The sequence below is a fragment of the Rhizobium sp. Root274 genome (assembly GCF_001429245.1).
Classification (GTDB): Bacteria; Pseudomonadota; Alphaproteobacteria; order Rhizobiales; family Rhizobiaceae; genus Allorhizobium.
This window is the reverse complement of the sequence record NZ_LMJE01000011.1, coordinates 1-113692: the sequence shown is the minus strand read 5'-3', so window position 1 is coordinate 113692 and position 113692 is coordinate 1. Positions and strand designations below refer to the sequence as shown.

General features: G+C 59.4%; 104 protein-coding genes and 9 pseudogenes (1 of these 113 cut by a window edge). 46 read left to right on the top strand and 67 right to left on the bottom strand.

Going from position 1 to position 113692, the window contains the following annotated elements:
• Positions 1-1675: the 3' portion of an EAL domain-containing protein gene (locus ASE36_RS20965; protein WP_062284779.1), read on the top strand. Its footprint begins 986 nt before the window's first position; 1675 of the gene's 2661 nt are visible here — the last part of the coding sequence; the start codon falls outside the window, past its left edge; its stop codon occupies positions 1673-1675.
• Positions 1676-2319: 644 nt separating this feature from the next.
• Here ASE36_RS20965 and ASE36_RS20960 read toward each other — a convergent pair.
• Complete coding sequence (locus tag ASE36_RS20960) at positions 2320-3558, bottom strand: glycosyltransferase (RefSeq protein ID WP_062284776.1); 1239 nt, start codon at positions 3556-3558, stop codon at positions 2320-2322.
• 356 nt (positions 3559-3914) lie between these two features.
• On the opposite strand from ASE36_RS20960, the gene ASE36_RS22795 reads away from it, so the two are divergent.
• On the top strand, positions 3915-4271 hold the full coding sequence (locus tag ASE36_RS22795) for a hypothetical protein (protein ID WP_062611387.1): 357 nt from the start codon (positions 3915-3917) through the stop codon (positions 4269-4271).
• On the opposite strand, the gene ASE36_RS23310 is transcribed toward ASE36_RS22795, so the two are convergent.
• The 4 genes from ASE36_RS23310 to ASE36_RS23205 form a co-directional block, all read right to left on the bottom strand.
• The gene (locus ASE36_RS23310; protein ID WP_082511282.1) at positions 4170-4712 is read right to left on the bottom strand and encodes a GGDEF domain-containing protein; all 543 of its coding nucleotides are present in this window, start codon (positions 4710-4712) and stop codon (positions 4170-4172) included. The two genes, ASE36_RS22795 and ASE36_RS23310, sit on opposite strands and share 102 nt — an antisense overlap.
• 462 nt (positions 4713-5174) lie before the next feature.
• The gene (locus tag ASE36_RS20950; RefSeq protein ID WP_062284771.1) at positions 5175-7355 is read right to left on the bottom strand and encodes a putative bifunctional diguanylate cyclase/phosphodiesterase; all 2181 of its coding nucleotides are present in this window, start codon (positions 7353-7355) and stop codon (positions 5175-5177) included.
• Between the two features lie 354 nt (positions 7356-7709).
• Complete coding sequence (locus ASE36_RS23210) at positions 7710-7919, bottom strand: hypothetical protein (protein ID WP_274533390.1); 210 nt, start codon at positions 7917-7919, stop codon at positions 7710-7712.
• Positions 7920-7960: 41 nt separating this feature from the next.
• Positions 7961-8401 carry a hypothetical protein gene (locus ASE36_RS23205; protein ID WP_062284769.1) on the bottom strand — a complete coding sequence of 147 codons (441 nt, stop codon included), beginning with the start codon at positions 8399-8401 and terminating at the stop codon, positions 7961-7963.
• A gap of 295 nt (positions 8402-8696) precedes the next feature.
• Between ASE36_RS23205 and ASE36_RS20940 the strand changes: the two genes are divergently transcribed.
• From ASE36_RS20940 to ASE36_RS20920, 5 genes are all read left to right on the top strand, one after another.
• Positions 8697-9254, top strand: coding sequence for a nutrient deprivation-induced protein (locus ASE36_RS20940; protein WP_156378738.1), 558 nt, complete (start codon positions 8697-8699; stop codon positions 9252-9254).
• Entirely contained in the window at positions 9247-9663 is a 417-nt protein-coding gene (locus ASE36_RS20935; RefSeq protein WP_062284767.1) for a phage holin family protein, read from the top strand. Before ASE36_RS20940 ends, ASE36_RS20935 begins: the two co-directional genes overlap by 8 nt.
• Positions 9663-10688 carry a DUF3618 domain-containing protein gene (locus ASE36_RS20930; RefSeq protein WP_062284765.1) on the top strand — a complete coding sequence of 342 codons (1026 nt, stop codon included), beginning with the start codon at positions 9663-9665 and terminating at the stop codon, positions 10686-10688. The genes ASE36_RS20935 and ASE36_RS20930 overlap by 1 nt, the downstream gene beginning before the upstream one ends.
• A 145-nt stretch (positions 10689-10833) precedes the next feature.
• Positions 10834-11046 carry a cold-shock protein gene (locus ASE36_RS20925; protein WP_062284762.1) on the top strand — a complete coding sequence of 71 codons (213 nt, stop codon included), beginning with the start codon at positions 10834-10836 and terminating at the stop codon, positions 11044-11046.
• Between the two features lie 273 nt (positions 11047-11319).
• A complete protein-coding gene (locus ASE36_RS20920; RefSeq protein ID WP_062611385.1) occupies positions 11320-12402 on the top strand; it encodes a sensor domain-containing diguanylate cyclase in 1083 nt (360 codons plus the stop codon).
• Positions 12403-12418: 16 nt separating this feature from the next.
• On the opposite strand, the gene ASE36_RS20915 is transcribed toward ASE36_RS20920, so the two are convergent.
• The 4 genes from ASE36_RS20915 to ASE36_RS23200 form a co-directional block, all read right to left on the bottom strand.
• The gene (locus tag ASE36_RS20915) at positions 12419-12637 is read right to left on the bottom strand and encodes a hypothetical protein (protein WP_062284758.1); all 219 of its coding nucleotides are present in this window, start codon (positions 12635-12637) and stop codon (positions 12419-12421) included.
• 651 nt (positions 12638-13288) lie between these two features.
• Entirely contained in the window at positions 13289-14329 is a 1041-nt protein-coding gene (locus ASE36_RS20905; protein WP_062284753.1) for a flagellar motor switch protein FliG, read from the bottom strand.
• Positions 14330-14758: 429 nt separating this feature from the next.
• A complete protein-coding gene (locus tag ASE36_RS20900; RefSeq protein WP_062284751.1) occupies positions 14759-15037 on the bottom strand; it encodes an HU family DNA-binding protein in 279 nt (92 codons plus the stop codon).
• A 180-nt stretch (positions 15038-15217) separates the two neighbouring features.
• Positions 15218-17323: a methyl-accepting chemotaxis protein gene (locus ASE36_RS23200; RefSeq protein ID WP_062284749.1), complete on the bottom strand. Its 2106-nt coding sequence runs from the start codon at positions 17321-17323 to the stop codon at positions 15218-15220.
• A gap of 497 nt (positions 17324-17820) precedes the next feature.
• On the opposite strand from ASE36_RS23200, the gene ASE36_RS20890 reads away from it, so the two are divergent.
• Entirely contained in the window at positions 17821-19353 is a 1533-nt protein-coding gene (locus ASE36_RS20890) for a sensor histidine kinase (protein ID WP_062284747.1), read from the top strand.
• A 160-nt stretch (positions 19354-19513) separates the two neighbouring features.
• On the opposite strand, the gene ASE36_RS20885 is transcribed toward ASE36_RS20890, so the two are convergent.
• The 4 genes and pseudogenes from ASE36_RS20885 to ASE36_RS22790 form a co-directional block, all read right to left on the bottom strand.
• A complete protein-coding gene (locus ASE36_RS20885) occupies positions 19514-19819 on the bottom strand; it encodes an ArsR/SmtB family transcription factor (protein WP_062284745.1) in 306 nt (101 codons plus the stop codon).
• Positions 19820-19833: 14 nt separating this feature from the next.
• Complete coding sequence (locus ASE36_RS20880; protein ID WP_062284743.1) at positions 19834-20157, bottom strand: ArsR/SmtB family transcription factor; 324 nt, start codon at positions 20155-20157, stop codon at positions 19834-19836.
• A 1168-nt stretch (positions 20158-21325) separates the two neighbouring features.
• A pseudogene (locus ASE36_RS20875) lies at positions 21326-22144 on the bottom strand (IS3 family transposase); the annotation flags it as partial.
• On the bottom strand, positions 22099-22479 hold the full coding sequence (locus ASE36_RS22790) for a hypothetical protein (RefSeq protein WP_162244234.1): 381 nt from the start codon (positions 22477-22479) through the stop codon (positions 22099-22101). The gene ASE36_RS22790 and the pseudogene ASE36_RS20875, both read right to left, overlap by 46 nt.
• Before the next feature lie 721 nt (positions 22480-23200).
• Here ASE36_RS22790 and ASE36_RS22700 point away from each other — a divergent pair.
• Positions 23201-23524 (top strand): hypothetical protein, encoded by a 324-nt coding sequence (locus ASE36_RS22700; protein ID WP_156378737.1) that lies wholly within the window; start codon positions 23201-23203, stop codon positions 23522-23524.
• A gap of 139 nt (positions 23525-23663) precedes the next feature.
• Here ASE36_RS22700 and ASE36_RS20860 read toward each other — a convergent pair whose 3' ends face one another.
• Entirely contained in the window at positions 23664-25574 is a 1911-nt protein-coding gene (locus ASE36_RS20860; RefSeq protein WP_062284734.1) for a methyl-accepting chemotaxis protein, read from the bottom strand.
• Between the two features lie 367 nt (positions 25575-25941).
• Here ASE36_RS20860 and ASE36_RS20855 point away from each other — a divergent pair, with 367 nt between their 5' ends.
• Positions 25942-26496, top strand: a complete 555-nt coding sequence (locus ASE36_RS20855) for a recombinase family protein (protein ID WP_062284732.1) — start codon at positions 25942-25944, stop codon at positions 26494-26496.
• Between the two features lie 41 nt (positions 26497-26537).
• On the opposite strand, the pseudogene ASE36_RS22355 reads toward ASE36_RS20855, so the two are convergent.
• A pseudogene (locus tag ASE36_RS22355) lies at positions 26538-27019 on the bottom strand (LysR substrate-binding domain-containing protein); the annotation flags it as partial.
• Between ASE36_RS22355 and ASE36_RS20845 the strand changes: the two are divergent.
• Positions 27019-28089: pseudogene (locus tag ASE36_RS20845) on the top strand (tyrosine-type recombinase/integrase); the annotation flags it as partial. The pseudogenes ASE36_RS22355 and ASE36_RS20845 overlap by 1 nt on opposite strands.
• A gap of 133 nt (positions 28090-28222) precedes the next feature.
• Here ASE36_RS20845 and ASE36_RS23075 read toward each other — a convergent pair.
• Positions 28223-28384, bottom strand: coding sequence for a hypothetical protein (locus tag ASE36_RS23075; protein WP_244474818.1), 162 nt, complete (start codon positions 28382-28384; stop codon positions 28223-28225).
• A gap of 314 nt (positions 28385-28698) precedes the next feature.
• Between ASE36_RS23075 and ASE36_RS23070 the strand changes: the two genes are divergently transcribed.
• Together ASE36_RS23070 and ASE36_RS20835 are read left to right on the top strand one after the other, a co-directional pair.
• Positions 28699-29385, top strand: a complete 687-nt coding sequence (locus ASE36_RS23070; protein ID WP_320410159.1) for an AAA family ATPase — start codon at positions 28699-28701, stop codon at positions 29383-29385.
• Positions 29378-30037 (top strand): HNH endonuclease, encoded by a 660-nt coding sequence (locus tag ASE36_RS20835; RefSeq protein WP_062284729.1) that lies wholly within the window; start codon positions 29378-29380, stop codon positions 30035-30037. Before ASE36_RS23070 ends, ASE36_RS20835 begins: the two co-directional genes overlap by 8 nt.
• A gap of 509 nt (positions 30038-30546) precedes the next feature.
• Here ASE36_RS20835 and repC read toward each other — a convergent pair.
• From repC to repA, 3 genes are all read right to left on the bottom strand, one after another.
• Positions 30547-31761, bottom strand: coding sequence for a plasmid replication protein RepC (repC, locus tag ASE36_RS20830; protein ID WP_062284728.1), 1215 nt, complete (start codon positions 31759-31761; stop codon positions 30547-30549).
• A 155-nt stretch (positions 31762-31916) separates the two neighbouring features.
• Positions 31917-32939: a plasmid partitioning protein RepB gene (gene repB, locus ASE36_RS20825; protein ID WP_062284724.1), complete on the bottom strand. Its 1023-nt coding sequence runs from the start codon at positions 32937-32939 to the stop codon at positions 31917-31919.
• Entirely contained in the window at positions 32936-34150 is a 1215-nt protein-coding gene (gene repA, locus ASE36_RS20820) for a plasmid partitioning protein RepA (protein ID WP_062284916.1), read from the bottom strand. Before repA ends, repB begins: the two co-directional genes overlap by 4 nt.
• 388 nt (positions 34151-34538) lie before the next feature.
• Here repA and ASE36_RS20815 point away from each other — a divergent pair, with 388 nt between their 5' ends.
• The 14 genes from ASE36_RS20815 to ASE36_RS20750 all read left to right on the top strand — a co-directional run bounded on the left by ASE36_RS20815 (position 34539) and on the right by ASE36_RS20750 (position 46117).
• Positions 34539-35162 carry an acyl-homoserine-lactone synthase gene (locus tag ASE36_RS20815; RefSeq protein ID WP_062284722.1) on the top strand — a complete coding sequence of 208 codons (624 nt, stop codon included), beginning with the start codon at positions 34539-34541 and terminating at the stop codon, positions 35160-35162.
• A gap of 12 nt (positions 35163-35174) precedes the next feature.
• On the top strand, positions 35175-36152 hold the full coding sequence (gene trbB, locus ASE36_RS20810) for a P-type conjugative transfer ATPase TrbB (RefSeq protein WP_062284720.1): 978 nt from the start codon (positions 35175-35177) through the stop codon (positions 36150-36152).
• Positions 36142-36525 (top strand): TrbC/VirB2 family protein, encoded by a 384-nt coding sequence (locus ASE36_RS20805; protein ID WP_062284718.1) that lies wholly within the window; start codon positions 36142-36144, stop codon positions 36523-36525. Before trbB ends, ASE36_RS20805 begins: the two co-directional genes overlap by 11 nt.
• Positions 36518-36817 carry a conjugal transfer protein TrbD gene (locus tag ASE36_RS20800; RefSeq protein WP_062284716.1) on the top strand — a complete coding sequence of 100 codons (300 nt, stop codon included), beginning with the start codon at positions 36518-36520 and terminating at the stop codon, positions 36815-36817. Before ASE36_RS20805 ends, ASE36_RS20800 begins: the two co-directional genes overlap by 8 nt.
• Before the next feature lie 9 nt (positions 36818-36826).
• The gene (locus ASE36_RS20795) at positions 36827-39283 is read left to right on the top strand and encodes a conjugal transfer protein TrbE (RefSeq protein WP_062284713.1); all 2457 of its coding nucleotides are present in this window, start codon (positions 36827-36829) and stop codon (positions 39281-39283) included.
• The gene (gene trbJ, locus ASE36_RS20790) at positions 39255-40058 is read left to right on the top strand and encodes a P-type conjugative transfer protein TrbJ (RefSeq protein WP_062284711.1); all 804 of its coding nucleotides are present in this window, start codon (positions 39255-39257) and stop codon (positions 40056-40058) included. Before ASE36_RS20795 ends, trbJ begins: the two co-directional genes overlap by 29 nt.
• Positions 40055-40255, top strand: coding sequence for an entry exclusion protein TrbK (trbK, locus tag ASE36_RS20785; RefSeq protein ID WP_062284707.1), 201 nt, complete (start codon positions 40055-40057; stop codon positions 40253-40255). The genes trbJ and trbK overlap by 4 nt, the downstream gene beginning before the upstream one ends.
• Positions 40249-41424, top strand: coding sequence for a P-type conjugative transfer protein TrbL (trbL, locus tag ASE36_RS20780; RefSeq protein ID WP_062284705.1), 1176 nt, complete (start codon positions 40249-40251; stop codon positions 41422-41424). The genes trbK and trbL overlap by 7 nt, the downstream gene beginning before the upstream one ends.
• A 24-nt stretch (positions 41425-41448) precedes the next feature.
• Positions 41449-42111, top strand: coding sequence for a conjugal transfer protein TrbF (locus ASE36_RS20775; protein ID WP_062284703.1), 663 nt, complete (start codon positions 41449-41451; stop codon positions 42109-42111).
• Between the two features lie 17 nt (positions 42112-42128).
• Positions 42129-42941, top strand: coding sequence for a P-type conjugative transfer protein TrbG (gene trbG / locus ASE36_RS20770; protein WP_062284700.1), 813 nt, complete (start codon positions 42129-42131; stop codon positions 42939-42941).
• A gap of 3 nt (positions 42942-42944) precedes the next feature.
• Positions 42945-43382, top strand: coding sequence for a conjugal transfer protein TrbH (gene trbH / locus ASE36_RS20765; protein WP_062284697.1), 438 nt, complete (start codon positions 42945-42947; stop codon positions 43380-43382).
• A 12-nt stretch (positions 43383-43394) separates the two neighbouring features.
• Positions 43395-44696 (top strand): IncP-type conjugal transfer protein TrbI, encoded by a 1302-nt coding sequence (gene trbI / locus ASE36_RS20760; protein WP_062284695.1) that lies wholly within the window; start codon positions 43395-43397, stop codon positions 44694-44696.
• A gap of 98 nt (positions 44697-44794) precedes the next feature.
• Positions 44795-45016 (top strand): hypothetical protein, encoded by a 222-nt coding sequence (locus tag ASE36_RS20755; RefSeq protein ID WP_062284692.1) that lies wholly within the window; start codon positions 44795-44797, stop codon positions 45014-45016.
• Between the two features lie 387 nt (positions 45017-45403).
• Positions 45404-46117, top strand: coding sequence for an autoinducer binding domain-containing protein (locus ASE36_RS20750; protein ID WP_062284689.1), 714 nt, complete (start codon positions 45404-45406; stop codon positions 46115-46117).
• Here ASE36_RS20750 and ASE36_RS20745 read toward each other — a convergent pair.
• Positions 46110-46427, bottom strand: coding sequence for a transcriptional repressor TraM (locus ASE36_RS20745; RefSeq protein WP_062284687.1), 318 nt, complete (start codon positions 46425-46427; stop codon positions 46110-46112). The two genes, ASE36_RS20750 and ASE36_RS20745, sit on opposite strands and share 8 nt — an antisense overlap.
• 198 nt (positions 46428-46625) lie before the next feature.
• Between ASE36_RS20745 and ASE36_RS20740 the strand changes: the two genes are divergently transcribed.
• Positions 46626-46838: a helix-turn-helix domain-containing protein gene (locus ASE36_RS20740; RefSeq protein WP_062284683.1), complete on the top strand. Its 213-nt coding sequence runs from the start codon at positions 46626-46628 to the stop codon at positions 46836-46838.
• Between the two features lie 157 nt (positions 46839-46995).
• Positions 46996-47628 carry a DUF433 domain-containing protein gene (locus ASE36_RS20735; RefSeq protein ID WP_062284681.1) on the top strand — a complete coding sequence of 211 codons (633 nt, stop codon included), beginning with the start codon at positions 46996-46998 and terminating at the stop codon, positions 47626-47628.
• Positions 47629-48026: 398 nt separating this feature from the next.
• On the opposite strand, the gene ASE36_RS20725 is transcribed toward ASE36_RS20735, so the two are convergent.
• The 4 genes from ASE36_RS20725 to traA are packed head-to-tail and all read right to left on the bottom strand — an operon-like array spanning position 48027 to position 53686.
• Positions 48027-48641, bottom strand: coding sequence for a TraH family protein (locus tag ASE36_RS20725; RefSeq protein ID WP_062284678.1), 615 nt, complete (start codon positions 48639-48641; stop codon positions 48027-48029).
• Between the two features lie 17 nt (positions 48642-48658).
• A complete protein-coding gene (locus tag ASE36_RS20720; protein WP_062284675.1) occupies positions 48659-49822 on the bottom strand; it encodes a conjugal transfer protein TraB in 1164 nt (387 codons plus the stop codon).
• The gene (gene traF / locus ASE36_RS20715) at positions 49812-50321 is read right to left on the bottom strand and encodes a conjugative transfer signal peptidase TraF (RefSeq protein WP_244474824.1); all 510 of its coding nucleotides are present in this window, start codon (positions 50319-50321) and stop codon (positions 49812-49814) included. Before traF ends, ASE36_RS20720 begins: the two co-directional genes overlap by 11 nt.
• 53 nt (positions 50322-50374) lie before the next feature.
• Entirely contained in the window at positions 50375-53686 is a 3312-nt protein-coding gene (traA, locus tag ASE36_RS20710) for a Ti-type conjugative transfer relaxase TraA (protein WP_062284670.1), read from the bottom strand.
• Positions 53687-53942: 256 nt separating this feature from the next.
• Between traA and traC the strand changes: the two genes are divergently transcribed.
• The 5 genes from traC to ASE36_RS20680 all read left to right on the top strand — a co-directional run bounded on the left by traC (position 53943) and on the right by ASE36_RS20680 (position 57691).
• Positions 53943-54239 (top strand): conjugal transfer protein TraC, encoded by a 297-nt coding sequence (gene traC, locus ASE36_RS20705; RefSeq protein WP_062284669.1) that lies wholly within the window; start codon positions 53943-53945, stop codon positions 54237-54239.
• 4 nt (positions 54240-54243) lie between these two features.
• Positions 54244-54459 (top strand): type IV conjugative transfer system coupling protein TraD, encoded by a 216-nt coding sequence (traD, locus tag ASE36_RS20700; protein WP_062284667.1) that lies wholly within the window; start codon positions 54244-54246, stop codon positions 54457-54459.
• Positions 54452-56428, top strand: a complete 1977-nt coding sequence (gene traG / locus ASE36_RS20695; RefSeq protein WP_062284665.1) for a Ti-type conjugative transfer system protein TraG — start codon at positions 54452-54454, stop codon at positions 56426-56428. The genes traD and traG overlap by 8 nt, the downstream gene beginning before the upstream one ends.
• Positions 56429-56659: 231 nt before the next feature.
• Entirely contained in the window at positions 56660-57241 is a 582-nt protein-coding gene (locus tag ASE36_RS20685; protein ID WP_062284661.1) for a thermonuclease family protein, read from the top strand.
• A gap of 195 nt (positions 57242-57436) precedes the next feature.
• Positions 57437-57691 (top strand): WGR domain-containing protein, encoded by a 255-nt coding sequence (locus tag ASE36_RS20680; RefSeq protein WP_062284913.1) that lies wholly within the window; start codon positions 57437-57439, stop codon positions 57689-57691.
• Between the two features lie 36 nt (positions 57692-57727).
• Here the strand turns inward: ASE36_RS20680 and ASE36_RS22920 are convergent, their stop codons facing one another.
• From ASE36_RS22920 to ASE36_RS20670, 4 genes are all read right to left on the bottom strand, one after another.
• Positions 57728-57901: a hypothetical protein gene (locus ASE36_RS22920; protein WP_200945201.1), complete on the bottom strand. Its 174-nt coding sequence runs from the start codon at positions 57899-57901 to the stop codon at positions 57728-57730.
• Positions 57902-58171: 270 nt separating this feature from the next.
• The gene (locus ASE36_RS20675) at positions 58172-58663 is read right to left on the bottom strand and encodes a hypothetical protein (protein ID WP_062284659.1); all 492 of its coding nucleotides are present in this window, start codon (positions 58661-58663) and stop codon (positions 58172-58174) included.
• 321 nt (positions 58664-58984) lie between these two features.
• Positions 58985-59149, bottom strand: a complete 165-nt coding sequence (locus ASE36_RS22915; RefSeq protein WP_200945200.1) for a hypothetical protein — start codon at positions 59147-59149, stop codon at positions 58985-58987.
• Positions 59150-59470: 321 nt separating this feature from the next.
• Positions 59471-59779: a DUF736 domain-containing protein gene (locus tag ASE36_RS20670; RefSeq protein WP_011427435.1), complete on the bottom strand. Its 309-nt coding sequence runs from the start codon at positions 59777-59779 to the stop codon at positions 59471-59473.
• A gap of 453 nt (positions 59780-60232) precedes the next feature.
• Here ASE36_RS20670 and ASE36_RS22910 point away from each other — a divergent pair, with 453 nt between their 5' ends.
• Positions 60233-60409: a hypothetical protein gene (locus ASE36_RS22910; RefSeq protein ID WP_200945199.1), complete on the top strand. Its 177-nt coding sequence runs from the start codon at positions 60233-60235 to the stop codon at positions 60407-60409.
• A 3-nt stretch (positions 60410-60412) separates the two neighbouring features.
• Here the strand turns inward: ASE36_RS22910 and ASE36_RS20660 are convergent, their stop codons facing one another.
• The 6 genes and pseudogenes from ASE36_RS20660 to ASE36_RS20630 form a co-directional block, all read right to left on the bottom strand.
• A complete protein-coding gene (locus tag ASE36_RS20660; protein WP_062284656.1) occupies positions 60413-61339 on the bottom strand; it encodes an ArdC family protein in 927 nt (308 codons plus the stop codon).
• A 296-nt stretch (positions 61340-61635) separates the two neighbouring features.
• Entirely contained in the window at positions 61636-62223 is a 588-nt protein-coding gene (locus ASE36_RS20655; protein WP_062284654.1) for a hypothetical protein, read from the bottom strand.
• 978 nt (positions 62224-63201) lie between these two features.
• Positions 63202-63465, bottom strand: a pseudogene (locus ASE36_RS20645) (hypothetical protein); the annotation flags it as partial.
• A 38-nt stretch (positions 63466-63503) separates the two neighbouring features.
• Positions 63504-64387: pseudogene (locus tag ASE36_RS20640) on the bottom strand (DUF7007 domain-containing protein).
• Positions 64384-64860 carry a hypothetical protein gene (locus tag ASE36_RS20635; RefSeq protein ID WP_062284652.1) on the bottom strand — a complete coding sequence of 159 codons (477 nt, stop codon included), beginning with the start codon at positions 64858-64860 and terminating at the stop codon, positions 64384-64386. The pseudogene ASE36_RS20640 and the gene ASE36_RS20635 overlap by 4 nt, the downstream one beginning before the upstream one ends.
• Before the next feature lie 97 nt (positions 64861-64957).
• Complete coding sequence (locus tag ASE36_RS20630) at positions 64958-66715, bottom strand: ParB/RepB/Spo0J family partition protein (protein ID WP_062284650.1); 1758 nt, start codon at positions 66713-66715, stop codon at positions 64958-64960.
• Positions 66716-67082: 367 nt separating this feature from the next.
• Between ASE36_RS20630 and ASE36_RS20625 the strand changes: the two genes are divergently transcribed.
• Both ASE36_RS20625 and ASE36_RS20620 read left to right on the top strand, forming a co-directional pair.
• Positions 67083-67349 (top strand): type II toxin-antitoxin system ParD family antitoxin, encoded by a 267-nt coding sequence (locus tag ASE36_RS20625; protein ID WP_062284648.1) that lies wholly within the window; start codon positions 67083-67085, stop codon positions 67347-67349.
• Positions 67346-67642 (top strand): type II toxin-antitoxin system RelE/ParE family toxin, encoded by a 297-nt coding sequence (locus ASE36_RS20620; RefSeq protein WP_062284646.1) that lies wholly within the window; start codon positions 67346-67348, stop codon positions 67640-67642. Before ASE36_RS20625 ends, ASE36_RS20620 begins: the two co-directional genes overlap by 4 nt.
• Positions 67643-67687: 45 nt before the next feature.
• Here the strand turns inward: ASE36_RS20620 and ASE36_RS20615 are convergent, their stop codons facing one another.
• From ASE36_RS20615 to ASE36_RS20565, 11 genes and pseudogenes are all read right to left on the bottom strand, one after another.
• On the bottom strand, positions 67688-72781 hold the full coding sequence (locus ASE36_RS20615) for a helicase-related protein (protein ID WP_062284644.1): 5094 nt from the start codon (positions 72779-72781) through the stop codon (positions 67688-67690).
• A 98-nt stretch (positions 72782-72879) separates the two neighbouring features.
• Positions 72880-73288 (bottom strand): annotated as a pseudogene (locus ASE36_RS22340) (DUF3085 domain-containing protein).
• 11 nt (positions 73289-73299) lie between these two features.
• Complete coding sequence (locus ASE36_RS20605) at positions 73300-73905, bottom strand: DUF1419 domain-containing protein (protein ID WP_062284639.1); 606 nt, start codon at positions 73903-73905, stop codon at positions 73300-73302.
• A 64-nt stretch (positions 73906-73969) separates the two neighbouring features.
• Positions 73970-75001 (bottom strand): DUF3991 and toprim domain-containing protein, encoded by a 1032-nt coding sequence (locus tag ASE36_RS20600; protein WP_062284909.1) that lies wholly within the window; start codon positions 74999-75001, stop codon positions 73970-73972.
• 191 nt (positions 75002-75192) lie between these two features.
• Positions 75193-75363, bottom strand: a complete 171-nt coding sequence (locus ASE36_RS22900; protein ID WP_062284637.1) for a hypothetical protein — start codon at positions 75361-75363, stop codon at positions 75193-75195.
• Positions 75364-75671: 308 nt separating this feature from the next.
• Entirely contained in the window at positions 75672-75887 is a 216-nt protein-coding gene (locus ASE36_RS20590; protein ID WP_062284635.1) for a helix-turn-helix transcriptional regulator, read from the bottom strand.
• Between the two features lie 54 nt (positions 75888-75941).
• Positions 75942-76952, bottom strand: a complete 1011-nt coding sequence (locus ASE36_RS20585; RefSeq protein ID WP_062284632.1) for an IS30 family transposase — start codon at positions 76950-76952, stop codon at positions 75942-75944.
• Positions 76953-77204: 252 nt separating this feature from the next.
• Positions 77205-77633, bottom strand: coding sequence for a GlcG/HbpS family heme-binding protein (locus ASE36_RS20580; protein WP_062284630.1), 429 nt, complete (start codon positions 77631-77633; stop codon positions 77205-77207).
• 76 nt (positions 77634-77709) lie between these two features.
• Entirely contained in the window at positions 77710-78798 is a 1089-nt protein-coding gene (locus tag ASE36_RS20575) for a substrate-binding domain-containing protein (protein WP_062284627.1), read from the bottom strand.
• A 28-nt stretch (positions 78799-78826) separates the two neighbouring features.
• Complete coding sequence (locus ASE36_RS20570; RefSeq protein ID WP_062284625.1) at positions 78827-79849, bottom strand: ABC transporter permease; 1023 nt, start codon at positions 79847-79849, stop codon at positions 78827-78829.
• Between the two features lie 8 nt (positions 79850-79857).
• Positions 79858-81351, bottom strand: a complete 1494-nt coding sequence (locus tag ASE36_RS20565) for a sugar ABC transporter ATP-binding protein (protein ID WP_062284623.1) — start codon at positions 81349-81351, stop codon at positions 79858-79860.
• Positions 81352-81502: 151 nt separating this feature from the next.
• On the opposite strand from ASE36_RS20565, the gene ASE36_RS20560 reads away from it, so the two are divergent.
• Positions 81503-82498 (top strand): LacI family DNA-binding transcriptional regulator, encoded by a 996-nt coding sequence (locus ASE36_RS20560; RefSeq protein ID WP_062284620.1) that lies wholly within the window; start codon positions 81503-81505, stop codon positions 82496-82498.
• Positions 82499-82513: 15 nt separating this feature from the next.
• On the opposite strand, the gene ASE36_RS20555 is transcribed toward ASE36_RS20560, so the two are convergent.
• From ASE36_RS20555 to ASE36_RS20545, 3 genes are read right to left on the bottom strand one after another with little or no spacing between them, the layout of a single operon-like run.
• Positions 82514-83404: an SMP-30/gluconolactonase/LRE family protein gene (locus tag ASE36_RS20555; protein WP_062284617.1), complete on the bottom strand. Its 891-nt coding sequence runs from the start codon at positions 83402-83404 to the stop codon at positions 82514-82516.
• A gap of 32 nt (positions 83405-83436) precedes the next feature.
• Complete coding sequence (locus ASE36_RS20550; RefSeq protein WP_062284614.1) at positions 83437-84471, bottom strand: L-idonate 5-dehydrogenase; 1035 nt, start codon at positions 84469-84471, stop codon at positions 83437-83439.
• Positions 84471-85418: a 2-hydroxyacid dehydrogenase gene (locus ASE36_RS20545; RefSeq protein ID WP_062284611.1), complete on the bottom strand. Its 948-nt coding sequence runs from the start codon at positions 85416-85418 to the stop codon at positions 84471-84473. Before ASE36_RS20545 ends, ASE36_RS20550 begins: the two co-directional genes overlap by 1 nt.
• Positions 85419-85515: 97 nt before the next feature.
• Here ASE36_RS20545 and ASE36_RS20540 point away from each other — a divergent pair, with 97 nt between their 5' ends.
• The 5 genes from ASE36_RS20540 (at position 85516) to ASE36_RS20520 (ending at position 89050) form a co-directional block, all read left to right on the top strand.
• Positions 85516-86271, top strand: coding sequence for an SDR family oxidoreductase (locus ASE36_RS20540; protein WP_062284609.1), 756 nt, complete (start codon positions 85516-85518; stop codon positions 86269-86271).
• A complete protein-coding gene (locus ASE36_RS20535; RefSeq protein ID WP_062284607.1) occupies positions 86268-86762 on the top strand; it encodes a gluconokinase in 495 nt (164 codons plus the stop codon). Before ASE36_RS20540 ends, ASE36_RS20535 begins: the two co-directional genes overlap by 4 nt.
• The gene (locus ASE36_RS20530; RefSeq protein ID WP_062284605.1) at positions 86762-87649 is read left to right on the top strand and encodes an NAD(P)-dependent oxidoreductase; all 888 of its coding nucleotides are present in this window, start codon (positions 86762-86764) and stop codon (positions 87647-87649) included. The genes ASE36_RS20535 and ASE36_RS20530 overlap by 1 nt, the downstream gene beginning before the upstream one ends.
• The gene (locus tag ASE36_RS20525) at positions 87646-87981 is read left to right on the top strand and encodes a hypothetical protein (RefSeq protein ID WP_062284603.1); all 336 of its coding nucleotides are present in this window, start codon (positions 87646-87648) and stop codon (positions 87979-87981) included. The genes ASE36_RS20530 and ASE36_RS20525 overlap by 4 nt, the downstream gene beginning before the upstream one ends.
• A 79-nt stretch (positions 87982-88060) precedes the next feature.
• The gene (locus tag ASE36_RS20520) at positions 88061-89050 is read left to right on the top strand and encodes a LacI family DNA-binding transcriptional regulator (RefSeq protein WP_244474817.1); all 990 of its coding nucleotides are present in this window, start codon (positions 88061-88063) and stop codon (positions 89048-89050) included.
• Positions 89051-89105: 55 nt separating this feature from the next.
• On the opposite strand, the gene ASE36_RS20515 is transcribed toward ASE36_RS20520, so the two are convergent.
• Genes ASE36_RS20515 through ASE36_RS20505 form a run of 3 tightly spaced genes read right to left on the bottom strand, consistent with a single transcriptional unit; the run spans position 89106 to position 91875 of the window.
• The gene (locus ASE36_RS20515) at positions 89106-90080 is read right to left on the bottom strand and encodes a DctP family TRAP transporter solute-binding subunit (protein WP_062284598.1); all 975 of its coding nucleotides are present in this window, start codon (positions 90078-90080) and stop codon (positions 89106-89108) included.
• 26 nt (positions 90081-90106) lie between these two features.
• Positions 90107-91387 (bottom strand): TRAP transporter large permease subunit, encoded by a 1281-nt coding sequence (locus ASE36_RS20510; protein ID WP_062284594.1) that lies wholly within the window; start codon positions 91385-91387, stop codon positions 90107-90109.
• Complete coding sequence (locus ASE36_RS20505; protein ID WP_062284592.1) at positions 91384-91875, bottom strand: TRAP transporter small permease; 492 nt, start codon at positions 91873-91875, stop codon at positions 91384-91386. The genes ASE36_RS20510 and ASE36_RS20505 overlap by 4 nt, the downstream gene beginning before the upstream one ends.
• Positions 91876-92002: 127 nt before the next feature.
• Here ASE36_RS20505 and ASE36_RS20500 point away from each other — a divergent pair, with 127 nt between their 5' ends.
• On the top strand, positions 92003-92989 hold the full coding sequence (locus ASE36_RS20500) for a LacI family DNA-binding transcriptional regulator (protein WP_162255306.1): 987 nt from the start codon (positions 92003-92005) through the stop codon (positions 92987-92989).
• Between the two features lie 80 nt (positions 92990-93069).
• Here ASE36_RS20500 and ASE36_RS20495 read toward each other — a convergent pair whose 3' ends face one another.
• The 3 genes and pseudogenes from ASE36_RS20495 to ASE36_RS20485 all read right to left on the bottom strand — a co-directional run.
• Positions 93070-93288 (bottom strand): hypothetical protein, encoded by a 219-nt coding sequence (locus ASE36_RS20495; RefSeq protein WP_062284587.1) that lies wholly within the window; start codon positions 93286-93288, stop codon positions 93070-93072.
• A gap of 180 nt (positions 93289-93468) precedes the next feature.
• Positions 93469-95760 (bottom strand): putative bifunctional diguanylate cyclase/phosphodiesterase, encoded by a 2292-nt coding sequence (locus ASE36_RS20490; RefSeq protein WP_062284584.1) that lies wholly within the window; start codon positions 95758-95760, stop codon positions 93469-93471.
• 88 nt (positions 95761-95848) lie between these two features.
• Positions 95849-97507 (bottom strand): annotated as a pseudogene (locus tag ASE36_RS20485) (methyl-accepting chemotaxis protein); the annotation flags it as partial.
• A 269-nt stretch (positions 97508-97776) separates the two neighbouring features.
• Between ASE36_RS20485 and ASE36_RS20480 the strand changes: the two are divergent.
• Entirely contained in the window at positions 97777-99354 is a 1578-nt protein-coding gene (locus ASE36_RS20480; RefSeq protein ID WP_162244235.1) for a M20/M25/M40 family metallo-hydrolase, read from the top strand.
• Positions 99355-99470: 116 nt separating this feature from the next.
• Here the strand turns inward: ASE36_RS20480 and ASE36_RS20475 are convergent, their stop codons facing one another.
• The 10 genes and pseudogenes from ASE36_RS20475 to ASE36_RS20430 all read right to left on the bottom strand — a co-directional run bounded on the left by ASE36_RS20475 (position 99471) and on the right by ASE36_RS20430 (position 108959).
• Positions 99471-100586 (bottom strand): TRAP transporter substrate-binding protein, encoded by a 1116-nt coding sequence (locus ASE36_RS20475; RefSeq protein WP_062284576.1) that lies wholly within the window; start codon positions 100584-100586, stop codon positions 99471-99473.
• Positions 100587-100657: 71 nt separating this feature from the next.
• Complete coding sequence (locus ASE36_RS20470) at positions 100658-102229, bottom strand: TRAP transporter large permease (RefSeq protein WP_062284573.1); 1572 nt, start codon at positions 102227-102229, stop codon at positions 100658-100660.
• A 15-nt stretch (positions 102230-102244) separates the two neighbouring features.
• Entirely contained in the window at positions 102245-102793 is a 549-nt protein-coding gene (locus ASE36_RS20465) for a TRAP transporter small permease subunit (protein WP_062284571.1), read from the bottom strand.
• Positions 102794-102922: 129 nt separating this feature from the next.
• On the bottom strand, positions 102923-103567 hold the full coding sequence (locus ASE36_RS20460) for a response regulator (protein ID WP_062284568.1): 645 nt from the start codon (positions 103565-103567) through the stop codon (positions 102923-102925).
• The gene (locus ASE36_RS20455) at positions 103564-104955 is read right to left on the bottom strand and encodes a cache domain-containing protein (protein ID WP_062284565.1); all 1392 of its coding nucleotides are present in this window, start codon (positions 104953-104955) and stop codon (positions 103564-103566) included. Before ASE36_RS20455 ends, ASE36_RS20460 begins: the two co-directional genes overlap by 4 nt.
• A 352-nt stretch (positions 104956-105307) precedes the next feature.
• Positions 105308-105526 (bottom strand): hypothetical protein, encoded by a 219-nt coding sequence (locus tag ASE36_RS20450; protein ID WP_062284563.1) that lies wholly within the window; start codon positions 105524-105526, stop codon positions 105308-105310.
• Between the two features lie 253 nt (positions 105527-105779).
• Positions 105780-106257 (bottom strand): annotated as a pseudogene (locus ASE36_RS20445) (ATP-binding cassette domain-containing protein); the annotation flags it as partial.
• Between the two features lie 60 nt (positions 106258-106317).
• A pseudogene (locus tag ASE36_RS20440) lies at positions 106318-106752 on the bottom strand (ATP-binding cassette domain-containing protein); the annotation flags it as partial.
• Positions 106753-106795: 43 nt separating this feature from the next.
• Positions 106796-107908 (bottom strand): ABC transporter permease, encoded by a 1113-nt coding sequence (locus ASE36_RS20435; RefSeq protein ID WP_062284561.1) that lies wholly within the window; start codon positions 107906-107908, stop codon positions 106796-106798.
• 100 nt (positions 107909-108008) lie between these two features.
• Positions 108009-108959 carry a sugar ABC transporter substrate-binding protein gene (locus ASE36_RS20430; protein ID WP_062284559.1) on the bottom strand — a complete coding sequence of 317 codons (951 nt, stop codon included), beginning with the start codon at positions 108957-108959 and terminating at the stop codon, positions 108009-108011.
• Positions 108960-109132: 173 nt separating this feature from the next.
• On the opposite strand from ASE36_RS20430, the gene ASE36_RS20425 reads away from it, so the two are divergent.
• Complete coding sequence (locus ASE36_RS20425) at positions 109133-110131, top strand: LacI family DNA-binding transcriptional regulator (RefSeq protein ID WP_062284557.1); 999 nt, start codon at positions 109133-109135, stop codon at positions 110129-110131.
• Between the two features lie 71 nt (positions 110132-110202).
• Here the strand turns inward: ASE36_RS20425 and ASE36_RS20420 are convergent, their stop codons facing one another.
• The 3 genes from ASE36_RS20420 to ASE36_RS20410 are packed head-to-tail and all read right to left on the bottom strand — an operon-like array spanning position 110203 to position 113392.
• A complete protein-coding gene (locus ASE36_RS20420) occupies positions 110203-111360 on the bottom strand; it encodes a Gfo/Idh/MocA family protein (RefSeq protein WP_062284555.1) in 1158 nt (385 codons plus the stop codon).
• An 11-nt stretch (positions 111361-111371) separates the two neighbouring features.
• Complete coding sequence (locus ASE36_RS20415) at positions 111372-112265, bottom strand: TIM barrel protein (RefSeq protein ID WP_062284552.1); 894 nt, start codon at positions 112263-112265, stop codon at positions 111372-111374.
• Between the two features lie 23 nt (positions 112266-112288).
• A complete protein-coding gene (locus ASE36_RS20410; protein WP_062284549.1) occupies positions 112289-113392 on the bottom strand; it encodes a Gfo/Idh/MocA family protein in 1104 nt (367 codons plus the stop codon).
• Positions 113393-113692: the final 300 nt, after the last annotated feature.

The following is a 113692-nucleotide window of genomic DNA, read 5'->3' as shown; positions in this document are numbered from 1 at the left end:
GGCGCTATCCTGGGACTTGCGCATGCGAAAACTCTATAACGTCGCACCGGAGCAGGTCATTTGCCGATATGAGGATTGGCGCGATGCCCTTCATCCGGAAGATCTGGAAGGTGCTGAGCGAGTTTTTACCCAGGCCATCCAAGCGGAGGAACCGTACATAACTGATTTCCGTGTCGTCGGGCAGGACGGTCTTATCCGTCACATCCGCGCGCACGGGATGACCTATAGCACGTCCTCCGGTGGAAAACGTATCGTCGGGGCGAACTGGGATGTTACGGAAGACGTGCAGCTTCAGGACGAACTGCTCCGATCCAAACTTACTGCGGAGGCTCAGAACAAGGCACTTGAAGATGCCCGGTTGGTCGTAGAACACAACTCTTTGCACGACGCACTGACCGGTCTTCCGAACCGGCGCTACCTTGATCAGCAGCTTTCGCTGTCCGGCGCAAATGACGACTACCGGCCTTTAAGCCTGCTCCATATCGACCTCGACCGCTTCAAGGATATCAACGACACACTCGGACATGCAGCAGGGGACGAAGTGCTCAAGCATGTCGCTTCGGTGCTGCGAACTGAGGTGCCCGCCGAGGACTTCATCGCTCGGATTGGTGGCGACGAATTCGTCCTGCTGTCACGTCGCGATCCGGCGATGGCCAACTTCTCTCGCCTGTCCACACAACTCATAGAGGCGATCTCCCGGCCAATAGCCATTGAGGACCATGACTGCCGCATCGGCGCCAGCGTCGGCTTCGCAATACGTCGTCATGGCGACGAGACGCCTGAGCAGTTGCTCGTAAATGCTGATATCGCGCTCTATGAAGCAAAGCGCCGCGGCCGCAACCGCGTCGAGGCGTTCAACGGCGAACTGCGCCTGCGCACGGTGGAAGTTAAACGGCTCAGTGACGAAATCCTGCGCGGGCTTGAACGGGGCGAATTCAGACCCTTTTTTCAGCCGCAGTTTGATGCCTCCACGCTGGAGATCGCCGGCGTGGAAGCTCTTGCCAGATGGGAGCATCCAACCCGCGGTTTCATAGCACCGGATGTTTTCTTGCCGGTCGCAGAGAGCCTCAATGTCGTAGCTCGTATCGATGAGGCAATCCTCCAACAGGCTCTGTTCCAGGCTACCCGCTGGGAAGGCCAAGGATTGGACATACCGTGTGTATCGGTGAACGTCTCTTGTCAGCGCTTGCGAGACGAAAATCTCATCGCCAAGTTGAGGGCGATGAGCATCCGGCCGGGCGCATTGACTTTCGAACTGCTGGAATCAATTTCGTTCGATACGGCGGACGATGCGCTGAAGCAGGCGATCGAGGATATCAAGGCGCTCGGCATCGATATCGAGATTGACGACTTCGGCACTGGCCATGCCTCCATCATAAGCCTCCTTGAACTCTCGCCCAGGCGGCTGAAGATTGACCGGCGTCTGGTACAGCCGATTCTGGAATCCTCGGCACAGCAGAGCTTGGTGCGCTCTATAATCGATATCGGAAAAGTCCAAGGTATCGAAACGGTCGCCGAGGGTGTCGAAACATTGGCCCATGCGGAATTGCTGCGACGCTTAGGCTGCCATGTGCTGCAAGGATACGCTTTCGCCAAGCCGATGGCTGCAGAGGACTTTCTCGCTTTCGCCAAAGAACGCTCATGGATGACAGAGCGACATCGTCTCAGTCGATAGGTACATTCAAGCGCCCTTTGCGCCACGCAATCTTTTCTTTTGACAAGCGCCGCCCGTATGGTCTGCTCAAGCCCACTTGAGCCACATCGGATTAGCAGGGCGATCTGCCCGCCGGGCTACAGGCTGTGCTGCTTATGGCAGCTTTGCAGCGAAGACGGGAATAGCCAAAGCTGCAATCGAAATAATTGCGGACACCGCCAATTTGATGTGGCGGATTCTGCGCGTGCGTGTCCCAGTCCAGTCATAGCCCATAATCGACACCCTCTCTCCGGGCATCATACCCGGCGCTATAGGCAATGTCAGACAATTAGCTTGCGTGAAAATTTCCCGTCGCCGTAAGTCAAGCAACACCCGACAGCGAAGCGAGGGCTTAAGCTTCTGTGCCAGCCGATCGGAAGCCGCTGGAAACTGATCGGCAATATTTGAGTATTGCGCGCGATCCGTTTTGGGCGTTGATACGAGTGCGGGCGGGGTTTTACCTCCGACCTCGAAACGGACCACTGACGCCCCCAACCGAACCGTGGCCGCCCGCAACTTCTCTACATAACATCGAAAATCTATGGCAAACGGTCTCGGAACGGTCCATCCTGGGCGAGCGGACGGGTTTGGGATCATGCTCTTCAAATGGAGAATCGCGAGCGCATTCATCGCGCGCAAGCCAGCCGTCGCTCGAGGAAATCGACCGCTGCCTCCACTCCCGGGTCACACTTGATCGCACCTGACAAGCTTTGCGCCCTTCTCCGCATGACGGGATCATCCAATGCAGTCAGTGCCTTTACCAGCGTTTCAGCGCTCAGGCTGGCGCGCACCAATGGAGGTGATCCTGCACCGAGCTCAGCCACGCGTCTTCCCCAGAAGGGCTGATCACCGAAGAACGGAATGATCTGGGTCGCAAGACCTGCGCGAAGCCCCGCTGCGGTGGTTCCCGCACCACCGTGATGAACGACGGCGTCCATATATGGAAACAATTGATCGTGCGGCGCGCTGTCGAGGAAGAACACTCGGCCCTCGGCTCGGCCGGTGCTAATGGCCCCACCGCCGCTTGCAAGGACTCCTCGCTTCCCCGTCATTTGGAGCGCCTGAAGTATCATCCCGGTGACAGCCTCCGCGTTCAGCCCTGGCATGCTTCCGAAGCCGAAATAGACGGGCGGTGGTCCGTTATCAAGAAACTGCGCAAGTGCCGGATCTGGGGTCCACAGGGGCTCATCCAGGAACCAGTACCCACTAACCAGAACGTCAAGACCCCAGTCTTTCGGCTTGGGAAGGATCGCCGGGCTATAGGCATAGATCGTCCCTGCCTGAGGCGCTGGCCTTTCAACCGCCCATCCAAGGGAGCGCTCCCGCCATGTCTTAAGGTCACGGCCAAAAAGCAGATCAACCGCCTTCAGCACGAGTTTGTGGCTCAGCTGGTTGAAGGGACCCAGTGACGAAAACGGAAGGAGCGGACTGGGAAAGGCTTTTGTCGGGGTCAAACCAGGGACAGGGGACGCAAGAACATGTGGGATCCCGAGCGCTGTGGCCATATAGGGAGAAACAAGCGACTTGGGGTGGTAGACGATGATCTCTGGCGCGAAGCTCTGGACCGCTTGCCATTCGCAATCGAACAGCTGCATCATCAATGGGCGAATATGCTTGAGGAGCTTCAGCCCGCTGCTGAACCCTCTGCCACTTGCAATGGCGGCCCTTCCCTCCGGCGCATCAAGCAGTGTAAGAAATTCACCAGGCAGAGCGACGTAAGAGATACGGTGACCTTCCACGAAATCTTGAAACTGCGCCGGGGCAGCAAGCTGTACGTCATGCCCGCGTGCCAAGAGAGCCAGGGCAAGTGCGACGTAAGGCTGGACATCACCCCGGGTTCCGAGGGATTCTATTGCAACACGCATGTTTCCTCCATGCAGGTGCGGCTGCATCCGGGCCAGGCACGCGTCTGGTAGGCGGGTCCGTTCGCCCATGGATGGCCACTACGAGTTCGACACGCGGGCCGAAACCCAGTTCTCCGCGACGGTGACACTGGCCTGAAGATCCAAGTCTGCTGCGGCCGAACGCACATCTATCCAGTCGAGTGGTGGTTGTTCAAGCCGGCTTCTTCGTACGCTCTGCTGCCAGCCTCTGGAACCCTACCCGGGCTCGCCCGGCATCCTTGGCCTGATAGAGTGCAAGGTCTGCACGAGCAACGAGTTCCGCCGAGTTGTTTATCCTGGATTCGCCAACCCCTTATCTTTCTCGCGAAGAGGCCAACATGCCCGGAAACAATCTCCACGTTATCGCTGGAGGAGACGTTCGCAGCCTCTCCGACATGCATCGGTGGCTGATAAACGTGCGAGAAGACTATGCGATGAGTAAGGATCTCAGGGAGATCTGCGCCACGCTCGCCCGCGAACTCGAACTAGTGTTTGAAGGCACGATCATACCGGCGGACATCTGCAGAAGGCTCTGGTATCTGTTCAGGAGACTCGTCTGTGCTGCGGCCCCGTCCGAACGGTCGGGACATGGATCATGCGGACACGGGGAGCTCCTGGACGAGTTCAGCAGTTTTCACGGTATCGCGTCCCGCGCACTTGGCGGCGTAGAGCGCCTGATCTCCGATTTCCAATAGGCCTGAGAGGTCGCCGATCGCCCCTCGTTCCAGTGTCGAAACCCCGATCGAGACTGTTAGCCGTCCTTTGTCAGAAGAAACGTGCGGGATATCCAGCTCGCGAACAGATTGTACGATCCTTTCTGCGGTCTTGCGCGCCACAGTTTCCGTGGCTCCTGGTATGATGACTGCGAACTCTTCCCCGCCGTAGCGCGCAACCAAGTCGACACCAACTCGACAAGACGCGTGAAGGGCTTTGGCTAAAGCTTTCAGGAGACACTCCAGCCGCGATAGCCGAACTGATGGTCGAGATCGCAGCGGTAGGCCAAGCTTCCGACCTGGACATGGTACAAGCCGCCTATAACTGGATAGACGACTCCCGAAAGTCCAACGGCCCGCTGCGGAAGTAATCGCTCTACAACCAGATGCTATAGGCTTGCTAAATGCAGGCGTCTGCTGCATCTTCGACCCGCGCTCATTGTCGCCGCAATAGCGCGCCCCGCTGAAGCCCGTCAGTTATCTGACGGGCTTCTTCCCTTCGGATGGAAAAGCTTGACGAGCTACAACGACCGGCTGAACCCAATAGGCCACTGAAATGTCCATACGTGGTCTATTCGTATCAGGAGCTGTAACTTCTTCTTTCAATCAATCGAATAGGGTCCTTCCTGTGCCTGACTTTTTTAGACTCGGGCCTTGTTTTCTGATTCTGCCGCCTCAGCTCAGAGGAGCTTTGGACTGTCGCCGAAGTAGACTTGTCTCGACAGCAAGTGGTGATGGTCCGGGGTAACTTTGGTTCACCAGCCGAGGTGATCGAAAGTGGCGGACCCTCCGTTCCGTCTGAAAGAGTTGCGCACATTCTTGAGCGATCCACTGGATCGCTCTTTTTTTCCAAGACCGTCAGGGCCGACGGTATCTGATCGTGCTTCAGTCGGAGACGCTTAGTGAGCGGTCTGACAACAATTGAATCACTTGTTGCTTGGATCGAGGTTTCCCGAGCTGGAACCCCTGAAGGTGGTCACAACCGAGCTGCTTCAGAGTTTCACACTGTTCAGGTGTCTCGATGCCTTCAGCCGTTGTTCTCAATCCCTTATGTTGAGCCATCTGCACGATCGCCTGGACAAGGGGCAGCCCTCCGCCGTCGTTCATCCCATCTACAAACATCTTATCGATCTTGATCCGGTCGACATCAAGATTGAGCAGGTGGCCGAAGGAAGAACTGCCCTTGCCAAAGTCATCGATTGCGAACCTGACACCGGCTTTCCGCAACAGGGAGATCGCAGTCGCCGCACGTCCTTCCGCATCCGCCGCAACACGTTCCGTTATCTCGATCTCCAACCGATCTGGGGCGATGCCGTATGCCGCTAGCCTTGTGAGGACCCGCAACGGATAACCAGGGGCCATCAACTCTATGGCCGACGCGTTGACCGCCATTGTCAGGTCAGGAGAAGGCAGAGTAGCCAGTAGGGAACAGGCGTCTTCCAGAACGAACATTCCCAGTTTTTCGATCAGCCCTGCCTCCTCCGCAATTGGGATAAAAACCTCAGGTGATATCGCTCCCATGGCTGGATGTTGCCACCGGCAGAGGGCTTCAAATGAGACAACACGATTATCCGTAGCAGCATAGACCGGCTGATAGTGAACCGCGAGCTGAGTATGCGACTCCAAAGCTGTGGCAAGATCTGCAGTCAAGGCGCGTCTTCGATGCAGCAGCTCTTCCATATGAGCGCCGAACACTGCGAATGTGTTACGGCCTGCTGCCTTCGCATGGTACAGCGCAATATCGGCGCGCCGCGTCAAGTCCACCGCTTCGGCTCCGGGCGTCGAGATGCTTACCCCGACACTGGCTCCTATCGAGATGTAATTGCCGTTTAGGTGATATGGCTGCCGTAAATTTGCGACGATTTCCTCCGCTATTCGTGCAGGATCGTTGAGCTCACCGACGTCCAGCAGCAATGTGAATTCGTCTCCTCCAAGGCGGCTGATCAATGCGGCCGGAGCTACCTTAAGAAGACGATGCGCAACTTCCTGTATCAGAGCGTCACCGGTCGGATGGCCGTATGTATCGTTCACCGCTTTGAAGTGATCGAGATCAACGAAAAGAACCGCCACATTGTGGTTCGATATCGCGGACGCTTCCAACCGTTGTTCAAGTGAGTGGTTGAAGGTCGCCCGATTTGCCAGACCGGTTAACGGATCGTGCATTGCTAGATGCTTCAGACGGTTTTGACTGGCCACCAAGCTACAAGAGCGTCGCCAGTACGCGTGACCAACGCAGGCCATAAGGCTGAACGCAGACAAGCCAATTACGACGATGATCGGGAGAACTGCCTGGATGACACTTGATCCAGGGCTAAATGGTTCCCACTCGAAGAAGCCAATAGCAGCGCCAGATTTGGATCTCAAGGGAACCGTTGCAGTCTTCGTTCCCAGCGTGGCAGAGCGCACGAAGACCAAATTGCGAAACAGGTAATCCTGGGAGAGACGTTGCAGCAGTGTACCGTCTAAGTAGCGGATTGAGATGTGAAGGTTCTCGCTACCAGGTACCTGCGCAATATCGCCAGTATCCGAAATGATCGGCTTGACGCTCACTACTGCAGCGCGGCCTGCTATGTTCAAAAGATCGCTTTGGCCAATCGACAAGATAGTTGAGCTATCGGATGTTTCGCCCGCTTCCAGACGCGGTTTGAGACGCCGGATCAGCGGTGCAGCGGCTGCGACTATTGCCGGCGCGTCCGCGGACGCTTCGGGATGAGCTACAAAACTGTAGATGATCTGTTCGTCGCTAGCGAGTACCAGAGCTGCATCATGCTCAAAGTAAGTGTGCATCCACTCGCCAAGGTTTGACGCCATCCATTCCATGTCGCGTCGTTTGGTATATTCGACAGCGTCGTCCCAAACGGTCGCGCTCTCCTGATCGTGGGCGACTGAAATCGCCAGATTAGAAACCACAAGCTTCAGCAGTCTTTCCTGCCGTTTTGCCGCTGCTTCGTCAGCTTTTGTAGCCGCCAGGAACAGGGCACCCAGCAGCAATATGACGGTCACCACAGTGAGCATCAGGGGCAGTCCGAAGACAAAAAACCCTTTGTTCTGAACATAACGGAACATGGTGAGAACTCCCAGTTGCTGCAACGTAAGAGGAAACACATTATGGAAGAGTGAATCTGCTCGTGGTTCTCACCTCCGTCCGAAGGAGTTGCTGCAGCGTTCTGTTAATTTGCGATTGAACCAAAAGGCGAGTGTTCCCTCGGCCACCGGAGAGGACGCTCAATCCAAGCCTCTGCGGAAGCTCCCTCTTCACAAACCTGCCAATCACCAACCCGAGTGACTTTTTTTGGTCACCAACCTTTGGTGTTTTGCCAGTCAATCATCAAGGAATTTTCAGAGAGGCTGCTTCATGACCGTGCCCCTAACGTGTTATAGACGACAACTCACGAGCAGGATCGCCAGCTTCTCCGTCCTCTATGACCTTGAAGGGCTAGATCGAGAGACCTTGATGGCGGACGCGTCTGGCCAAGTGGCAAGCACCGCTTCGACGGTGTTGAGAAGATCGGCACTTTCTGGATTGAGGCACCAAAAATGTTGATAGTCGAAGATCAGCCTCACGCCGGTATGGCTATGGATCCACAAGACATCTGCCGCTGAAAACCGCAGATCATCATGTTCAAGCACCAAGCGCCGTCGGACGGGCTCTGGTGGGCTCGGCCAGGCTTCTACTCATCTCTTTCGGGCTGCCGCAGTATCACCATAGGTGCCGCCAACATGCACCACCATAACGGCTTCATGCCAAGCTCCATGAGGTCAAGCATTTCAGGCCGGCTGGTTGAATCCCAGACACTTTTTCGCAAGAGTTCAGGATCTGGGGTGTCCAGCACGACATTTTGCGATGGATGAAACGAGAGGCGGATGTCGAGTGCGCGAGCTTTCGCGCCCAGCGCGCCCAGTTCGTATCGACTATCCTCCACCATTGAATGGAAGTGCGGCATGTCAGGGTGCGTTGCATACGGAGCTAAGTCGGATGACATTCGGTACATGTTGATCCGCGATTGGACCAGGTAGTCGAGGATAGAGTCGACGTATTCGAGGGATACCTTGAGGTGCGGCTGGTTCAAAGCCCGTCGGCTGTCATTGCTCTTCAAGTCCGGACGCCCCATTCTCGCTCTTCGATTGTCCGTGCCTGATGTCCATAGCCTACGGCTCGAAAGCTTTTCTCGTCTCTGGGAGACCGCTCGCCTTGGCAAAAATAGCGATGCTCTCATCTCCTGTACGACCTGGTCTGCCACTTACGGGGAGTGAGGGCGTAAGTGAGGCCAAAGTTCCGTTCGCGCATTCCCCCGGTTCGGTGCTCCCAAGAGCATGTACGAGATTATTGACGAACGTCTCTAGAGGAACAATGCCATGGCAGCTTGGTTGGCTGATCCAGATGTTTCTAATTCCGAGGAGGTCCACATGCCAGACGATCATTTCCGCTCCAATGAAAGGCCTGCATCAATGATGCCAATGTCGGGCAACCGGCCTGCCGCTTCATCTGCTACGCAGGAACCGTCCCCCGCCTTGAGCGACAAAGTCAAAGAAGACGTGGGCGCGGCGCAAGAGACGCTGAAAATTGCCACCAGCAACGCTGCCGAGCAAACGAAGGGCGCCGCCTCCGGGCAGGTCAACTTCGCCGTCCGTCAGGTGCAAGGGATCGCGCGCGCCTTCGAAAAAGCAGGCGCCGAGCTCGAGGGATCAGATCAGGCCGAAGTGGGGCGCTACACCAAGCAGATCGGCCAATCCGTTGACCGGTTCGCAAAGAAGATGGAAGGCAAAGATATCGGCGAAATTGCCACCATCGCAGAGGGTTTCGGCCGCCAGCAGCCACTTGCCTTTCTCGGCATGGCTGCCATCGCAGGTCTGGCCGCGAGCCGATTTTTGACCGCCTCGGCGAACAGGACGACCGCTGGCTCGATCACTCCTTCTGAGACGTCACGTGAGCACGCAACAACCGGGGGAGCGAAGAATGTCTAAGCCATCGGAAAATGCACCCCTGTCTGAGCTGGTCAGCGGCCTCGTTGCGGATGTCACCGGTCTAGTGAGAAAGGAGATCGATCTCGCCAAAACCGAAGCGTCCGAAAAGTTGAGCTCCGCATTGAGCGGAGTCGAGACCATGCTCATTGGACTGGTTCTGGTGATTGGAGCAATCGGTCTGCTCCTAAGTGCGGCAGTCAGCGCACTTGCCGCCTTCCTGGTATCGCAGGATTTCTCCGAAACAAGCGCCAGCGCTCTGGCGTCGTTGATCATCGGAGTGATTGTCGCGCTTCTAGCCTGGGCACTCGTCTCACGCGGACTGTCGGCCCTGCGCGCGCGCAACATGAAACTGCCCCGGACAACAACTTCGCTTCGCCATGATGTTGGTGTTGTAAAGGAGAAAATCTAATGGATCACGTGCACGAAAAGACGTCGGAGGATATCCAGCGAGAAATCGATCAGGACCGCGAGCGCATCAGCCACCGGATCGACGCCATCCAGGAACGCATGTCCCCCGGCCAGCTTGTGGATGAAGCGATCGCCTATGCCAAGGGCAGCGGCGGCGCGGAGTATCTTGGTAATCTGGGACAGTCCCTTAAAGACAATCCGCTTCCCGTGGCTCTGATGGGTGTCAGCCTCGCATGGTTGATGGCGAAGGGCTCGACCTCTTCTGCGACATCGACCGCCACACAGGAACAGCCCGAATATCCGCTTTACGTCGCGCAGGGCCCTGTTCGTCGTCTCGGGCCTCCCGCCCTGGAGAACGGACAACGCTACAGCCACTTCACCGACACCTCCGGCAAGCGCTTGAAGGCGCTGACGGATGAGCGTGGGCACCGGGCCGGCCACTTCACAGACGAGGCCGGCAAATCCTACAGAGGCTTTGCTGATGCGAGCGGCAGTGCCATCACGCATATTGCCGACGAAACCGGGCGGCTGCTCGACGCGGCCTCCGGCTGGGCCCAGGAAAAGTGGCAGCATGCGAAGGAGGCGACAGCTCATCTTGGGACAAGTACTTCCAAAGCGGCTGGGTCCGTCTCGGCACGGGCGTCTGCCTCGGCAGGCTCGTTGCGAGATCAGACGGGACGATTGAACCAGGCTATCCTGACCCAGTTCCGAGACCAGCCACTTGTGGGCGGTGCTTTGGCTTTCGCAGTCGGTGCTGCGATCGGTGCTGCTTTGCCGCATACGGAGCAGGAAGATCACCTGCTCGGCGATGCATCCGACAGCACGAAGGACCGGCTGAAACATGAGGCCACGGACGCTGTTGAGCATGGCAAGGAGGTCGCCTCCGAGCTTTATGACCATGCCGCAAAGGCTGCCAGCGACAGCCAGGAGACGGTCAGGAGCCATATGAGCAATGTGAGCAGGCAAGAAAACACGACAGATCCGACGCCGCCGATTGTCAAAGTCAATCGAGGTGATGGGGAATAGGATGTGTTGACTATCGCAATCCGATCTATCTCACAGGTGGCTTGCGGGGGGACGCGAGATGGCCATCGGAGCTGGAGCATGCGACGTTGCACCCTGCTACGGCGCTAGGTAAAGGGAGTAGGCAACACCACAATCGAGGATTCTCATGGCAACTGGCACCATAAAATTCTTTGCTCAAGACAAAGGCTTTGGTTTCATTACACCCGATGACGGCGGACAAGACGTTTTTGTCCATATCTCTGCCGTCGGCTTCGGTGCCACTCTTACGGATGGTCAAAGGGTCCGATATGAGATCGGACAGGATCGCAAAACCGGGAAGACCAAGGCGGAGAACGTCGCGGTGATCTCAGAGTCCTAAAGCGCGAGCGTCGCGACCGAGGAGCAAAGATGTCGCGGCGCTCTAGCCCTGCTCGCAATCGTCCAGCGCAGGAGGGCTCCACGTCTTCTTAATTAGATACACGGATGAGTTCCCGCGTCTGTCTCGCCGCTTGATTGAACCGGATGCTTCGGTCCTCTTCAAACTCTAATCTGAACTATCCAAGTTAGATAATCCTAATCTTTTCATGCGATTTTGCTGGTCGCGGGTCACCAAGGTGCCGCAGCTCCATCTCCCTCGTGACGGGACCGAAGCATGCCGCAAAAGATCTCGATGTTCGCCTTGTCTTGGAAGTCTGACACAGACTCGCTCGCTGAATACCGTCCGCGTATCGGGGCTTTGATTAGCGCGCTTGGATCCGCACTGCTTTTCCCGTTCATTATCCTGCAGGCTCTTCAGGGACGATGGGGTCTTGCCGCCTTGTTCGCAGCTACGGCAATTATGCTTCTGGTGAACGTATGGGCCGTCAACAAGAGGCACAAGCCGTTCATACCCTTCGCACCTGTAGTCGCCGGACTGACGCTTGCTGTCTGCATTTCGGTTTGGGTGCAGGGTCACAATGGCGTCTTGTGGTCCTACCCCGTGTTGTTCATCGGCTTCTTCATTCTTGCCCGACGCTTAGCAAACCTAATCGGGTTGGCATTGATCCTCGGCGTCTCGTTTGCAACTTGGCAATCGATCGGGGTTTCACTTGCAAGCCGCGTTGCCACGACCTTGTTTCTCAATTTTGTGATGATCAATCTGGTCCTGAATGTGCTGGATCATCTTTATGAGGCTCTGACGCGACAAGCACTTCTTGATCCTCTCACTGGCGCCTATAATCGTCGTCAGTTTCAGAAACGGCTTAACGCTGCATGGGCCGCAAGCCAGCAAGGAGCATTTCTTCTGGTTTTCGACATCGATCATTTCAAGCGCATCAACGACGCCTATGGCCATGACGTTGGCGATGACGTTCTCAGGGCAATCGTAGAGTTGACGCAGTCGGTGAAGCGCCCAGAAGATGAGTTGTTTCGGCTTGGCGGCGAAGAGTTTGCTCTTCTCTTGCCCAAAGCTACTCCTGAACTCGCTTTGCAGATCGGCGAAGCTGTTAGGCGCCGGGTTGAGTCAGACCCACTCATCCCTCATCGAGACTCTGCAGTGACCGTCAGCATTGGAGTCGCTGGGAAACAGATCGCAGAGGGTGCCGATCGCTGGTACAAGCAGGCGGATCTCGCGCTTTATGCAGCCAAGCGCAAAGGCCGCAATCGGGTGGTATACTTTGACCTACTGAACGAGGTGCGCGACGTCGAGCCGGCGTCGCCTAGTATAGAGGGTGCCGAACGCACGAAAGTCGCCTGAAGCACCCTGGCGCCTTTCAGGGGAACCGTTTGCCGGTCAACATGGCCAGAAGCTGGTGTCTGCTGCGTATGCCGCTTTGAAAAAGATTGATCAGCAGCTTTGCATGTTTCTCCACTTGAGCAGAGTTCTCGCGATCTCCTCGAAGCTGGCATACCTTCTCGAGCACTGACTGCAACAGCGCCAAATCTTCAGGCCGTAGAGGAGACGCCAGTTTTTTGGCAACGTCGTTAATCATGATCCGAAAGTAGGTACGCGCTGTAAATCAGCAATGACTTTTTTTGGGTTTCGGCTTTTCGACTATTTACTGCAGACCTCTTGCTCAAGAAGCTGCATCGCCCGTGTGTGGCAGCCGCTGATTTCTCCGGGGCGTTACTGTCGCTCGTGGCAAAAAAGGCTTGCAAACAGGCGGCTCGCTCTGCACAAGCCGAATGCACTCGCGAAAGAAATTCTCCACTTCGGCATGATCTTCTGGAGCGTTTCGAAACAATTTCATGATGATCTCGGCGTGCCGTTCAGTCATCGCTCGAAGGAGCACTTGCTCGGCGCCTCTTCGGCTTGTTCTCGCAGCGGCATAGGCAACTAGGCCCTCATAAAACAGGAGAGCTTCTTCACTGGACTGCGGGAGCATATAGGTTCTCCTTTCTCCGCGGGAGCAATCCAGGAAGGCGAGAAAAGTTCCGCCTCGGCTCCGGCGTGCATGAGAAGTCTCTTTCGCTGGTTGATAAATGTCTGATCCCGAGTCCATCTCTGTCTTGGCGTGACGCTCGGTTGACCGGTCGTTTTTGCCGCGCGCCTGTTGGAGCGGGTGATATCGTGAGCGGGGCCCAAAAATGATTAGGAGCCGCCCTCACCCGTTCGTCAGTCGCGTTATGGAAGAAGTTGCCATTTAAGCCGCAGCTGATCCTTCGTCACCTTCTTTCAGCTGGATCTGGCCACTCGCTGCCATCCGTATTGCTTCTTGCGCCACGCTTCGCCGCGCGACCGCAATATCCCTTGGTTTGAAACCAATAACGCCTGACTGAAGCTCTGACTCGACCATCCGTCGTGTTCTCGGGCTGATCGAGCTCAATACACATTCCTTCAGAGCAGAGCTGGCACCTCGAAGTGCGAGGGTGAGAATATCGCTCGAGATGTCGTTCAGCAAAAGCGAACGGCTGCGCTGCGGCATGATCAGGATATCGTCAAAGAGGAAGATCTGTGGTCGAACCCGCTCCGCCGCGTCCTTGTTGATGATTTCTAGGGACTGCAGCAGCGTATCAACGACTTCCTTGTCGAGCTCGTTCATCATCTCGGCGACCTTACGAGAGCCTGCGGAGTTTCGTTCGACATCGATCTCAGCGAACAGCTGGTCCAAACGTTTCTCGACAATCAAAGCTGCCTTGGGGCTAACACCTTTCAAGTTGATTGCGCGATGCATGATATCCGCTCGGCGGCTTTCAGACAGCTCCATCAGCACCTTCGCACCGAAGGATGATGGAAGCATGGAAAGGATGTAGGCAGCCGTCTGGGGATGTTCGCGAAGCAGCATCCGCCCGATCGCGCGCGGATCGGCGTCTTTAAGCCGCTCCCAAACCGAGGCCTGATAAGCCTGAAACGCCGCTCGCCTTCCAAGCAGCTCATCGACTTCATCGGGAGTTAGACCGTCTTCGAGAATGCTCTCGATTACTTTCGCATTGTCCATAAGACCGGCACCTGCTGTAAACAGTGCCTCGAATTCTGCGACAAGGTGATCGAGCTCATGGGGCGGGATCGTGCGAAGCTTTTGCGCAGACGCAATGATGGTCTGGAGCTCAGACTGGGTGAAGTACTTGAGGAGGCGACCCGCGGTCTCTTTGCCCATGGCCAACATGATGGCCGCTGCCTTGTCCGCCTGGGTCAGGGGCTTGTCTGATAGCGAGTGGCTGAAATCATCGAATGCGAGCGCCATTTCCTGTCCTCCGCAATGATCTTAACCAAATGATTTTCCGGAAAATCACGCTCTGCCAAACGAAGGCGGCAAGCGCTAACAGCTCGGACAGTCAACATGTTGCAGATTGCGCGAACCTTGTCCTGGTCAAAGCGATCGTTTTGCAGAACCAGCCCGCGCCATTGGACAAAAGGTCCTCAAAGAAAAACCCGCCACACGGCGGGTTATCAGGTAAATCTCGCCCCTGGTGGAGCTCCACGGGTTCAATGCCCGCCTCATTTTCTTCGTCCTGACGCGGAGGTCTTTCACGAAAGAAGCCGGTCCGTACGCGGCACTGATCGGACCGGCGAGCTGAGGTCGCTCATTCTCGATGATAAAGCCCGGAGATTACCCCGAGGTTACGTCCGCTGCGTTCTCGAAACAGATTTGATGCTAGGCGCAGCCTGGCGCTCAGGTGTTCAGAGCGTCCTTCAATGCCTTTGCCGGCGTGAACACGAGCTTCTTCGCCGCAGCCACCTTGATGGTAGCACCAGTTGCTGGATTACGCGCGTCACGTTCAGGCGTATGCTTGACCTTGAACTTGCCGAAGCCTGGGATTGATGTCTCCGAACCGGATACTGCTGCGGCGGTGACGGTCTCAAAGACCGCTTCTACCACAGTCTTGGCCTGAGCTCGGGAAAGTCCGTGTTCTTCAGCGATCTTGGCGGCGATTTCGTTGGTGGTGGTCATTTGGGGTCCCCTCGTTTGATGACGGCCAACTGTTCACCAGCGTCTATGACTTGTCACGCTGAAGCAGCGGCACAAGCTACATGTCCACAACAACAAGGCGCTTTTGGACGCTCAATCCCTCACCACCAATAGTGTCTTTACCAAACTTGCTGCCGTCGCCCGGCGCACAGAACCCATTTATCACGCCGCTATGCCCGCGGTCCGACCTAAGTTACGATCATTCACTCGCCCACCGACTTCGAAACCTGCAATCAGGTTGAACAAATCTTCTGCCTCTTTCGCGAGCGAATGGCTCGCAGCGGTCGACTCCTCCACCATGGCCGCATTCTGCTGGGTGCTCTGATCGATCGAGTTGACAGCCGTGTTGATCTCCTTCAACCCAACCGCCTGCTCGCGCGCAGCTTCGACGATCGCCGCGACATTCGCGCTCACGGCCTGTACCTGGCCGACGATCTTCTCCAGAGCCTCACCCGTTTCGGTGACAAGCTGAACGCCATTTTTCACCTGGTCGCCGGATTTGCTGATCAGTGCCTTGATCTCCTTGGCCGCAGTGGCGGAACGTTGAGCGAGTTCCCTCACCTCTTGAGCGACAACAGCAAAGCCCTTCCCCGCATCGCCCGCCCGAGCCGCCTCGACGCCAGCGTTAAGGGCCAAGAGGTTGGTCTGGAATGCGATCTCGTCGATGACGCCGATGATGCTGGATATCTCGGTAGCCGAGGTCTCAATGGCTTGCATCGCTTGGACAGCACGGGAGACGATCTCGCCTGATTGTTCGGCCGAGCGGCGAGTGTCACCCACGAGCTTGCTCGCCTCCTCTGCCCGTCGGCTGGAGTCAGCAACGGTCGTCGTGATCTCCTCGAGCGATGCGGCGGTTTCCTCCACGGATGCGGCCTGCTGCTCCGTTCGCTTCGACAAATCACCGGCAGCTGATCGGATCTGGGACGATCCAGCAGCTATCGCCTGAGCATTCTGACCAACTTGACGCATTGCCTCCTCCAATCGCGCAACCGCCTGATTAAAGTCGATGCGCACGGGATCAAGACGTTCGGCAAACACGCTATCAATCCGGAAGTTCAGCTTGCCGTCGGAAAGCCGCCCGAGAGCTTTGCCGATCGTATCCACGGCGAAACGCACCTCAGCGGCTTCCTCTGCCTGACGCCTTTCGCGCTCAACCCGTTCCTGCTCAGCGATGGACCGGTTGGCATGGGCTTCGGCTTCGAGACGGAGCCGCTCAAGCGCGTTCTCCTTGAAGACATTGACTGCAGCAGCCATCTCTCCGAGCTCGGTTCTGTCACCCACATGAGGGACGTCAGTATCGAGATCGCCGGAGGCAAGCCTGCGCATCGTCCTTGCCATGTTGATCACAGCGCTCGAGATAGACCGTCCGACCGCTGTTGCGAGGACGATCAAGATTAAGACCATAGCTGCCACGGCGGTAAGGACAACCAGTGTTGTGCGGTCCGAAGTGGCAGCGCTTTCTGCCCTGATCAACGAGACCTGGGCTGCAACTTTGGAAGTGAAGTCGATCAGCTTCGGCTCCAACACAGCGAAACTCTCAGACAGTCCTTTGCGCAGAGCTCCTTCCTTTTCGGCCGCCGCCACATAAGCGGTGAAGGCGGATCCGTAAGATGTGAGCGGCTTGGCGACTTTCGCTTTGCTGTCCTCACTGCCAAAGGCTTCTGGTGGCAGTGCTAGGAGGCGCGCCAATGTCTCCTGATGGCTTGCCAGGTACTTCGGATCACGGCGTAAAATGAAGTCCTTCTCATGACGGCGCAGGGTCAGCATCTCGACCATTGCGATGGGGCTTGCACCCTCCTTCAGGCTCTTCTCCACCTCATGGACAGACGCTCTCAGAGCCCCCTCCAGCCCCTCCGAAGGTGTCAGCCCGAGTTTCCGGTTCGCATCGGCGACTTGAGCAAATGCGGCCATGTAGGCTTTGTAGCCAGCCATAATTTCATCGATGAGGCCGGAGAACGCAGCCGTGTTGCTGTTGGCCTGTAGCGCGCTGATCGTCTCCTCAGCTTTCGAAGCAGTAGACTGGTGCTTGGCAACAGACTGCTCGTCTTTGCGGATCAGGAAATCCTTCTCGTGACGACGAAGCTGCAGGAAGATACTATCAAGATCGCGCACCGTGTCGTTAACCGCCACGAACCCATCAATCTGCGCCTGCTGTCGATCAGCAAAAGTCCGATCGGTAACAAACAACCCACACACAGCAAGCAAGCTGACTACAGCCACAACCGTCAGAAGCACCGTTCGATGCGCAACCTTCATTTTCCGCAGCATGTCATTCATCTCCGAAAAGGTTTATGACAGATTTGTGACAAACTTTAATTTAGAAATCATGAAAACTTCGGAACGCCAGCGACGTTCATTGAACAGCTGGGGCTACGCGCGGCGGTCGCTAATCTGAGCTTTGTACTGTCATGCTTTGTTGACTGCTGCAGAAGTTCCATGCTTACTTTTCTTGTGCGTGCCGCACCGCCGCGAATGCACGCGCACCAGAAAAAGCCCGCTCTCCTCGTAGCGGGCTTTTTAGTTGGACCGAGACGCGGACGGTGTATCAGGTGGCAATTCGGCGCCAGGTCGGCCTGGACCTAACGAGGTGCCGCCTTTGATCAGCAGGTCGTTCAAACCTTTATGCTCAGCCAATGCCGTCTCAATTGCCGTTCGGGTCAGAAGCGTTCCTGCATTCCACTTCTCGCTTGATGCCGCCGGGGGGACGCCGTACGGTCCTGCCGAACGTTTTGTTCCCAAAGCATCGAACTCGGCGGACGGTTTGAATGAAAAGCATTTTGCCGACGCGTGCGCAAAATTTCGCCACTCTGGTCATTGCTGTCGCCTGGCTTGGCTACCTGTTGCTTGCAATTTCCTGGGCAGCACAATCCTACCGTAACACGATGAAAGCCGCCGAAGATCGTGTCAGCTCGTCGAGCCTAGTGGTAGCTACTCACGCGCAATGGGTCACCGAGTTTGCAGGACAAGCCACGAGACGCATTGCAGACGTGGCACAAGGCGAGCAGTCCCGTTACCGAGACATCGTTGAAAGCGTCGAAAGCGCCGTTCTCGGACTTCCAGGAAGCGTCAAGGTTTACATCGTCGACGCAGCCGGGAACACCCGCTTCTCCACTGACCCAGATGTGAAACCCGTCGACATCACGGATCGCGGCTACTTCAAGAAGCTTAAAGAAGGTGCCCCGGACTACGTCTCCTCTCTCCTGATCAGCAGGTTGAACGGAGAGCAGATCTTCGTCTTCTCAAGGCGACTGGAAAAAGACGGCATCTTCGACGGTACTGTCAATCTATCGCTATCTGTTGAGATCATGAAGCCGATCTGGGATGCCGTTGATCTTGGCGGCGATTTCGCGGTCAGCTTCATTCGAGACGACGGGCAATTGGTCGCGCGATACCCGAAGGCGGAGAAGCCGCTCGACATGAGCGGTTACGTCCTGTTCACGCGCTATATCAAGGAGGCACCCGTCGGAACCTACGCCTCGGAGGCTTCGCCTCTTGACGGCGTCCAGCGCATCGTCGGTTTCAGGAAGGTGGAGGGCACCCCGTTCGTTGCGATTGCAGCTGGTGATCTCACCTTGCTGATGCACCCGTTCTGGCGGACCGTCACAATACTCGCCATCGTCACCGCTCTTGCCTGTTTGGCTTCGATCAGCGCCGCGTGGCGTATTCGATCACTGGTCCGCGTTCAGGAGATGCAAAGTACTGCCTTGGCCGCGGCGCTGGACCGCAACCAATTCCTGCTTCGGGAGATCCATCATCGGGTGAAGAACAATCTTCAATCCGTCATGTCATTGGTCAGGCTTCATCTCGCGCCCGGCGAAAAGTCACAAGCGCTGACCGACAGGATCAGGGCGATGGTCGAGGTCCATCAACTGATCTATCAACACGACAGCTATCTCGCAATCGACGCTGCTCTCCTTGTAAGGGCTGTGACAAAAAGTGTCGTGTCGTCGTTCGGCAGCGGTGTAACGCCACAATTCGATCTTGAGCCTGCCGAAGTCTCCAACGATCGAGCAACTGCCCTCGCCCTGCTTGTCAATGAAGTCTTATCGAACAGCTTGAAGTACGGGACCGTGGGCGTCGAGGAGCCGGAGCTTCACGTCAGCCTGCAAAGCTCCAATGACGCAGGATATTTCTGGCTCCAGGTGAAGGACAACGGGCCCGGTTTCGACAGCGCCACAATTGGCAGGGGAACAGGCACAAAGCTGATCGAAGGATCCGTTCGACAGCTCGACGGTACCTTCACGCTTTCAAGCGACAATGGTGCAGTGTTCAAGGCACACGTCAGATTATTTGATTAGGCGCGGGCGACCGCACTGTCATTGTGCAGTAACGGATCTGGGGGAAGAGCGTCCAGCTTGTGTTGAGCCGCGTCCGCCTGCAGGAAGTAAGCATGGCTTTCATGACAAGGATAAGACGACCAGAAGAACCGGGCCTCCGACCGGCCCGTGATGCCTCCAGTTAAAGTTCGTCGGCGAGCCAGCGCTTCAACTGAGCAATGTTGTCTTCGTTCCGGCGATATAAGATTGTGCTCCCTACCCTGCGGGAACTCAGCAAGCCCGCGCGCTGCAAGATCGCCAGATTTTGAGACGCGGACGATTGCGAAAGTCCTTGCCATCCAAAACGGCCGGCGGGCACGCCACCTTCGGCGTCAGCAGCGCTCAATCCAAAGGATCGCTCCGGCTCCTTCAGCCACGTCAGAAACTCCATCCGTCCTGGATGGGCCAACGCCTTTAGCGCCTCGTGGATGTCGAGTGGCCGCTTCATGCGAGTGTCACCAGTCAGCGCTTTACCAGGCCGGCTTCGGTCAACAGTCGGAGCACCAATTCATCGCTGCAGCAATAGAAGATGGACTGCCTGTCTCTACGAGCCCGAACAATGCCCGCCTGACGGAGCTTGCCAAGATGCTGGGACAGCGCAGACTGGCTGGTGTGAAGGTCAGCCGCCAGCTCGTTGACGGTCCATTCCCGCTTTATGATCCGAAGAAGTACCTCAAGCCTGGTCGGATTGGATAAGCTTGTAAACACTTTCGCCGCATTCTCGAGGGCATTATCGCTTTCAGTAAGACGGGATTGAGGCTCTAACTTCATCGCTACAACGGTCATGTTCACGTTTCCCAGAAGCCTTAAATCATCCCATCTTAATTAGTCAAATATGGTGAGCGGCCGGTTAACGTAGAGTTGATCCAGCGTTATCGCCGCCCTTGAGCTGCTCAGATCGTCCTTTGATGGATGAAGAACAAAAACTGTCTCGGCCAGCAGCTTTCGCGGCATAAAGGGCTTCATCACAGCACTTTAATAGCTGCTGAGGATCGTTGACGGCTGCGCTCGAGGCCGCCAAGCCGATCAAACCGTGACAGGACCTCTCGAACCCGCGAAATGCGGAACATCTAGCATTCGAACAGCGGCTGCGAGGCGGCTGGCAACGTCATGCCCCCCGCAACCTCAAACGTTAAGGTTAAAATTGCTGCGAGCTCAGCGCCTCCACAGCGGGCGACAAAGTCGAACGCAGCTCGGCAGGCGGAAGGACCCCTGTGACCTGACGCAGCACTGGATCCCCGGCAGGATGACCATAGGTGTCGTTATAGGCCTAATGATCCACTTGATTTAAGAGGAGGGAAAGCTTCTGCAAGCGGCGGTCGAAGATACGCGGGTACGCAAGATCAGTCACCCGTCAAGGTGCCACCCTTCCTCCGAACGCTTAACCCGAGCAAGTTCCTTCCTTAATCTGCATTCTTCGAGAACTGTAAGAGATATTGGATGAGCCCGAGGCTAAACCTGGGCACACAAAGCCCAAGATTTCGCCTCGAAGGGGCTCCTTCTGATATAACTTGAGCAGTGGATGCCGCCCCTCTGCGGCGTCGCAATCGTTGCAGCACGCCACAGAGGTAGGCCTCGCCCCAGCATGGCCTTCGACGCATACCTCCGCAGCGGCTCAGGCTCCAACGGCGACCTCAAGCTTGTTCTCTGCTTTGGCATTGATGGCGGATCCTGATCGTTTGCCCCGCGAATTCAGCGAAATCTTAACAAGAAGCGTGCTCATCTAGTTGCTCAGAGGAGACAAAAACATGCGCGCATTCTTACCAACCATTCTCTGCTTACTTCTCCTAAGCTTTCCTGGCTTTGCAACGGCTACCGAAGCGCCATGGGTGACAGCAAAGGCAACCGCACAAGTTGCCTACACTGTCGATAAGACAAATTGGGTCCCGCTTCGAAAGGGCATGCATGTTCCGAACAATGCATGGTGGAGTTGCCCCATAAAAACCGGACAGGATCAGATTTCTGTTTGACGGTTTAAGAACTCGCGCGGTGACCGATATCCCAAAGCCTTGTGCGGGTGAAGCATGTTGTAATGCTCGAACCACAAGGGCAGTTGGGCGATGACGGTTTCGGCGTTCGGAATGGGGTTGACCGAGACGTAGTCGCGCTTGAATGTTTTGACGAATGCTTCGGCCATTCCGTTGGACTGAGGGCTGCGGACCGGCGTCGTGCAAGGCTCCATTCCGATATCCCGCAGCAGCGATTTCGTGTCTGCCGCAATAAAGCACGATCCATTGTCGGTCAGCCATTCAATGGGCTTGGGAAGGGTATTGATGCGACCGAAGCGGTTCTCGACGGCGGTGATGACAAGGTCCTGAACATCTTCGCTCTTGATGCCCTCAGTGGTGGCAACATGGGCGATGGCCTCGCGGTCGCAGCAGTCGAGCGCAAAGGCCACGCGGACCTTTTCCTTATTGTCGCAGCCGATTTCAAAGCCGTCAGAACACCAACGTAGGTTCGAGTGCGCCACAGCCACACGGCCGTCATGGCGACGGCTATCTATGGCTCCGGTATGGCGTTGGAGAAGCAGGTCATGCACCTTCATCACCCGATAGACGCGTTTGGCGTTCGGCCATGGACGGCTTTCGCTGCGGGCTTTACGTCGCAAGATCGCATGAACCCGGCGGTATCCATAGGTCGGCATCTCGGAGATGATCGCTTTGATTTCATCGACGAGATCATCATCCGCCAACGGCGGCCGACCACGGGCTTTGGAGGAATGCTGTTTCACTCGCTCTGCCATGTTTGACCGGGCGACACCAAAAGTCTCGCACGAAAAAAGATAAGGCGAACGGCGGTGCGCCTGCGAAGGACGACAAGAAAGAAGGTAAAGCCGGCGGCAAGAACAGCGATGGCGACCATGGAAAGAACGGCGGCCGGGGTAAGAGCGAAGGTGATGGCAAAGGCGACCGCGGTGGGAACGGTAATGGTGGTGGCAAAGGAGGCAGCGGCGGTAACGGTAAAGGGGGCGGCAAGGGTAGCGGTGGCGGTAAGGGCGACGGCGGCGGTAACGGTAAGGGCGGCGGCAAGGGAGACCATGGCGGTAACGGTAAGGGAGGCGACGAAGGTGACGGGGGCGGCAAGGGTAGCGGTGGTGGCAGTGGACACAGCGGCGGGGGCGGTAAAGGAGGAGACAAGGGGAACGGCGGCGGTAACGGTAAGGGCGGCGGCAAGGGAAAGGATCGCTAGAGCGGTTCCACCTCTCGCGCCATCTACAGCGCGTAGCGATTGCCAATATCTTGGCTAGCCAGAGCTTGACCGACTTGCTTTCGCGCCTGCTCGGCTCCCGCGCTCTACAATTTTGGGAACGTCACGGCTCAAGGCGCACTCACTTGGAGCGAATCTCCGGTCCCAGCGAAGGAGCTCGATGTCGACGACGTTAGCCGAACGATAAGGGTTTTCAAGCAATCCGGGAGATCGCGTTGCGGGAGAAGCAATTCATCAGCCATATCAGCCGACGCATCGAGCTGTGTAGGGTTGCGAGCGTGAAGCGTTCGAGCGCGGGCGCCAATCGACGAAACATCCGCTCGTCTCAATCTGATGATTACTGTAGGCGTTGCATGTTCTTAGTGCGAAGCTATGCGCGGCTGTTGCTCCGCATGCTTACCCCATGTTGTAAGACCAGCGTTGCCATCACCTGCAAAACCGCATTAAGCAATGGAATACTGTCCTCGGCGACACCAAGTGACTTCGTTGCGCTCCATCGCCTGCCCACCGATGCATATCCCGGAGCCAGGACGACGGCTTTTGCTTTTAGAGCTTCCTACCTCGCACACACGAGTTAGTTTACCACTTCCGAGGCAAACTTCTTATCTGGAGGAAGAACCAATTGAGCAACCAGGATGACAGCGGAAGGGCGCTTCTTGCGCTTATCGATCGCACAGAGGTACTTTCGAAGCAGGTGCTGGCTTTGATCAATCTCAACGCTTTATTGCTTCGGGAAGTCTCATTAGCTCAACGCGAGCCGCTGGAACACTTCGCTAAGCTCGAAGCCGAAATTGGCGGTCTCGGCGAAGCCATCGCCATGGGAACCCGTGAATTCACCGATGTTCCCGTTTCCTCCCAGGCTATCACCGAAGTCTTCGAGCAGGTGCTTCGACAAGGTCGAGCGCTCGTTGAACACGCGCATCAAGAGCGTCAAACGCCGAGGTAATCGCCGCAGCTTTCCTTGATCGCCGTTCTGCGCTAACGCGCAGACGAGCCATGAAGGAAGGCCCTAACGACTTTTCTTGCCCGTGGGTGCGCAACGCGGGCCGCTTTGGCCGGCCCGCGTACGTCACCGCGTCCGGCGGTCAGAAGTCCTGCCACTGCTCGCTCTTTAAAGCCGCGTTGCCTCGTGCAGCGGCGGCGACGTGGTTGACGAGCCGACGTGCCGGTGACGCCAACGGAGGGTAGGTGGAACCGGTTTCGGTTTGAGCCAAGCTTGAATGCGGAGCGCTGGTCTCGAAGCGACCGATGAGCTGGAAGAGAGCGTCGGCCTCTTTTGCCAGCGAGTGGCTAGCAGCAGTCGACTCCTCGACCATGGCTGCGTTCTGCTGGGTGCCCTGGTCCATGGTGTTTACCGCGGTGTTGATCTCTTTCAGCCCCGTCGCCTGCTCTTTTGCTCCTTCGACAATCGCCGTGACATTGACGCTTACTGCCTGCACTTGAGAGACAATGCTCTCCAGTGCCTTGCCCGTCTCGGTCACCAGGTGGACGCCGTTCTCGACCTGCTCTCCTGATTTCGAGATCAACGTCTTGATTTCCTTGGCCGCTGAAGCAGAGCGCTGCGCAAGTTCGCGAACCTCTTGCGCAACCACCGCAAACCCCTTGCCGGCTTCGCCCGCTCTGGCTGCCTCGACGCCTGCATTCAATGCTAGCAGGTTGGTCTGGAATGCAATCTCATCGATCACGCCGATGATATTCGATATTTCGCGAGACGACGACTCTATCGCCTGCATCGCATCAACCGCACGTCCGACAATTTCACCAGAACGTTCGGCAGCCAGCCGTGTTTCCTGCACTTGCTTGCCTGCTTCTTCTGCGCGTCGGCTGGAGTCGGACACAGTGGTCGTTATCTGTTCGAGCGCAGCTGCCGTTTCCTCTACTGAGGCTGCTTGCTGTTCGGTACGCTTCGACAAGTCCTCTGCAGCCGCTCGGATCTGGTTGGAGCCGGCCGCAATGGCCTGCGCGTTCTGACCAACTGTGCGCATCGCATCCTCAAGTTTGCTCACGGCTTCGTTGAAATCGAGGCGAACCTGGTCCAGCCGTTCGGCGAACGAAGTCCGGATCCGATAGTTCAGTTTACCCTCCGAAAGCTGGCCCAGAGCATGGCCGATGCTGTCGACAGCAAATCGAACTTCAGCCGCCTCTTGTGCTTGCTGACGTTCTCGTTCCAGACGCTCCTGTTCGCTAAGCGAACGACTGGTTTCAGCCTCTTGCTCGAGCCGAGCCCGCTCCCTCGCATTGTCACGGAAAATGGCGACCGTTGATGCCATTTTGCCGATTTCGTCTTCCCGGCCCTCGCCATAGATCTGTACTTGCAGGTTGCCGTTGGCTAAATCCGTCATGGCCGCAGTGATCGAGTTGACCGGTCGGATGACGCCGCGCAATACGGTCCAGACGGAAAAGCCTGCGAACATGGCTCCGACTGCCGACAGCAAGATCATCGATTTCGTGAGAAGAGCGCTCAGGTCATTGCCCTGGACGAGGTTCTGTTTTGAGACATCAATCTGCAGGTCAATGAGGCTAGAGATGTCTGTTCCGAGGGGATCGATAGTCGGGTAGAGTTTCCCATCGGCGAAATCGGCCAATGCGGAGCGGTCTCCCGTGTCAAGGATCCGGCGAAGCTCTTCGACGCCTTCGTTAGCCTCGGCGCGAACCTGCGCGAAGTGATCAGCAATCTGGCGCTCCTCACTCGTCAGCTCAGTTGCCATATAGGCTGTCCAATGGTCCTCTATTATTGCAAGGGCTTCATCGATACTTTTAAGTCCATGCTCCGCTGTGATTGCGCCCGAGCGAACCTTGTGAGCAGCATCGACGATAGAGACGGCATAGCCGTCGCCAATTCGCTTGAGTTGCTCCATCGGAACCACTCGATCTTCAACGATCGAATTTGCGATCTCACCTTGCTTTTGCATGGCGTAGAAACTGAAGCACGAGATCATGACGAGAGCTGCCGTCATCAGAGTAATGCACGCAAGTAGCTTGAACTTGATAGTCATAGAGTCCCCTTCCCACTTGAACCAACAGCTGTCAGGCTCTCGTTGTCCGTTGAACCGCTTTCGGTTTAGAATCCTGATCGGATCTCTACACCGTCTCGCCCTTGGTATGTCGCAAGAAGATTAAGAGGAACTTGTTTAAACTTAGCTTAAATTCACCGCGTTTTGCTTATTTTATCGGCAAATGCCTGACAGTTGGCGCCGTCCGCTGCGTATCCGAGTGTGTTCGAGCGTAGTCAGCGCGGGAGGCGTATTCCCGGTATACCTCTTGAGACATCCTCAGTGAGACACTAAACGGTGTATCATTTGGGTTGATTTTGCGCTTATGAGACGCTACCCATTGAAGGTCCAGAACCTAATGAGACGTTTCATGGCAATTTACGGATATGCGCGGGTCAGCACCATCGATCAGGATCTGGCGATTCAAGAGGCGGCTCTGAAGGCGGCCGGGTGCACGGTCATACGGGCCGAAAAGAAATCCGGATCGAACAAGCAGGATCGGAAGGAGCTCAACACGCTCCTGGAATTCATGCGCGACGGCGATAGCTTGGTCGTGACGCGGGTCGATCGGCTGGCACGGTCAGTTGGGGATCTTCAGGACATCGTACGGCTGCTCAAGCAGAAAGGGGTGACGCTGAAGGCGACGGAACAGCCGATCGACACGAGCTCGGCGGCCGGCAAAGCTTTCCTCGATATGCTCGGCGTATTCGCTGAGTTCGAGACGAACCTTCGTAGAGAACGACAGATGGAAGGCATCGCCGCTGCAAAAAGCAGAGGAGTCTACAAGGGCAGGAAGCCCCATGTTGATATTGCTGAGATCCGCCGACTGAAATCCGACGGGATGGGACCAACAGAAATTGCCAAGACGCTGAACATAGGCCGGGCGAGCGTGTATCGCGCCCTTAGAGAAGCCGCATCATCGTAGCACGAGATGGCACCGCCGTAAGCGGAAATAGCGCCTGGCGTTCAGCGTGCTGCTTCTTCCAACAGCCATTGCGCCAGGTTTTGGAGCAACGACGATTTTCGATATCTCGGCCAGACAAGATAGAAGTTCGCTTGCCCCTGAAGCGATCCATCCATAGCCTGGACGAGTCGACCTGCGGTGACATCACGAGAGACGAAGTCTCGGTTGGTGAGTACGATCCCCTGTCCTGCTATCGCAGCTTCAATGGCGTGGGAGGTCTGACTGAAGCTGATGCCCTTGAAGGCGGCGTTGGCTCTTCCGAGGTTCCGCTCCACGAATTCAGGCCAAAATTATGGGCGTCGTGGAGAAGCGTGTAGCGCTCCAGTTCCTCGGGTGTCTGCGGACTGCCGTGCTCCTTCAGGAGGCTCGGACTGCAGACTGCAATAATGTCCTGTTCGAACAGGAGTTCGGCCGAAAGTCCGGGTCCGAACGGCGGTCGGCCATATCGGACAGCGAGATCGACGCCATCCACCTGAAAGCTGGATCGACCGGCGCGACGAACTGGCCGAACTGCTCACCGACCAGGACATCGAAACGCTGCGCCATCTGGTCAATGAAGGCATGGGCGAAAACACCCTGCGCGCGCTGACCTCCGACCTCGCCTATCTGCAGGCCTGGTCGCTCGCCGCGACCGGCGCTTGCCTCCCGTGGCCTGCGCCCGAGGCGCTACTGCTAAAATTTGTCGCCCACCATCTCTGGCAGCCGGAACAGCGCGGCATCGATCCTCACCACGGCATGCCAGCTGATGTCGAGCGGAGCCTGCGCGAGCAAGGCTTCCTTCGCGCGTCCGGGCCGCATGCGCCCGACACCGTGCGGCGGCGACTTGCCAGCTGGTCGACGCTGACGAAATGGCGTGGCCTCACCGGCGTCTTCTCGTCACCGTCGCTCAAGTCCGCGATACGCCTCGCCGTCCGTGCAACGCCGCGTCCAAGAAAACGCAAGAGCGCCAAGGCGGTCACCAGCGACGTTCTGACCAAAATGCTCGCCACCTGCGGCACAGACAGCCTTCGCGATATCCGTGATCAAGCGATCTTGATGGTGGCCTTTGCATCGGGCGGTCGCCGTCGCAGCGAGATTGCCGGTTTGCGCAGGGAACAGCTCACCGCCGAGCCCCCCATCCCCGTCGAAGGCGGCCCTCCCCTCCCCTCTCTCGCCATCCATGTGGGTCGCACCAAAACGTCAGGCGCTGAACACGATGAGGTCGTTTATCTGACGGGCCGGCCCGTGGATGCGCTGAACGCCTGGCTTGCGGCGGCGAAAATCGAAGGCGGGAGTATTTTTCGGAAGGTCGATCGTTGGGGCAACATCTCGAAGCGGGCGTTAGAGCCGAGTGCGGTCAATGCGATCGTTAAGCAACGGGCAACGCTGGCTGGGCTGGAGCCTGGGGAGTTTTCTGCGCACGGGTTGCGGTCGGGATATCTCACCGAAGCGGCCAACCGCGGCATTCCCTTACCCGAAGCGATGGAGCAGTCGCGGCATCGATCCGTCCAGCAGGCGTCGAGCTACTATAACAGTGCGGCACAGCGAAGTGGCAAGGCCGCCCGGATGCTCTGAAGACCGCGCTGGACGAAATTGAAGACGATGACGGATAGGGTATCCGTCGGAGGGCTTGATTCAGATCCTCCACTGAATAGCGTAGCGCTATTCTACCCTCGAAACCTGCCATGTAGGACTCCAAATGGCCTCCTCAAACTTGCAACGGCTTGGACTGGCGGACAATGGGCTCGTCACCGAGAAGGTTGCCATCCTCGTCGGACCCAATGGTTCCGGAAAGAGCCGCTTTCTTCGCGAACTCGCGATCCAGATCCGTGGTGATCGGGATCTGGCGATCATTTCCAATACCGCCCATGATCGCTTTTCCGGCATGAGGGGGTTGAAGCGCATCTCGGCCGGCAGAGGCAGCAGGTCTCCAAAGAGCATCGTCAAACGCGCGATTGGAAGGACCATCGACCAATCTGACTCACGATTTTGCCAGATCGGCGCGATCCTTGAATACTGCGGGTATCGGCCACGGTTGGGGTTTCTCATCGACCAGACCCGTACACGGCATATCTGGACCCAGCAGATTTCCTGTTTGATCCAAACGACTACGACGCCGTCGTCGCATTCTAGCGCCGGCACAACCCGGAGGAAATTCTCTGGATCGGCCAGAGCGAATCGGCGTTGTCGTTTTCGTTGAGTCGAGAATTCGGAGCTATCCTCCGCAGCGAGGATAGCCTTCGCCGGCTTGGACGCATTCGCGGAATCCAAGTCTTTCTCGAAAGGCACGATGGCGAAGTCATCGAGTTGCTGAACGCCAGTTCGGGCGAGCTCGCACTGATCTCCTCCCTCGTGTTCTTGATCAGCTCCATTGGTCAGGAACCGGTTATCCTGATTGACGAGCCCGAGAACAGCCTTCATCCCCGCTGGCAGCGGCAGTACCTCGAGAAAATCGTCGCTGCAGTCTTTTACCGCAACGCCACGATCGTCGTCGCGACCCACGCGCCTTTGATCGTCGTTGGAGCTCTTGGTGCGTTGCCCGATATTGTCTCTGTGTTTCAAGTTCAAAATGGTGAACCGTCCGCACTGAATCTGAAGGAGGCCAAGGACACTGCGGCCAACGTGGAAGGCGTCCTTTGGCGCGCTTTTGATGTGATCACACCAGCCAGCCATTTCGTGAGTGAGGAGATGGTGGGTGTCGTTACGCGGGTGGAACGCGGTGAGATGACACGCGATAGCGCAATCGCGCTCGTCAACGATATGGCGATCAAGAGCTTCGACGAAAGACAACGGAAGTTTTTCAAAGCAGTTGAAGACCTGATCGGGCAGGTCGACGAACAGCTGCACGGGATCGACAAGAGCGATGGCTGACCGCTATTTGCCGGCGCTTGACGATTTCCAGCTGAGTGAGGAAGAAGCTGCGGCGGTCGGGAAGGCTTTGGGAACAGATAAGCCCTGGGACTGGGAATCCGAGGACCAGAACGAACTGCAGGCGCTCAAAAGCGCGAAGGACAAGATCCTCGCCTATCACCTCGCGCGCCATGGCGGAAATTGCTGTTATTGCCGCCTGAACCTAAATGGTGCAGGCCCGTACATGACCGATCGCGAGCACATCCTTCCCAAGGAAAAAGCGATCTATCAACCATTCAGCTATGCGATGTGGAATCTCGCGGCCGCATGCAAGCGGTGCAACATGCAGTTCAAGCGTAGCGGAGACGGCTTTGTCGTAGACACGGACGATTCAACCAAGTTTCAAGACAGCGATAACTATCGCTTTGTGCACCCGAATTTCGACGCCTACAGCGAGCACCTGATACGGCTCGAAGCGCAGGTTGACACCAAGAACATCGTTGTGTTCGTGAAGACGGCCGGGAGTGAAAAGGCGATCTACACGCATGACTTCTTCGCCTTGCATGAACTGCAGGTCGATAGTTTCGACAAAGCGCAGGGTCTTGAAGGGGAAAGTCCCGAGACGGAACTTGCTGCCAAGGTTCGTGGGCTTGCGAAGCAATTCGATCAGTAGCGGAATTTCGGTTACATGGACCGCTTCAGGTGGCGGGCCTTTCGCAGAAGTACGTGATCCGCGGATCATGCGACAAGAAACTCTTCTTCCAGAATCCCGTTCGAAAAATGATTGTTTTTCAATTGTTTAAGGCTGTGGTCAGCTGACCACTAAAAAGATGCCCTCGGCGCCGTGTGCCCTGAGGGGCGGGGCTATGAGGCTGACTTCTTCAGGAAGCATCATCACCGCCCCCATCCCTGAACTCGTCCAAGAGGTCGCGGACAGCCGCATGCGTTCCACCGCCGATCTCCGGCCAGATCGCACCGCCGGGTGCGCCGCCCCCCAGTTCTCAATACCGCACACGCGTCCCACCAGCCCCCGACCCAGAGAGCTGGAACGACCCTGCCCCCGTAACATACGTTCATTTTCAGCTGCTTGGGACTGTGGTCAGCTGACCACAAAGAAAATTGCCCAGATGCTTTCATGGTCGCGCCACCCGCATCTAATTTCGAGTTCGGGCTCATTGAAGCCTATCCAGCTTGCAAACTCCCCTGCCCGTTGGCCCTCAACAACGCCATTATCATCGGACCAAGCGAAAACTCTCCTCGTTCCGTGCGCCTTGTCAGATCCCGCAGATAGCCGCCAGCCGAGTTGATGAAGTTTGCACGCTCCAGGATGCAAGCGACAGCCGCGGCCGCGTTTTCCGGGCCCATGGTATCGCAGGCCTCCTGATAAGCCGATGGGCTTATCTTCAGCATCGATCGAACGACCACTGCGGCCGCCATCAAATCGCGCCAGTTTCCGATTGCGCCCCCCGGCCCGTAGTCCGATATCATCGGGCATGCCTTCAACACCACACCCAGCGGGAACGCCTTTATCACCTCACTCTTTGGCCGGCGGATTTCGCTCGGCTTCGCCCTCTGCTCATTTCCAGAGCTAGGTTCAAGTTCACGGATGGATTCGGGATTTGAATTCTGTATGTGCCGCTCATTGTGAGCACCATTGGTGCTATTATTTTCGGAATCTTCCTGAACTTCCAGCCGATTGACTATCTCCTCGCGCAGCATCTCCATTTCGTCAAGGATCGTCGTCACATTGGCAAGCGTCGGAGCGCGCGGGATTCTGCCCACAAGCGCTACATAGATGTCCTCGATCGCTTTCCAGTCGCCTTCGGCCCCTTCATCCATCGCGGCCGTAATTAGCTTGCGGACATCGCGCCGGCAGATCGTCAGGTTCTCCTTGGCCTTCCTGAACGCCGCTCTGTTGGCCATCACCTGCTGCGCCATCATCGCCAACTCTTCGGACCGTGCCAGGAGCGGCGACAGGTCGAAACCGAAGGCGCTCTCGATCCGGCCCTCGCCGTCCTTACGGGCGTAGCGCTTTCCATTGGCGCTATCCTTTCGGACGATTAGGCCTGCTTCCACCAGGATGGCGATATGTCTGCGCAAAGTCGCGCCCGCCATCGCATGTGCTCGTAAAGCAAGTTGAGCATTCGAGGGGAAGACAATCAGTTGGGCGTCTTGGCGCAACTCATTCTCAGGATAAAAACTCAAAAGCGCGTCAAGAACCGCGAGGCTATTGGACTGAATCCCGAGCAGTTCCATGGCGGCGGAGGCGTCTCTGAAGACTTTCCACTTATCCGCTGCCTTGCCTTGTTTGATATCGGCCGAAGCCGACTGGCGCCGCACGAGCGCAAGCGTCATCGGCCGCCGCCCGAATGGCGTCGTCACACTTCCTGTCTGCATCGTCTTTCACCTTTCAGCAGGCAAAAGAAATCAGCTCACCAAAACGGCGCCAAAGACTCTTGACGAAGATTCGAGGAAATGCGATTCTGTTCGTGCTAAAGAGACAGAAGGGCTTCCACGACGGCAACGTTGAGGGGGCTCTTTTCTTTTGCGGGTTAGTCTCCCTGTTTCTGTTGATGCTTTGCACGGTGTGCCTGATAGAGCGCCGGCAAATGTTCGAGTACGAAGGCGGCAAAGTCTGGCGTCGCCTTCCTGTCGATCGTAATCTCCAGCTTGCTCTTGCTCTGTGTCACCTGCGCAAGTCTGTCCCCATCGGGGGTCGACATGACGTCGGGAAGCCCGCGCGCAATACGACGCGGCTTGAGATGGCCTATAAGCGCCTTGAACCGGTCTGCCGATGGCAGCGTCTGCACCTCTGCTGAGGCCGCAAATTTGATCGCGTCCGACGGCGAAGCTGCCTTCTCGACCAGTTCTGCCAGTTGTTGCCAGCTGGGTCGTCCAACTCCTGGAGCAGCCCCAATGGCATCGACCAGTTCGGAGGGGAGGGCGTCGACAAGAAGGAGCATCTTCGACAGATTGCTTTTATCGATCGACATTGCGGCAATGACGATCTCTCGCGAGAACTGCTTATTCAGTCGATGCGCGAACCGCGCCTTTTCGATGAAGGTGAGATCCTCACGCTCATTGTTCTCCTGACCCTGCGCGACGACGAGTTGCTCGTCCGTCAGGTCACGAACGATTGCCTTTACAGGAAGGCCAAGATGTAGAACCGCGCGCAGTCGGCGGTGGCCAAAGGCCACCTGATATCGGCCTGGCTGTTCGGGATGAGGTCTCACCAAGATCGGGACCTGCTGCCCTTGCTCGCGGATTGAATCAAGGAGGCCGTCAATGTCCCCCTGCATGCGATCCTGCACGAAGGAGGGCTCGATAGACAAAGCGTCCAGTTCCACCACGGCGTGGCCCTCTGCAAGCCGCCGCTCAATCTCCTCCGCGCGGCCAAGTCGATCGTTCTGCTCGCGTAGCGCGTTGCCAATGTTTGCGGTCAGCTTCGTTGACGGGTCTCGCTCTTTTCTCACCACCCCGAGAAGCGGCATGGAGCGGCTCTTTGCAGTCCGGCTCTCTGCTGCGGGCGTTTCGGGTGCGTCTGTCGAGACTCCGAGGATGTGCTTGCGGCTCATGTCGGTCTACCCCATGCTTTTTTAATCAGGCCTTCGATTTCGTCGTTGACCGCGTTCATGGCTTCCAAGGCTCGATCATAGGTCGAGCGCGTGAACTGGCTGCGCTCGACTTCGAAAAGGGTCTGGTTGGTTAGGCCGGCGTCCGAAACCGCCGTCGTCTTAAGCATCGGGAAATTGAGAACATTTTCACCAAAGATCGACCGAAGATAACCTACCATCTGGTTTTGCGGTCCATCGCTTGGTTCGAAACGCGTTATCAGGTAGCGCATCCAATTGAACTTGAACTCGGCCCCGGCGTTCTCAATTTCGCGTAGCAGGTTCGATGTCATTGCCAGGAACTGGTTCATGGACATCACGTCCAGCATCTGCGGATGCACAGTGACCAAGATGGAGGTTGCCGCCGTCATTGCCGACAGCGTGAGGTAGCCTAGCTGGGGAGGACAATCGATAACGACAACGTCATAGTTATCCGCGATGTCTTCGATGACTTGACTGATCCGACCGTAGAAGAGCGTATCGCCTTCCTTTCGCTTCATCAGCGCACGCGGCGTGTCGTGCTCGAATTCCATCAGTTCGAGATTACCGGGGATGAGGTGGAGATCGGGAATATAGGTCCCTCGGACCACTTGCTCGACCGGTACCTGCTCCTCATCATACCTGATGGCGCCGTAGAGAGTTTCGTTCGGACCCACGTCTGTTTCTGGCTGACTACCGAAGAGGGCGGAAAGGCTTGCCTGGGGATCGAGATCGATTGCCAGAATCCGGTACCCGCGCATGGCCAGATACTGTGCGAGATGCGCGGCGGTGGTCGTCTTACCCGACCCGCCTTTAAAATTCATCACTGAAATAACCTGAAGCTGCTCACCGTCTCGGCGATGCGGCAGGTAGCGTCTGTTCCCGCGGCCGACCTGGTCCATATGCTTGCGGATTGCATGGATGTCTTCGATCGAGAAAGTCCGCCGACCACCTGGGCTCATGGTCAAGTTCAGCTCTGGCATTTCCGAAGCAGTCTGCCTTAAATAAGACTCACCGACGCCAAGCAGCTTGGACGCCTCCGATGGCGCAAATGTTCGAATGCCCTTCTCGGAGGTCGGAGGGAAGACCTTGAGATGATGTGCTTGAAGTTGGCTAGAGAGGGCGTCTGCATGACGCTCCATCAATGCGGTCAACCCTTCAAATACGGGCGCTGTTTTCGCGGCGTTCTTCGCCATCTCAAAACCCATTTCTTGCCAGTGGCGATATTTTTCGCGAAACTTCAAAAGTTCCGCCACTGGCAATAAGCGTCGATTCTGAATTTTGAGCAAGAGCTTTTTGGTTAACGAAAGCTTAACGCCCAAGAACGAGCGCGTCCAACTCAATCAATTTTTAGCTGTAGAAACATTGCCTTAGAAAGCACGTCACTCCCACAGGTTCATGGTCTGTTTTACTGTGAATCCTACAACCGGCCCAACCGAATTGTTGCGGGAACAAGGCTGCTTTCGCGGAAATGGGGACGGTTGCCTCGCGACTCACTCCAATCGGGCTTGTAGGATCCTACAACTACCGCCCAAATCTGTTCCGTGCTGATTTCCCCGCCGATCAATATCGACGGAGAAATTCATGCAGGTTCTCGCGATCTCCACACCGCGAAATGTTTACGAAGCTCAGCTCCTCCACCGCCATCATCAATTGCGTGCACGCGTTTTCGCCGAACGCCTCGGCTGGGAAGTTGACGTAGTCGACGGTCAAGAATCGGACGCCTTCGACGCTCTTCTGCCGACCTACATCCTCGCAATTTCCGACAGTGGTGCCGTAACTGGGTGCGCGAGGCTGCTCCCGGCTCTTGGCTCAACCATGGTGACGAGCGTGTTTCCATCGCTTCTTCCGAATGGGCAGCTGAATGCACACGCCGCGATGATCGAGAGCTCCCGCTTTTGCGTCGATACGACCCTGGAAGCGGGCAGGGGCGACGGCTCCATCCATGAGGCGACCCTGACCATGTTCGCGGGCATCGTCGAGTGGTGCATGGCGAACGGCTACACGGAGATCGTCACGGTGACCGATCTCCGGTTCGAGCGGATCCTCGCGCGTGTCGGCTGGCCCCTGCAGCGGCTGGCAGAGCCGAAAAAGGTCGGAGTGACGATGGCTGTCGCCGGGATTCTTCCCGCGAATGCCGACACATTCCTGCGTCTTCGGCCGACCAACTACCGTTCCGAACTCAGCACCGTCAGCCAAGCAGCGTAAGGAAGAAATGCAGTGAACCAGCTTCGCTCTCATCCTCGACTTGTCCGCAAACTCCAGGAGGCGCTCGGCGATCAGCTTTGCGTCGCGTTGGACGACGCAACGGTCGTCGAGATCATGCTCAATCCGGATGGAAAGCTCTTCATCGAGCGGCTCGGCCACGGCGTGGCGCCCGCGGGCGAGATGTCGGCCGCGGCGGCGGAAATGGTGATCGGAACGGTGGCGCATGCACTCCAGTCGGAGGTCGATACCGAGCAACCGATTATCTCCGGGGAATTGCCGATCGGAGGTCATCGCTTCGAAGGATTGTTGCCTCCGGTCGTCGCCAAGCCGGCCTTCACCATTCGCCGTCGTGCCTCGCGCCTGATCCCGCTTGACGACTACGTGCGCGCTGGCGTGATGACCGAACACCAGGCCTCGACCATCCGTAGCGCGATTTCGTCCCGTCTCAACATCGTCATCTCCGGAGGCACCGGCTCGGGCAAGACGACGCTCGCCAACGCCGTCATCGATGAAATCGTCAAGTCTGCCCCGGAAGACCGCCTCGTCATCCTGGAAGATACCGCCGAGATCCAGTGCGCGGCCGACAACGTCGTTCTTCTACACACCAGCGATACCGTCGACATGGCACGGCTCTTGAAGAGCACCATGCGGCTGCGTCCGGATCGGATCGTGGTCGGCGAGGTACGCGACGGCGCTGCGCTCACGTTGTTGAAAGCATGGAACACGGGCCATCCCGGAGGGGTGGCCACCATCCATTCCAACACGGCAATGTCGGCGCTACGCCGCCTCGAGCAGCTAACCGCCGAAGCCAGCCAGCAGCCGATGCACGAAGTGATCGGGGAAGCGGTCGATCTCGTCGTCTCGATCGAACGAACGCCGCGCGGGCGGCGTGTTCGCGACGTCATCCAGGTCGAGCGCTTCGCGGGCGGCCAATACGAAATCGAATCCGACAAGCTTACGGAAGAACAGGAGGCGCGGCATGTCGCGTAGAAACGCAGTCATCGCCGCGACTTTCCTTGCGGCGCCTATCGTTCTCGCTTCGGTCGCGCCGGCGCTTGCAAGCTCTGGCGGCAGTCTTCCCTGGGAGGGACCGCTGCAACAAATCCAGGAGTCGATCACCGGACCGGTCGCCGGCGCCATTGCTCTTGCAGCGGTCGCCATCGCCGGCGGCATGCTGATCTTCGGGGGCGAGCTGAACGATTTCGCGCGGCGGCTCGTCTATATCGTGCTCGTCGCAGGCATCCTGCTTGGCGCCACCAACATCGTCGGCCTGTTTGGAGCCACCGGCGCCTCGATCGGACTGCCGAACGAGCAGGCGACCTCCATCGGGCAAGCTGAGGAAGGGGAGGGGGCTCATGGCTGAGTCCCTGTCCGGGCTGCAGCGCAACCGCATCCATCGCGCGCTGTCGCGTCCGAACCTCCTGATGGGCGCGGACCGGGAACTGGTGCTGATCACCGGTCTTGCCGCCGTCATCCTGATCTTCGTCGTTCTCACGTTCTATTCAGCGCTCTTCGGCGTGGCCGTCTGGATCGTCATCGTCGGGCTTCTGAGAATGATGGCAAAGGCGGACCCAATGATGCGACACGTCTATATTCGCCATATCTCCTACAAGCATTACTACAAGGCGACTTCCTCGCCGTGGCGTCGGTATTGAGGGGAAGGCATGGTCGCTCTCAAACGCTTCCGGGCCACCGGCCCATCCTTTGCGGATCTCGTCCCCTATGCCGGCCTCGTCGACAATGGCGTGCTCCTGTTGAAAGACGGAAGCCTGATGGCCGGCTGGTATTTTGCCGGCCCGGACTCCGAAAGCGCTACCGACTTGGAGCGCAACGACCTGTCGCGGCAGATCAATACGATCCTGTCGCGGCTTGGATCCGGCTGGATGATCCAGGTCGAGGCGGTTCGTATCCCGACATTCGATTACCCGACCGATGATCGCTGCCACTTCCCTGATCCCGTCACACGCGCGATCGATGCCGAGCGGCGCGCGCATTTCGCGCGCGAGCAGGGACACTTCGAGAGCAAGCACGCGCTCGTCCTCAGCTATCGGCCGCTCGAGTCCAAGAAAACCGCTCTCAGCAAATACATTTACTCGGACGAGGAGAGCCGCAAGAAGACCTATGCCGACACAGTCCTCTTCATCTTCACAAACGCTGTGCGCGAGATCGAGCAGTATTTTGCCAACACCCTTTCGATCCGGCGCATGGAGACGCGCGAGGTCGCCGAGAGGGGAGGGGAGCGGGTCGCCCGCTATGACGAGCTGCTGCAGTTCGTCCGCTTCTGCATCACCGGCGAGAACCACCCGATCCGGCTGCCGGATGCGCCAATGTATCTCGACTGGATCGCCACGGCCGAACTCGAGCACGGGCTGACGCCGAAGGTCGAGAACCGCTTTCTCGCTATTGTGGCGATCGATGGATTACCGGCAGAGAGCTGGCCGGGGATCCTGAACAGCCTCGATCTGATGCCGCTCACCTATCGTTGGTCTTCGCGCTTCATCTTTCTCGACGCGGAAGAGGCGCGGCAGAAACTCGAACGCACCCGAAAAAAGTGGCAGCAGAAGGTGCGGCCATTCTTCGATCAATTGTTCCAGACGCAGAGTCGGTCGGTCGACCAGGATGCCATGACCATGGTCGCCGAGACTGAAGACGCCATCGCGCAAGCCTCCTCGCAACTTGTCGCATACGGTTACTATACCCCGGTCATCGTCCTGTTTGATCATGACCGGGAGGCACTGCAGGAGAAGGCCGAGGCCATCCGCCGGCTGATCCAGGCGGAAGGTTTCGGAGCGCGGATTGAAACGCTCAACGCCACCGATGCCTATCTCGGCAGCCTTCCGGGTAACTGGTATTGCAATATTCGCGAGCCGTTGATCAACACCAGCAATCTTGCCGATCTCGTCCCTTTGAATTCCGTATGGTCAGGGAGCCCGGTGGCGCCGTGCCCGTTCTACCCGCCGAACTCGCCACCACTGATGCAGGTGGCGAGCGGCTCGACGCCATTCCGACTGAACCTCCATGTCGACGATGTCGGTCACACGCTGATTTTCGGCCCAACTGGTTCGGGCAAGTCGACGCTGCTGGCGCTGATTGCAGCGCAATTCCGGCGATACGAACGCGCCCAGATCTTCGCCTTCGACAAGGGGAACTCGCTCCTTCCCCTGACCCTCGCCGCGGGCGGCGATCACTATGAGATCGGTGGGGACGCTCAAGACGAGGCAAAGGCGCTGGCCTTCTGCCCGCTATCGGACCTTGCGAGCGATGCAGATCGCGCATGGGCAGCCGAATGGATCGAAATGCTGGTCGCCCTGCAGGGTGTTACCATCACCCCCGATCATCGCAACGCGATCTCGCGCCAGATCGGATTGATGGCCAGCGCAGCCGGGCGATCGCTGTCGGACTTCGTCAGTGGCGTGCAAATGCGCGAGATCAAGGACGCGCTTCATCACTACACGGTCGACGGCCCGATGGGTCAGCTTCTCGACGCGGAACAGGACGGCCTTTCACTCGGTGCGCTCCAGACCTTCGAGATCGAGCACCTGATGAACATGGGCGAGCGCAATCTCGTGCCCGTGCTGACCTATCTATTCAGGCGGATCGAGAAGAGGCTTGATGGCTCACCGAGCCTGATCGTCCTCGACGAAGCCTGGCTGATGCTGGGCCATCCGGTGTTTCGCAGCAAGATCCGCGAATGGCTGAAGGTGCTGCGCAAGGCCAACTGCGGCGTCGTGCTTGCCACGCAATCGATCTCGGATGCCGAGCGTTCGGGGATCATCGACGTGCTGAAGGAATCCTGCCCGACGAAAATCTGCCTCCCTAATGGCGCCGCCCGGGAACCCGGAACCCGCGAGTTCTACGAACGGATCGGCTTCAACGAGCGGCAGATCGAGATCGTTTCGAATGCAATCCCTAAGCGGGAATATTACGTCGTCACGCCTGAGGGCCGGAGGCTGTTCGATATGGCACTCGGCCCCGTGGCGCTCAGCTTCGTCGGCGCCTCCGGCAAGGAAGATTTGAAGCGTATCCGCACGCTCAGTTCCGAACACGGCCGCGACTGGCCGATTCATTGGCTCGAAATGAGAGGAGTTCACGATGCCGCATCGCTGCTCAACTTCGAATAGATTGGTCGCTGGTATGGCGGCGGTCGTATTAACGATCGGCGCTGTCATGCCCGCGGACGCCGGCACGGCCACAGGTGCTGCGACCGAATGGACGCAGGTCCTCAATAATGGCGAGCTCGTATCTCTTGTTGGCCAGTCCGGCGAGCAAATCCAGAACCAACTCACCCAGATCAGCCAGCTCGCGCAACAGATCGAAACGCAGCTGAACATCTACCAGAACCTGCTCCAGAACACCGCTACCCTTCCCTCGCACATGTGGGGGCAGGTCGAGAGCGACCTCAATCAGTTGCGCAGCATCGTCGACCAGGGCCAGAGCATCTCATTTTCCATGGGCAATGCCGATGACGTGCTGCAGCAGCGCTTCCAGAGCTACTCAAGCCTCAAAACCAACCTGCCAGACAATGCTTCTTTTTCGACGACATATCAGTCCTGGTCGGACACCAACCGGGACACGATCGCCAGCACACTGAAGGCGGCAAGCCTGACCTCCGAGCAGTTCGACAGCGAGGAGGGCACGATGTCCTCGCTGCGGTCGATGTCCGAGACCGCCGACGGGCAGATGAAAGCCCTGCAGGTCGGTCACCAGATCGCTGCGCAACAAGTCGCGCAGATGCAGAAGCTTCGCGGCCTGGTCTCCCAACAGATGACGATGATGGGAACCTGGCTGCAGACCGAGCAGACCGACAAGGACTTGGCGCAGGCGCGGCGGGAGAAATTCTTCAACGCCGAGGTCAAGAGCATTCCGGAAGGTCAGAAGATGGAGCCCCGCTGGTGAATCGCGCCGTCGTCATTGCCTTGCTCGTACTTGTTGCCGGTCTCTCGTCTGCTGCAACGGTGCTGGTCATCAACATCGGAAAAAATGGCAAACCTACGCTCACTGAGGAGCAGCATGCCGTTCGCGAAAAGTTTTTTGGCTCAGACAAGGAGTTGCCGCCGATCAAGGATGGCCAGGAGATGCGTCCAAGATGGTGAAATCTAATCTTGAACGGTCATTCCTGATCGCGGGCTTCCTTTGCCTCGTCTTTGCAGCTCCCGCCTTCGCTCAACAGGGACAGGTGCTAACCGAACTGGAAAATCAGGTCTCGACCGCGGCGAAAGGGTGGGAAACCACCATCATGGATGCGGCGAAATCTCTTTTCTGGATCCTGGCGACCATTGAGGTGGGCATTGCAGCCGTCTGGCTGGCGCTTCAGGCCGCATCGCTTGATAGCTGGTTCGCGGAGCTTGTCCGGCGGATCATGTTCATTGGCTTTTTCGCCTTCGTTCTCACTCAAGGGCCAACGTTTTCCCGAGCGGTCGTCGACAGCCTCTTCCAGATCGGCGCCGGCGGTGGATCGGCGTCGCCTGCCGAAGTGTTCGACGCCGGCATTCGGGTTGCCTCGCAAATGTCGCAGCAAGCGCAATTCGGCGTATTCGAGGATAATGCGCTGGCGATCGCGGCCGTGCTGGCGATGGGTGTCGTCGTCATCTGCTTCTCGCTGGTCGCAGCAATTTTCGTGTCCGTCATGGTCGAGATGTATGTCGGCCTGCTCGCGGGGATGATCATGCTCGGGCTCGGTGGCTCCTCCTTCACGAAGGACTTCGCTGTCCGCTACCTCGTCTACGCCTTCGGCGTCGGCATGAAGCTGATGGCGTTGGTTATGATCGCGAAGATCGGATCCGAGGTCCTCATGGGTCTGGCAAATGCGCCAACCGCCTCCTCGGACCAATTTGTCACGACGCTCGCCATCGCCGGAATCTCGGTCGTGATGTTCATCATCGCCATGTACGTGCCGAACATCATTCAGGGTGTCGTTCAGGGCGCCTCCGTCTCGGGCGGCATGGAAGCAATCCGTCACGGTGGGCAGGCGGCATCTTTCGCGACCGGCGCGGGTTTCCTCGCGGCCGGTGCGGCGGGCGCAGGGTTCGCGGCGGCTCAGAGCGCGCGAGCCGCGGGTTCATCCTTTGCAGGTGCGATGCTCCGAGGTTTCGGCACAGGGATGGGGTCAGCAGGAAAAGCGGCGGGCTCGGCCGCCAAGGAGAAGGCCATCGGCTCTCCCGGCGCCTACGCCGGGTCGATACTCGGTCTTGCCAATTCCAAGCTCGATCAGGCGCGCAGTGGGCACAGCGGACCAAAGCCGCCTCCCGAACGCAAAGACTAACAGCAATCAGAAAGTGATCGATCGATGGCAGCGAACCGCGCCCCCGAAAACCCGTATCTTGCCGCGCGCCAGGAATGGAGCGAGCGATACGGCTCCTATGTCCAGGCAGCCGCCGCATGGCGCATCGTCGGCATTCTCGGTCTGACCATGGCCGTCATCGGCTTTGGCTATTCGATGTATCTCAGCACTCAGGTCAAGCTGGTTCCCTATATTGTCCAGGTCGATAAACTGGGCACGGCGGTGACCGCGGGCTTCCCCGAACAAATCGAATATGCGGATGTCCGGGTGGTGCGTGCCACACTCGGCAACTTCGTGACCAGCTTCCGATCGATCACGCCCGATGCAGTGGTGCAGAAACAATATATCGACCGGACTTACGCACTCCTCAGAACCTCCGATCCATCGACCGAGAAGATCAACGCCTGGTTCCGCGGCAACTCACCTTTCGAGAAGGCGAAGTCGTCGACGGTCGCCATCGAGGTGAACAACATCGTGGCCCTCTCGAACCAGACCTATCAGATCGACTGGACCGAGTACGAACGCGACCGCAAGGGCAAGGAAATCGGCACGCGCCGGTTCCGCGGCATCGCGACGGTCACGCTCACCGCACCGCAGGACGAGGCAACCATCCGCCTCAATCCGATCGGTCTTTATGTCCGGGATTTCGACTGGACAGCACAGCTTTAAGGGCAGGGGATTTTTCAATGCAAAGAACAGGATTGATCGCGGCCGCCGGCTGCCTGGCCGGACTCGTTCTCGCGAGTGGCGCTGAGGCGCAGAGCATGACGAACAACGAGGTGAAGGGCACGAACATTTCGAGGAAGTGGCGCGGCACATCAGGCCTGGTCACGACCGGTCCCGACGGCAAGGTCATCTTCCTCTTCGGCGAAACCCAACCATCTGTCGTCTGCTCGCCGCTGCAAGTCTGCGATATCGAATTGCAGGGAGGAGAAATCGTCCGGGACGTCTTGGTTGGGGACACTGTGCGTTGGAAGGTCGAGCCTGCGACCTCGGGCGCCACGGGCGGCCAGGCGATACATCTGATCGTCAAGCCGTCGGAACCCGGTCTTGTCACCTCGATGGTGGTCACCACGTCGCGGCGTACCTACCACATCCAGCTCAAGTCCCATCCGAGCCATTATATGGCGCGCGTCGGCTTCGAGTATCGCGAGGACGTCTCGACCAAGCTCGCCGATATCAATTCCCGGCTAGAGAGCGGCGGCATTCCCGGCACGGCGCCCGACAAACTGAACTTCTCATACTCCGTCAGCGGGAGCGCGTCCTGGAAACCGAAGCGGGTCTATTCGGATGGTGTCAAAACCTACATTCAATTCTCAAAATCGGTCTCGAGCCAGGATGCACCGGTGCTCTTCGTCGTCTCTGGCGGCCAGAACCGCATCGTCAACTACCGGATGAAGAACGACATGATGATCATCGACTATGCGGTCGACAAGGCGATCCTCGTCTCCGGCGTCGGCTGGCGCCAGCAGAAAATCACCATCCGGCGGGGAGGCTGAACCATGAGCAAGCTTCTCGTGATCATCATCACCGCCACGCTGCTTTCTGGCTGCCAAACGGCCGAGGACGGATTGACCACCAGTTCCACCCCGGTTGCCGTCACCGGCCCCGCCGCAAGCGCCATTGCCGGCGACATGGCGAGCCGGCTCGCCGAGCAGATCGGTCCGGCAGACACGACGACGCTCAAAATGGACAAGGACTCCTCCGACTTCGGGGCGGCGCTCGAGGCGGCGCTGAAAGGATGGGGCTATACGGTCATCACCGACGGCAAGGTCGGCAAAGGCGTCAAACCGGTCGAACTCGCCTATTCGATCGACGGCGCCGACGGTCAGGTGCTTGCACGGCTCTCGACCCCCTCGATCGCCCTTGGCCGAGCCTACGCCGCAACGGCTGCCGGCGCCATGCCGGCAAGCCCGCTCTCGATCATGCAGCGCAACTGAGGGGAAGCGGGTATGGTTCAATCTCTCCAGCTCGGCGCCTCCAACCAGGCCGACGATCAGAAGGGCATGCGCCGCCTCAATCGGCTGCCGATCATCATCGCCATCGTCATCATCGCGCTGTTCGTCGGCGTGGTCGTGATCGGACTGTCGTGGCGCGGGCTGCCGTTCAATCGCGGCAATGACATCGACAGTGCTTCGAATTCACCGGCAACCAACTTCGGTGACCAGCTCAAGCGCGGCGTCACCGACGGCATTATCGGCGAGCCGGTTGAGCGCGAAGCGTTTCAGCCAACGCCTGCCGTCGAGCAGAAGGTCGAGAAGGAAACTCCTGTTGTCGACCGCCGGCCGACCGAGAGGGAAGAACGGCGGCCGAGGCTCGAATCCGAAGAGGAATGGAAAGCCCGCCTGAAGCGTGAGCAGGATGAGCAGTATATCCGCGAGGCCCAGCGCCAGCGGATGGCGCGGCTGCAGGCGCGGGCCACCGCCCTGGACTCGCCGTTGAAGGTGGATATTTCCGATGTCGAGAAGGCCGCCAACAATTCCACGGACGCGAACCGGCAGACCACGACTGCGGCAGCCAACAATGCCTCGGACCTCTATGCTGCTGCCATGAAATCAGGCCTGATGGGGCAGAACGTCGATCCCAACGCCCAGACCTCGAAGGAGGACTTCTTCAACCAGGACATCAAGGACCTCGGCTATCTACCGAACAAGGTCGTGCCGCAGATGTCGCCCTACGAGCTGAAGCGCGGTTCGGTCATTCCCGCCACCTTGATCACCGGTCTCAATTCCGACCTTCCGGGACGGATCACCGCCCAAGTCAGCCAGAACGTCTATGACAGCGCCACCGGTTACCGGTTGCTGATCCCGCAGGGCTCAAAGCTGTTCGGCCGTTACGACTCCAAGGTGTCGTTCGGCCAGGAGCGTGTCCTCGTCGTCTGGACCGACCTCATCTTTCCAAATGGATCGACTCTGCAGATCGGCGGCATGGCCGGTACGGATGCCGAAGGCTATGGCGGCTTCAAGGACAAGGTCGATCGCCATCTCTGGCGCACCTGGGGTTCGGCAGCACTCGTTGCGTTGATCGGAACCGGAATCGACATGTCGATGCCGGAGAGTTCGATGCTTGCGACACAGGACACGGCGTCCGATGCTGCCAGACGGAATTTTGCGGAAAGCTTCGGCCGCGTCGCCGAGCAGACGATCTCGAAGAATCTGAATGTACAGCCGACAATCCAGATCCGGCCCGGCTACAAGTTCAATGTGCTCGTCGACCAGGACATCATTTTTCCGTCAGCTTACCGCCAAAACTAACGGAAGAGCCAAGTCCGCAGGAGGTGCAAATCTGCGAGTTGCGCTGGCTGTAGAAATGGTGCCGGATGGTCCTGTTCAACGCCAGATAAGGATAGACGATGACAGAATTGGATTTTGGCGATTTGCCGGATGACGACCCGGACCTTTTCGAAAACACCGCCTTGCCGAAGCAGTTCGTCTCGCGCCTTCGAAAGGCGTTTTTCACCCGGCTTTCGGATTTCGACGACATGGACGATGTCCAGATGCTACGCGAACCGGGAATAAACTGGCGTATCATCAAAGCCGTCAGATCCGAGCGGGCGCGTATCGACGCCAAGTGATCTTACGCCTTGAAAGGCGCTCGCGGTTAGGATTTGGGGCTCCACGTGTGCAAACGGGCCGGGCCTTTTGTCGCGTTCCTTTTCGGTAAATAGCGCTCGCGTCAGAACAAAGTTTCCATGGCCGATGGTTCCTTGGCCCGCAAAAACTTTTCTTGATTTGTCATCTTTTTGAAGCCGAGAGCCTTGAAAGCTTCCCCTTTATGGGTAGTGCTATCGTACACGGCACGAGGGATTGCTTTGCATCAACACAGCACTCTCGGTTGCGTCGCTATCGGCAGTTGGCAATCCCCAGGCCTTTTCGGTGCCAAACTGCGATGCCCATCATCCAGCGTCTCGGCTGGCAAATAAAGGACCGCGTTACGGGTCAATAACATAGGAGAAGCGTTCGTGGACGGAGAATTTCGCTCGCTCGTTGATATGCTGGAAGTCGCGCAAGACGAGGCCATGATCAAAGGAGCCCTCAGGCAGTTCACACGTTCCTGCGGATACGAACGATTTGCCTATCTCGAAAAAGAAGGCGTCCAGATCAGGACTTTTAACTCCTATCCCAAACCATGGGAGGGTGTTTATCTCTCGGCTGAATATTCCAGCATCGATCCCGTGGTGACGGAAGCGAAGCGCAAACGGGACGTTTTCTTCTGGACCGCGGAGGATTGGCCGGCCCGGGGTTCTTCACCGCTCAGAAAGTTTCGTGACGAGGCAATCGACCACGGCATCCGTTGCGGCATGACAATCCCCGTGGAAGGTGGTTACGGTGCGTCGATGATGCTGACCTTTGCGTCCTCCGAAAGAGAAGTGGTCGTCCCGACCGCCTTCGACTCGCGGAGAGCGGTCCAATTGGTGATGATGGTCCATTATCGATTGAAGATGATTGCTGCCAAACCCGCCATCAATCCAAACCAGGCGCTGTCGCCACGCGAGATGCAATGCCTGACATGGGCGATGAAAGGAAAAAACACACTCGAAACTGCCGCCGTGACTGGCATCAATTCGAGAACGGTGCAGCACTATCTTGATAAAGCCCGTGCCAAACTGGGCGCTGAATCAGTGCCGCAGCTGGTGGGAATCGCGAAAGATCGCGGGTTGCTAAGCTCTAATTAGCATCGTCCGATGGGAAGTCGGGGATGTAGCCAAGGGCATCGATGATCTGCGACAGCTCTTCCTGCTGTGCTTCGGATTTCTTCTGACGGGCAATATATTCGTCCTGCAGGTTTGCCAGCACGTCGCTGGAAACCGAGGGATCGCCGCTCGCGCGAGCCCACTCCTCGTAGACAGCCTCATCCGCGGCGAGCAGCCGGCGGTGTTCGTGTATTGCCGAAACCGCTAATTCCACCAGCGCTTCCTTCGGCATCGAAGAGAACCGCGGATCGCGCTCGCTCCTTTCGGCCTCAGAGGACTCTGCATCGTTCATTCGTTTTTCCTCGAAACCCATTCCCTCACCACTTGAAACGATGCTCTGGTGCCGCACCGCACGGCCCGCGCTACACACTATCATACGACCAATATTGCACGTCAGTCGAAGAGCGATTGCCGCCCATTATCATAAGTCATGTCGAATAGGAACTATAGTTCCTAGAACAATAGTTCCGATTCAGGTTCCGCTCACGTCATGGATCTCAACGAGGTCATGGCGGTCAATTTGCGTCGAATACGTCATGGCAAGAAACTGACGCAGGAGGAACTGGCGCACCGCACGGGCCTGAGCATGCGCCATATCGGTGCCATCGAGCGCGCCGAGATGTCTGCGACCCTCACGGTCCTTGGCCAGATTTCCGAAGCGCTGGGTGTCGAACCTGCCGAGCTTGTGACCAAATCGAACTGATCCGCAAATTGCGCCCATGGTCGACTCGGGCTCGTTTTCCCTTGTGAGGCGATGTGCATCGATCGGTCGGCACAGCTCGACCACTGAGATCGAGCATGGGTCAAGGCTTTACTCGAACGGCGGGCTGCATTATATATTCTCCACAAGGAGAATGATTATGGCCAGCACATCACACGGATACACGCCCGCCGAGGCGGCGGCTGTCAGCGAGATCGCTGTGAAGTCGGTGCACAATGCGATCGACAAGCGCATCATCGAGACTCATCTCGTTGGTAGCAAGGGTCGAGCGCTCACCGATGAGGATCTGCTTCGGTTGAAGCTCTGGTATGGCGTCGGATCGATCTTGTCTGCCGAGCGCCGCAAACGCTTGTTCGATACGATCGACCAGAACCCCGATGCCGAAACCGTGAGAGCAGACGACTATCTCATTATCGACGTCGCGCGGGCACGGGAGCAACTGGCCGCGCGGGCCGAGGCGCTTCGAGAAGCCGAGAAAATGATTGAGAGCGTGAAGGGTGTCGCGGGCGGCGAGCCGGTGTTCAAGCGAACCCGTGTTCCTGTGCGGACTATTGCCGCGATGAAGGCGCAGGGCGCAAGCACGGCGGAAATCGTCGAGGGCTATCCTTCGCTCACCGAGCGCATGGTGGAACTTGCCGAGATCTGGGTTGCGGCCCATCCCGCCAGGGGACGTCCGCGGAAGCTTTCGGAGCAGGGCCTGAAGGTGAAATCCGTGAAGCGCCTGAGCCTCCGGAACGAGAACGTCTCCAAACTCTCTGGCTCGACCTCGTGAAATTTCTTATCGATGAATGCCTTCACACGTCTCTCGTGGCCGTGGCGCAAGCGCACGGCCACGATTGCTTCCATGTGAATTAGCTCGAACTGAGCGGCGAAACCGACTGGGATCTGATGCCTCGGATCATCGAGGAGGATCTTACGTTCGTAACCAACAATGCCCGCGACTTCCGGAAGCTGTACGCGAAAGAGGAATTGCATGCGGGCCTGGTGATCGGTGATCATTGTCCCGCAGGTGCTTCCTGCGCAGCAGCGAGAATTGTTTGCCCTCATACTGCAGGATTTGGCGGACACGCAGGATATGGTCAACGAAGTCATCGAAGTGACCCTCGATGGCGAAGATGCCGTCCTCACGCGCTATTCGCTTCCGGAGGCATAGTGGCGTTCCCGAGAAGATCATTTTCCGCCGATCCGCGACAGGTCGATCCGCATCTCCGCTGAGCCAACGTTCTCGCTTTTCTCGCCGCTTTCAGCGTCTGTATCCGCAGGCGGTAGGTCCACGCTGGCCTTGTCCTGGTCGGCAGGCAACGTGTTGTCGATCGTGACGCTTTTTCCGGGATCGTCTGCCTGGAAGACGCTCACGCCCTCGAACTCGCCGGTCTTCCAGGCGTAGACGGCATCCTCGAAAATCTGCGGAAAGACGTCATCGCCCTTCGGATTGCCGTACCACTTGGCAACAATCCTCAGCACCTTGGCAAACATGGCCGTACCCTTGCGGAGGTTTTCGCAAGCATCGACCAGATCGGGCTTCAGATCGGCCGCATCCTTGACGCCGACGCCGGCCGGAAACTGCGTCAGGCCGACACGAATCACGGCCTGGCCGACATATTGCCGGACGATCGCCATCGCCTCGTCCGGCGTCGTCGCTTTCGGGATGAGGACCAATCGGCCACCCGATTTGACCGTGACGGCAAGCGGATCGTTCGAGCCCGCGGCGGACACGAACTGCTCGACGATCGCCGGTTTCAGCGAGGGGTCCGCGCATCGTTGGATCAGGGCAGCATCGAGCATGAGGGGCTCCTTGGCATTCAGGTGTTGAAGGAAAGGACGAGCGGTTTGGCGAACAGGCGCGCCCAGGCTTCAATGCTGGCGCGTTGGATGGCGACGATGGATGTCCCCCTGGTCCACCAGCCGTTGCCGACGGCGACGATGACGTCCGGATCGTGGAGCATGGATTGGAGAACGGGCCAGACGATCAGCTGCTCGTAGCAGATCAGCGATGCGATCCGACTGTCGGCAACGGTCGCGATGGGGTTTTCGAAGAAGTGCGCCCGCGCGCCGCCGCTTGCCCCAAGCACGGAGCGCCAAGGCTGCCACATCGAACCTGGGACCGGCATCCGCTCACGGTAGACGATTTGGGCGCCGGCGGCCGAGATGGCGATGAGCACATTATCGTATCCGCCTGCATCGACGACCGCAGCACCGGCGATGACGGTGGCGTCAGTTCCCGTCAGTGCTCGCACCCAGAGCCGATCGACGGTTGGTGTCCAGAAGCCGAGCGCGCTCTCGGGAAGAACAATGGTGAAAGGTTCGCCCGATGCTCGATCCTTCACCGTGGCGATCAGATCGCGGTGGCGCCCAATGCTGGAGTCGCGACCCAGCGATGCGCCCATTTCGAGGTCGACCCCCTGCCAGGATTCCGGTAGTTTCGGTTCGTCCCAGGTTGCGGCGGACCAGACCCAAAAGCCTACGAGGACAATCGCGACAGTTGGCCACATGCGGGTTACGAGGCCCATGAGACCGGCTGTCGCGGCAACGAGCCCCCACCATCCCCATCCCGGAAAAAGCGCCCCCGCGGCCGTGATCGGATGCGCCCAGCCGGTGATGCCGAAGGGCGGAATGGCCATGAGCAAGACTGCAGCGAGATAGCGAAATGGCCGCGCCGGTTCGCATCTCGTCCAGAGTAGCGCGTGAACGCCGACAAACCCGAGAGATGCGCTGAGCCAGAGCAGCAATCCCGGCCACAGATCCGACGAATAGAAGGTCGCAACTCCGTGCGGCAGACCGCGTGACGCCGCGAGGAAATAGCCGGCCGCGACAAACGCGGCGGTCAGTCTCGTTGGCGCAAAGGCCCAGAGGACCGGAAATGTGAACGCGACCGGAAGAAGAAGGACGTGGCCACTCCACGCAAGCGTTCCGGCGACGATGGATGTTGCGATCAACAGCGTCGCCCGGACCTTGTCATGGCGCATAGGTGAGCACCTCTTGCGCCAGGCCGAGGATGCCGGATGCGGGCAGGGGACCGAAGTAGCGGGAGTCATAGGAGCCAGCGAATGGTGAGTGGAGGAAGAGGCTTCCCGCCGGCACGACGACGCCAGGGAACGGTTTCATCGGCCGACCCTTGCCGTCCCACTGTGCCAGCTTGGAAAAGGGAATCTCTCGCCCGTCGACCGTCACGTGGGTGCTGATTTCGACACTCTGGCCGGGGATGGCGATGACCGTCTTGATGAGCGGCGCGACGCCGCCCGGACACGTTCCGGAGCGGAGATAACCACGCTCTCTCGCCTCTCGCATTGCCGCCGTTTGCGGCGGGCAAATGAAGACGAGATCGCCCACCGATGCCATACGATCGAGCGCGACGATGCGCCAGAGACCGAGAGGTTCACTGGGTGTCATGTTGATGCGAAAGCCGCTGACGGTTGCCGCAGCAACACCGCCGCCAACGATGGATGCCGCCAAGGCCACCAGCACGACTGCATATGCCCTTTGAGAGCGTCCCACCCAATGCTTAGCCACCGATGTCGTCATTTGAGAGAGAGCCCCTGGCTCTTCGTCTGGCGCATGGTTTCCGCCTGCTTCAGCGCCTCCGTCGTGCGCTCATGCGCGGCGAGCTGCTGCGCGGTCCGCATTAAATTCCATGCGGACTGCACCTCCGCCTTCTGCCCGGGCGTCATCCCCGCGGTGACGGTGTTGAAGGTCTGTCCATTCGGATCCTTCGCAGCAAGCGACAGGAAGGTCCGCTCACCGAAACGCTCCGCTACGGCCTTTGCGAAACCCTCCAGTTCCGCCTTCACCATTTTGTCGGCAAGCGCATATTCGATACCGGCGGGCAGGTCGTTCCGGTCGATCGCATCGCGAACGCGTTCCAATGTTTGTTTTGCGTTGGGCGACAGCGCCGGAATGTCGATCGAGACCTTCAAGCGGACAGCACGTTCCTCGACCTCGAACTTGCGTTCCGCCTCCGCCCGCTGGCGCAGATAGCGCTCCAAGTTGCGGGCCAGCGCGGGTGCGTTGGTCAGCGCCTTTTCGCGCTCCTGTTTGTCGGCGCGGCCGGCAAGCATCCCGGTCTTGCCCTTCAGCGCCCCGAATTGTTCGGGGTTGGATCCGATCTTGGCCAAGGTCGATTTCGCAACGCTGTCGTCCTTCAACATCGCGTCAACATTGATTGCCTCGAACGCGCTTTCCGGCTGGGCATAGACGAGATGGAAGCGCGTCGAGACCTCCTCCCATTGTTTTTTCAATCCGGGATCGGCGGCGACCTTGTCCTCGATCGCCTGGTCGACCGATTTGGCGAAGGTTGTGATGCCCGAGACCATCGGCTTTGCCTCCTTGGTGTTGTTCTGGGTTGGGGACTGCGCGGCGCCGCGGACTAGCCCGAGCTTGCCGGCAACGGCCGCAAGGCGGGCGCCGAGATCGGAGAGTTTTTGCTTTTGACTGACGACCCAATCCAGCCGATCGCGAAGGAGGGTTCGGGCGACGCGGGCGAGATGCAGTCCGCGCGCTTCGGCAAATCGAAGCGCCTGGCGATAGAAGGCGCCCTTCTCGTAATCGAGCGTCGTTTCCTTCGCGTTCCTCCGCGACAGGATTGGGATCAGCCCACCGTTCTTGGCGAAGGACCGGCGGCCGTAATAGACGGCCAGGTCCTCACGATGGCGGGTCATGGCCACATAGGTGAGATGGCGGTCCAGCGAGAGCGAGGCGAGCACTTTCACCCGGTCGACGGTCGCGCCCTGGCTCTTGTGGATGGTCGTGGCATAGCCATGATCGAGGTCGTTATAGAAGCGCTGTTCGACCAGCACCTGGCGGGCATTCTCGCCCTCCCCGATCAACGCGGTGATGCGTCCCGGTCCCACCTCGATCACCTTGGCCAGCATGCCGTTCTTGACGCCGAGCGATCCCTCGTTTTTCAGGAACACGATCTGGTCGCCAACGGCGAAATTGCGATCGCCATCGGCCGTCTTGAACATCGCCCCCTCAGCGAGAATCCCACGTTCGATGAGCTTGATGCGCGCCATCTGGTTCAGCATTCGGACGTCGCGGCGCAGGTGAGCAAGGATGAGCGACGTCTTCGCCGGATCGTAATCGCGGTCCCAGGCGGCGATCAGGTTGTCGACCGCGTCTGCCTTCAGGTCCGAGCCTATGACCTTGCCGTGGGCGCGGTAGGCATCGACCGCCTGGCCGACTTTGCCCCGCGCCAGATCGAGCGAGGCATCGCGCATCCATTGCTGGCGCTGGCGATAGATGGTCTCGAGTTCTGCATAGCCGATGCGATCGGCAATCGCGCGGAAGGCGGCACCTGCCTCGATCGGTTGGAGCTGCTCGGGATCGCCGACGAGAACGAGCTTGGCGCCGGCCTTCGTCACCGCTTCGACGAACAGCGCCATCTGCCGCGACGACACCATGCCGGCTTCGTCCAGCACGAACACCGTCTTGTTATCGAGCTGATCGCGGCCCTGGTTCCAGCGGAGCTCCCAGGACGACAGCGTGCGCGAGACGATGCCCGCTTCCCGCTCCAGGCCCTCGGCCGCCTTGCCGGCAAGTGCTGCACCGACGACCCGATAGCCGGCCGCTTCCCAGGCCTCGCGCGCCGCCTTCATCATCGTCGTCTTGCCGGCGCCGGCGCGGCCGATCACGGCGGCGATCCGTTCTGGTCCCGCCACATGCTCGATCGCCGTTTTCTGCTCGTCCGACAGACGCTCATGTCGCTTGAAGGTCGCGGCTAGCACCGCTTCCCGCACTCCATGTGACGACCGTTGCGAGAGCCAGATGGCGCGATTGGCCATCTCGGCTTCGAGCCGGATCATCTCGCGCGTCGTGTACCTGACCGGCACTCGGATACCGCTGGCAAGGTCGATTCGCTCGCGCTCGAGGCGGAAAGTCTCGGGGTGGAGGATGATCCGGACCATCAGGCTTTGGAACAGCGCCGGATCATCAATGTAGCGGTACAGGATCTTCGCCACGTCACGCTCGTCGAACACGCTCTTTTCGCGCGTGATCAGGTCCAGGACGAGTTTGGGGCTCCGCTCGATCCGTCTCGCATTCTCGGCCCTTCGCGCGTCCTGCAATTCGAGGCGCTCGAGCTCGATCGGCTTTGAAGCAACGTCGGATTTTCGCTCGATCGCCTTCGTGCCGACACCCAGATGGATGGTCGGTTCGAGATCGATCCCTTGCTTCTCGAAGGAGCGGCCATCGACGCGAAGGTCGAGGCCGGCGAGCGCCAGATGCCCGTTCTGGCAGGCGAACCAGCCATCGCGAAACGCGTTGAAATCGTCGATGCTTCCGGCCCAGAGCTCATAGACGATTTTGCCGGCGTCATTGCGGATCGGATTGCCGTCGGGTCCAAGCACCGCGACCTTCTTGGCGCCGAAACCGTCCTCGGTCAGCGGCCGCAAGGTTGTCATCAGATGAATATGCGGATTGCCCGGTGCGTCGTGATAGACCCAGTCCGCCACCATGCCCTTCGACGTGATGTGCTGCTCGACGAAATCCCGCACGAGCGCGATGTTCTGCTCGGCCGTCAGTTCGATCGGGAGTGCAATGGTGACGTCCTTGGCGAGTTGCGCATCGGAGCGCTTCTCGAAATCTTCGACTGTGTTCCAGAAGGCCTCGGAGGCGCCGGAGACCGAACGGTTCGAGACCATCGAGCGCAGCCACACCGGCGCATCGGCGGGGATGACGAACTCGTCATGCAGCAATCCCTGCTTGCGCGTGTAGTCGATTGTCCGCGCCTCGCGCTCGAACTCCATTTTGGCGCAGTGGCGGTAGGCCGCCGACAGGACCGCGCTGCGACCGGAGCCACGAGCGACGACGCTGACGGAAAAATGAGGGACGGCCACGGCGGAGTTCTTTCCCGATTGCGAACGAAATCAACGGGTTCGTCGGGAGCGGCGGGCCCGCCAGGGGCCTCAAGCAAGGGCGTCGCGTCAGCGACGTATAATTGCGCCCTTCGGATCCGCTCCTTCGGAACGGCCGGGATCATTCACCAAAGCTTGCGCCTTGGCGATTGTAGGATTCACAGTAGTGCGTTCCGCACTCATCTCCGGAAAACTGGGTTCGAAAGGCAAGCTTTCTCACCCAAGGGAGACTACGGACATGAAGAAACCATCCTCCAAGATCCGCGACGAAATCGCCAAGCTCCAGGAGCAGCTCAAGGCCGCCGAGACCCGTGAGGCGGAGCGCGTCGGCCGGATCGCCCTCAAGGCGGGCCTCGGCGAAATCGAAGTCGACGAGGCGGAGCTGCAGGCCGCTTTCGAGGATCTGATGAAACGGTTTCGCGGAGGCGAGGTTCGTTCGAGCGGAGGCAAGAGGGGGGCAGGCGCCGGCGAAAGCAGCGGACCGTCCACGCAGAACGCGTCTGGCGCGGCTGCGGGCGGGTCTGGCGAGGCTTGAGCGCATGAGCCGCACCATGACATCCGACGCTCGCAAAAAGGACACCCGGGAAAAGATCGAGCTTGGCGGCCTCATCGTCAAAGCCGGCCTTCGCTACGAAAAGCGCGCGCTTCTGCTCGGCGCGCTGATCGATCTGAGCCAGCGCCTGAGATGCGACGACACAGAACGATCGCGGCTGCTGGCGATCGGCGCGGAGGCCTTCGGGAAAACCGATGAATAGGTTTTTGCTATTCATCGCGCCCGTCGCATTAATGATCCCGGTCACGATCGGCATGACCGGGATCGAACATTGGCTGTCCGGCTTCGGAAAGACGGAGGCAGCGCGGCAGACGCTCGGTCGAGCCGGGATCGCTCTGCCTTATCTGACGGCGGCGCTCATTGCCATCGTCTTCCTGTTTGCGAGCGCCGGTTCGATCAGGATCAAGGCGGCAGGATGGGGCGTCGTCGCCGGCGGCGTGGCAACGATCCTGATTGGCGCGCTTCGCGAAACGATCAGGTTGTCGGGACTCGCGGACCAAGTTCGGGCGGGCAAGTCCATTCTCGCCTATGTCGATCCCGCCACGCTGATTGGAGCGGGCGCTGCGGCGATGGCGACCTGCTTCGCCCTGCGCGTCGCGCTGGTCGGCAACGCGGCATTCGCCAGTGCCGAGCCCAAACGCATCCGCGGCAAGCAAGCGCTTCACGGCGAGGCCGATTGGATGAAGCTTGCCGATGCGGAAAAGCTGTTCTCCCAAACAGGCGGGATCGTGATTGGCGAACGATACCGTGTCGATAGGGACAGCGTTGCGGAGCGCTCCTTTCGGGCCGACAATTCCGAAACATGGGGGAGCGGCGGCAAGTCGCCGCTGCTCTGCTTCGACGGCTCGTTCGGTTCGTCACATGGTATCGTGTTCGCTGGTTCCGGTGGGTTCAAGACGACGTCGGTAACGATCCCGACAGCCTTGAAATGGGGTGGCTCGCTGATCGTTCTCGATCCGTCGAACGAGGTGGCGCCGATGGTCTCGGCCCATCGCACCGGCGCGGACCGCGACGTGTTCGTGGTCGATCCGAAAAAACCGGAAACCGGCTTCAATGCGCTTGATTGGATCGGACAGTTCGGCGGCACCAAGGAAGAGGATATCGCCTCCGTCGCCTCCTGGATCATGAGCGATAGCGGCGGGACGCGCGGCGTCCGCGACGACTTCTTCCGTGCCTCGGCCTTGCAATTGCTGACCGCGATGATCGCCGACGTTTGCCTGTCCGGACATACGGAGAAGGAGAACCAGACGCTTCGCCAGGTGCGCGCCAATCTTTCTGAACCGGAGCCGCAGCTGCGCCAGCGCCTGCAGGAAATCTACGACAATTCGGACTCGGAGTTCGTGAAGGAAAATGTGGCGGCCTTCGTCAATATGACCCCGGAGACGTTCTCCGGCGTCTATGCCAATGCGATCAAGGAAACCCACTGGCTTTCCTATCCGAACTATGCCGCATTGGTGTCGGGGAAGACGTTTTCGACAATCGACCTAGCAGCTGGAAACACCGACGTCTTCATCAACATCGATCTCAAGACGCTGGAGACGCATGCGGGCCTGGCGCGCGTCATCATCGGTTCCTTCCTGAACGCGATCTACAATCGCGATGGCTCGATGAGCGGAAGGTCGCTGTTCCTCCTGGATGAGGTGGCGCGGCTGGGCTACATGCGCATCCTGGAGACGGCGCGCGACGCCGGCCGGAAATACGGCATCACGCTCGTCATGATCTATCAGTCGATCGGCCAGATGCGCGAAACCTATGGCGGCCGCGATGCCGCCAGCAAATGGTTCGAGAGCGCGAGCTGGATCAGTTTCGCGGCGATCAATGATCCGGAAACGGCCGACTACATCTCGCGTCGCTGCGGCATGACGACGGTCGAGATCGACCAGATCAGCCGCAGTTCCCAGGCGAGAGGATCGTCGCGCACGCGATCGAAGCAACTGGCCGCGCGGCCGTTGATCCAGCCGCACGAAGTTCTTCGCATGCGAGCGGACGAGCAGATCGTCTTCACGGCGGGCAACGCGCCGCTCAGGTGCGGCCGCGCGATCTGGTTTCGGCGCGACGATATGAAAGCCTGCGTTGGGATGAACAGGTTTCACAGGCTTGGAAACACGCCTGGGCCCTCTGGGATCGAGCCGGCGCGCAGCGCAGCGAGCAAGGCCGATCCAGGACAATGAAGAGTATCGGAGAAATCAGCATAGCGACGACCGACAGGGCGGGATTTCGGGAATTCTCGCTGTGTGAGGAGCGGGAAACAGCGCAGCCGCAGGAGCCTCAACATAGTGGCCCGAAGGGGAGGCGGGACCGACTGCGCGCCGCTCCTGCACACCGCCTAAAGATCGTCTTGCCCGTAAACGCAGATGAAACCGAAGCCGAGATAGGTTGAGGCAAAGAGGAGAGGACCGAGGGTGACGAAATCGAATGTGGTTCCGTTCAGAAAGCCGCGGCAGACCGGCGGCAGGAACGACCGAAATCGCGGGCAGGGAAAGTCACCCCGATCGGGGCCGAGCCGCCCGCGCAAATCACTGATCGCGATCCTCTGCGCAATGACCATTGCTACGGGAGGCTGGCTTGCCTTCGGCGGCGCCAACAATCTCTCCGGGCTCCTGGCTGCGGCCAAAACACCGACATCAGATCCACTGTCGGCCGCGTTCTTGATCTGCGGCGTCGATCGCCACGTGAACTGCGTCGTCGATGGCGATACGTTCTGGTTCCGGGGCGAGAAAATCCGCATCGCGGATATCGACACGCCGGAACTCAGCCCACCGCGGTGTGAGGCGGAAAGGATCAAAGGCGAAGCCGCGAAATCACGTCTGCTCGCGCTGCTGAATGGTGGCAAGTTCTCGCTTTCAGCCGGGTTGCGCGACGAAGACAAATATGGCCGCAAGCTGCGTACCGTCACGCGGGCAGGGCGCTCGCTCGGAGACGCTCTCGTTGACGAGGGCCTCGCCAGGCGCTGGGACGGCGCAAGACAAGGATGGTGCGGCTGAGAACCGCGAGAGGATCGTTACCGGATGGCCGAAACCGTCTCGCGGGTTCGGGGAGCGTAAGCGAGTAGAGCCGTGCGCCGAAGGCGTCTCGCCCAAGCCCACCACTCGCGTTTCATCACAGATCTGAATCAATCCACCCCGACCGATTCATAACTGTCGTTGGACGCGATTCCAGAGATCAGCGATTCTTCTCTCATGATCTCGCAGCCCTACCATCTCTACGTCGAGCGCTCGGACGCCTCCAAGAACATGGCCCGCTATTACGCCATGTCGATCGAACCGAACCTGTTCGGGGATATCTGCCTGCTTCGAAAGTGGGGCAGGATTGGAAGCAAGGGACAGGTGATGGTCCACCATTTCGGGCGGGAAGAGGAAGCTGTTCACCTGTTCCTCGATCTTCTCCGACAGAAACGAAAACGCGGTTACCGGCCGCGCGTGATGTCGACGTAGGAAAGAAGGCCCGCCGAAGCGGGGCCAAAGCGTACCTCATCGGCGTCGGTTCCAGTCGGTCTCGAAGGATACTTCGATCTCGACGAAGAACGGGATCTTGATCGCGAGCTTCAGGCCAAGCTTCCCCTTGCGGAAGAAGTGGCTGAGCACCTTGCCGAGCGTGCGGAGCCGGCGGCCGGTGGCGGCGAGAAATTGAGCGAGCTGTTGCATGTTGTTTCTCCTTTCGAAATGCTGACATCGCGGGGATAGTCGGCAGACCGGAAAGGAGGGACGCACCCCCAAGGGGCCGGAACGAAGGTGGAGGACCTGCCAGCGACTGAATTTTGATCCGCGAGGAGCAGCAAGGCGGCGGGGAAAATTCTGGCGGCGGCAGGTTGCGTCGTGACGGACGGGCTGCAACATCCCGATGAGAGATGACAGCAGCTCGGAAGGAGAGCGCGGCGGGTTCCTCAGAATCTCGATCGAGACCACGCCGGAGGATCAGGATCCTCCGCACCGGGCGAAAACGACACGCGAGGCATTTACCGTGATCCCGGTTTCGCGCTTGATATTTTTGATGATCGGCGCAAGTGAGCCGAACTCGTCGACGGTCAGCGCGACCATTTCCGGATAGCCGATATCGACGCCGGTATAGTCCGCCGTCAGAGCATTGATCCAGTCACCGTCGTTGATGCGGTATTCGTGCGTGTCGAAATCGGTTTCGAGATCGTCCAGCAAGGTGATGGTAAAGCGCCCGAAAATCTCAGTTTCCCCCTCCAGCTGATACTCGGCGAACTCGTCGTCACCGGTGAGAACGCTCCGCTCCGACGCCATGATGGTCCGCACGCGACCAATTCCGGCTTCGAGCGCCTCTAGCAGGCGATCGTGGAGAGCTCGCGTGAAGTCTGTCTCACAGCCGAACCGGTTTGCGAGGACGACGATCCGGAAGCCGGAAAGCCTGGTGTAGAGCATGAGGTTCTGATCGGTTGTCATAATGTGATCTCCTTCGTTGATGATGGAGATCGGCCACTCTGTTGCAAAGAGGGGTCAAGGACCGCGGAACGCGGCTCGCAAGCGGGGGAACCGATTTTTCTGAAGAGAAGTGCAACGCAGCGGCGGAAAATTGGGGGAGACCGCGCCGTCCTTTACGCCGGATTTGCTGGAGTAAATTAGGACGTCATAGAGAGAAGAAACCCGCGGGCCCGCAGGGGCCGCGACCGTATCCGGCAAGAGCCGGAGGGGAGCGTTGAGGGGTGAAATCCCTGACAGCCGGGGACGCCGGTCCGGCTCACATACCAGAAGGAAAGAGCCGCCTCAGAAGGGCGGCTCGGCTTCGACGGCGCCCTCCTGTTCGGCAAGCATGACAGCCAGATTGGCTTCAGCGAGTTCGAGCTCCGTCTCGATCTGGCGGCGCTCGGCGGCATCGCATACGCTCTTCAGCTCCAGCCGCAGCTCCTCGATGTGCTGTTCGATAGTCATCGTCTCATCTCCTTGAGTTCGTGAAAGACGACGACGCGGGGCGGGGCGGGATGGCGGGGTCAAGGAGCGCGCAAGCGACCGCCAGCGGCGGCGGGCGGGGGAGCCGATTTTGTCGGAGCGGCGGGAACCGGAGCGGAGGCAAAATTGGGGGTTGACCGCCCGTCCTCGAGGCCGACATGCCGACACGGCACACTGGAGCGATCTGAGCAGACATTTCCGGTTCCGTATGGCACCAGAAAAGCCGGAAGCGGGTTCGATGCCCGCTCCCGGCTTCTCAATTCGGACGATTGGCCCCGCCTCGCGGCGGGGCCGTCCCGAGTCTCAGTCCCGGTTGGGGCGGGACCAGATCAGCTGGTAGCCGTCCTCGCCTTCGACTTCGGTGAGGGTCGCGTAGATCGGCGCGGGGAAGCTCGGGTCATCCAGCTTGACCGAGAGGTAGTCGCGGTCCTGCTCGGAGCGCTTCTGCCAGGCCGCACCCAGCTCGACATTGCCGGCGTAGATGCGGTAGTGCGGCCCCTTGTCGGAGGGGTTTTCGATGCGGGCGATGCGGGCCTTGACGTTGAGGGCAAGCGTGCGGATCGAGCCGTTGAAGCCGGTTTCGGTGGAGGTGAAGGTGCCGATGGTTGCCATTTTCGTGTTCCTTTCGTTGGTTTCGGGCCGCGCCCTTCGCGGCCTCGATGGCTGTCGCAAGGATCGGGGACGATTGGACCGCACCCAGGGGGCCGGAACAAGGTGGAGGGCGGCCGGGAGAAACTTTGTTGCTTCGCGAGGAATGAGCGCCTGAGCGCTCAGGGGAAGAAAGTTTTGGACGGCCGTTGCGGGAGGACGATCGAGGCGAAGCCGCTCTCCGATCAGACATGCCTCATCGAGCCCGCGGAGGACGTGGCCTATGCCGGCGGATCAAGAGGAACGCGGTGATGGCAACTTGCCATCGCCTCGCCCAAGCGCAACATTGCTACGATCGAACCGTTTCTCTGTCGCAATGTCAGGCCCCAATTCGGTAGCGACGGACCCGCCCGCCTGAAGTTGCCTCCAGCAACCAACCCGGTATCGTGTGCTGGCGATTCGTCGCCTGGAGGATATATGCGTCAGCAGACAAAGCCGTTTACCGTCGAAATCAAGCAGTCCCGAAAGCTCAAACCGACCGACCGCAGAACCTCGATCTGGGGCAAGCTGGACCTCACACCAGATCAGGGCGCACCTACGGAAGGCGAGCCGGGACAGGTGCCGACCGTTGGCGGCGACAACGACCGACTCTGATTTCTAGGCCGCGACTTTCTCCTCGGCTGCACCAGGCTGCAGATCGTGCAGGAAGGTGACTGCCCGCTGCGCGTGCGCTGCCGCCTGAAAAATTGCACGCCGGTCCTCGGAAAGCACCTTCAGCCACGAGGCAAGGTAGGACGCGTGATCGGGCCGAGGCTCGAGCTCCGGTACAATGCCAAGGTCGGCGCATAGGAAGCAGCTGCCGAGTTCGGCGATTAACTCCTCACGCGCCCGCTCCGACCGATCCTTGTTGTAACGGCTGAGATCGCGATTCAGGCGATGCGAAGCGCCAACCCAATGCGTCGCCTCGTGACTCAGCGTGGCATAGTAGCTGGCCGCATCCCTGAAGCTCTCGAACGGAGGCATTTGGATGTGGTCGCTGGACGGGGCAAAAAAGGCTTGGTTTCCTGCGTGGCGGATGACCGCGCCCGTGTTCCGGAAGAAGCGATCGACGACCTCGATCCGTGTGACAGGATCGGCATCCGGCGCCGGTCGATGGTGATAATGTTCCGGCAGATCGTCGATCTGCTCAACATTGAAAACTGTGTAGGTCTTCAAGAACGGGATTTCCCGGTCGACCTCAACGCCGCTACCGTCGGCTTCCGTCTTGGTAAAGCGACTGGCGAAAACAACGGTCGAACCGGTTTCACCCTTGCGGACTGCGGCCCCGAGCTCCAGCGCCTGCTTGAACGTCATCCACATCGGCGACGAGAAGCCCCGGGCCATGCCTTCCGACCACAGCAGCAGAACGTTGACGCCCGAGTAGGGTTGTCCATTGCTTCTCAGCGGACGCGTGATCCGCTCTCGCATGTTCCGGTCGTGCCAGGGCTTCATCCATGGTTTGACGCCACGGGCCAAGTCATCGACGATCCGATCGGTAATCCGGCTGTAGATGTCTGCACGTTGCGTTTCTGGTTTCCTGCTCATTTTTCTATACCTCCGTTTGCGAGACCGCGCCGATCGCGGCCCGTGACGGCGGTCCGAAGGCCGGGGCTGCGGGGATGGCGCACGCTGGTCAAGCGCCGGAACGTCAGTGGAGGAGGGCAGAGCCCTTGCGCCTGAATTCCCGACCCCGGCAGGACCGAAGCCGGACGGGTCCCGCGATGGCGGGTAAGCTGGCAACCTTCCTTCTTTAGCCTGCGACATGCAAAAAGCTGGCTCCGGGGGCCAGCTATCGATCGGAAAGAGAAGAAATGGCGGGGCCGAAGCCCCGCCCGCTGCGGTCAATCGAACGCAGCCATCTGTGCTGCCGCGGCCTTGCGGTCGAGCGATGCGCCAGGATTTTCGACCGGGCGATCGAAGGGCTTCCAGACCTCGCCGACGATCTGCTCGTAGGCGACAACGGCACCTTCCGCGGCCATCCTAAGGGAATGGGCCTGGACGCCCATGTCGGCTGCGAATTCACGCTTGCGCTGGGCGGCGCTGTCGTATCCGACCGGACCGTCGAGATCCTCGTCGCGTGCGTCATTGGCCGCCTTGGCGGTGGCGTCGCGGGCCTCTGTGACGGCGCGGGAGTAGAACTGGCCGGCGCCATGCGCGGAGCCGACGTAGGCTCCGACGATGCGCTGGAGATGGATCTGCATCGCCCGCTCGCCGAGGCCGTCCGAGAGGCTGTCGGCCGTCTCGATAATCAGGCGCTCGTGCAGGTCACGGATCCCGTCGCCGTCGATCACCGCCGTGCCGAAGCTTTCGGCAATCAGCATCGCCTGGGCGGCATCCGGGCAGGTGAGCCGGACCATTTCGATCGTGGCGCCCTTTCGAAGCTGCACGACGCGGGCGGGCTGGCGGGATTGGGTTGCGGGCTTGGCCATGGGCTGTTCCTTTCAGGGTTTCCTCCGAAGCGGTTCCGGCCCGTGCCGGTCTGCCCTTCGGTGCGGTCAAAAGGAGCCGGTGGAAGACGGGCGTTTCAGGGTCCGGGCCCGCCAGGACGAGCAAAGCCGGGATGCGCGTGGAGCAGGTCATCCTGACCTCGCGAAGCACGCGGCCCTGCTTTGGAGAGGACGGCGCGGTCCGGCCGCCGCGCGGCGCGATAGCGGCCTTGAAACGGACGGCCGCCGGTTCAGACCGCAGCAAAACCGAAGGGGAGGCCGGCAAGGAACTGGTCCGGCAGGGGAACTCATTGAACACGAGGCCATCGGCGAGCCGCAACCCTCTGACTCCGCCTGGTGCGAGCAATCGCACGATGGGTGCCACTGCGCGGACCAGGCTCGCACTCAACCGCCAGGGAGGCGGGAGCGGGATTTGGGATCGCAGGTCTGGACTGGACGCGGGAACCCCAAGCGCCGACCGGCGGATCAGGTTTCCGGTGCGTCCGGCTGGCGATGCGAATCCGCGTTTTCGTCAGGGCGTGGCTTCGGCAGACGATAAGCGTGAAGCCAGGACGGACCATGGGAATTGCGCAAACGACGCAACGTGCCACCGTCGTCATAGGGCGGGCCGCCCATCCAGACACGGTTCAGAATGCTCTTCCACCGCCGGCCGTGCTTGACGGCATAAGCCTGGATGACCTGCTCCTCCTCTGCGGTCAGCGGCGGCAGCTTTTCCCGCCTGGGCCGCGTTGCTGCCACCTTGCTTGCTGCGGTCGTCGTCGCCTCCTTTTCGGCAATCAGCCTGTGGAGCTCCGCCACACGGGCCTTCAGGCATTCGGCCCCCTCGAGATGATGGAACTGGATCCAGAACGCTGTCCGGTCCTGGGGTGAGGGGCCGATGCCCGCCCGTTGCTCGAGTTCACCTATTGTGCTCATGGGCGTCCCCTGCCATTGAGCTAAAACTCCCGTCCTCCGCGGCCAGTGACGTGCCTGGAGAGCCGCGATGGCGGCGTCCTGCCGGGAAAGTTTGCGCGTGAGCGCATCGACCTCCGGCTGGCGCTCGGCAGTCAGTGCCGCGAGATTGGCGCGATAGCGTTCTAGGAAGGCGCCTGATGCCGGCGCCTTTCCGTGGCGGTAGCCCGGCTGACGCCGGCCGAGCAGCGGGATGAGCGCGGTCATTCGCCGCGTGATCTGGCGGTCGATCAGGTCCAGCTGATGCTGCGTCTGCCGCCTTGCTGCTTCCATGCGGGTAAGCTCTGCCGCGTGTTTTGCGGAACGGGACATTACGAGGTCCTCCCACGCCCGCTGGCGAAGCTCGACGGGCCGTCATAGGCAACGTGCTTCGTCTCATCGATGACGAAACCAAACCGGCCGACGTCGTAGTCGTCGCTCGGCACCAGAAAACGGCGTTCCTCCGCCCGTTCGTCGCGCTTTCCGCCAATGGTCGCAATCACCTCGGTCATGCCGGGATGATGATCCGAACGGAGTGCTGAGATAACGATCTAGTCCCCGGCATGCACGCGCGCGAACGCTTGTCCATCCTTCTCATGGGATTCGCCGGGCAGGAGCGAACGACCGTGGATCGCTTCGCAGGCATCCGGCCAGGAGTCGCGGAGCTTCTTGTCGGCGCACTTGCGCTCATAGCTCGTGAACAGATCCGGGAACGTCAGCGCCACGATCGCCCAGGCGGCGTCTTCCTCGTACCAGCCGCCGTCTGCCCGCAACATCGCATGGACGGTGGCGTTGCGCGCGACCGAGAGTTTGAAGCCGCCATGCCCAGCTGTGGTGTGGGAGACGATTCCGTCCGCATAGACGGTGGCACCCTGGGAGGCGCCCCAGGGCGTATTGCAATTGATGCGGACAGATCGTCGAGCGAGAGCTTGGAGCTCGCGGCAATGTGCTGCCTGTTCAAACATGCGGTTTCGGAAGGCCGCTTCGTCTTCAACGGAACCATTATGCGAATAGAAGTCATCGCGTTTCAGGTCTGCAAGGGGTCGCAACACGCGCCACGCGCTGGCGAGGAAATACTGGTTATCCTGCGCCGGCACCATGGCGAAGAAGAGGTCGCCGACGCGCGCAACAGGCATGCCGTCGGCACTTCGGCCAAACCCACCCCTGAAGGCTCAGGGGTGGAGGACTTGAAGGCTTGCGAGAGCGGAATGTTCATGCCGCAGCCCTCCCATCGACATGATCGGCGGCAACCTCGTTGGCAGTCACCTCCTCGAGCACGGCATGGGGATAGCCGTGCCGGGTCAGCCACTCCTCGGCCGCCTGCCGATCCCCGGCGAGGTGGACGAGTTCGGCGTGCGACCCGGCGCGGTCGAAGACACGAATGGATCCGAGAGCGGGGCGTTCGATGACCTTGAACGATAGCTCACTGTCAAGCGAGAAGGTCCGGTGGATGCGGATGGCGATCACGCCGCCTGCGCCAAAGTCGCCCTCGTGCAGGGTAAAATCCGGCGACAGGCTGACACTACCGACGCCGCGCTTGCCCTGCTTGCGGATCAACCGCCCCTTGCTGTTGCGGTTTTCCCAGGCCGCCAGTTTCTTCTTGTGGCGCTCCGACGGGCGCGGTGTGCCGTCCGACCAGGCGACGATGGAGCCGATCGGGGCGAGGTCATAGATCAAGGACGCAGACATGTGCTTTCTCCTTCAATTCTGCGGATGATGGAAACGAAAGCGCCGCCGGTGATGGCCGGCGGCGAATATCGATGAATATGAGTTTTGGAAAAGGCGACTATTCCGCCGCAATCCCGTAGGCAGTTTCGTCCTCGTCCGAAGCCGTATCCACGGATTCGCCTGCCGGTTCTCGAAACTGCCCGAGATCCGGATCAGCAACGGCGGATGCGGAAGCATCCTGATCGATGCCCGGGCCGCAGACAGGGTCGTCGTCGCGACCATCATCGAGGTGGTCGGCATGCTTCATCAGGTCGGCGACGTCCTTCGGATCCGGCGTGAAGAGGGCCGCCGAATGCACGAACTGGACCTCCTTGAAGTGGTCGACGAGCGCCGCGCGGGTCTCGCGCACCCGCGGCCGGGGATGGACATTCGCCTCCTTCGCTGCCGTCTCGAGCGCCTGGCGCGACAGGCACACGAGAAAATCCTCCGTCCCCATGTTCGGCAGGAAGCCGTCGGCGCCGATCGCCTCACCGGCGATGCGCGAGACCACACCGCTGTTCGAGATATTGCGCCTGCAGGACAGAACCTCGATCAGGATGGACCGGGCAGCGACCCGAACCGTCTCCATGTCGAACGACAGCCTGCCATCTTCGGAGAAGAGCCGGGCGGCGTGGCGTTGCATGCGCTTGGCCCCGAACACGTTGTCGTTGGCACCGGAGTCGACGCGAACGTTTTGGCCGGAGAAGGCGAGCACGAGCAAGGCCATCAGCATGTCGTCCTCGATCGGCGCGCGGCCGAGCGCCTCATGAAGCGCATCGGTGCGGAAATCGCCGATCATGTCCTGGCCCTTCTGCGTGACGTCGGGGCGTGCCTTCGAGACGGCAATTACCTCATCATCAGGCCCAATCGAACCATCGGAAGACGAATCGGTCTGCCCGTTCGGCTTCCTGGCTTCCGGCATCCGGTAGTGGACCGATTGCACCTTGCCCTCGCGATCGAGATACATGGCGGTGCTGTCGCCCCCGCCGGGCTTGCCGTAAACACGCTCAGCCTTCTTCGGCAGTTCCGGCTGGCCATAGTTGTTGACCTCGACAATCGCGCCCTTCTTCGGCAGGTTGATCGTCATCCACTCCTGCTGCGCACCGAGAAAGGCCTCGACATTGGTCGTGTAGCGGCTGTCCTCGTCGGCCGGCGCAAAGAGATCTTCCACCCACTCGATACCGTAGGCCTCCCGCAGGTCGTCGCTGAAGCTGGCATCCTTGGCGTACATCCGCTTCTTCGAAAGCGCATTGGCAACCGACCACCACGACGCCGTGTCGCCCTTTTTCGGCTTGTGCGCCTTCCACACTTCCTTCTGCTCATCGATTGCGGCGGCCGCGATCGTGCGCAACTGCGGCTCTGACGGCATGTCGCCTTTGGACATGTGATCCAGCATGGCCGGAAGGACATTGGCGAGAAGGCGGAGCTTGCGGATCTGCCGCACCGGTAGGGTCAGGGCGACCGCAATGGCTTCCTCGGTCCAATCGAGCGCGACGAGGCGTTCGATCCCCCGCCATTGGTCGACCGGGTTCAGCGGCTCGCGCGCGATGTTCTCGACCATCGAGCGCATGGCGCCGTTGTCGTTGGCGGCCTCGACCACCAGCACATCGATCTCTTCGAGGCCTGCGGCGACAGCCTGGCGTCGACGCCGGTGACCGGCCTCGATGATAAATCCATTTCCGCCATCGCGCTCCGGGAAGACAACGGGCGGCTGGATGACACCGACGGCCTTGATCGTCGCCAGCAGTAGGGCGTCTGCCTGCGGCGTCGATTTCGACTGACGGGTGTTGTCGGGGTTGTCCTTCAGCGCACGCGGATCGACCTTCATGAGATACATGGGATGCTCCTTTTCCGGGATCTGGGACGCGGCTTCTGCCGGTCCTTCCTGTCTTCATTCTTTCCTGAAGACACCTTCCGGACCGCGGAGCGGGGCGACCGGGGGCAACTGCGGTCGAGCATCGCTGCCGCGAAGGACGAGCGGGGCTGATAGCCCTGCGAAGCACGAGTGGCCGGGATGCGGAGACGGCGGTTGAGCGGAAGCGGCCACCGGCGGACCGATCTGCGAGCGGGGTTCCTTCCCTTTTATCTTCCATTTCCTCTTCCTGTTTTACCGCTACAACGGGAATGCGGGTGATTGCGACGAGGATTGATAATAGTTGATAAAGAGCCTATCATGTCTTTCGTCACATCGGATGGAGAACAGCATGATCAGTGCCGATCTGGGAAAGCAGCTCGAAAGCTATATCCAGCAACTCGTCGATACCGGTCGTTATGGCTCAAAAAGCGAAGTTCTGCGGGAAGGTGTGCGACTGGTCCAGGACCGCGAGACCCGTCTCGCCGCGCTGGATGCTTCCATCATGCGCGGCATCGCCGATGCGGACGCCGGCCGAACGAAGCCGGCGAGCGATGTCTTCGATCGACTCGAGGCCAAATACAGTGCGATGGCTGACAAGGCCGAAAAATCGGCATGATCCTCGAGTTTTCCTACGAGGCGGAAAACGATCTCGAGCAAATCGCCTACTATATCGCTCAGGACAATCCCCGGCGCGCCCTCTCATTCGTCCAGGAGCTGCGCAGCAAGTGTGAGGATCTCGTCGATAGTCCGAACGGGTTCGCCCTCGTTCCCCGCTACGAGCACCACGGTATCCGCCGGCGCGTTCACGGCAACTACCTGATCTTCTACCGCGTAGAGAGCGTGAAGGTGGTCATCATCCATGTGCTGCATGGCGCCACCGACTATGGCGCCATTCTGCTCGGTGATTAGTTTGGGCCGGCCGGTCTGAGGCGATTGGCTGCTCAAGGAGCAGATCTAGGCGGTTTCACTCTGCGGCTCATCATCATCGCGGGCGGATTGCGCTAGCGCCTCGTCGACCGCCCTTAGCTGTCGGCGCGTCTCGGCCAATTCCTCGGCAAACGCGAAGGCAGCACCCTCGCGCGAGTGATAGGAGGCAAGGCGTTTATGTGCGTCTTCCAGCCGTTGGCGATAGCGATCCTGCTCGCCGTCAAAACCATCGAGCGCATGTTCGAGGCGCGACACGGCGCCACGCGGCGTCACGGTCACGGCCAGATCGATCTCCTGGTCGACGCCGGTCCGCTGGAGGACCGTCGTGTAGCGATAACCGTCGCCCTTGCCGAACCGCTCGCCGGAATAAACGAGATCGAAGCCTCCGACCGAGGCGATGACGATCTCGCCCTCCTGCTGGAGTTGAACAAGGGTGAGGATTTCCCTCATCAAGGCGCGACCGGCGGCTTTCCGCTCGTCGAAAGCCTCGCCGACGACAGTCATGGCAAAGGCGTCGGCCGCGGTCGGAACAAGGCGCTCGATGTCCTTGCCGATTTCCGCAATCCGCCGCTCAGAGATCTCGATATCGCGTTCGGCGTCACGGATCTGCCGGCGCACCGCATATTGATCGTCGTCATGGGCGGCGCGCAGCCGCTCGAGACGTGCGATGTCCGCCTCGAGACCTGCCTTCCGCATCAACCGCTCGTCGCCCGACGCGATCGCCTTGGCCATCGCAAACTGGTTGGCGGCCCCTTCGCCGAGATCTTCGAGCCGGCGAACGGAGGTGTCGCCGGAAAGTGCCGCCGCAATGAAGCGGGCCTTGCGTTCGTTGTTCTGCCACATGCTGGCGTCGAGCGAGCCTTGCGTGGCATAGGCGAAGATATCGACTTCATCGTGCTGATTGCCCTGGCGCACGATCCGGCCCTCGCGCTGTTCGATCTGTGACGGCAACCATGGGACATCGAGATGATGCAGCGCCTTGAGGCGAAGCTGCGCGTTCACGCCCGTTCCCATCGTCTCAGACGAGCCGATCAGAAAGCGGACCTTGCCGGATCGCACGTCGGCGAACAGACGCTGTTTGGCCTCGGTCTTCTTATGGTCCTGCATGAAGGCGATTTCCGAAGCGGGAACGCCCTGGCGGACCAGCTCGTCCCTGATCCAGCGGTAAGCCGAGAAGCCACGCGTCGCCTCGACGTTGATGGTGCCGAGATCGGAAAAGATCATCTGGGCCGCGCCGGGCAGATCGAACGCTTTGCCGTCCGGGCGGAGATAGGTGCTCTGTGCGGTCTCCCGCCAGATGCGGTAGGCATTCTGGATGAGCAGGTTGAGCTTGTTGTCCGGCTCGTTGTCATTGTCCGCGTCGACCAGACGGAGATCGATTGCCGCATGGCGCCCGTCGGTGATGACGGAAAGCAGGATGTCGTCGCCGGGCTTTGCCGGTTCCTCGCGCATCTCGATCGCCTTGATCCGGGCGTCGAGGATCGCCTGATAGTTCCTGAACGCCTGGGTCGGCCTAGCCGTCAGGATCTGCCGCCGGCCTGTCGAGATATTGGGCACCTTGACGTATTCGCGGAGATCGTCTGGCATCACCACGTCGGCGAAGGACCGGAACATCGCGATCAGTTCGGGCACGTTGACGAAGCTCGCGAACCGGCTGACCGGCTTGTATTTGCCTGATGGCTGGATCTCCAGTTCCGTCGTGGTGTCGCCGAAGGTCGAGGCCCAGGCGTCGAACTCATGTAGCCCGCGCTCGCGCAGCGCGTCGGCCCCGAGCAGCCGCTGCACCGAGAACATCTCGCCGAGCGTGTTGGTGATCGGCGTGCCGGAGGCCAGCACAAGCGCGCGCCCTGGATTCCTGGTTTCGATGAACCTCGATTTGACATAGAGATCCCAGGCGCGCTGCGAGCCGTTCGGATCGATACCCTTCAACGTCGACATGTTTGTCGCGAAGGAAAGCTTGCGGAATTCCTGCGCCTCGTCGACGACGATCTGGTCGACGCCGATTTCGGAAATGGTCAGCAGATCGTCCTTGCGGGTCGACAGCGCCTCGAGCCGCTCCTTGAGGCCTTCCTTGAGCCGCTCCAGCCTTTTCCTTGAGACTCGATCCTCGCCGTCGACCTTGGTGAGCAAGTCCTCGTAGAGCTGCAACTCATCCTGGATCATTTGTTGTTCAAAGACGGACGGGACCGCGATAAACCTGAAGGCGGAGTGGGTGATGATGATCGCGTCCCACGTCGCCGTGGCGGCGCGGGAGAGGAACCTCGCCCGCTTGTCCTTGGTGAAATTGGTTTCGTCGGCTACGAGGATACGGGCATTCGGGTAGAGAGCGAGAAACTCGCGCGCCGCCTGGGCCAGGCAATGTCCCGGCACGACCAGCATCGCCTTGGCGATCAGACCAAGCCGGCGCTGCTCCATGATCGCGGCAGCCATCGTCATCGTCTTGCCGGCGCCGACGGCGTGGGCAAGGTAGGTGGAACCCGACGAGATGATCCGCCAGATGCCGCGTTTCTGATGCCCGTAAAGAACAAAGGCGCCAGAGGCGCCGGGAAGTTTCAGATGGGAACCGTCGAACTTTCGCGGCGCGATATTGTTGAAGCGGTCGTTGTAGACCCGCGCGAGCCGGTCGGTCCGATCCGGATCGGTCCAGACCCAGTCCTGGAAGGCCTGCTTGATCTTCTGCAGCTTGTCACGGGCGGCTTCCGTGTCGACGACGTTCAGCACACGCCGCTCGCCGTCGACATCCTTGAAGACGTCGAAGATCTGCGGCACCCGGCTGTTCAGCGCATCGGCAAGCAACTCGCCGGCATGGCGGCGGTCGGTGCCCCATTCCGATGTACCGGCGGCCGTCCAACCGAGCTGCCGGGCCTCGACGGTCCACGAGCCCAGTTCCGGCATGTGGTAGATTTTGATCTCGGCACTCATCGTCTCGTGCACGAAGTCGACGATATCGGCTGCCGGGATCCACGGCGCGCCCAAGCGAGCGGTAATATCGGACGGGCGGAGGTCGGCCGGCTGAACCGCCTGAAGCGCCCGGACGTTTCGCTCGTAGGCGGCGTCGAGCACGGCGGCGGCTTCCGCAACACCGAGCTTCGTGCGCACGGCGCCGGAGAGATAGGCGTCCGAAGTCTGCCAGGAACCGTCGGCGGGATCGCGAAAGATCGTGTCCCCGAGCGCATCGAGAACCGCATCCGTGTCGCAATGCAAAAGCTCGGCGATATGATCGAGGTCGACGCGCCCGCGCTCGTTGAGCACCACGGCCAACGCATCGGCGGCTGAGGTGATGATCGGCGGGGAAGGGGGTGCGATGACCCGTTCAGAAAAGATCGGACCGGGCCTGGCGGTGTCGGTTTCGAGATCGTAATCCTCGATCGATGCGACCAGCCAGCAATCGGGATCGTCGCGGAAGGGCTGCAGGTTGGGCTGGCGATGGGTTTCGCGAACCTCGCCCGTCGTCTCATCCTCGCTGATCGATACCGTCGTGTGATTGATCGGCCCGAAGTCGCGGACGAAGCTCGACCAGGCGATCCGCACTCGCACCTGCAGCTCGCGCCATGGGCGGTCCAGCTCCTGAGCCTTCAGAACCTCGCGCAGGGCATCGCGGATCGGGATCAGCTTGCGGATGACGCGGACGTGCTTTTCCGAAATTCCCTCGCCGCTGCGGGCCTTGCGAACCTGCACCGTGACCGGTTCACCGTCGACAACCTGCATGAGACCATGCCTGACATCTACAAAATAGCTGCCCTCGCGCGCCTTCGCATTGTCGGGACGAAGATCGACGATCTCGCCGAGCTCGTCCTCCAGGTCGATGTCGATTGCGGTCGGCTCGCCGTCATAGAGGTCTCCCGGGAGAAGAGCGATGGCTGCCGTCAGCGCCGCCTCAAGCTCGGCGCCGACGCGAGGCCAGCATGTGTAGGTCTCGCCGAATGGACCTGAAGTGAGGGCATGATCACCGAGCACCAACTCCGGGTGCTGCGCGAACCAGCGGTTCACGCGGATCGCACCGTCGTCGTCGGTCGCGGGTCGTAGCTCCTCCAGGTCGAGCCACAAAAGGTTGCGTTCCGGTTCGCCCGTCTTTCGCTTGCGGAAGAAGAGGATATCGACCACCACGTCGGTGCCGGCATCGCGGCGGAAGCTACCCTCGGGCAGGCGGATTGCCGCGATCAGGTCGGCGGACTTGGCAATATGCTCGCGTGCGGTGCGATCGGCCTTGTCCATCGTGCCGGCGCTGGTGACAAAGGCGGCCAGGGCGCCCGGCTTCAGGAGATCGACTGACCGGGCGATGAAATAGTCGTGCAGGCGGAGCCCCAGCGAACGATAGTGCCGGTCGGAGCGAACCGTCCGATCGGAAAAAGGCGGGTTGCCGATTGCGAGATCGTAAATCGCATTAAGGTCCGTGCGCGCGAAATCGCCGTTGATGATCCGTGCCTTCGGCTGCAGCAATCGTGCGATGCGGGCCGTGACAAGATCGAGCTCGATGCCAGTGACGTAGCTCACATCGCGATATTGTTTAGGCATCAGCGCTGGAAACAGGCCCGTTCCTATCCCTGGCTCCAGCACGCGGCCGCCGCGCCAGCCGAGGCGTTGCAGGCCCTTCCAGATCGCCCGGATGACAAATTCGGGGGTGAAGTGGGCATATTGCGTGCAACGGGCGAGCGATGCGTAATCGCCATCGCTGACGGCCGTTTCCAGCGAACTGCCGAGATCGTCCCAACCTGTGCGAAAGTCGGCTTCCCCCGGCCGTCGGAACATGCCGTTCGCCAGTTCGCCGGCGCCGAAGCCGGTGAAGCGGATCAGCCTCGCTTGGGCTTCCGGAGTTGCAGGCAAGTCCAGCTTCTCCAGTTCATTGGCCGTGAGGATCGCCGCGACGTTGATCCGCGCCCGATCTTTCCAGGTCGCGGCGAGCTCGCGATCCCCGTCGTCGAGGTAGAAATTGGCACGCTGACCCTGCTTTCGCGGGTCCGAGCGCCTGGTCACCGGCAGAGCCGGCGCAGGAGAGGGCGGGGTCGGGTCGGGTTCGTCGTCATTGGCGGCAAAACCGCCGAACGCGGTAACGCCAAGACCAAGTCCCGACGACAATGCGCTGCTGCCTGATATATCGAGGGTGAAGGGATCGTTGCTCATCGAAAGCTCCTTGTGAGCGCGCGTCGTCGATCCGCCGCAAGGGGCAGCCGAGGGAACGCAAAGGGGTGGAGAGGGCGCCGCCTGCAGGGGTGGCGCGGCTACGGCCGGCCGAGCGCTAGTCGCGCCCGGTCAAGAACAACTGCATGGTGTCGGTCACGAGAGCGATGCGTGGCGTCCGGGCTTGCCGCCATTATCGCCTCCAACTGCCGGGCATCAAGGAAATCGACGCCGTCGTCGCCACCGAACGTCCGGCGCTTGACCTCGAACCAGTCGTCGTTGGTGGCCGGATTGCATTCCTCGGCATAGACGACAAGGGGTTCTGGCCGCCGGCAAGCTTGCCGTTCGAAAGAAGATAGACCCCTGATCTCCGACCAGCCAAAGACCCGGCTGCTCGTCCTTGCCAGGCTTCAGTCCATAATAGGGGTTGCGAAAGCCGCCATTGGCTTGCGTATCGGCCCGGCCGTGCGCGATCACCTCGCGCACGGATGCAAGCGGAAAGGTGAGCATGGTTCCACCTCTCAAGCCGCGATCGGCGGGGGGAGGTGACGCAGTTGTACCGGTAGCTTGGCGACGATCTCGTCGTCGCTGAGGTCTTCCAGCAGCTTCAGAAACGTGCCGCCTTTCCCGCCGTAGAGCATCACGGTGCGCCCGCCGCGCGAGGCCTCTGGCCAGCGCTCGCCGGCATGGCCGCGATAGTCGTCCGCCGTACTGCTCCAGATATGCTCGAGGCGTTCGGCGCGCGTCATGGCGCGGACCGGCCGGCTCTCACGCTCGATGATCGCAACGCGCATCGTCTCGACGGACGCATGATCGGAAAGGTCGCAATAGCCGTGGAAGAAGCGGATCGCCTCGTCGATCCGGAGCGCGAAGAAGACGCTGGTGACCGAGCCGGTGAGGAACTCGCGCATCGCGAACATCGAGCCGCGGATCCAGAGCGGCGGCAGGATTTCGAACATATAGTCGTGTTCGGTCTCGCCGATCTCGAACCATTCGCCGGCGTAGAGCGGCGTTGCATCGCCGTCCCAGCGGTTGGGCCGTTGATGATGACGGTCGAACATGCGGAACATCTGCGGTCGGTTTGCGACGCCCTGGAAGACTTTTCGGATATCGGGAGAGGGGTTCATCTGCGGCTCCTTTGGAGGTTTCGGACCGAAGCGCAGCACTGTCCTTTCGACCTTGCCTTCCTCTTCAGTCCTTCATGACCCCTTGGCTGCCGCCGGCATCGCGACCGTCTGGGTCAAGGGCCGGCTCCGCCGGGCGAAGCCTCCCTTGACGCGGGCGGCGCGCATGCGGCATGCCTCCTCCTTCTTTCCTCTCCCTCTTTTCCTTCTCCCGGATTTTCAGGACCTCGTTCCAATCGTCCGCGGGTGGGCGAAGCCGGGTCCAGTCGCAGCCCACATCGTCAGCAATCGCCCGCAACCGGTCGGCAAACATATCGCCCTGCGGATTGGCGTCCGTCGCCGCAACCATCTGGACACTAGGCTCCAGGGCTAACTCCCGCAACGCTGCCTCCGTGGTCGGCGACCATCCGCCACCGGTACTGAGATAAAGCGTGCCGTCACGCAATCCCTCAAGTACCGCAAGACTCATGGCGTCGATCGCGGCTTCGGTAACGGCGAGGCGTACTGCAGTGTCAGTACCGAGGCGGAAGAGGACCTTTTTACCTCCAGAGGCAAAGCCGCGATATTGCGGACCCCGCGCCTCCCAGCCCGTGATGTCGCCTTCGGCGTTCGTATGGGCGGCCCACATGCTCCCCTGCGGTCCTTCGCGAAGAACGTTGCATTTGATCGCCGCACGAATGAAGGCTGCGGGCAGGCAGCGCTCGTCGCGTAGGTAGCGCCATGTCGATGAGCCTGGCCAAGGGCGGCGGCGCGCCTGCCAACGATCGGAAAGAGAAACGTCGGATAGGTCGTCGGACGGGTGTGGCTGCCACTCAGGCCTGGAAAGGCCAAACCCGACGAGATCTGCAACCCATTCCACGCACTCCAGGAAGCCGACGGGATCGAGATGCTGCACGAGCCCGAAGACATCGCCTTTGGCGTCGCTGAGCGGATCGAACCATCCTCGCCCTTCATGCGTAACGATGACGATCTCTCCGCCACGGCGAAACTTCACCGCCCGCCGGGTGCTTTCCTTGGCATCGACAGCAAAACCGGCCTCTTCCAGCACCGCGGCGCAGCTTACCTTGTCGCGTAGCACCTCTATCTCTCGTCTCTCCATTTTTCTTTCGATCGCGGCAGCGATCGCCTCCAATTCGTCAGCTTTATCCATCCGCAGCTTCAGCGGCCGCGAAGAGCAAAGGCCGCAAGGGCGCGGCTGACAATCTGGTGAATTATGCAAGGCCAGCCGCGGCGAAGCCTCCCTTGCGGCCTGCCGCTCGCAAGCGGCACGCCCGAGGGCCACGCCCCGGCTCAATGCCAAGGCGTGTATTCGTGGACGATCTCAAGATCGTCGTCGGCGTCGATTTCGTCGGACGGCAGGACGCCGTATTCGCCGTCGACAGAGAAGAGGGTGACAGGGACCATCAGGTCGCGAGAGAGCTGGAAACCGTGAGACTGGGCGAGGGAAAGGTCGTGCGACATGTGAGAGGCTCCTTCGGGAGCGGGCCATTCCCGCTCGATGGCTCCTCAAAAGGCCCGGGGACGGGCGCGATCACCGCGACGCGAAGCGGAAGCGGCCGCAGCAGCGCTAGCGGACCCCTCGCGGGTTGATCGTGGAAGATCCGGAGCCGGGCCAGGACGCCATCACAAGAGAGCGGGATTGGCTTGCTTCCGTTTGGGGCTCAGATTTTCCGCACGATTTTCGTCGTCGGTGCCAACTCCTCGCCTTCGTTCAGCGGCCGATCACTGGTGTCTTCGAATCAATGGGTGCGCTACTGGCTGTCCGCTGATCACGTTGGCTGACTGCTCAACCTCGACCGACCGCTCGCCTTCACAATGGCCTCCTCGACGGACTTCGCGTCGAGCACGACTACCGCGCGTTCCAGGCAAAGTTCGATCTCGGTGACGCTTTTCCCCTCCAACAGGGCGATTTCGGCGTGAGTCTTGCCCATGGACACCCACCGAAGGCACATCTTTTCCAAGGGCGAAAGCATGGTCGTTTTCATGAATCATCCATGTTGTGAGTTCATGCTGAAACGCGACTTGCGGGCAGGGCGAAGCTATCCGGCATGCCTCAGCTGTGCGAGCAGTTTCTTGCGGAAGACTTCTGCCGGTGTCCTGTATCCCAGGCATTTACGCGGAGTCTCATTGAGCTGATTGCAGATCGCGATCAGTTCCGCGTCGGTTACGGATAAGGGATCGACCTCTCTCGAAAGCCATTTTCGCGCTCGCCTGTTGGTGTTTTCGACCGTGCCTTTCTGCCAGGGCGATTGCGGGTCGCAGAACCATGTCTGCGTGCCAATGCTGGCTTGCAGATAAGGCCAGTCTGTGAACTCTGTGCCGCGGTCGAACGTGATCGAGCGGCGGGCGAGGTGGGGCAGCGCCTGTAGCGCTTGCACAAGTCCGTTCATGACCGGCCGGGACTGCCGATCGTTATTGCGCAGGAAGATAGCAAAGCGGCTGACCCGCTCCACAAGCGAGGTCACATTGGCTTTCCCAAACTTCTTCCGGAACTGGATCAGGTCGCATTCCCAGTGACCAAACTGCTGGCGATCAGCAACAGCATCCGGGCGCCGCAGGATGTTCAGTTCAGGGCTAAACCTCTGACCATGCTTGCGTCTTGCATGTCGTGGGCGCCGTCGAGCGCGATGCTCCGGCAGGTGCCGCCAAAGCTTGATTGCGTGTCCGTCCGCGGAATATGCGAACTTGTAGATCGTTTCGTGACTGACCGAGATCGGGTGCCGTTCCAAACGCATCCGGCCAGCGATCTGCTGCGGCGACCAACCATGTTTGATGCGGTCGATAACTGACTGCCGAACATTCGAGAAGCGCACCAACTTACGGAGCTTGGCGCGTCGTTCGCAAGCCATGTCATGGGCCGTCACGCAGTAGTAACCACTGAGATCAGGAACGGCCTTGTCGACGAACATGTTGCGCTTGATCTCACGAAAGATCGTCGAGCGATGTCGGCCAAGCTTTTCGGCGATCACTTCGACACTTAGCCCAGCGGTTCTCCAGCGGGCAATCTTGCGACGTTCATCGAGGTCAATGTGGGAGTAGGTGCGTTCCATTGCATTCTCCTTGCGAGTGACAACCCATTGGCATCATTCGCAAGTCGCACTTCATCCTTGAACCCACCCCCCCTACATCCGAAGATCGCATAAGCTAAATTATGGAACTCAAACACAAACTTCTTCTGGCTTATCGCCTCGTTCACAGTCCACCCCGTGTAGGCGATGCGCGTTTAGTCAACGCTGGGCGATGCGGCTGCTACCTGTTTCCCGACAGCTCCCGAAGGACTAGGGGTGCTTGCTCGATCCAAATTAGGACGACAGGGCGTCAGCACCGATAGCTTCGAGCGCAGCACGTGCCACATCCTCGTCCTGATTACCACTCCCCGAACCAACGCCGATACCGCCAACCAGAACCCCGTCAAAGCGGATGGGAAGACCGCCCTTCAGTCCTGTTACCTCGCCCTGGGTCGCACCGGAAATCAGAAGACGTGCCTGTTCTGGAATGGCCGTCGAAGGCGCATTTATGGAAGCGGCGGTGCGAGCCTTGGCAAGGGCACTCTTCAAGGAAAGAAATCGCGCACCCTTCATCCGAAAGGACCCGAGCACGACGCCACTCTGATCGACGACGACAATGCATTGCGGCTGGCCCATCGCAGAGGCTGCGTCGATAGCCGCCTGCAGCATGGCGAGCACGCCCTTGTCCGTCAGTTGCGCCGAAGGCTCAAAGAAGCTGCTCATGGGCTCGTTTCCTAAGTTAATGTGACGTCGTCGCGCCCGGCACGGAGGTGCCCGCACCGGCCGCGCAGGAGCAGGCTTACTTGCCCCAAATCTTGGCATACTGGTCGCGGTAACCATTGCCCGGATCAAAGATGTTCTTGTCGCCACCATCAGAGCTGATGTTGGCCTTGGTGACGACATGGAGCGGCGAGGTGTAACCCGACCATTCGACCTTGCTTACGGCACGGTTCAGCTCGTCGATCAACTGCCAGCCCTGCAGGTTGAGCGGCTCGGCCACCGTCACCGCCTGATACTGGCCGGAACGGATGCGCTGATAGGCGGACTCGGAACCGTCACCGGCGGCAACGGCCTTGGGCGCACCATCACCGGGAATGCCGGCAGCCGCCAGGCTCGGCCCCATGAAGTCGAAATAGATGTCGTTGATCGCCAGCGCATGCGTCCAGCTGGCGCCATATTTCTGCAGAAGCGAGGTCGTCAGCGTCGGCATGCGGTTCGAGGTGTCGGCGATCGGAGTGTCGACATATTCGAGCACCGTGCCGCCGAGCTTCTCGATCGTTTCCTTGATCTTGTCCGCCTTGGCAATGGCGATCGCATAGGTCGAGTCAGTGAAGATCACGACGCCCGGCTTACCACCGGCATCAGCAAAGGCCCATTTTGCGGCAGCGGCCGAGACTTCCATGGCGTCGGTCGAGACATTGGCGAACAGGCAATTGGCCGGATCAGGACCGATGACCGGGCCGGCATGCCAGCTGACCATCGGGATGCCGGCATCGCAGGCCTGCTTCAAGGCTGCCTGCTGCTCGACGGCATCGAAGCCGTTGATGATGATACCATCGGGCTTCAGCGCAAACGCCTGACCGAAGGCGCCGGCACGGCTCTGCACGGAACCGGCGCCATCAAGAACGGTAACCTCCCAACCGATCTTGGCAGCGGCTTCCTGGATGCCGTTGGTGACGCCGAGGATGCCGCCATTCTTCATGTCGGCTGCGAGCACGACGACCTTCTTGGCAGCGGCCGCGGTCGGGCCGCTGGTCGGGCCGTCCCAGGTCGTCTTTTCACCGGCATATTTCTGGACTTCTGCCATCGCGTCTGAAATCGCGTCGGCATAGGCAGGCATGGCGGCCGTCAGCGCCAGGATCGATACGGCTAGGGCTCTCTTCAGCATGGTTTCCTCCCAAAGTAGCTGAATGGACTTATTTCGACTTCGCGCCTTTCTTTCTTTGCGCGTAACCGGCGATCCCGATGGCGATCAGAAGTGTCGTGCCGTTGAACAGGGGCTCGACCCAGAAGCTGCCGCCGAATTGCTGGATGCCGGAAATACCGACGGCGAGGATCATCACGCCGACGATGGTGCCCCAGACATTGACGCGTCCGGGTTTGATGGTGGTCGAGCCGAGGAAGGCGCCGACAAGCGCCGGCAGCAGGAATTCCAGACCAACCGAGGCCTGGCCGATGCGCAGCTTCGAAGCGAGCAACACGCCGGCGAGTGCCGTCATCAGGCCGGATGTGACAAACGCGCCGATAACGAACTTGCGCGTCGGAATGCCGTTGAGTTCGGCCGCCCGCTGATTGGCGCCGATGGCGTAGAGGTACCGACCGATCGGCGTGTATTCCAGCGCAACCCAGAGCACGAAGGTGATGACCAGCACGTAGAGCGCGGTGATCGGCAGGCCGAAAACGAAAGTGCCGTTGATCGCATAGAAGGCATCTGGAAGCGCGCCGACCATCTGGCGGCCGCCGGTATGCCAGAGCGCGAGGGCATACAGGATAGTGCCCGTACCAAGGGTTGCGATAAAGCTGTCGATCCGCGCAACCTCGACCAGGAGACCATTGAGCGCGCCGATCACCACACCAAGCACAAGCACGATGGCAACGGCAACAGGCCAGGGGAAGCCGTAGAGCGTCTGTAAGCTGATCGCCAGAATATGCCAGAGCACGATGCCATAGCCGACCGTAAGGTCGATTCGTCCGGCGACCATGGGGATCATCGCCGCCAACGACAGAAGAGCAATGATCGCCTTGTCTGACAGGATGGCTCTGACGTTGAGCATGGTCGGGAATGTGGTCGGCAAAAGGATCGAGAACAACAGGATCAGGCCGAACATCAGGATGACGAGACCATAGGTGGGCGCGAGGCGCACGAGCTTGCGAACGGGCGACAGGCCCCGCAATTCGTCCTTGGTGGGTTCAACAGCGTTGGATTGGATACCGGGCATGGCGGTCCTCAGGCGGCTTCACCGGCCGATGCGGCCTGGATCAGGGATTCAGTTGACAGTTCGACGCCACTCAGCTCGGCCACGGGCAGGCCGCGGCTGAAGACGATGGCGCGATGGCAGATATTGGCAGTCTCTTCGAAATCGGTGGACACCACGAGGACGCCCATGCCGCTTGCAAGAGCCTGATAGAGAAGATGATAGATCTCGGCTTTAGCCCCGACGTCGACGCCGGCGGTCGGATCTTCCGCAATCAGCAGCCGGCGACCAGAATCAAGCCAGCGTCCAACGACAACCTTCTGCTGATTGCCACCCGACAGCGCCTCGATGGCGAGCGTCGGATCATTGGGCGAGAGGCCGACACGGCGGCCCAGTCCATGGGCGAGTTCATCTTCGGTCTTAGGCGACAGCAGACTGAGCAGACGTCGCCCCGTGGCCGAGGGATTTAGAAACGCGTTTTCTCGGATGGAGAGGCCCGGCGCAACACTTTCGGCAATACGGTCTCGCGCCACGAGGCCGATGCCCGAGCGCATCGCGGCACCGGCGTCTTTCAAGTCTGGCGCAACGCCGTTCAGCGCAATCTTGCCGGCATGCGGGATGAGGCCGAAAAGGGCGCGACCGACATCCTCGTGACCGGCCCCGCGAAGGCCCGCAAGACCCAGCAGCTCGCCGCGCCGGATCTCGAAGCTGACAGGGCCGACTGCACCTGTTGCGAGACTTGAAACTTTGAGGATCGCCGGCCCTTCAAGAATGGCAGGCCGGGCAATCTCGCGCGCTTTTCTGCCAACGATAAGACCGACCAGTTCCTCCGGCGTCGTATGTTCGATCGAACGCATCCCGACCATCTGCCCGTCGCGCAGCACGGCGACCCGATCGGCGATACGGAAAATCTCATCCAACCGGTGGCTGACATAGATCATGCCGACGCCGCGGGCTTTCAGCGGACGGAGGGCTGCAAACAGCCGCTCCACCTCATCGGCTGGCAGGCTGGCGGTCGGCTCGTCGAGCACAAGGTAATCGCAATCGGCGGCAAGCGCGCGGGCGATGGCGACCAGGGATTTCTGCGTTCGAGTGAGACTGGAGACCCGCGCAGTTGCTGAAAAATCGGCCTCGACCAGTGCGAGTGCCTTGTCGGCAACATCTTCGGTCGCGGACCAGTCGATCCGACGGCCCTTCTTCACATAGCCAAGCGACAAGGCAATGTTTTCGGCAACACTCATCCACTCGATCAGACCGAGATCCTGGTGGATGAAGGCGACCTTCTGGCCGCCGGCCTTGCCGGCCTCATGGGCGTAAGGCACGCCATCGATGAAGACGCCACCCTCGTCGGGACGGTGGATGCCGCCGAGGACCTTGATGAGCGTCGACTTGCCGGCTCCGTTCTCGCCGAGCAAGGCGACGATTTCGCCACGCTCGACCTTCAGCGAAACACCTTTGAGGGCCTGCGTGCCACCAAAGGATTTCACGATTCGATCGAAAAGCAGGCCGTCTGCGGACGGTTGCATGCTGTGTCTCTCCTCCCAGGCCGGTCCAGATCTTGCGTCAGGGTTACCGGTAACGTAGTTAACCTATCTTCAAGTTTTACTGAGTCAAGTCGAAAGTTATCGATAACATGAACTGCGTCGTTTACCGTGGCACCGTGGGTCAAATGTCCAGATGAAAGCCAACCTCGAGGATATTGCCCGCGCCGCTGGCGTGTCGAAGATGACGGTGAGCCGCGTGTTGCGCGACGGGTCAGGTTTCTCCGACCAGACACGTCGCAAGGTGATCGAGATTGCGGCGCAACTGGGCTACGTGCCGAACCGCCTTGCCGCCGCCTTTGGCTCAGACCAGGCTGAAACCTTGGTCGGCATGTGTGTACCGCGCCTGACCTCGGGCCTGTTCGGCCATGTGCTGGATGGCGTGGACCGGGCGCTGGGTCGCCTCGGCTACCAGCTGATCATCGGCGCCAATGATCACTCGATGTCGGAGGAAGAAGCCTGGATCCGGCAGGTGGTCAGTTGGCGTCCGGCAGGCCTCATTCTCTCAGGCCGCCACCACACGGCGGGAACGATCGAGCTCCTGCGCAGTGCGGCCGTGCCCGTTGTCGAAATCTGGGATCTGACGACGAGCCCTATCGACATGGCGGTCGGCTTTTCCCATGCCGACTGCGGCGCAGAAATGGCCCGGCATCTCCTCGCGCGTGGTCGCCGAAAGGCCGGTTATGTCGGCGCGCTTGCCCGATCTGACGTGATGGGACAGGCGCGTTTCGAAGGGTTTCACGACGCACTTGCCCGTGCCGGACATCCGCTTGTCGATGCCGAAATGCTGCACGATGCGCCGGGCTTCTATGCCGGCTACTATGGCCTGGAGACCCTGCTCAGCCGAAAGAACGACTTCGATGTCGTTTATTTCCACAATGACGAGATGGCGATCGGCGGCCTTGCCTTCTGTCAATCGGGTGGACTGAGGGTACCCGAAGACATCGGCATTGCCGGTTGGGGCGGCATGGAAGCGGCCTCCATCCTGCAGAAGCGCCTGACCACGACCGTTGTGCCGACGACCAGCATCGGTAAGGCGGCGGCCGAGGCACTGGTCGCGAAGCTGAAGGGCGAGTCCGTACAGACCATCACCTTCGTGCCGACGAGGCTCGTGCCAGGCGAGACGGTCTAAACCGGCAAGCAGACTTCAGGGTGTCTGGATGCCCCGGCGGTTGAGGACGACGGAGTAGAGGCTGGTGGTCGCAGTGATGAAGAGCCGGTGCTTCGAGTGACCGCCGAAGCAGATGTTAGACACCATCTCCGGAACCAGGATCTTGCCCATCAGATGTCCGTCCGGTGCGATGCAGTGAACGCCATCGGCCGCTGATGACCAAAGGTTTCCGTCCGTATCGACCCGCATGCCATCGGCGCAGCCGGGCGTGACGACGTGGAAGACCCGACCATTCTTCGGCCGGCCATCGACCATGTCGAAAACCCGGATATGCTGTGGATCGGCGGAGAACATCTGCCCCGTATCAGCGACATAGAGACGGCTGCCATCCGGGCTGAAGGCGAGGCCGTTCGGTCCCTGCATGTCGGTAATCACAGCCTCGATCTCGCCATCCGGTGAAACCCGATAGACCGAGCAAGGCAGCTCCTGCTCCGCCTTGGTCCCCTCATAGTCCGTCATGATCCCGTAATGCGGATCGCTGAACCAGATGGCACCGTCGGGTGCGACGATGATATCATTCGGACTGTTGAGCCGCTTGCCCTGGTAGCCGTCGGCGATGACCGTGATCGACCCGTCCCATTCGGTGCGCGTCACCCGGCGCGTTCCATGTTCGCAGCTGACGAGACGGCCCTGCCGGTCCCGGGTGTGGCCGTTCGCATAGTTCGAAGGTTGGCGATAGGTGGTCACGCCATCCTCGGTCCAGCGGACGATGCGGTTGTTGGGAATGTCGGAAAACAGCAGGCAGCCTGCATCACCGAACCAGACCGGCCCTTCCGTCCAGTCGAAACCGGTTGCGAGCCGCTTTACCGGCGCATTGCCAAGCACATAGGTGGCGAAGATCGGATCTACGACTTCGAAAAACGACATGGCTGATGCTCCTCCGTCAACAGTCGCCGCACTCAAGCTGAAAACGCAATCTGCGCCTTCATTGCCTGGCTTCGATCCGAGGCGAGCAGAAAACCCTTCCCGGCTTCGGCCAGCGACACCGTATGCGTGATCAGCGGCTTCACATCGATCAAACCCTTGCGCATCAGCTCGACGCCGATGGCAAATTCCTGATGGAACCGGAAAGAGCCTCTGAGTTCGAGCTCCTTGGCCGTGATTGCCATCATGGGCAGCGTCATGTCGCCCCCCAGTCCAAGCTGCAGGATGATGCCCCGCGGTCTGAGCGACGGAATGGCGCCGGCCAATGCTGCGGCGACGCCCGTGCACTCATAGAGCACATCGAATGTGCCCTTGTCGCCTGCATAGGCCGACAGCGCATCCGGCTCCTTCGCCGTGTTGATGACGCGGTCAGCCCCGACCTTCGCCGCAAGCGCGAGCGTGAAATCGGAAAGATCGGTGGCAACGATCTCTGCGGCTCCAGCCCGGCGCGCCGAAAGGATGGAGAGCACGCCGATCGGTCCGCAGCCGGTGACCAGAACCTGCTTGCCGAACAGGCTGCCCGCGCGCGTCGTGGCATGCAGGGTTACCGCCAGCGGTTCCGCCATCGCGGCCTCGCCGGCAGAAAGACCCGTCGCGTCAACGCATTGATACGCCTCTGCCACCAGACTTTCCCGGAAGGCGCCCTGAATATGCGGGAACGGCATGGCGCTGCCGTAGAAGCGCATGTTGAGGCACTGGTTCTGCAATCCCTCGCCGCAATAGCGGCACTGGCCGCAGGGCCGCGAGGGCGAAACGGCCACAAGCTGCCCGATCTCGAAGCCGGAGACACCGGGCCCGATGGCCTCGACCCGTGCCGAGACTTCATGTCCAAGGATCATCGGCTCCTTCAGACGCACCGCGCCGAAGCCGCCGTGATTGTAGTAGTGGAGGTCCGAACCGCAGATCCCACCGGTCGCAAGGCTCAGTCGCAGCTGGCCGGCTTGAGGGTCTTCCACCGGGCGATCTTCGATCCTGAGATCACGGGCGGCATGAATGACGATGGCTTTCATCAGAGCACCGGAGTGAGGAGGGCTTCACCGGCGAAATGCGCGGTGAGATTGTCACGGACGAGCTTGCCCATCGCCTTGCGGGTCTCGATGGTCCCGCTGGCATGATGCGGCTGAAGCAGCACATTCGGCAGCGACAGAAAGCGCGGATTGAGATTGGGTTCGCCTTCGAAGACATCGAGGGCCGCCGAACCGAGCTCGCCGGTCTCAAGCGCGTTGAGAAGGGCTTCTTCATCGATGTTGGAGGCGCGGCTGATATTGATCAGCATGCCCTCGGGCCCCAGCGCCTCGATTACCTTGGCACCAACGATATGTCGGGTCGCCGCGGAAGCCGCCAGCGTCACAAAGAGAAAGTCCGAACGCTGGGCGAGCGCCACGGGATCGGCGATGAATTCCCAATCCCTGGCGAAATCCTTTGCCGAGACATCGCTATAGGCGATTTCCATGTCGAAACCGGCAAGACGTTTGGCGACCTCATAGCCGATCCGCCCGAGACCGAGCACCCCTGCCCTGCGCCCCCAGACTTTACGCTTCAAAGGGTAAAGCCCCTTGGCCGCCCAGGACCCATCCTTCACCCAGGCTTCAGCACCGATCATCCCGCGTGACTGGACCAGCATCATGGCGACCCCGAGATCAGCAACGTCATTCGTCAGCACGTCGGGCGTGTTGGTGACCCGAATGCCGCGCTCCCGGCAGGCGCCAAGATCAACCGCATCGAAACCGACGCCATAGACCGAGATGACTTCGAGATTGGGGCAGGCAGCGATAACAGAAGCATTCGCTCCGAGCTCGCCACGGGTCGCAATACCCCGAACCTTCGGACCAACTTCCGCCAGGAAAGCAGCCTTGTCAGCGGCCTCAAAATAGCGATGCATATGGAAGCTTTGCTCCAGCGGCACCTGATCCCAGTCCGGATAAGGGCCGATCTGCAGGATGTCGGGCTTGGTCACGATGTCTCTCCCCAGGGATGCTTGACTTTCAGTTGTTATCGATAACATATACAAATCATCTGACGCTTGTCGAGAGCGAAACTGAAGGAAGTAAACCGTGGCACTGAACCTGTTCGACCTGAAGGGCAAGCGCGCTCTGATTACGGGATCCTCGCAAGGGATCGGCTTTGCGCTGGCAGAGGGTCTGAAGGCCGCCGGTGCTGAGATCGCCCTCAACGGTCGTGACGCGACGAAACTCAAGGACGCGGCTGCACGTATCGAGGGCGCCGACCAGCTCGCTTTCGACGCGACTGACCACAACTCCGTGCGCGCGGCCGTCGATGCCTACGAAGCCTCCGGCAGGGTAATCGACATCCTCGTCAACAATGCCGGCATGCAGCATCGCGCCCCGCTTGAAGACTTCCCCGCCGACGCCTTTGAACGTCTGCTGCAGACCAATATCGCCAGCGTCTTCCATGTCGGCCAGGCGGTTGCCCGCCACATGATCGGCCGTGGTCGTGGCAAGATCATCAATATCGCCAGCGTCCAGACTGCCCTCGCCCGCCCCTCGATTGCCCCTTACACAGCGACCAAGGGCGCGGTCGGCAACCTGACCAAGGGCATGGCCACCGACTGGGCCAAGCACGGCCTGAACTGCAACGCGATTGCACCCGGCTATTTCGACACGCCACTCAATGCAGCCCTGGTTGCCGATCCGACCTTCTCCGCCTGGCTCGAAAAACGCACGCCGGCCGGCCGCTGGGGCAAGGTCGAGGAATTGCAGGGTGCATGCATCTTCCTCGCCTCCGATGCGTCGAGCTTCGTCAACGGACATATCCTTTATGTCGACGGTGGGATCACGGCATCGCTATGAGCTTGCGTCTGGTCATCATGGGAGTGGCAGGCTGCGGCAAGTCGACCGTCGGCGCCGCTCTGTCCGAACAGCTCCATATCCCCTACCGCGACGGCGACGATCTCCACAGCACCGAAGCCGTCGAGAAGATGCGGGCCGGCATACCGCTCACCGATCACGATCGCTGGCCCTGGCTCGATCGGATTGCTGCAGCCCTCAGGAATGAGGCGCCGTTGCTCATCGGCTGCTCCGCGCTTCGGCGCGTTTACCGCGACAGAATTCGCGCCGGCGCCGGCGGCGAGGTGAGTTTCGTCCATCTCGCCGGCGACCGGGATCTCATCGCAGCTCGCATGGCGACGCGGGCCGGCCATTACATGCCCCTGTCACTGCTCGACAGCCAGTTCGCCACCCTGGAGCGACCGGGACCGGACGAAGCCATCGAAGTGACGATCGACCAGCCTATGGCAAGCATCCTCGGCGAGGTCCTGTCTAATCTCGGAGGAAGCCCTTAATGACACACAAGATCGCCCTGATCGGGGCCGGCGCCATGGGCGGTGCCATCGGCGCACGCCTTGCCGAAACGGGAACCGATCTCATCGTCTACGATCGCGACCCGGAGAAAATCGCAGTTCTTGTCGCCAAGGGTGCCGCTGCGGCTTCGTCGGCAGCAGATGCGGCGAGCCCGGCAAAGGCCGTGATCCTGTCACTCAATTCTGCCGCCATCGTCCGCGCCGCAGTCTTTGGGCCTGAGGGTGTGGCGGCAGGCGCAAAACCCGGCACCCTGATCATCGACATGTCCTCGATCGACCCGGAGACGACAAAAGCACTCGCCGCGGACGCTAAAGCAAAGGGTCTGCGCTGGGTCGACAGCCCATTATCAGGCGGCATTCCGAAGGCCGCGACCGGCGAGCTTACCCTAATGCAGGGCGGCGCCGAACCCGACGTGCAGGAAACGCAAGACATCCTGTCGAAGCTCGCCGGCAACCAGACCCATATGGGCGGCCCGGGTGCCGGGCAGACGACGAAGATGATAAACCAGGTGCTCTGCGGCCTCGGCTTTCTCGCCGTGGCCGAAGCGACAGCGCTCGCCGAGGCAGCCGGCGTCGATGTCGAAAAGATCCCGCAGGCGCTCAAAGGTGGCCGCGCCGACAGCGCACTGCTGCAGGAATACATGCCGCGCTTCGCCAGCAGGGATTACCGCCGCACCGGGCGCATCGACAACATGGTCAAGGATCTCAACGCCGCCCAGGATCTGGCACGGCTCACCCACACCTCGATGCCGCTCACGGCGATCTGCGCCGAAGTGCATCGCGTGCTGACGGCTGCCGGACTCGGTGGCGAGGATCAGGCCGCATTGATGGAATATTTCAAGGGACCCAACAAGGAGATTGCCCGATGATCACCCGCTACGCATTGTTCGATGGCAAGATCCATGAAGGACAGACCGAGGCTTTCCGCGCCGCTGTCCTCGCCGAAATCCTGCCGAAGTGGCGCCAGTTCCCCGGGGCCCTCTCTGTCCGCGTCACCTTCGCCGAAAGCCGCGATGAGGGCGCACCGGAATATCCGATGATCCTGGCCATCAGCTATCCTGATCTGCCAAGCGTGGACGCTGCCCTTGCAAGCCCCGTTCGCACCGAGGCAAGAGCCGCGACGGAGTCCGTCCTGGCGCGCTTCTTCACTGGCTCGATCCATCATCACGTCACAACGGCGCATGAATACGCGCCCCTGTGAGCTAAGCCTGCAGAGACTGGATTTTCGCCAGAGATAACGATAACAAAATGGTATGAGCACGCCCCGCAAAGCACCAACCATGGCTGACGTCGCCCGCCTTGCGGGCGTCTCGCCAATGACGGTGAGCCGGGCGTTCAAGCGCGACGCCTCGGTGAGCGATGCGACGCGCAGTGCCATCCTCGAAGCCGCCGATACGCTCGGATACGTCTTCGACAGCACCGCCGCGAACCTGCGCTCGCAACGCACCGATTTTGTCGCCGTGACGATCCCCTCGATCAACAACGCCAACTTCGCCGATACGGTGCGCGGCCTGTCGGAGGGGCTGAAGGACCGCGGCCTGCAGATCCTGCTCGGCTATACGGATTATGACATCCAGGAAGAAGAGCGACTGGTCGAACAGCTGCTGCGCCGTCGCCCGGAGGCGATCGTCGTTACGGGCGGGCGCCACACCCCTCGGACGCGGCGTCTGTTGGAAAACGCAGGCATACCTGTCATCGAGACATGGGATCTGCCCGACAATCCTGTCGGCCATGTCGTCGGCTTCTCCAACGCGGCTGCGGTTCGCTCCATGGTCGACCACTTCGTGTCGGTCGGGATCACCCGGATTGCCTTCATCGGCGGCGATGCCGATCGCGACACCCGTGGCACGGATCGCCGGGCGGGCTTCATCACGGCCATGCAGGCACATGGCCTGGATCCCGATCGACTCATCGCGGCCGGCACACCGCCCATTTCCATGAGAGAAGGCGCAGACGCCATGGGCCGTTTGCTGGACACGCTGCCGGACACACAGGCCGTCATCTGCGTATCCGATCTGTCAGCCTTTGGTGCCCTGACGGAATGCCAGAGGCGCGGTGTGAATGTGCCCAGTCAGATCGCTGTCGCCGGCTTCGGCGACTACGAGATCGCCGGGATCTGCGTGCCGTCACTCACCACGATTAACCCGCTGCCTCGCGAGATCGGCAAACGCGCGGCCGAGCTCATCCTTGATGTTCTGGATGGCACGCAGGCAGGCCCCGCGACCATTGCTCTGGAACCCATCCTGATGCGTCGCCAATCGAGCCCGTAATGGCATGAAAGAAGGGCGCTGATTATGCGCCCTTTCTCTTCGCCAGTTTCAGTCTTTACTTTTGCGTGGCCAGCACCGCATTGACGACCGCGTCGCCATTCGCCGCAGTATAGCCATCCCAGACCGGCTTGACGGCAGCTTGGAAGGCAGCGGCATCCACGTCCGTGTTGACCTCCATGCCGGCGGCCTGAAGCTCGGCGATCATCGATGCCTCCTTCTCCTGCGCCAGCTTGCGCTGCATGGCGATGGCTTCGGCGGCCACGTCGAGGATCACCTTCTGCTCGTCAGCGGTCAGGCCGTTGAACTTGGCATCGTTGATAGCGAGCGCCAGCGCCGAATAGGCATGCTGCGTGATGCTCAGATACTTCTGAACCTCATTGAACTTGAAGGACAGGACGATGCCGATCGGATGATCCTGGGCATCGACCACACCCGTCTCAAGCGCCGTGTAGAGTTCGGCGACCGGCAACTGCGTCGGATTGGCGCCGAGTGCCGCGAACATGTCGTTCAGGGCCTTGGAGTTATTCACGCGCATGTTGAGCCCGGAGACATCAGCCGGAACGCGGATCGGACCGCGATTGTTGGTCATGTTACGGTAGCCGTTTTCCGGATAGCCCAGCATTTTCAGACCATGCTGGGTGAACTGAGCGGATACACCCTGCCCAACTTCCCCGTCGAGGACCTTGTAGGCAAGTTCCCGGTTGGGGAACATGAAGGGCAGCTCAAAGGCACCGGCATCCGGCACTAGCCCGGTCAGGTTGTTGAGGCCCGTCATCACGATATCGATGATCCCGGAACGGGCTCCGTCGATCATCGCCTGATCGTTGCCGAGCTGACCCTGCGGGAAGATGGTGACCTTGACCGAGCCGTTCGTGCGCGCTTCGACCTGCTCCTTGAAGAACACGGAGAGTGTCTGCTGCAGATCGGTATCAGGCGCGGCATGAGCAAGTTTCAGCTCTGTTTCGGCATGAACCGAAACGCCGGTAAAGGCGATTGCGGTTGCCAGTCCAAGCACTTTAAAGATTTTCATGTCAGGCTCCTCCCTGTTATGAAGTCTCAGCCGCCAAGGAAGTTGGCGGGAACGGTAATGAGTTGCGGAAAGATGATGAAAAGGCCGAGCAGCGCCGCATAGGCAGATATGAACGGCACAACGCCACGCACCGCCACACTCATCGGCACGCGTCCAACCCCGCAGATGACGTTGAGTACGGTTCCGACTGGGGGTGTCAGAAGGCCGATCGAGCAGTTGAGGATGAACATCAGCCCGAAATAGACCGGGTCGATACCCGCCATCTTCACCACCGGCATGAACAGCGGCACCAGGATCAGAACGGTCGGAGACAGGTCCATCACCATGCCGACAGCAAGCACGATCAACATGATGACCAGCATCAGCAGCCGCGGGCTGTCGATGAGGGGTTGCAGCATCTCGGCCAGCTGTTGCGGCAGTTGGGCGACGGTGATCAGCCAGGCGGCGACCATGGCTGCACCGACAAGGAACATCACCATAGCAGTCGAACGACCAGCCGTTACCAGCACTTCGAGCAGGATCTTCCAGGTCAGGGCGCGATAGACGACCGTTGACACGATGATCGCATAGACTGCGGCTACCACGGCAGCTTCGGTAGGCGTGAAGGCACCGGAGCGAATGCCTCCGATGATGATGACCGGCAGCAGCAGCGCCCAGATACCGTCCTTGAGGGCTGCCAGTCTTTCCTTGCCACTCGCCTTTGGAAGGGTGTCGATCTGTTCGTTGCGCATGATGTAGGACCAGACGACCATGAGCGTCACGCCCATCATCAACCCCGGCGCGATACCGGCCATGAACAGCTTGGCAATCGAGATATTGCCGGCAACACCGATCAGGATCAGCGGCAGAGACGGAGGAATGATCGGCGCGATGATGCCACCCGAGGCGAGGAGGCCGAGGCTTCGACCTTCCGGATAACCGGCCTTGCGCATCATGGGATAAAGGATCGCCACAAGGGCGGCCGCATCGGCAACGGCTGACCCGGATAGTCCGGCCAGAACGATCGCGGTCAGGATGGCAACATAGCCTAGGCCACCGCGCTTGTGCCCGACAAGCGTCATGGCGAGCCGGACGATGCGCTCCGAAAGGCCACCCTTGGACATGACTTCGCCGGCGACGAGGAAGAATGGGATGGCGAGCAGCGGAAAGCTGTCCACGCCGTTGATCAGCCCTTGGGCCAGGATATCGGGGCTGAACGTGCCCACATGCAGCATGAGCGCCATGGCAGAAAGCAAGAGGGCAAAGGCGACGGGAAGCCCAGCAAGGATCGCGACGAACAGAACGCCGAGGAACAGGATAAGAGTCATTCCTTGGTGTCCTCCGGAATGCGAGCATCTATGCTCATCGGATCGATGAAGCGGACGATGGCAATCGAAGCCATCAAAACAGACGAGACGACGCCCGCGAGATAAAAGAGACCGGACGGCAACCCTGTCAGAGGCGACAGGTTATTCCAGTTCGCGATGGTCTGGTTAAGCGCGCCGATGAACAGCATGCCGACAGCAACCATGACCACGACCCAGCAAAGCCGGCGGAGGATGGGAACGGCCCTCGGCATCATCGCTTCGGAAAATTCGGCCACGGCGAGATGCTCACCACGGCGCAAGACGACGGCAGCACCCAGCATCACGATCCAGACGAACCACAATCGGGCCAACTCGACCGACTGTCGTATGCCCGACGAAAAGCCGTAGCGCAGAACCACATTGGCAAAGACAAGCGCGATCATCGCTGCCAGAATGACCGCCATAAGGATGTCGATCATCGACCAGATCGCCTGAAACAGACGTCGCATGAGATCCTCCTCCCCGAAGACACGTTGCGTAAAACCCGATAATGGGTTATCGTTAACCCAAATTGGTATCGATAACATTGCTATGAGTCAAGTCCCGCATTTCCCTCGCACGATCACGATCGCCGACGTGGCCAAGGCTGCCGGCGTCAGCAGCATGACGGTCTCAAAAGTGCTGCGTGGAACCGGCCGTATCGCGAGTGAAACGCGCGACCGGGTCTCCCGCATTGCCGATGAACTGGGCTATGTTCCAAACCGCTTGGCTGGCTCACTGTCTTCGCAAACGAGCTCGCTGATCGGAATTGTTATTCCCTCGATCGGCGATCAGGTCTTCGCCGGCGTGTTGGCTGGCATAAATGAGGTCCTGAATAATAAGGGATACACCGCATTTATCGGGGAAAGTTTCTTCGACCCAGCGAACGAGCTTCGCATCGTCCACATGATGCTAACGATGAAGCCGGCTGCCCTGATTTTGACAGGAGGTATTGCGCGCGACGAACGCACCAAGCGTCTCCTGCGCCGGGCAGGCTTACGCGTTGTACACTTGTGGGATGGCGACAACCCAGACTTAGACGCTACAGTCGGGCTCTCACACCTTAAGGCAGGCAGGTTGGCAGCGCAGAGCTTCCTCAGCGCAGGCTTTACCCGCTGCGCCTATGTGGGTTCTCAACTGTCCCGCGATCTCTGTGCGGCCTCCAGGCTTCAAGGTTACAGCAGTTTATTGGCGACGCATGGCGTTACCCTCGAGCTGAAAACGGATCCAAGCCTTCCGCGCAGCACTGAGACCGGCTACGTCCTGACAAAAGCGCTTGTCGCACAAAGGGAAGTGCCCCAGGCAATCCACTACCTGAACGATGCCATGGCGATCGGTGGCCTCCGGTACCTGCTCGAGGCGGAGATCGCCGTTCCAGGCAAAGTCTCCGTCAACGGCTTCAACGGCACCGCCCTTCTGAGTTCGCTCACCACACGCCTGTCGAGCATTGAAGTGCCGCTCATGGAAATTGGCCGTCGGGCAGCGACTGCCGCTTTAGCGACCCCTATCCCTGGTTCAGAGGGAACTGTTGAACTGGTCGAAATCAACCTGGCTGCAGGCAATACCGTGTTGGCCAATAAGTGACGCAAATACTGGCCTTGAACGGATTAAGACCCCAAAAAGTCCGGCGGCCGGCCACGAAGTGTTATCTCATTATCTGTCTTTCACGGGAATTTTCTGCCGGTCAGCATAGCTACAAGCTGATATCTGTTGCGAATGCCGCTTTGGAACAGCGTTATCAAGACCTTCGCATTCTCTTCTGCTTGTGGAGAGGTGATTTCCTGATGGCGGATCTCACAGACCTTAACGAGAGCACTCTGCAGAAGTGCAAGATCGTCAGGCCTTAGCGGTGCCTTCAATTTTTGAGCGACTTTGAGGATCATCTGGTGGGCATGGGGAAAGAGTTCGCGAGGAACAGCGTCGGACTATTGTGCTGCATTAATCTTTATCTTGCGGAGGTCGTTTGAGATGACGCGGTCCCTGTTTCAGGTTCGGCGAAAAGGCGACCTTGCAGATCGGGTTTTGACGCTCGGACAGCACTACGCCTATTCTCGTTTGCCGGATCATGGACTGCTCAAAGGTTGTCCATCTGATGTGGGAAGCCATACGCTCTTTCCCCGGTCGATTACAGCCGCAGGCTCGGGTCGATGGAAGTAGAAGCCTTGCGCGAAACGGCATCCAACAGCTCTCAAGAAATCCGCTTGTTCGGCATTTTCGACACCTTCGGCTACGAGGTCGATCTCAAGGCTCAACCCTATGTCCGCAATCGCCTTGACTAGTCCGGTCACCCCAGACTGCGTTCCGAGCCGTGCGATGAAAGTCCTATCGATTTTGATGATGGATAGCGGAAAATCCAGGAGATGGGTGAGTGATGCGAACCCGGTCCCGAAGTCATCAAGCGCAATGAGGACACCTGCCTCACGAAGCTTAGAACATACTTCAAAGATCGCATCCGAGCCGCGTTGCAGGAAGACATTTTCGGTTACCTCAAGCTGCAAATGGTGAGGGCTCAGCCTTCGGATCTGCAGCTCCTCCAGGAGCCGATCTGCGAACCGCTGGTCTCGAAGTTGGCTCTGCGCCACGTTAATGGCTATGGATCCGAAAGCGTATCCTTCGTCGCGCCAAACCATAGCCTGATCCAGAGCCGCTTTTAAAACGAACTCACCGATGTCGGCAGACAAGCGCGGATCTTCCAAGGCGGGCAGAAAGCTAGAGGGTCCCCGAACGCCTTCGGTGCTGTTCCAGCGTAACAAGGCTTCGTAGCCAGCTACCTCCCCCGTCATTAGACAAACCTTGGCCTGGTAGTGGAGCTCGAGCTCCTCTGCCTTGAGCGCACCATCGATCGCCTCGATGCTTTTTACTCTCTCGTCCGCCAGAACTTGCATTGCCGGCTCGAAATAGCGATGGCGGTTGCGCCCGTCCGCCTTGGCGCTGTAAAGCGCAAGATCTGCACCACTCATCAGGTCGACCTCATCCAGCGCATGATCGCCTTGGTGGAGAGCAACACCGATCGATGTACTGCAGCGAAAAGAAGCACGGTTGAAGGCCAGGGGTGCCGAGACCAAGTCCAACATTTTGGTGGCAATGCGGTCAACTTCGTCTCGGTCGACAGTTCCCTCGATTACAATGGCGAACTCGTCGCCCCCAATCCTGGCGAGAAGACGCCCCTCGCTCGAGACCGTATCGAGACGCCTTGCTATCTCCCGGAGACACTCATCTCCAGCTGCGTGACCCAAGGTATCGTTAATATCTTTGAATCCATCCAGGTCGAGCAGGATCAAGCACACCGGGTTGCCCCGCATCTTGATGTCACTGAGGCGGGCCATGAGCTGCGCTCTGTTGCGCAAGCCTGTCAAAGGGTCACGCTCGGCGAGCCGCTTAACTTCTTCCAGTGCAGCCTTCTCGTCGGTAATATCCTGTTTCATCCCGTATCTGCGGGCTGCTACTCCACCGCGGAGTTCGACGTGGCCAGAAACCCGCACCCATCGGCGATTGCCCTTCGCGGTAATCATTTGCCCTTCGAACACATAGGGTTTATGAGATATCTGCGATTCAGTGACGAGTCTCGTCAGGCGGCGGAATTCTTCCGGTGGATAAAATTGGGCAAGTGAGGCGACTGACGGGACAAACGTTCGATCGATCTCGTGGAGCACGTACATCCCGTCGCTCCAGACCATCTCTCCAGTCTCACAGTCCGTTTCCCATGCGCCAACCTTAGCGAGGTCGGACGCACAGTCGAGCAAGCGCTTCTGCGCGTCCAGGCTTTGTCTCTGACGCTCGACGACATCTCCTGCGCGTGCCAGTTCCACCGACAGATCGCGCATCTTACGGGTAGAGCGATATTGTTTAAGCAAAGCCGCCGCAGCATCTCCCAACAACCGCAGCTGAAGACGCTCCCGATCGCTCAGGACGCGCGGTATCCGATCAATGATACAGAGACTGCCCGCGTTCATGTCATCCTGCATCTCGAGTGGGCAACCCGCATAAAATCTTATCTCTGGCGAGCCCGTTACGAGATCGTTTTGCGCAAATCGCTCATCAACAAGGGAATCTTCAACGACAAGGATCTCGTCCGACAGGATCGTGTAGTTGCAAAAGGCTAGCTCCCTCTTCGTCTCATTTGCCTCAAGTCCACGACGCGCCTTAAACCACTGCCGGTGCTCGTCCACCAAGGATACGAGCACGATTGGCACGTTGAAGATGGACTTCGCCAGATCAACGATATGTTCGAACGCAGGGTCTGTCCCCGTGTCCAGGATGTCGAGCTGTTGCAGGCATCGCAGCCGATCAGCCTCATTGGCTGCAAGAGGATAGGACGTTGGGCCAGATCGGCTCACGACGGCTCTGGTATTCATGCCGGTTCTTTCTTCGGTCGCGATCAACGGTTGTTGAATGAGGCTTAGAGCGCAGTCAGGCAGCTGCAGTCTCCAAGGGCCGGCGATTGGGGCTGGAGTTACCGTCAAATCTAAACTCCGCCATAAGCTGGAACAGCAGGTCGGCTTCTTTGGCCAAGCCATGACTTGCGGCGGTTGATTGCTCCACCATTGCGGCGTTTTGCTGTGTGCCCTGATCCATGGCGGTCACCGCTCTGTTGATTTCCTGAAGTCCCGTGGCCTGCTCCTTTGCCCCTTCGACAATGGCATCGACGTTCAGATTGATCTGTTGCACCTGCAAAACGATTTCGCGTAGCGCCTCACCTGTTCTGGCAACCAGATCGACGCCTGCTTTAACCTGCTGTCCGGACGCGGTGATGAGAGCCTTAATTTCCTTGGCGGCCTTAGCAGACCGTTGCGCGAGCTCCCTTACCTCCTGAGCCACTACCGCAAATCCCTTACCGGCTTCCCCTGCTCGTGCTGCTTCGACACCGGCATTAAGCGCGAGCAGATTGGTCTGGAACGCGATCTCATCGATGACGCCGATAATGTTGGAAATTTCGTCTGCAGACGATTTTATGCCATGCATCGCCTCAACCGCTTGCGTAACGACAGCACCCGAGTGCTCGGCGTTGGCGCGTGTTGTCGCAACAAGTTTCCCGGCCTCCTCTGCCCGGCGACTGGAATCAGCAACGGTGGTGGTGATCTGTTCCAGCGCGGCTGCCGTTTCCTCAACAGAAGCAGCCTGTTGCTCTGTACGTCTCGAAAGATCGTCAGCCGCTTGCCGTATCTCCTCAGAACCGGCAGCGATAGCGCCTGCGTTTCCGGAGACCCGCATCAGAGCCTCTCGCAGCTTCTCGACGGTATGGTTGAAGTCGTGTCGTACAGCCTCCATGGAAGGGACAAATGGCTTCCTAAGCTCAGCAAGAAGATCTCCCGAAGACAGCGATTTCAAACCTCTTCCAAGCTGATCGATGTCCCCCATACGTTCCGTGACATTCGTGGCGAACTTGACCACTTTCACGACCTTGCCGGTGAGGTCGACAATGGGATTGTATGCTGCCTGGATCCAGACTTCTCGCCCCCCCTTTCCATATCTTAGAAATTCATTGGCAACGAATTCTCCCGCGGCGAGCTTGCTCCAGAATTCGGCATATTCAGGCGTCGCCGCATAGGTCCGATCGCAGAACATACGGTGATGCTTGCCAACGATCTCGGACAGCTCGTATCGCATTGCGTGGCAGAAATTCGAATTGGCGGTGAGAATTTCTCCGGAAGGACTGAATTCAATGACAGCCTGAGAGCGAGAAATCGCATCAAGTTTGCCAGCGTCATCTACAGCTTTCTTTTTCTGCTCTGTGATGTCGGTCGCAAACTTCACCACCTTGTACGGCTTACCATTGCGCAAGATCGGGTTATATGTGGCTTCGATCCATATCTCTCGCCCGCCCTTGGCCATCCGCCTGTATTGCTGCTGATTATAGCGGCCTTCGCGCAGACGTTGCCAGAAAGCCTTGTATTCCAGTGAGCCAGCTTCCTCCGTGGCAACAAATAGACTGTGGTGACGGCCGACTATCTCCGCTAAATCATATCCGAGCGCCTTGCAGAAGTTCTGGTTTGCGTAAAGGATCTTACCGTCGAGATCAAACTCGATCACCGCTTGTGACTTGTGCAGTGCTTCAATTTGAGCACGTGCGTCGAAGGCCAGCTCCAGGCCGAAAAGTTTCATAGGACGCCCCCATCAGGTCTCACATCAGAGAATTGATCGGTGCCTGCCGAGGATTTGAAACCGCAAAACTGCGATAGGAAATGACGGTAAGCCCCCGCTAACGTGGAGATAATTGCAGCCGTCGCTTAATAAGTGATTAGTTTTTAAGAACCTTGAGAAATTTTGTTATGCCTGTTTCTTGACGCTTATCAATTTGGCGGGACTATCGATGGAAACATGGTCGCGCTATCACCGTCCCATGAACGTTATGCATGCGGGAGGAGCGACCGTTGGACATTTCAGCCTTGTGCCGGGAATTCGCTTTGGCTCTAACTGGGCAGCCAAGCGTCACTGGAAGTGAAGATGAGGTCGCGTTCGGGCCCTGGCTTACCGACTATCTCGCCACCCACCCTGCGCTCCACCGGTGCAATCGATCTTGGTGCCTCCCGGTCAGAGGCAGCGATCAGCGTCAGGTCGTTTTCTTACTGGCCAAAGGCTCAACGAATGGACCTACGGTGGTTCTGACTGGCCATTACGACACAGTCACCACACGCGATTACGGCGACCTGGAACATCTGGCTCTGGAGCCGGATCGTCTGAAGCAGGCACTGCTTGAGAAATTAGCAGCGCAAACGAGCGATGCGGAGCGACTGGCGTTCGCTGACCTCAAAAGCGGGAATTTCCTTCCCGGCCGCGGGCTACTGGATATGAAGGGCGGGCTGGCAGCGGGTCTGGCCGCAATGGCCGCGATCTCCGCAGAGCCGTTTCCAGGCAACCTGTTGTTCATCGCTGTGCCAGATGAGGAAAATGCGTCAGCAGGCGCGCGCGCCGCTGTGGAATTCCTCCCTTCTATTGCGAACCGAGAGAACCTCGACATCAAGCTGGTCATTAATCTCGACGCCATCGCAGACGTGGGGGATGGTTTTGAAGGCCAAGTGCTCGCAACAGGTACTGTGGGAAAACTCCTGCCAACAGCTTTAGTGATCGGACGGCCGGTGCATAGCGGCTATGCGACAAGAGGATTGAACGCGGCAGTGCTAGCGTCCGCTGTTGCCGCCAAGATTGAGTGGGCAGCCGACCTGGCTGAGGATAGCGGTACGGTACCCACCTTATTGTCCATTAAGGACAGCAAGACTCAGTACGATGTCACCACCCCCGCAACCGCATTCCTGTTTTGGAACTTGTTGTTTAAAGACCGCAATCCGCTCGAGTTGATGGCCATCTTACAGGATCTTATCGCAGAGGCTGTCGGCGACTGCGTCCAGGATCTGGTTGAGCGAGGCCGAAGGCTAGAGTCATCGGACGTTGAGCTTTTAGATGCACACGTGCCAGTCTTGAGGTTTGATCAACTCCTCACTCAGGTGGAGGTCGAACATCCGACTATCCGCGAAATGCTCGCAAAGATATCCGTCAGTCTGAAGCATCTCGATGCTCCCGAGCGATGCAGGAGACTGACGCTCGCACTCTGGGAAAAGAGCGGTAAGTCTGGCCCTGCCGTAGTTTTCGGATTGGGCGCCGACCCATATCTCTCCACCGCCGTCCGATCTCCTGAAGTTATGAACTTGCTGCGCGCATTCGTCTCTCAATCTGAAGCTCGCCACGGCTGCTCGCTTCGTCTGGTGAGCCATTTTGCCGGAATTTCCGACATGAGCTTCTTTGGTGAGAGCGTGGAAACCTATCGCCGGAGTCTTTTGCCGCTCTGCCCAACCGCCTCCGCCTCCCATGCGTCTGCTGGAACAACCTATCCCACGGTCAACTTGGGGCCCTGGGGGCGTGATTACCATACGCCGCTCGAGCGGATCCACGTCCCGTATTCGTTTGAACTTTTGCCGCAGCTTATCGTGGATTTTGTGGGAGAAATCGGTTGACCTGCGATGGGAAAACGACAATCCGCTCCGCGTTAATATGAGCAACTCTATCCATTAGCCACAGCGACACTCAGTAACGATGAGTGGCGCAACCCGCGCCACTCATCTTGTTCGGATTACTTTCCAGCTGCCTGTGCAGAGTACATATAGCTGTCATAGCTGTATTCTGCGACGCGGAACCATTCAAAGCTTTCGTCGCGAAATTTCTTCCAGCTAGGATAGATCTTTGCCCAAGCCGGGTGAGTCTCAGTGTATTCGGCGTAAAGCTCCATGCTCGCTTTGTAAGCGGCGTCCATGACATCTCGTGGCATGGGACGGAGGTTTACCCCCTTGCCAACGAGCGAACGGATTGCGGCCGTATTCTTCACGTCGTAAAGCGCTTGCATGTTAATGTTGGCTGCTTTGCAGGCAGCGTCGAGAGCGGCTTTGTAGGCCTCCGGCAGGGAGTCATACTTTGACTTGTTCATGAAGAAATGGATCGTCAGGCCGCCTTCCCAGTATGCGGGATAATAGTAGTAGGGAGCGATTTGGTAGAAGCCTAGCCGCTCATCATCGTAGGGACCGACCCATTCCGCTGCATCAATCGTGCCCCGCTCCAATGCAGGATAGATGTCGCCTCCAGGGATTTGCTGTGGGACCACGCCCAATCTGGACATGACCTCACCGGCTACGCCCGCGATGCGCATCTTTATACCCTGTAGGTCCGCAAGCGTATTGATCTCGTTCCGGAACCACCCACCCATCTGTGCGCCCGTAGCGCCGCCCGGCTTGGCCACGATACCGAAATCGGAAAGGAACTCATCATACAGCTCGTTCCCACCGCCGTGATAAAGCCACGCATTTTGTTGACGGGCGTTGAGACCAAACGGAATAGTCGAGCCGATCGCGAAAGTGGGATTCTTACCGGTGAAGTAATAGCCACAGGTGTGCGCGATCTCGACCGTATCGCTTTTCAATGCGTCGACCGCCTGGGGGCCCGGGACCAGCTCCCCTGCCTGGAACACCTGGATCTGGAATTTACCGTCGGTGATCTTTGAAAGGGTCTTCGCCATCACCACGGCGCCGCCGTAAATTGTATCCAGACTGTTCGGGAAGCCTGACGTCAGACGCCACTTTATGGTGGGCAAATCCTGTGCGATTGCGGGTGCGGCAAGGGGTAAGCTGGCGGCCACAGCAGCGCCACCGAGTGCGCCTTTGCTCAGAAAACTACGCCGGTTGAGAGTTTCAGTCATCATTTCCTCCTCAGGTAACAGATGTTGTCGGCTAGCACCGGTGGTGCGAGATCGTCGGAACGAGATGGGTATCAGTTGGATTGAGACGGCTGACCAAAGCTTGGCAGTGGAGAGCCAAACTCGGGCGTCGCGCTTGGCGAGGGCGGCTGCTCGCCATTGTCATCAGCTTTAGGAGCTCCGAAGGGAGGCGTGGGAGTTCCGAAAGGGTTCCCCTCTCCAGAACCGGGCATTGGGACATTCAGCTCGATTTCAGCTGGATCCACGGCGGCAGGTCCCGACTTATAGTGAGTGACTAGACCCGGGAAAATCAGCACGATCGCCACCATGAACAACTGGATTGCCAGGAACGGCAACGCACCCATATAGATTTGGCCGGAGGTTACGGGCTGAACGGTCGCTCCAGTCACCTTGTCTTTGTAGGCCCTGGCAGGTGCAACAGAGCGCAGGTAGAACAGCGAGAACCCGAACGGTGGATGCATGAACGAAGTCTGCATATTGATCGCGAGCATTACGCCGAACCAGATAAGGTCGATGCCAAGCGCGTCGGCGACTGGCGCCAACAGCGGTATGATAATGAAAGCGAGTTCAAAGTAATCGAGGAAGAAGGCCAGAAAAAACACCAGCAGGTTTGCGACGATGAGGAAGCCGATCTCTCCCCCAGGTATTGAGGTCATCAGGTGCTCAACCCAGATGTGACCGTCGACGCCATAGAAGGTGAGAGAGAATACGCGCGCGCCAAGCAGGATGAAGATCACGAAGGATGATAGTTTGGCTGTAGCGTACAGCGCTGACTTCATCATGGGCATACTAAGGCGACGGTTCCCCGCAGCGAGCATGAGCGCACCTACCGCCCCCATCGCTCCGCCTTCGGTCGGCGTTGCAAGACCAATAAATATTGTGCCGAGGACGAGGAAGATCAGCACGAGCGGTGGCACAAGCGATGTGATCACTTTACGAGCCATTTTCCAGCCACGCAGTGCGCGGGCCTGTGGAGGCAGCGCTGGAACACTTGCCGGGTAAATGAACGACATCAAAATAATATAACCGGCATAGATCGCGACGAGCAACAGACCGGGCACCAGTGCGCCTTGGTACATGTCACCGACAGAGCGGCCGAGCTGGTCTGCGAGAATGATCAGTACCAGCGATGGTGGGATGATTTGAGCCAGGGTCCCTGACGCTGCAATTGTGCCAGCGGCTACACGTCGATCGTAGCCGTAGCGCAGCATGATTGGAAGCGAGATGAGGCCCATTGAGATCACTGAGGCTGCAACAACGCCCGTCGTCGCGGCGAGGATCGCACCTACGAAGATGACCGCAAATGCAAGGCCGCCTCGAACGGGGCCAAACAGCTGACCAATCGTGTCAAGCAAGTCCTCTGCCATGCCGCTTCGCTCCAGGATTAACCCCATGAAGGTGAAGAAGGGAATGGCCAACAGTGTTTCGTTCGACATCTGACCGAAGATGCGGTCCGGGACGGCACCGAAGAGGTTAATGGGAAGCAGGCCCATTTCGATCCCGATGAAGCCGAAGACGAAGCCCACAAAAGCCAGTGAGAAGGCCACCGGATATCCCATCAGCAAGACCACAATCAGGGACAGGAACATGATGGGTGCGAGGTTTTCTGCAAAGAAAGCAAACATCAGTCGTGCCTCCAATCAGAACGTCTTGGCTTCGGCATCCGCCAAAGCCACTGCATCGGGAGACGCGCCGGTGAGGATCGCGATACGCTTGATAAGTTCGGAGACCCCTTGAAGCGCCAGAAGGCCGAACCCAATGGGAATCAGCGCCCATGCCGGCCATAGCAGCAGGCCGCCGGTATTGTTGGACACTTCGCCACTCTGAAACTTGTCTATAGCGATCGGTAAGGAGAGGTAGATCGTGATCAGACAGAAAGGGAAAAGGAAGAAGAGCGTACCAAGAATCTCGATCCAGAGCTGACGCTTTCGCGATAGCTGCCCGTAGACCAAATCGACCTTCACATGTTCATTGCTCAGCAAAGTGAAGGCTGCGCCGATCAAGAAGACGGCCGAAAAAAGATACCATTGCGCTTCAAGCCAAGCATTGGAGCTGAGATTGAAGAGTTTGCGTGTGACGGCATTGACTGCGCTGATAACCACCGCCGCGAGTATGAGCCAGGAAACCGATTTACCGATGAACGTGTTGACCGCGTCTATCGCGCGTGACAACGACAAGATGCCTGCCATGATGAATATCCTCCCGAGCCGGCACCTCAGCCGGCCATGAAGGAAATGCTTAAGTTCCGGCCAGAGCCTGAACAAGATGGGTGCGGTCCCGAAGTATTGGAGCCTACCCAGTAGTGGGTAGGGCGAACGTCAGCAGGCCCGCCGGATCAAACCGCTATCGATGGCGTATCGGGTAAGGCCGGCAGTTGTCGAAATTCCCAGCTTCTTTTTTATATTCTTGCGGTGTGTCTCGACGGTGGCTTCGGAGAGAGACAGTGACTTCGCAATGTCACGATTACTTTTACCGGAGGCCAACTGTGTTAAGACATCATGCTCACGGGTGGTAAGTGGATGCGTTGACCCAGTTACCCTACGCTCCGTAAGTACGTCGGCGACCCCGGATGAGAAGTAGGTTTTGCCAGCAGCAACCGTTTTGATGGCCGTGACGATTTCATCGGTGGACACATCCTTGAGGATGTACCCCGACGCACCATGCAGGACTGATGCAGAGATGTATTCGCGACTATCATGCATCGAAAGCATTAATATGCGGCAATTCGGAAGTCTCGCCTTGAATAGCTCTATCGCTTGGATCCCGCTGAGCTTAGGCATATTGATATCGATCAGGACTACAGCCGGCTTGGTCTGGACGGCAACCTCTAAGCCAGTCAGCGCTAGGCCCGCTGTTCCAACGACTTTGATATGCTCGAATGTATCGAGTACAGCACGCAGGCCATCCAGAACGAGTGGGTGATTGTCGATAAGAACCACATTGATAGGATGAACTTCACTCATGCCGCCTCGGTCCGCTCGTGGCCATCTGCGTTAGCCGAGAGCGGCAACATAGCAGTGAGCACAGTCCCCCCGGCATGACTCCTGACCAACAAGATCCCGCCAAAATGGGCGATGCGCTCTTGCATGTTGCGCAATCCAAGCCCGTTCTGATGCCGCCCCCTGGTCTTTCCTGCACTCTCTTCAAATCCGTTACCGTTGTCGCTGATGGTCATTCTAGCGCGACCGCGCTCACTCCATAGCCGAATGCGCACTTCAGAGGCGCCGGAGTGGCGCTCCACGTTGTTTAAAGCTTCTTGTGCCACACGATACAACGCCGTACTCGCCTCAGCCTTCAAAAAGTCTCTGCCGGGCTCGGCTTCGAGAATCGCAGAGATGCCCGTCCGCTCAGAGAAATGGCCGATTAAGGCCGTCAATGCGGCCGTGAGGCCGAGGTCGTCGAGCGCCGGTGGGCGTAAATCGTGTGACAGCCTGCGGACCTCTTTGATTGCATTGTTCAATGCCTCGACCCCGTTTTCGATGGCATAGGCGGCATCATCAGCATGGTGACGGACCTTGCGGCAAGCAAGGTCGATTGCGTAGCGTACGCCAACAAGGTTCTGCGAGATGCCGTCGTGAAGTTCCCGAGCAAGTCGCGTTCGCTCTTCCTCCTGAGTGTTGATGACACGCTGAGTCAAGGCCTTCAGTTTACCGTCCGCCAGGCGCCGTTCACGAACGGTCACCATCATACAGGTAGCGAATACGATCATGACCGCCGGCACCGCAATGAGCGCGACAACCACGAATGTGTCGCGAATCTTCTCTCGTAGATCCGCCTTGGCCGCCGCTGTTTGTGCGAATACATCATCTAAATAGACGCCAGTGCCCAGCATCCACTCCCATTTGTCCAGTCCCATTGCGAACGACAGCTTGTCGGCTACCATTGCGGAAGAAGGCTTCTCCCATTTGTATTGGTAGAGACCGCCGCCCTCTTTTGCCTTCTGGATGAGGTTTGCAATCACGCGGTTGCCGTCAGGATCTGTGAGATCAAACCAGTTTTGGCCCAATCTAAACGCCTGGCGCGGATGCACAACGTTGTTCCCGTCGTAGTCATATACAAAAAAATAGCCGTCCTTCCCGTAGTCCAGCGAACTCAAGATATTACGCACCCGCGCCTTTGCAGCCTCATCATTCGCATCGGCAGACGCATATACCTCTTCGATCGCAGAGCGGGCGAGATTGGTCAGGTTGAGGAGCTCAGTCTCCTTCGCATTCAGCATATTTCGCTCGAACGTGTCGATACTGCTCTGCGCAAGGCTCGTGGCCTGCCAGGTGATGAAGGAGGTGATGGTAAGGATGGCTATAACGAGAGGTACGATCGCAAGAGCAATGATTTGATGACGAAGGTTCACAGCTTTATCCCCGGGGCAATTGGCCGAACATCAGGTTAAAGGCAATAGAAAGTCCCTGCCGTGCTTTTGACAAGCTAGAGATGTTATCGGCCGACATACGGCGGACGGTTTTTGAACGCATTTTTTGAGCACGCCCCTACTACGACACGCGGGTATGCGGCCATGTGCTTATGCCCGCATCAGGCCTCGACCACGTTCTCAAGCCCAATGCGGTCCCAGATGTTCAACTAGCACTCCGAGTGCCGCTTGAGACGGCATTATGGCAACGCACCTCCACCGATAGAGAAACTTGACCTATTTTCACTCTTCCCTGTCACTTCGGTGGTCACAAACTCAACTTCTGGGCCAGCTTCTATGGAAATATTTGTCCGGTCAGCATGGCTACTAGCTGTCGCCTGACTCGAATGCCACTCTGGAACAGTATTATCAGATTGTCCGCGTATTTTTCCAATTCAGGAGAAGTGATCTCCTCACCGCGAGCGCTACAGATCTCTACCAGAACACCCTGCAGAAGCGCCAGATCGTCGGGTTTGAGGGATGCTTTCAGCTTTTCGGCGACCACTTCAATCATCGGCCGTCACGAGGAAGCAGGGCTCGATGAGCGAGCACAAAAAAAGGATATTTCTGTTCAAATATATTTCTCCACGGTCGCTTGAGGATGAAGTTTGCACTGGTTGCTTGGCCTGAAGGCCTCAGACCTGTTAGAGCGGCGAAAGCGCACTGGAGCATAGAAAGGTCGAGGTCATCTGCACGGGCTCGAAACATCTCATCTGCGTATCCTGGAATGAAGGGAAAAAAATGCTGCGCAAACGGGCGTTCTGCCGCTACACCGTGCCACCAAGCGATCCCTCCAGAGTCGCGAGCTCGTGCCCACCAGCCATCAGATCCTGGAGCTGTTCTGCGGTGATTTCTCCGCGCAAGGCCGTACCGAGTGTTTGCCCGCGATTAAGCACTGTGAAGCGATCGCCTACGGCCATGGCATGGCGCACATTGTGGGTGATGAACACTATAGCGATGCCCTGCTTGCGAACCTTGTCTATCGTTGCCAGCACGTTAGCGGTCTGTCGCACGCCGAGCGCAGAGGTGGGTTCGTCGAGGATCAGCAGTTTCGCTCCGAAATGAACGGCGCGGGCGATGGCCACCGTTTGGCGTTCGCCACCTGAAAGGGTGCCTACCGCCTGGTTGGGGCCGCGCAGGCTGATGCCCATGGCGCCCATTTCCTGCATCGTGATACGGTTGGCGTATTCATGATCGAACATGAGGCGCTGCATTCCGTCGGTTTGCCGTCTGATGCCGCCAACCNGATTTCTTGAGAGCTGTTGGATGCCGTTTCGCGCAAGGCTTCTACTTGGCGACGGTCTGGCGCTCGCCGCCTGAAAGGGTGCCTACCGCCTGGTTGGGGCCGCGCAGGCTGATGCCCATGGCGCCCATTTCCTGCATCGTGATACGGTTGGCGTATTCATGATCGAACAGTTTCAGTGGTCCGAACTTGCGGATCGGCTCATTGCCCATAAAGAAGTTGCGACTGACCGACATCAACGGGATCATCGCCAGATCTTGATAGACCGTGGCGATACCGGCCTTGATTGCGTCGCGCGGATCGTCGAACTGCATCGGCTCGCCTTCAAAAAGGATCGCGCCGCTTGTAGGTTTGTGCACCCCCGACATAGTCTTGATAAAGGTCGACTTTCCGGCGCCATTGTCGCCGAGAAGGCAGTGGCATTCGCCGGGGAAGATGTCGATCGAGACACCGGCCAGCGCGATTACTGCGCCGAAATGCTTTTCGATACCGCGCATCCGGATGAGCGGCGCGCGGCTTTCGGTGCGGATAGAGCTCATCTCAGCGCTCCCCTGTTATGATGCGGCGGATATAGGTGTTGAGAATGACGGCAAACAGGAGAATAACACCCAGGAACACCCGGAAGAGGCTGCTCTCAACCCCTGCAAAGAACAATCCCTGCTGGACGACGCCAAAGATCAGCGCGCCGAGCGCTGCGCCAAGGACCGACCCGTAACCGCCTGTTAGAAGCGCACCGCCGATAACGACAGCGATGATGGCTTCAAATTCCTTGAGCAGACCACGATCGGCCCCAGCGGAGCCAAACTCGAAAACCTGGCAGGCGGCAAAAACCGAGGCGCAGAAGGCCGTGAACATGAACATCAAGATTTTCACGCGATTGACCGGCACACCAACATAGCGTGCGGCCTGGGCATCACCACCAGCGGCGAAAATCCAATTACCGAAGCGGGTGCGAGTCAAAAGGAAATGGCCGATGGTAATGAGGGCCAGCGCCCAAACGATGAGCATCGGAAGGCCGTCGACAACAGGCTGGCCCTTAAGGTTGCCGCGCTCGAAAACGGTCAGGACACCAACCTCGCCGAGCCAGGTAAAAAGTGGCTGGCCGATCTTGCCGCCGAAAACGGGGGCAAGCCAGTCGCCCTCGGCCGCCTCACGAATGCCGCCGATAATGGTCTTGCGCTCGAACGTCTGCGGCAAAAAGATGGTAAACCCGCGCAGGATGAAGAGGGTAGCAAGCGTCACGATGAAGCTCGGCAGACCAGTACGTACGACGATGTAGCCATTAAGCGCACCCAGCCCCACGCAAATGATGAAGGTTAGTAGGATCGCCACCCAAACCGGCCAGCCGAGCGTGACGCTAAAAATGGCGATGGTCATGCCGGCAAAGCCAATCATCGAGCCGACGGAGAGATCGAATTCGCCGGCGATCATCAGCAGGCAGGCGCCGACGGCGATGATCATGAACTGGGCCGAGACGATGGACCAGTTCAGCACGCCCTGGGCATTGAACATGCCGCTGTCATAGGCAAACAGAGCGAAAAAGGCGAAGACCGCCACTGTCCCGACCATGCTGCCCAGTTCCGGCCGTATCAGGCTGCGCCTGAAGGCCGACATCGTTTTGACGCGCTCGTCGGTGTGCGCACTGCTATTCATGAGCCAGTCCTATCATGTGCTGGAGCAGGCAGGCCTCAGCGTGGGGCTTGCTTGAATGATACAGCGGCGAAGACCATGCCTTCGCCGCGTAGACGTTTGATCAGCGGTATTCGCCCGCAAACTCTTCGACTTTGGCCAGGGCTTCCTTCGTGACAAAGCCCGGGCCGGAGTTAATGTTGTTGCCCGGCAGCACGCCGTAGCGATCATAGTTGGTCAGGATCACAACCGGCAGATAAGCCTGCAGGAAGGGCTGCTGGTCGATGCCCCACTTGATCGTGCCATCCTTGATGGCCTTGACGATTTCGGTACCCAGATCGAAGGTCCCGAAATAAAGCGAGCCGGCCGTACCCATTTCCTGCAGCGCCTGGATGGTCGGGTCTGCCGATGTCGGCCCCAGCGTTAGAACGGCCTGGGTATCCGGATTTGCCGTCAGGTAGGCTTTGACGCGGTTCTTGATTTCGGCGGGGTCCTGGCCGGCATCGATCATGCTGTCGCCCAACTCGATGCCGAGACCGTCGGCAAAACCGCGGCAGCGCTCGGCAACGACGGTATTTGAAATCACATGGTTGACGCAGACGAAGGACTTGATCCCGTCGCCTTTGGCGCGTATGCCGGCAGCGAGACCCGCATCATATTCAGGCTGGCCGACAAACATCAGCGCGCCCACTTCGCGGGTCTGCTCTGGTGTACCGGAATTCATGATAATGACGTCGATACCCTGATCGACAGCCGCACGGATGGGCCCCGAAAGAACATCAAAGTCAGCAAGCGTGGTGATGATGCCGTCGGGATTGGATGCCGCGGCCTGTTCGATGATGCGGGCCATGTCGGCCAGGTCACCAGTCGGCGGATTGCGATATTCCACCGTCACGCCCATCTGCTTTCCAGCCAGCGCAATGCCGTTCTTGATGGTGTTCCACCAGCTGTCGCTGTCGGGCGCATGGCTGACGAGGATATAGCGTTCTCCCTCCGCAGAAGCGGTACCTGCGATCATGCAGGGTGCGGCAACTAGGGTGGCGACCAGTGCGAATGTTCTAGTCAGTATTGTCATTGTTTCCTCCCAGAGAATGACGGATGCAGCGCAAGAACAATCAAGGCCACGCCCGATGATCAGACTACACCAAACTATGAAGTTTGCAACCGGTTGCAATTGTTGCCGTCTGAATTGATGCTGCGCGTTGTCCGTTCCTGCGATAGAAAAGGCAGCTCTGAAAGGATGAGATCATGCCACCTACCCTGAAGGATGTTGCAGAAAGAGCCGGCGTGTCACGTTCGGCCGTATCGCGCACCTTTACTGAGGGCGCCTCGGTTTCGCCAAGGACTCGCAAGAAAGTGGAGAAGGCGGCGGCCGAACTCGGTTACAGCCCGAACGCGCTTGCCTCGAGCCTCACCACTGGTCGCACCAAGCTTATTGGCCTGGTGTCGAACAACTTCCATAATCCCATATTTCTGGAAGTGTTCGACCTTTTCACCCAAGGCCTGCAGGAACGTGGTCTGCGCCCCCTGCTCGTCAACCTCTCGCACGAGATCGATCCGGCAAGTTCAGTTCGCATGCTGCGGCAATATTCGGTCGATGGCGTGCTGGTTGCCTCCTCAACACTGCCGCCTGGCTTTTCACTCGCTTTCCGCGATGCTGGCATGCCTGTCGTGCACAGTTTCGGCCGGTATTCCTCCTCCACGCAGGTGCATGTCGTTGGAATCGACAATGTCGAAGCCGGACGCCTGGCGGCGCGGGAACTTTTGGCACGCGGCTATCGCCGCATCGGCTTTCTCGGCGGACCGGAAGCAGCCACCTCGACGCAGGACCGATTGAAGGGTTTCAGCGAGGAATTGGCAGGCCACGCGCGGGTCAGCCTGCAGACGTCATTTGCCGATGCCTACAGTTTCGAGGCAGGACGCCGCGAGATGCAGCGCCTTTTGCGGTCAAAGCCGGCCGAAGCCTATTTCTGCGGTGACGACGTCTTGTCGATCGGAGCGCTCAGCGCGGTTCGCGAAACGGGGCTTAAGGTGCCCGAGGATATCGGGATCATGGGGCTCAACGACATGGAGATCGCCGGCTGGGCGAATATCAACCTGACGACGATCCGCCAGCCGGTGCGCCAGATCATCGGTTCGTCTATCGAACTGATCGTCGCCATGCTGGACGATCCTGAACGCTATCCAGAGGCCAGACTTTTTCCCTGCACCTTTGTCGAACGCGGCACACTCAAGCCCCGCGCATAGGGGAGTTTTTCCAAAACGCATCGGCAACCGGATGGAATTGGCGGGCCGGCATCGGGGCCGGCCGAACCTGATCAGCGGAACATCGGGGGACGTGCATCCATCCATGCGCCCATCTTCTTGCCACTTTCCGCGACCGCAAAGACGGCGGCCATCGAGCGCAATCCGTCCTCTGCTCGCGGATAGAGATTGGCGGCAGGATCCATCGCCCGTCCCTCTTTTCCGGCGCGGATTGCCTCGGCGAGGTCGGAATAGATGTTGGCGAAGGCAAGCGGCATGCCTTCGGCATGACCGACTGTCACGCGGCTGCTGCGATCTGCCTCGGGCGACAGATTGTTTTCGCCGCGCTCGATAACCTGGAGGCGCTGGCCAAGAGGCATCCAGTAGAGCTGGTTCGGTTGCTCTTGCGCCCAACGTAGCCCGCCCCTTTCGCCAAACACTTGCAGCGTCAACCCGTGCTGGCGGCCAATCGCGATGGACGAGGTCCAGAGCCGCCCGACCGTGCCGCCGCTCATGCGGAAATTGACCATGGCATCGTCTTCCAGAACGCGGCTTTCGATGCAGGAGACCGTATCGGCAGACAGGCGCTCCACCTCCTGCCCTGTGACAAAGCTCGCCATGTGCATGGCATGAATGCCGCAATCGGCAAACTGCGCCGAGACGCCCGCCTGGGCGGGGTCATAGCGCCAACGCACCCGAGGGTTCTCGGCATCGGCCGCATCGGCGTGGTGACCATGGGCGAACTCGGCCTTGACGAGGCGGATGCGTCCGAGATCGCCCCGGGCGACCATGGCCCGCATGTGACGAACCAGCGAATAGCCGGTATAGCCATAATTGACCGCGCAGATCCGCCCGCTCGCCCGGGCGATCTTCACGATCTCCTCGCCTTCCTCGACGGTCATGGTCATCGGCTTTTCGCACAACACATGAAAACCATGCTCTAGAAAGGCCTTGGTGATCTCGAAATGCGTGGCGTTCGGCGTGGCGACGGTGACGAGATCGACGCGATCGACACGATCCTTCTCGCCGGCAAGCATCTCCTTCCAGTCACCATAGGCTCGCTCCGGCGCAATGCCGAGACTTTCGGCAAAGGCGCGCCCCTCGTCGGCACGGTGGTCCAGTGCGCCTGCGACAAACTCGAACTGCCCGTCCAGCCCTGCGCCCAGTCGATGCGCCGGTCCGATCTGGCTGCCCTTGCCGCCGCCGATCATTCCCCAATTCAGTTTCGCCATTATGCCCGTTCCTAGTTGAAGCCGATCGATTCAAGATATTCACGATTGAGTCGGGCGTCATCGACGGGGCGCACATCGAGAGTCGGATCGCAATCCTGCTCGACAGTGCACCAGCCGTTGAAGCCGGCATCAAGCAGCACCTGGCGCACGGCCGGAAAATCGACGTCGCCYTGSCCGAGGTTGCAGAAGATGCCCTGGCCGCAGGCYTCGTAGAAGCCGGTGCGGTTTTCGATGGCGCGAGCCTTCACCTGCGGATYGATATCCTTGAAATGCATATAGGAAATCCGGTCGATRTGCCGTTTCATGAAGGCSACGGGATCAAAGCCCGCAYAGGAATGRTGGCCGGTATCGAAGCAGATYTTCAGCACGCTTTCGTCGACCTCGTCGAGAAGCCGTTCCAGTTCGGGTTCGAAATCGATGAAGCCTGCCGCATGCGCATGAATGCCGACGGTCAGGCCGTATTCCTCAAAGCCGATGCGTGCCGATGTGGCGATCCGGTCGCGAAAGGAAGCCCATTCTGCTGTGTCCATCTGCTTGGCCTCACGGGCGCGGCCGGCGGTGGGCGCCCGGCGCGGGCTGATGCTGTCGATTAGTACCAGATGACGTGCGCCATGGGCGACCAGCGCCTTGCAGGTGCGGTGCGTGGCATCGAGAACATCGTCCCACGCCCCCGGATCATGATAGGGGCGGAACACCACGCCGCCGATCAGCTGCAGGTCGAGTTCCGCCAGGGCCGGGCCTAGGATGGCCGGATCTTCCGGCATGAAACCGACCGGGCCGAGTTCGATGCCCTTGTAGCCGGCGGCCGCGCAGTCCGCGAGCACGGATTGCCAGGTCGGGTTGCGGGGGTCGGAGGCGAATTCCACACCCCAGGAGCAGGGCGCGTTGCCGATACGAATGGACATATCCGGTGAAACCTTTCTTTGGATCAAGCCTTGCCGACATCCTGCCAGCGTTTCGCGTCCGAGGAGGCCCAGGCCGCCTCGACCACCTCCAGCACGGCAAGGCCGTCGCGGAAGGTCGGCCAGATGGACTGGCCGGTGTCGATGGCCTGCAGGAAATCGCGGGCCTCGATGATGATCTGGTCCTGATAGCCGGTGCCATGGCCGGGGCCGAGACAAAAGGACTTGTAGTCGGGATGGGCGGGGCCAGTCAGGATCTTGACATAGCCGCGCGTCGCTTCTGGCCCTTCCGCCCTGTAGAGCCAGAGCGCGTTCTGATCTTCCTGGTCAAAGCGGATCGCACCCTTCGTGCCGGTGATTTCATAGGCATAACCCATCTTGCGACCGGTCGCGATACGGCTGAAATGCAATTGCCCCATGGCGCCATTGTCGAAACGGCACATCATCTGGGCCTGGTCGTCATTGCTGACGGCGCCGCCCGGGCGCGTGCCATGTACGGTCTCGATCTCGGCGATTAGGCTCGTAATCGGCCCGACCAGTGCGAGCGCCGCGTTGATCATGTGCGGCGCGAGATCGCCCATCGTGCCATTGGCCCGGCCCGTAGTACGCCATGTCGCGGGAGCCTGCGGATCGGCGTAGAAATCTTCCGTGTGCTCGCCCCGGAACCAGGTGATGACGCCGATTTCGCCGGTAGCGATCAGCTGCCGGGCAAATTGGCTGGCGGGGGTACGGATGTAGTTGTAGCCGACCATATTGACGGCACCTGAGCTTTGCGCAGCCGCAACCATGGCTCTTGCATCGGCAAGGCTCGCTCCCATGGGTTTTTCGCAAAAGACGGGCTTGCCGCGCGCAAAGGCTGCCTCGGCGATCTCGCGATGGTGCGACTGGGGGGTGGCGATGACAATGGCCTCGACCTTCGGATCACTCACAAGGTCGCGCCAGTCCGCTGTAGCGCGGGCAAAGCCGAAGGTCTGGCAATAGGCCTCGGCCGAAGCAGGCGTGCTGGCGCAGATCATCTCCAGCTGCGGGCGTAAGCGCGTATCGAACACCGCCCCGACCGAGGCCATGGCGACCGAATGCGCCTTGCCCATGTAGCCGCCCCCGACAATGCCGATCCCAATCTTTGTCACTTCGCACCGCCTCGTTTAAAAACTATTTGCAACCGGTTGCAAATTTTGTATCGTCAGATCAGGTTTTGCACAAGATGGTTTTGTGCGGAACCTGAAGATTATGCGCCATGCAAGGAACAGGCTCGCCATGACTGAAGGCACGATCCGGCTGACAACAGCACAAGCGATCATCCGCTATCTGGAAGCACAGTTCATTCAGATCGACGGGCAGGAACATCGCCTATGTGGCGGCGGCTTCGGCATTTTCGGCCATGGCAATGTGACCTGTCTCGGCGAGGCGCTTTATCCGCTGCAGGCCGA

Excerpts from the sequence above, each read along its gene's own strand:
- ASE36_RS20505 (WP_062284592.1), bottom strand. The coding sequence starts at position 91,875 with ATGCGACGTCTGTTTCAGGCGATCTGGTCGATGATCGACATCCTTATG.
- ASE36_RS20430 (WP_062284559.1), bottom strand. The coding sequence starts at position 108,959 with ATGACAATACTGACTAGAACATTCGCACTGGTCGCCACCCTAGTTGCC.
- ASE36_RS20605 (WP_062284639.1), bottom strand. The coding sequence starts at position 73,905 with ATGAACCCCTCTCCCGATATCCGAAAAGTCTTCCAGGGCGTCGCAAAC.
- ASE36_RS20475 (WP_062284576.1), bottom strand. The coding sequence starts at position 100,586 with ATGACTGAAACTCTCAACCGGCGTAGTTTTCTGAGCAAAGGCGCACTC.
- repC (WP_062284728.1), bottom strand. The coding sequence starts at position 31,761 with ATGCAGACAGGAAGTGTGACGACGCCATTCGGGCGGCGGCCGATGACG.
- ASE36_RS20735 (WP_062284681.1), top strand. The coding sequence starts at position 46,996 with ATGGCCAGCACATCACACGGATACACGCCCGCCGAGGCGGCGGCTGTC.
- ASE36_RS20675 (WP_062284659.1), bottom strand. The coding sequence starts at position 58,663 with ATGACAACCGATCAGAACCTCATGCTCTACACCAGGCTTTCCGGCTTC.
- ASE36_RS20755 (WP_062284692.1), top strand. The coding sequence starts at position 44,795 with ATGACAGAATTGGATTTTGGCGATTTGCCGGATGACGACCCGGACCTT.
- ASE36_RS20930 (WP_062284765.1), top strand. The coding sequence starts at position 9,663 with ATGGATCACGTGCACGAAAAGACGTCGGAGGATATCCAGCGAGAAATC.
- ASE36_RS20425 (WP_062284557.1), top strand. The coding sequence starts at position 109,133 with ATGCCACCTACCCTGAAGGATGTTGCAGAAAGAGCCGGCGTGTCACGT.
- ASE36_RS20740 (WP_062284683.1), top strand. The coding sequence starts at position 46,626 with ATGGATCTCAACGAGGTCATGGCGGTCAATTTGCGTCGAATACGTCAT.
- ASE36_RS20575 (WP_062284627.1), bottom strand. The coding sequence starts at position 78,798 with ATGCTGAAGAGAGCCCTAGCCGTATCGATCCTGGCGCTGACGGCCGCC.
- ASE36_RS20890 (WP_062284747.1), top strand. The coding sequence starts at position 17,821 with ATGAAAAGCATTTTGCCGACGCGTGCGCAAAATTTCGCCACTCTGGTC.
- ASE36_RS22795 (WP_062611387.1), top strand. The coding sequence starts at position 3,915 with ATGCCCGGAAACAATCTCCACGTTATCGCTGGAGGAGACGTTCGCAGC.
- ASE36_RS20905 (WP_062284753.1), bottom strand. The coding sequence starts at position 14,329 with ATGGCGCTCGCATTCGATGATTTCAGCCACTCGCTATCAGACAAGCCC.
- ASE36_RS23205 (WP_062284769.1), bottom strand. The coding sequence starts at position 8,401 with ATGGGGCGTCCGGACTTGAAGAGCAATGACAGCCGACGGGCTTTGAAC.
- ASE36_RS20495 (WP_062284587.1), bottom strand. The coding sequence starts at position 93,288 with ATGATCCTCAAAGTCGCTCAAAAATTGAAGGCACCGCTAAGGCCTGAC.
- trbH (WP_062284697.1), top strand. The coding sequence starts at position 42,945 with ATGAGCAAGCTTCTCGTGATCATCATCACCGCCACGCTGCTTTCTGGC.
- ASE36_RS20625 (WP_062284648.1), top strand. The coding sequence starts at position 67,083 with ATGATCAGTGCCGATCTGGGAAAGCAGCTCGAAAGCTATATCCAGCAA.
- ASE36_RS20835 (WP_062284729.1), top strand. The coding sequence starts at position 29,378 with ATGGCTGACCGCTATTTGCCGGCGCTTGACGATTTCCAGCTGAGTGAG.
- ASE36_RS20635 (WP_062284652.1), bottom strand. The coding sequence starts at position 64,860 with ATGTCTGCGTCCTTGATCTATGACCTCGCCCCGATCGGCTCCATCGTC.
- ASE36_RS20745 (WP_062284687.1), bottom strand. The coding sequence starts at position 46,427 with ATGAACGATGCAGAGTCCTCTGAGGCCGAAAGGAGCGAGCGCGATCCG.
- ASE36_RS20885 (WP_062284745.1), bottom strand. The coding sequence starts at position 19,819 with ATGAAGCGGCCACTCGACATCCACGAGGCGCTAAAGGCGTTGGCCCAT.
- ASE36_RS20725 (WP_062284678.1), bottom strand. The coding sequence starts at position 48,641 with ATGCTCGATGCTGCCCTGATCCAACGATGCGCGGACCCCTCGCTGAAA.
- ASE36_RS20530 (WP_062284605.1), top strand. The coding sequence starts at position 86,762 with ATGACACACAAGATCGCCCTGATCGGGGCCGGCGCCATGGGCGGTGCC.
- ASE36_RS20420 (WP_062284555.1), bottom strand. The coding sequence starts at position 111,360 with ATGGCGAAACTGAATTGGGGAATGATCGGCGGCGGCAAGGGCAGCCAG.
- ASE36_RS20915 (WP_062284758.1), bottom strand. The coding sequence starts at position 12,637 with ATGATTAACGACGTTGCCAAAAAACTGGCGTCTCCTCTACGGCCTGAA.
- ASE36_RS20585 (WP_062284632.1), bottom strand. The coding sequence starts at position 76,952 with ATGGAACGCACCTACTCCCACATTGACCTCGATGAACGTCGCAAGATT.
- ASE36_RS22915 (WP_200945200.1), bottom strand. The coding sequence starts at position 59,149 with ATGACTATCGAACAGCACATCGAGGAGCTGCGGCTGGAGCTGAAGAGC.
- ASE36_RS20670 (WP_011427435.1), bottom strand. The coding sequence starts at position 59,779 with ATGGCAACCATCGGCACCTTCACCTCCACCGAAACCGGCTTCAACGGC.
- ASE36_RS20525 (WP_062284603.1), top strand. The coding sequence starts at position 87,646 with ATGATCACCCGCTACGCATTGTTCGATGGCAAGATCCATGAAGGACAG.
- ASE36_RS23200 (WP_062284749.1), bottom strand. The coding sequence starts at position 17,323 with ATGCTGCGGAAAATGAAGGTTGCGCATCGAACGGTGCTTCTGACGGTT.
- ASE36_RS20860 (WP_062284734.1), bottom strand. The coding sequence starts at position 25,574 with ATGACTATCAAGTTCAAGCTACTTGCGTGCATTACTCTGATGACGGCA.
- ASE36_RS20550 (WP_062284614.1), bottom strand. The coding sequence starts at position 84,471 with ATGAAAGCCATCGTCATTCATGCCGCCCGTGATCTCAGGATCGAAGAT.
- ASE36_RS20510 (WP_062284594.1), bottom strand. The coding sequence starts at position 91,387 with ATGACTCTTATCCTGTTCCTCGGCGTTCTGTTCGTCGCGATCCTTGCT.
- ASE36_RS20435 (WP_062284561.1), bottom strand. The coding sequence starts at position 107,908 with ATGAATAGCAGTGCGCACACCGACGAGCGCGTCAAAACGATGTCGGCC.
- ASE36_RS20960 (WP_062284776.1), bottom strand. The coding sequence starts at position 3,558 with ATGCGTGTTGCAATAGAATCCCTCGGAACCCGGGGTGATGTCCAGCCT.
- ASE36_RS20565 (WP_062284623.1), bottom strand. The coding sequence starts at position 81,351 with ATGCAACCGTCCGCAGACGGCCTGCTTTTCGATCGAATCGTGAAATCC.
- traC (WP_062284669.1), top strand. The coding sequence starts at position 53,943 with ATGAAGAAACCATCCTCCAAGATCCGCGACGAAATCGCCAAGCTCCAG.
- ASE36_RS20655 (WP_062284654.1), bottom strand. The coding sequence starts at position 62,223 with ATGGCCAAGCCCGCAACCCAATCCCGCCAGCCCGCCCGCGTCGTGCAG.
- ASE36_RS20490 (WP_062284584.1), bottom strand. The coding sequence starts at position 95,760 with ATGAATACCAGAGCCGTCGTGAGCCGATCTGGCCCAACGTCCTATCCT.
- ASE36_RS20450 (WP_062284563.1), bottom strand. The coding sequence starts at position 105,526 with ATGATTGAAGTGGTCGCCGAAAAGCTGAAAGCATCCCTCAAACCCGAC.
- ASE36_RS22910 (WP_200945199.1), top strand. The coding sequence starts at position 60,233 with ATGCGTCAGCAGACAAAGCCGTTTACCGTCGAAATCAAGCAGTCCCGA.
- ASE36_RS20720 (WP_062284675.1), bottom strand. The coding sequence starts at position 49,822 with ATGCGCCATGACAAGGTCCGGGCGACGCTGTTGATCGCAACATCCATC.
- trbJ (WP_062284711.1), top strand. The coding sequence starts at position 39,255 with ATGCCGCATCGCTGCTCAACTTCGAATAGATTGGTCGCTGGTATGGCG.
- ASE36_RS20535 (WP_062284607.1), top strand. The coding sequence starts at position 86,268 with ATGAGCTTGCGTCTGGTCATCATGGGAGTGGCAGGCTGCGGCAAGTCG.
- trbI (WP_062284695.1), top strand. The coding sequence starts at position 43,395 with ATGGTTCAATCTCTCCAGCTCGGCGCCTCCAACCAGGCCGACGATCAG.
- ASE36_RS22920 (WP_200945201.1), bottom strand. The coding sequence starts at position 57,901 with ATGCAACAGCTCGCTCAATTTCTCGCCGCCACCGGCCGCCGGCTCCGC.
- ASE36_RS20520 (WP_244474817.1), top strand. The coding sequence starts at position 88,061 with ATGGCTGACGTCGCCCGCCTTGCGGGCGTCTCGCCAATGACGGTGAGC.
- ASE36_RS20880 (WP_062284743.1), bottom strand. The coding sequence starts at position 20,157 with ATGACCGTTGTAGCGATGAAGTTAGAGCCTCAATCCCGTCTTACTGAA.
- ASE36_RS20775 (WP_062284703.1), top strand. The coding sequence starts at position 41,449 with ATGGCAGCGAACCGCGCCCCCGAAAACCCGTATCTTGCCGCGCGCCAG.
- ASE36_RS20800 (WP_062284716.1), top strand. The coding sequence starts at position 36,518 with ATGGCTGAGTCCCTGTCCGGGCTGCAGCGCAACCGCATCCATCGCGCG.
- ASE36_RS20465 (WP_062284571.1), bottom strand. The coding sequence starts at position 102,793 with ATGGCAGGCATCTTGTCGTTGTCACGCGCGATAGACGCGGTCAACACG.
- ASE36_RS20630 (WP_062284650.1), bottom strand. The coding sequence starts at position 66,715 with ATGTATCTCATGAAGGTCGATCCGCGTGCGCTGAAGGACAACCCCGAC.
- ASE36_RS20515 (WP_062284598.1), bottom strand. The coding sequence starts at position 90,080 with ATGAAAATCTTTAAAGTGCTTGGACTGGCAACCGCAATCGCCTTTACC.
- ASE36_RS20795 (WP_062284713.1), top strand. The coding sequence starts at position 36,827 with ATGGTCGCTCTCAAACGCTTCCGGGCCACCGGCCCATCCTTTGCGGAT.
- ASE36_RS20660 (WP_062284656.1), bottom strand. The coding sequence starts at position 61,339 with ATGAGCAGGAAACCAGAAACGCAACGTGCAGACATCTACAGCCGGATT.
- ASE36_RS20900 (WP_062284751.1), bottom strand. The coding sequence starts at position 15,037 with ATGACCACCACCAACGAAATCGCCGCCAAGATCGCTGAAGAACACGGA.
- ASE36_RS20470 (WP_062284573.1), bottom strand. The coding sequence starts at position 102,229 with ATGTTTGCTTTCTTTGCAGAAAACCTCGCACCCATCATGTTCCTGTCC.
- ASE36_RS20680 (WP_062284913.1), top strand. The coding sequence starts at position 57,437 with ATGATCTCGCAGCCCTACCATCTCTACGTCGAGCGCTCGGACGCCTCC.
- ASE36_RS22900 (WP_062284637.1), bottom strand. The coding sequence starts at position 75,363 with ATGTCGCACGACCTTTCCCTCGCCCAGTCTCACGGTTTCCAGCTCTCT.
- repA (WP_062284916.1), bottom strand. The coding sequence starts at position 34,150 with ATGGCGAAGAACGCCGCGAAAACAGCGCCCGTATTTGAAGGGTTGACC.
- ASE36_RS20815 (WP_062284722.1), top strand. The coding sequence starts at position 34,539 with ATGCAGGTTCTCGCGATCTCCACACCGCGAAATGTTTACGAAGCTCAG.
- ASE36_RS20805 (WP_062284718.1), top strand. The coding sequence starts at position 36,142 with ATGTCGCGTAGAAACGCAGTCATCGCCGCGACTTTCCTTGCGGCGCCT.
- ASE36_RS20555 (WP_062284617.1), bottom strand. The coding sequence starts at position 83,404 with ATGTCGTTTTTCGAAGTCGTAGATCCGATCTTCGCCACCTATGTGCTT.
- ASE36_RS20600 (WP_062284909.1), bottom strand. The coding sequence starts at position 75,001 with ATGGAGAGACGAGAGATAGAGGTGCTACGCGACAAGGTAAGCTGCGCC.
- ASE36_RS20925 (WP_062284762.1), top strand. The coding sequence starts at position 10,834 with ATGGCAACTGGCACCATAAAATTCTTTGCTCAAGACAAAGGCTTTGGT.
- ASE36_RS20570 (WP_062284625.1), bottom strand. The coding sequence starts at position 79,849 with ATGCCCGGTATCCAATCCAACGCTGTTGAACCCACCAAGGACGAATTG.
- trbL (WP_062284705.1), top strand. The coding sequence starts at position 40,249 with ATGGTGAAATCTAATCTTGAACGGTCATTCCTGATCGCGGGCTTCCTT.
- ASE36_RS20855 (WP_062284732.1), top strand. The coding sequence starts at position 25,942 with ATGGCAATTTACGGATATGCGCGGGTCAGCACCATCGATCAGGATCTG.
- ASE36_RS20590 (WP_062284635.1), bottom strand. The coding sequence starts at position 75,887 with ATGAAAACGACCATGCTTTCGCCCTTGGAAAAGATGTGCCTTCGGTGG.
- traG (WP_062284665.1), top strand. The coding sequence starts at position 54,452 with ATGAATAGGTTTTTGCTATTCATCGCGCCCGTCGCATTAATGATCCCG.
- ASE36_RS20560 (WP_062284620.1), top strand. The coding sequence starts at position 81,503 with ATGAAAGCCAACCTCGAGGATATTGCCCGCGCCGCTGGCGTGTCGAAG.
- ASE36_RS23310 (WP_082511282.1), bottom strand. The coding sequence starts at position 4,712 with ATGCAGCAGACGCCTGCATTTAGCAAGCCTATAGCATCTGGTTGTAGA.
- trbG (WP_062284700.1), top strand. The coding sequence starts at position 42,129 with ATGCAAAGAACAGGATTGATCGCGGCCGCCGGCTGCCTGGCCGGACTC.
- traD (WP_062284667.1), top strand. The coding sequence starts at position 54,244 with ATGAGCCGCACCATGACATCCGACGCTCGCAAAAAGGACACCCGGGAA.
- repB (WP_062284724.1), bottom strand. The coding sequence starts at position 32,939 with ATGAGCCGCAAGCACATCCTCGGAGTCTCGACAGACGCACCCGAAACG.
- ASE36_RS20920 (WP_062611385.1), top strand. The coding sequence starts at position 11,320 with ATGCCGCAAAAGATCTCGATGTTCGCCTTGTCTTGGAAGTCTGACACA.
- ASE36_RS20460 (WP_062284568.1), bottom strand. The coding sequence starts at position 103,567 with ATGAGTGAAGTTCATCCTATCAATGTGGTTCTTATCGACAATCACCCA.
- ASE36_RS23075 (WP_244474818.1), bottom strand. The coding sequence starts at position 28,384 with ATGGGCGGTATTGGAAATGATCGCCAGATCCCGATCACCACGGATCTG.
- ASE36_RS20615 (WP_062284644.1), bottom strand. The coding sequence starts at position 72,781 with ATGAGCAACGATCCCTTCACCCTCGATATATCAGGCAGCAGCGCATTG.
- ASE36_RS20935 (WP_062284767.1), top strand. The coding sequence starts at position 9,247 with ATGTCTAAGCCATCGGAAAATGCACCCCTGTCTGAGCTGGTCAGCGGC.
- ASE36_RS20580 (WP_062284630.1), bottom strand. The coding sequence starts at position 77,633 with ATGAGCAGCTTCTTTGAGCCTTCGGCGCAACTGACGGACAAGGGCGTG.
- ASE36_RS20950 (WP_062284771.1), bottom strand. The coding sequence starts at position 7,355 with ATGTTCCGTTATGTTCAGAACAAAGGGTTTTTTGTCTTCGGACTGCCC.
- ASE36_RS20940 (WP_156378738.1), top strand. The coding sequence starts at position 8,697 with ATGCCAGACGATCATTTCCGCTCCAATGAAAGGCCTGCATCAATGATG.
- ASE36_RS20620 (WP_062284646.1), top strand. The coding sequence starts at position 67,346 with ATGATCCTCGAGTTTTCCTACGAGGCGGAAAACGATCTCGAGCAAATC.